This is a genomic window from Acidovorax sp. ACV01 (genome assembly GCF_014851495.1).
GTDB lineage: Bacteria > Pseudomonadota > Gammaproteobacteria > Burkholderiales > Burkholderiaceae_C > Acidovorax > Acidovorax radicis.
Window position 1 is genome coordinate 114,668 of sequence record NZ_JACUZT010000002.1, and the last position, 111,169, is coordinate 225,836.

At 66.0% G+C, this 111,169-nt stretch carries 107 protein-coding genes and 1 tRNA gene (2 of these 108 cut by a window edge); 53 read left to right on the forward strand and 55 right to left on the reverse strand.

The window, feature by feature from the left end; all coding sequences use genetic code 11:
• The 5 genes from IB243_RS05065 to IB243_RS05085 all read left to right on the forward strand — a co-directional run.
• Window positions 1–1,105, forward strand: the 3' portion of a protein-coding gene (locus IB243_RS05065; protein WP_192425517.1) for a dihydroorotase. It extends 191 nt beyond the left edge of the window; 1,105 of the gene's 1,296 nt are visible here — the last part of the coding sequence; the start codon falls outside the window, past its left edge; its stop codon occupies window positions 1,103–1,105.
• 27 nt (window positions 1,106–1,132) lie between these two features.
• On the forward strand, window positions 1,133–1,870 hold the full coding sequence (locus IB243_RS05070) for a lysophospholipid acyltransferase family protein (RefSeq protein ID WP_192425518.1): 738 nt from the start codon (window positions 1,133–1,135) through the stop codon (window positions 1,868–1,870).
• 207 nt (window positions 1,871–2,077) lie between these two features.
• A complete protein-coding gene (locus IB243_RS05075) occupies window positions 2,078–3,310 on the forward strand; it encodes a Yip1 family protein (RefSeq protein ID WP_057270184.1) in 1,233 nt (410 codons plus the stop codon).
• Window positions 3,311–3,601: 291 nt separating this feature from the next.
• Window positions 3,602–4,162: a DUF4166 domain-containing protein gene (locus IB243_RS05080; protein ID WP_192425520.1), complete on the forward strand. Its 561-nt coding sequence runs from the start codon at window positions 3,602–3,604 to the stop codon at window positions 4,160–4,162.
• The gene (locus tag IB243_RS05085) at window positions 4,159–4,548 is read left to right on the forward strand and encodes a thiol-disulfide oxidoreductase DCC family protein (protein ID WP_192425522.1); all 390 of its coding nucleotides are present in this window, start codon (window positions 4,159–4,161) and stop codon (window positions 4,546–4,548) included. Before IB243_RS05080 ends, IB243_RS05085 begins: the two co-directional genes overlap by 4 nt.
• A 118-nt stretch (window positions 4,549–4,666) precedes the next feature.
• On the opposite strand, the gene IB243_RS05090 is transcribed toward IB243_RS05085, so the two are convergent.
• Window positions 4,667–5,731, reverse strand: coding sequence for an ABC transporter ATP-binding protein (locus IB243_RS05090; protein ID WP_010459491.1), 1,065 nt, complete (start codon window positions 5,729–5,731; stop codon window positions 4,667–4,669).
• 117 nt (window positions 5,732–5,848) lie between these two features.
• Between IB243_RS05090 and IB243_RS05095 the strand changes: the two genes are divergently transcribed.
• A complete protein-coding gene (locus IB243_RS05095) occupies window positions 5,849–7,486 on the forward strand; it encodes an iron ABC transporter permease (RefSeq protein ID WP_192425524.1) in 1,638 nt (545 codons plus the stop codon).
• Window positions 7,487–7,546: 60 nt separating this feature from the next.
• On the opposite strand, the gene IB243_RS05100 is transcribed toward IB243_RS05095, so the two are convergent.
• From IB243_RS05100 to IB243_RS27270, 17 genes are all read right to left on the reverse strand, one after another.
• The gene (locus IB243_RS05100) at window positions 7,547–8,893 is read right to left on the reverse strand and encodes an extracellular solute-binding protein (protein WP_010459486.1); all 1,347 of its coding nucleotides are present in this window, start codon (window positions 8,891–8,893) and stop codon (window positions 7,547–7,549) included.
• A gap of 23 nt (window positions 8,894–8,916) precedes the next feature.
• On the reverse strand, window positions 8,917–10,398 hold the full coding sequence (locus tag IB243_RS05105) for a methyl-accepting chemotaxis protein (RefSeq protein ID WP_192425526.1): 1,482 nt from the start codon (window positions 10,396–10,398) through the stop codon (window positions 8,917–8,919).
• A 115-nt stretch (window positions 10,399–10,513) separates the two neighbouring features.
• The gene (locus tag IB243_RS05110; protein WP_029413279.1) at window positions 10,514–11,338 is read right to left on the reverse strand and encodes a carbohydrate ABC transporter permease; all 825 of its coding nucleotides are present in this window, start codon (window positions 11,336–11,338) and stop codon (window positions 10,514–10,516) included.
• A 15-nt stretch (window positions 11,339–11,353) separates the two neighbouring features.
• Window positions 11,354–12,229 (reverse strand): carbohydrate ABC transporter permease, encoded by an 876-nt coding sequence (locus tag IB243_RS05115; RefSeq protein ID WP_029413277.1) that lies wholly within the window; start codon window positions 12,227–12,229, stop codon window positions 11,354–11,356.
• Between the two features lie 12 nt (window positions 12,230–12,241).
• On the reverse strand, window positions 12,242–13,573 hold the full coding sequence (locus tag IB243_RS05120) for an extracellular solute-binding protein (RefSeq protein WP_192425528.1): 1,332 nt from the start codon (window positions 13,571–13,573) through the stop codon (window positions 12,242–12,244).
• 29 nt (window positions 13,574–13,602) lie between these two features.
• Window positions 13,603–14,709, reverse strand: a complete 1,107-nt coding sequence (locus IB243_RS05125) for an ABC transporter ATP-binding protein (RefSeq protein ID WP_192425529.1) — start codon at window positions 14,707–14,709, stop codon at window positions 13,603–13,605.
• Between the two features lie 15 nt (window positions 14,710–14,724).
• Window positions 14,725–15,468 carry a cytochrome b561 domain-containing protein gene (locus IB243_RS05130; RefSeq protein ID WP_192426312.1) on the reverse strand — a complete coding sequence of 248 codons (744 nt, stop codon included), beginning with the start codon at window positions 15,466–15,468 and terminating at the stop codon, window positions 14,725–14,727.
• A gap of 169 nt (window positions 15,469–15,637) precedes the next feature.
• Entirely contained in the window at window positions 15,638–16,567 is a 930-nt protein-coding gene (locus IB243_RS05135; protein ID WP_225584758.1) for a YncE family protein, read from the reverse strand.
• A gap of 2 nt (window positions 16,568–16,569) precedes the next feature.
• Window positions 16,570–17,505 (reverse strand): SMP-30/gluconolactonase/LRE family protein, encoded by a 936-nt coding sequence (locus tag IB243_RS05140; RefSeq protein WP_225584759.1) that lies wholly within the window; start codon window positions 17,503–17,505, stop codon window positions 16,570–16,572.
• A gap of 2 nt (window positions 17,506–17,507) precedes the next feature.
• Window positions 17,508–18,953 carry an aldehyde dehydrogenase family protein gene (locus tag IB243_RS05145; RefSeq protein ID WP_192425533.1) on the reverse strand — a complete coding sequence of 482 codons (1,446 nt, stop codon included), beginning with the start codon at window positions 18,951–18,953 and terminating at the stop codon, window positions 17,508–17,510.
• A gap of 8 nt (window positions 18,954–18,961) precedes the next feature.
• Entirely contained in the window at window positions 18,962–19,891 is a 930-nt protein-coding gene (locus tag IB243_RS05150) for a dihydrodipicolinate synthase family protein (RefSeq protein WP_192425535.1), read from the reverse strand.
• 9 nt (window positions 19,892–19,900) lie between these two features.
• The gene (locus tag IB243_RS05155; RefSeq protein ID WP_010459466.1) at window positions 19,901–21,073 is read right to left on the reverse strand and encodes an L-rhamnonate dehydratase; all 1,173 of its coding nucleotides are present in this window, start codon (window positions 21,071–21,073) and stop codon (window positions 19,901–19,903) included.
• 32 nt (window positions 21,074–21,105) lie between these two features.
• Window positions 21,106–22,137, reverse strand: a complete 1,032-nt coding sequence (locus IB243_RS05160; RefSeq protein WP_192425537.1) for a 4-hydroxythreonine-4-phosphate dehydrogenase PdxA — start codon at window positions 22,135–22,137, stop codon at window positions 21,106–21,108.
• Window positions 22,138–22,169: 32 nt separating this feature from the next.
• On the reverse strand, window positions 22,170–23,270 hold the full coding sequence (locus IB243_RS05165) for a substrate-binding domain-containing protein (protein WP_192425539.1): 1,101 nt from the start codon (window positions 23,268–23,270) through the stop codon (window positions 22,170–22,172).
• 26 nt (window positions 23,271–23,296) lie between these two features.
• The gene (locus IB243_RS05170) at window positions 23,297–24,406 is read right to left on the reverse strand and encodes an ABC transporter permease (RefSeq protein WP_192425540.1); all 1,110 of its coding nucleotides are present in this window, start codon (window positions 24,404–24,406) and stop codon (window positions 23,297–23,299) included.
• Complete coding sequence (locus IB243_RS05175; RefSeq protein WP_370540315.1) at window positions 24,403–25,923, reverse strand: sugar ABC transporter ATP-binding protein; 1,521 nt, start codon at window positions 25,921–25,923, stop codon at window positions 24,403–24,405. The genes IB243_RS05170 and IB243_RS05175 overlap by 4 nt, the downstream gene beginning before the upstream one ends.
• Complete coding sequence (locus tag IB243_RS27270) at window positions 25,920–26,042, reverse strand: hypothetical protein (protein WP_255509272.1); 123 nt, start codon at window positions 26,040–26,042, stop codon at window positions 25,920–25,922. Before IB243_RS27270 ends, IB243_RS05175 begins: the two co-directional genes overlap by 4 nt.
• Window positions 26,043–26,137: 95 nt before the next feature.
• Here IB243_RS27270 and IB243_RS05180 point away from each other — a divergent pair, with 95 nt between their 5' ends.
• Window positions 26,138–27,076 (forward strand): LysR family transcriptional regulator, encoded by a 939-nt coding sequence (locus IB243_RS05180; protein WP_192425542.1) that lies wholly within the window; start codon window positions 26,138–26,140, stop codon window positions 27,074–27,076.
• Window positions 27,077–27,260: 184 nt separating this feature from the next.
• Here IB243_RS05180 and IB243_RS05185 read toward each other — a convergent pair whose 3' ends face one another.
• The gene (locus IB243_RS05185) at window positions 27,261–28,700 is read right to left on the reverse strand and encodes an aldehyde dehydrogenase family protein (RefSeq protein ID WP_192425544.1); all 1,440 of its coding nucleotides are present in this window, start codon (window positions 28,698–28,700) and stop codon (window positions 27,261–27,263) included.
• 324 nt (window positions 28,701–29,024) lie between these two features.
• The gene (locus tag IB243_RS05190) at window positions 29,025–29,753 is read right to left on the reverse strand and encodes a FadR/GntR family transcriptional regulator (RefSeq protein ID WP_010459451.1); all 729 of its coding nucleotides are present in this window, start codon (window positions 29,751–29,753) and stop codon (window positions 29,025–29,027) included.
• A 127-nt stretch (window positions 29,754–29,880) separates the two neighbouring features.
• Here IB243_RS05190 and IB243_RS05195 point away from each other — a divergent pair, with 127 nt between their 5' ends.
• From IB243_RS05195 to IB243_RS05240, 10 genes are all read left to right on the forward strand, one after another.
• A complete protein-coding gene (locus tag IB243_RS05195) occupies window positions 29,881–30,699 on the forward strand; it encodes an NAD(P)-dependent oxidoreductase (protein WP_192425546.1) in 819 nt (272 codons plus the stop codon).
• An 8-nt stretch (window positions 30,700–30,707) separates the two neighbouring features.
• The gene (locus IB243_RS05200; protein ID WP_192425548.1) at window positions 30,708–31,604 is read left to right on the forward strand and encodes an SMP-30/gluconolactonase/LRE family protein; all 897 of its coding nucleotides are present in this window, start codon (window positions 30,708–30,710) and stop codon (window positions 31,602–31,604) included.
• Window positions 31,605–31,660: 56 nt separating this feature from the next.
• Window positions 31,661–32,638: a TRAP transporter substrate-binding protein gene (locus IB243_RS05205; protein WP_010459446.1), complete on the forward strand. Its 978-nt coding sequence runs from the start codon at window positions 31,661–31,663 to the stop codon at window positions 32,636–32,638.
• A 68-nt stretch (window positions 32,639–32,706) separates the two neighbouring features.
• Window positions 32,707–33,195 (forward strand): TRAP transporter small permease, encoded by a 489-nt coding sequence (locus tag IB243_RS05210; protein WP_010459444.1) that lies wholly within the window; start codon window positions 32,707–32,709, stop codon window positions 33,193–33,195.
• A 216-nt stretch (window positions 33,196–33,411) separates the two neighbouring features.
• Window positions 33,412–34,704 carry a TRAP transporter large permease gene (locus IB243_RS05215; protein WP_010459442.1) on the forward strand — a complete coding sequence of 431 codons (1,293 nt, stop codon included), beginning with the start codon at window positions 33,412–33,414 and terminating at the stop codon, window positions 34,702–34,704.
• 176 nt (window positions 34,705–34,880) lie between these two features.
• Window positions 34,881–36,455 (forward strand): galactarate dehydratase, encoded by a 1,575-nt coding sequence (gene garD, locus IB243_RS05220; RefSeq protein WP_225584811.1) that lies wholly within the window; start codon window positions 34,881–34,883, stop codon window positions 36,453–36,455.
• Between the two features lie 83 nt (window positions 36,456–36,538).
• The gene (locus IB243_RS05225) at window positions 36,539–37,474 is read left to right on the forward strand and encodes a DMT family transporter (protein WP_192425552.1); all 936 of its coding nucleotides are present in this window, start codon (window positions 36,539–36,541) and stop codon (window positions 37,472–37,474) included.
• A 10-nt stretch (window positions 37,475–37,484) separates the two neighbouring features.
• Window positions 37,485–38,597, forward strand: coding sequence for an aldose epimerase family protein (locus IB243_RS05230; protein ID WP_192425554.1), 1,113 nt, complete (start codon window positions 37,485–37,487; stop codon window positions 38,595–38,597).
• 76 nt (window positions 38,598–38,673) lie between these two features.
• Complete coding sequence (locus IB243_RS05235) at window positions 38,674–39,663, forward strand: catalase (protein WP_192425556.1); 990 nt, start codon at window positions 38,674–38,676, stop codon at window positions 39,661–39,663.
• Between the two features lie 132 nt (window positions 39,664–39,795).
• Entirely contained in the window at window positions 39,796–41,319 is a 1,524-nt protein-coding gene (locus IB243_RS05240; protein WP_192425557.1) for a DegQ family serine endoprotease, read from the forward strand.
• Window positions 41,320–41,370: 51 nt separating this feature from the next.
• Here the strand turns inward: IB243_RS05240 and IB243_RS05245 are convergent, their stop codons facing one another.
• Entirely contained in the window at window positions 41,371–42,399 is a 1,029-nt protein-coding gene (locus IB243_RS05245; protein WP_057226277.1) for an ABC transporter substrate-binding protein, read from the reverse strand.
• A 192-nt stretch (window positions 42,400–42,591) separates the two neighbouring features.
• Here IB243_RS05245 and IB243_RS05250 point away from each other — a divergent pair, with 192 nt between their 5' ends.
• The 3 genes from IB243_RS05250 (at window position 42,592) to IB243_RS05260 (ending at window position 45,821) form a co-directional block, all read left to right on the forward strand.
• A complete protein-coding gene (locus IB243_RS05250; protein WP_192425559.1) occupies window positions 42,592–43,251 on the forward strand; it encodes a response regulator transcription factor in 660 nt (219 codons plus the stop codon).
• Window positions 43,248–44,588, forward strand: a complete 1,341-nt coding sequence (locus IB243_RS05255; RefSeq protein ID WP_192425561.1) for an ATP-binding protein — start codon at window positions 43,248–43,250, stop codon at window positions 44,586–44,588. The genes IB243_RS05250 and IB243_RS05255 overlap by 4 nt, the downstream gene beginning before the upstream one ends.
• Window positions 44,589–44,828: 240 nt before the next feature.
• Entirely contained in the window at window positions 44,829–45,821 is a 993-nt protein-coding gene (locus IB243_RS05260) for a 2-dehydropantoate 2-reductase (protein ID WP_192425563.1), read from the forward strand.
• A gap of 3 nt (window positions 45,822–45,824) precedes the next feature.
• Here IB243_RS05260 and IB243_RS05265 read toward each other — a convergent pair whose 3' ends face one another.
• Window positions 45,825–46,316 carry an Lrp/AsnC family transcriptional regulator gene (locus tag IB243_RS05265; RefSeq protein WP_057226284.1) on the reverse strand — a complete coding sequence of 164 codons (492 nt, stop codon included), beginning with the start codon at window positions 46,314–46,316 and terminating at the stop codon, window positions 45,825–45,827.
• Between the two features lie 97 nt (window positions 46,317–46,413).
• On the opposite strand from IB243_RS05265, the gene IB243_RS05270 reads away from it, so the two are divergent.
• Together IB243_RS05270 and IB243_RS05275 are read left to right on the forward strand one after the other, a co-directional pair.
• A complete protein-coding gene (locus IB243_RS05270; protein ID WP_192425565.1) occupies window positions 46,414–47,304 on the forward strand; it encodes an EamA family transporter in 891 nt (296 codons plus the stop codon).
• A gap of 130 nt (window positions 47,305–47,434) precedes the next feature.
• On the forward strand, window positions 47,435–47,656 hold the full coding sequence (locus tag IB243_RS05275) for a hypothetical protein (protein WP_192425567.1): 222 nt from the start codon (window positions 47,435–47,437) through the stop codon (window positions 47,654–47,656).
• 39 nt (window positions 47,657–47,695) lie between these two features.
• On the opposite strand, the gene IB243_RS05280 is transcribed toward IB243_RS05275, so the two are convergent.
• Window positions 47,696–48,523, reverse strand: coding sequence for a hypothetical protein (locus IB243_RS05280; protein ID WP_192425569.1), 828 nt, complete (start codon window positions 48,521–48,523; stop codon window positions 47,696–47,698).
• Between the two features lie 182 nt (window positions 48,524–48,705).
• Here IB243_RS05280 and IB243_RS05285 point away from each other — a divergent pair, with 182 nt between their 5' ends.
• On the forward strand, window positions 48,706–49,083 hold the full coding sequence (locus IB243_RS05285; RefSeq protein ID WP_192425571.1) for a hypothetical protein: 378 nt from the start codon (window positions 48,706–48,708) through the stop codon (window positions 49,081–49,083).
• 130 nt (window positions 49,084–49,213) lie between these two features.
• On the opposite strand, the gene IB243_RS05290 is transcribed toward IB243_RS05285, so the two are convergent.
• The 7 genes from IB243_RS05290 to IB243_RS05320 all read right to left on the reverse strand — a co-directional run bounded on the left by IB243_RS05290 (window position 49,214) and on the right by IB243_RS05320 (window position 58,823).
• Window positions 49,214–49,288, reverse strand: a tRNA-Arg gene (locus IB243_RS05290).
• Between the two features lie 55 nt (window positions 49,289–49,343).
• On the reverse strand, window positions 49,344–53,798 hold the full coding sequence (locus IB243_RS05295) for a translocation/assembly module TamB domain-containing protein (RefSeq protein ID WP_192425573.1): 4,455 nt from the start codon (window positions 53,796–53,798) through the stop codon (window positions 49,344–49,346).
• A gap of 14 nt (window positions 53,799–53,812) precedes the next feature.
• Window positions 53,813–55,702, reverse strand: coding sequence for an autotransporter assembly complex family protein (locus tag IB243_RS05300; RefSeq protein ID WP_225584760.1), 1,890 nt, complete (start codon window positions 55,700–55,702; stop codon window positions 53,813–53,815).
• Window positions 55,703–55,897: 195 nt separating this feature from the next.
• Window positions 55,898–57,085: a VWA domain-containing protein gene (locus tag IB243_RS05305; RefSeq protein WP_010459402.1), complete on the reverse strand. Its 1,188-nt coding sequence runs from the start codon at window positions 57,083–57,085 to the stop codon at window positions 55,898–55,900.
• An 18-nt stretch (window positions 57,086–57,103) separates the two neighbouring features.
• Window positions 57,104–57,706, reverse strand: a complete 603-nt coding sequence (locus tag IB243_RS05310; protein WP_057226292.1) for a GNAT family N-acetyltransferase — start codon at window positions 57,704–57,706, stop codon at window positions 57,104–57,106.
• A 16-nt stretch (window positions 57,707–57,722) separates the two neighbouring features.
• The gene (locus IB243_RS05315) at window positions 57,723–57,968 is read right to left on the reverse strand and encodes a hypothetical protein (RefSeq protein WP_192425577.1); all 246 of its coding nucleotides are present in this window, start codon (window positions 57,966–57,968) and stop codon (window positions 57,723–57,725) included.
• Entirely contained in the window at window positions 57,969–58,823 is an 855-nt protein-coding gene (locus tag IB243_RS05320; RefSeq protein WP_010459395.1) for a MoxR family ATPase, read from the reverse strand.
• A gap of 106 nt (window positions 58,824–58,929) precedes the next feature.
• On the opposite strand from IB243_RS05320, the gene IB243_RS05325 reads away from it, so the two are divergent.
• On the forward strand, window positions 58,930–59,592 hold the full coding sequence (locus IB243_RS05325; protein ID WP_192425579.1) for a cytochrome c: 663 nt from the start codon (window positions 58,930–58,932) through the stop codon (window positions 59,590–59,592).
• A 95-nt stretch (window positions 59,593–59,687) separates the two neighbouring features.
• Here IB243_RS05325 and IB243_RS05330 read toward each other — a convergent pair whose 3' ends face one another.
• A complete protein-coding gene (locus tag IB243_RS05330; RefSeq protein ID WP_192425581.1) occupies window positions 59,688–60,122 on the reverse strand; it encodes a DUF1841 family protein in 435 nt (144 codons plus the stop codon).
• Window positions 60,123–60,322: 200 nt separating this feature from the next.
• Here IB243_RS05330 and IB243_RS05335 point away from each other — a divergent pair, with 200 nt between their 5' ends.
• On the forward strand, window positions 60,323–60,544 hold the full coding sequence (locus IB243_RS05335) for a hypothetical protein (RefSeq protein ID WP_029413244.1): 222 nt from the start codon (window positions 60,323–60,325) through the stop codon (window positions 60,542–60,544).
• 218 nt (window positions 60,545–60,762) lie between these two features.
• On the opposite strand, the gene IB243_RS05340 is transcribed toward IB243_RS05335, so the two are convergent.
• Complete coding sequence (locus IB243_RS05340) at window positions 60,763–61,563, reverse strand: IclR family transcriptional regulator C-terminal domain-containing protein (RefSeq protein WP_192425583.1); 801 nt, start codon at window positions 61,561–61,563, stop codon at window positions 60,763–60,765.
• 90 nt (window positions 61,564–61,653) lie between these two features.
• On the opposite strand from IB243_RS05340, the gene IB243_RS05345 reads away from it, so the two are divergent.
• From IB243_RS05345 to IB243_RS05365, 5 genes are all read left to right on the forward strand, one after another.
• Complete coding sequence (locus tag IB243_RS05345; protein WP_192425585.1) at window positions 61,654–62,355, forward strand: 3-oxoacid CoA-transferase subunit A; 702 nt, start codon at window positions 61,654–61,656, stop codon at window positions 62,353–62,355.
• Window positions 62,356–62,384: 29 nt separating this feature from the next.
• Window positions 62,385–63,035, forward strand: a complete 651-nt coding sequence (locus IB243_RS05350; protein ID WP_056169142.1) for a 3-oxoacid CoA-transferase subunit B — start codon at window positions 62,385–62,387, stop codon at window positions 63,033–63,035.
• A gap of 32 nt (window positions 63,036–63,067) precedes the next feature.
• Window positions 63,068–64,279, forward strand: a complete 1,212-nt coding sequence (pcaF, locus tag IB243_RS05355; protein ID WP_192425589.1) for a 3-oxoadipyl-CoA thiolase — start codon at window positions 63,068–63,070, stop codon at window positions 64,277–64,279.
• Window positions 64,280–64,284: 5 nt separating this feature from the next.
• On the forward strand, window positions 64,285–65,016 hold the full coding sequence (locus tag IB243_RS05360; protein ID WP_370540328.1) for an SDR family NAD(P)-dependent oxidoreductase: 732 nt from the start codon (window positions 64,285–64,287) through the stop codon (window positions 65,014–65,016).
• Between the two features lie 146 nt (window positions 65,017–65,162).
• Window positions 65,163–66,176 carry a tripartite tricarboxylate transporter substrate binding protein gene (locus IB243_RS05365; RefSeq protein WP_192425593.1) on the forward strand — a complete coding sequence of 338 codons (1,014 nt, stop codon included), beginning with the start codon at window positions 65,163–65,165 and terminating at the stop codon, window positions 66,174–66,176.
• Window positions 66,177–66,301: 125 nt separating this feature from the next.
• Here IB243_RS05365 and IB243_RS05370 read toward each other — a convergent pair whose 3' ends face one another.
• Entirely contained in the window at window positions 66,302–67,636 is a 1,335-nt protein-coding gene (locus tag IB243_RS05370; protein WP_192425595.1) for a benzoate/H(+) symporter BenE family transporter, read from the reverse strand.
• 66 nt (window positions 67,637–67,702) lie between these two features.
• Here IB243_RS05370 and IB243_RS05375 point away from each other — a divergent pair, with 66 nt between their 5' ends.
• Entirely contained in the window at window positions 67,703–69,205 is a 1,503-nt protein-coding gene (locus IB243_RS05375) for a PLP-dependent aminotransferase family protein (RefSeq protein ID WP_192425597.1), read from the forward strand.
• Window positions 69,206–69,314: 109 nt separating this feature from the next.
• On the opposite strand, the gene IB243_RS05380 is transcribed toward IB243_RS05375, so the two are convergent.
• Window positions 69,315–69,920, reverse strand: coding sequence for a short chain dehydrogenase (locus tag IB243_RS05380; protein ID WP_192425599.1), 606 nt, complete (start codon window positions 69,918–69,920; stop codon window positions 69,315–69,317).
• Between the two features lie 131 nt (window positions 69,921–70,051).
• On the opposite strand from IB243_RS05380, the gene IB243_RS05385 reads away from it, so the two are divergent.
• On the forward strand, window positions 70,052–70,969 hold the full coding sequence (locus tag IB243_RS05385; RefSeq protein ID WP_192425601.1) for a LysR family transcriptional regulator: 918 nt from the start codon (window positions 70,052–70,054) through the stop codon (window positions 70,967–70,969).
• 39 nt (window positions 70,970–71,008) lie between these two features.
• Here IB243_RS05385 and IB243_RS05390 read toward each other — a convergent pair whose 3' ends face one another.
• The 9 genes from IB243_RS05390 to kefC form a co-directional block, all read right to left on the reverse strand.
• Window positions 71,009–71,413 (reverse strand): hypothetical protein, encoded by a 405-nt coding sequence (locus IB243_RS05390; protein WP_192425603.1) that lies wholly within the window; start codon window positions 71,411–71,413, stop codon window positions 71,009–71,011.
• A 148-nt stretch (window positions 71,414–71,561) separates the two neighbouring features.
• On the reverse strand, window positions 71,562–72,038 hold the full coding sequence (locus IB243_RS05395) for a PaaI family thioesterase (protein WP_192425605.1): 477 nt from the start codon (window positions 72,036–72,038) through the stop codon (window positions 71,562–71,564).
• On the reverse strand, window positions 72,035–72,739 hold the full coding sequence (locus IB243_RS05400) for a transglutaminase family protein (RefSeq protein ID WP_192425607.1): 705 nt from the start codon (window positions 72,737–72,739) through the stop codon (window positions 72,035–72,037). The genes IB243_RS05395 and IB243_RS05400 overlap by 4 nt, the downstream gene beginning before the upstream one ends.
• Before the next feature lie 117 nt (window positions 72,740–72,856).
• Entirely contained in the window at window positions 72,857–73,501 is a 645-nt protein-coding gene (locus IB243_RS05405) for a trimeric intracellular cation channel family protein (protein WP_192425609.1), read from the reverse strand.
• A 129-nt stretch (window positions 73,502–73,630) separates the two neighbouring features.
• Entirely contained in the window at window positions 73,631–73,978 is a 348-nt protein-coding gene (locus tag IB243_RS05410; RefSeq protein ID WP_192425611.1) for a hypothetical protein, read from the reverse strand.
• A complete protein-coding gene (locus tag IB243_RS05415) occupies window positions 73,975–74,829 on the reverse strand; it encodes a hypothetical protein (RefSeq protein ID WP_192425613.1) in 855 nt (284 codons plus the stop codon). Before IB243_RS05415 ends, IB243_RS05410 begins: the two co-directional genes overlap by 4 nt.
• A 121-nt stretch (window positions 74,830–74,950) precedes the next feature.
• Window positions 74,951–76,102: a PepSY domain-containing protein gene (locus tag IB243_RS05420; protein WP_192425615.1), complete on the reverse strand. Its 1,152-nt coding sequence runs from the start codon at window positions 76,100–76,102 to the stop codon at window positions 74,951–74,953.
• Between the two features lie 35 nt (window positions 76,103–76,137).
• Window positions 76,138–78,330, reverse strand: a complete 2,193-nt coding sequence (locus tag IB243_RS05425) for a TonB-dependent siderophore receptor (protein ID WP_225584761.1) — start codon at window positions 78,328–78,330, stop codon at window positions 76,138–76,140.
• 283 nt (window positions 78,331–78,613) lie between these two features.
• Window positions 78,614–80,521, reverse strand: coding sequence for a glutathione-regulated potassium-efflux system protein KefC (gene kefC / locus IB243_RS05430; RefSeq protein WP_192425617.1), 1,908 nt, complete (start codon window positions 80,519–80,521; stop codon window positions 78,614–78,616).
• A 241-nt stretch (window positions 80,522–80,762) separates the two neighbouring features.
• Here kefC and IB243_RS05435 point away from each other — a divergent pair, with 241 nt between their 5' ends.
• The 4 genes from IB243_RS05435 to IB243_RS05450 all read left to right on the forward strand — a co-directional run bounded on the left by IB243_RS05435 (window position 80,763) and on the right by IB243_RS05450 (window position 83,914).
• On the forward strand, window positions 80,763–81,401 hold the full coding sequence (locus tag IB243_RS05435) for a LysE family transporter (RefSeq protein WP_057226344.1): 639 nt from the start codon (window positions 80,763–80,765) through the stop codon (window positions 81,399–81,401).
• Window positions 81,402–81,509: 108 nt separating this feature from the next.
• Window positions 81,510–82,127: a ParA family protein gene (locus IB243_RS05440; protein WP_010459337.1), complete on the forward strand. Its 618-nt coding sequence runs from the start codon at window positions 81,510–81,512 to the stop codon at window positions 82,125–82,127.
• Window positions 82,128–82,223: 96 nt separating this feature from the next.
• Window positions 82,224–82,688 carry a MaoC family dehydratase gene (locus tag IB243_RS05445; protein ID WP_057226349.1) on the forward strand — a complete coding sequence of 155 codons (465 nt, stop codon included), beginning with the start codon at window positions 82,224–82,226 and terminating at the stop codon, window positions 82,686–82,688.
• 284 nt (window positions 82,689–82,972) lie between these two features.
• Window positions 82,973–83,914 (forward strand): LysR family transcriptional regulator, encoded by a 942-nt coding sequence (locus tag IB243_RS05450; RefSeq protein ID WP_010459335.1) that lies wholly within the window; start codon window positions 82,973–82,975, stop codon window positions 83,912–83,914.
• Window positions 83,915–83,940: 26 nt separating this feature from the next.
• Here IB243_RS05450 and IB243_RS05455 read toward each other — a convergent pair whose 3' ends face one another.
• Window positions 83,941–84,468 (reverse strand): tRNA (cytidine(34)-2'-O)-methyltransferase, encoded by a 528-nt coding sequence (locus IB243_RS05455; protein WP_010459333.1) that lies wholly within the window; start codon window positions 84,466–84,468, stop codon window positions 83,941–83,943.
• A 72-nt stretch (window positions 84,469–84,540) separates the two neighbouring features.
• Entirely contained in the window at window positions 84,541–85,263 is a 723-nt protein-coding gene (locus IB243_RS05460) for a ComF family protein (protein ID WP_029413224.1), read from the reverse strand.
• Window positions 85,264–85,297: 34 nt separating this feature from the next.
• Here IB243_RS05460 and IB243_RS05465 point away from each other — a divergent pair, with 34 nt between their 5' ends.
• From IB243_RS05465 to IB243_RS05495, 8 genes are all read left to right on the forward strand, one after another.
• Window positions 85,298–86,200, forward strand: a complete 903-nt coding sequence (locus tag IB243_RS05465; protein ID WP_192425619.1) for a class I SAM-dependent methyltransferase — start codon at window positions 85,298–85,300, stop codon at window positions 86,198–86,200.
• A 151-nt stretch (window positions 86,201–86,351) separates the two neighbouring features.
• Entirely contained in the window at window positions 86,352–86,828 is a 477-nt protein-coding gene (locus IB243_RS05470) for a DUF2244 domain-containing protein (protein ID WP_192425621.1), read from the forward strand.
• 59 nt (window positions 86,829–86,887) lie between these two features.
• A complete protein-coding gene (gene coxB, locus IB243_RS05475) occupies window positions 86,888–88,057 on the forward strand; it encodes a cytochrome c oxidase subunit II (protein ID WP_010459324.1) in 1,170 nt (389 codons plus the stop codon).
• 30 nt (window positions 88,058–88,087) lie between these two features.
• Window positions 88,088–89,722 (forward strand): cytochrome c oxidase subunit I, encoded by a 1,635-nt coding sequence (gene ctaD, locus IB243_RS05480; RefSeq protein WP_029413216.1) that lies wholly within the window; start codon window positions 88,088–88,090, stop codon window positions 89,720–89,722.
• Between the two features lie 5 nt (window positions 89,723–89,727).
• Window positions 89,728–89,844 carry a cytochrome oxidase small assembly protein gene (locus tag IB243_RS27085; protein WP_010459319.1) on the forward strand — a complete coding sequence of 39 codons (117 nt, stop codon included), beginning with the start codon at window positions 89,728–89,730 and terminating at the stop codon, window positions 89,842–89,844.
• A 13-nt stretch (window positions 89,845–89,857) separates the two neighbouring features.
• Window positions 89,858–90,496: a cytochrome c oxidase assembly protein gene (locus IB243_RS05485; RefSeq protein ID WP_010459318.1), complete on the forward strand. Its 639-nt coding sequence runs from the start codon at window positions 89,858–89,860 to the stop codon at window positions 90,494–90,496.
• Entirely contained in the window at window positions 90,493–90,717 is a 225-nt protein-coding gene (locus IB243_RS05490; RefSeq protein WP_057226359.1) for a DUF2970 domain-containing protein, read from the forward strand. Before IB243_RS05485 ends, IB243_RS05490 begins: the two co-directional genes overlap by 4 nt.
• Before the next feature lie 61 nt (window positions 90,718–90,778).
• On the forward strand, window positions 90,779–91,660 hold the full coding sequence (locus IB243_RS05495; RefSeq protein WP_057226361.1) for a cytochrome c oxidase subunit 3: 882 nt from the start codon (window positions 90,779–90,781) through the stop codon (window positions 91,658–91,660).
• Between the two features lie 123 nt (window positions 91,661–91,783).
• Here IB243_RS05495 and IB243_RS05500 read toward each other — a convergent pair whose 3' ends face one another.
• A complete protein-coding gene (locus tag IB243_RS05500; RefSeq protein WP_192425622.1) occupies window positions 91,784–92,008 on the reverse strand; it encodes a twin transmembrane helix small protein in 225 nt (74 codons plus the stop codon).
• A gap of 15 nt (window positions 92,009–92,023) precedes the next feature.
• On the opposite strand from IB243_RS05500, the gene IB243_RS05505 reads away from it, so the two are divergent.
• From IB243_RS05505 to IB243_RS05525, 5 genes are read left to right on the forward strand one after another with little or no spacing between them, the layout of a single operon-like run.
• Window positions 92,024–92,803: an SURF1 family protein gene (locus IB243_RS05505; protein WP_192425624.1), complete on the forward strand. Its 780-nt coding sequence runs from the start codon at window positions 92,024–92,026 to the stop codon at window positions 92,801–92,803.
• On the forward strand, window positions 92,745–93,488 hold the full coding sequence (locus tag IB243_RS05510; protein ID WP_192425626.1) for a hypothetical protein: 744 nt from the start codon (window positions 92,745–92,747) through the stop codon (window positions 93,486–93,488). The genes IB243_RS05505 and IB243_RS05510 overlap by 59 nt, the downstream gene beginning before the upstream one ends.
• Window positions 93,488–94,666 (forward strand): heme A synthase, encoded by a 1,179-nt coding sequence (locus IB243_RS05515; protein ID WP_192425628.1) that lies wholly within the window; start codon window positions 93,488–93,490, stop codon window positions 94,664–94,666. The genes IB243_RS05510 and IB243_RS05515 overlap by 1 nt, the downstream gene beginning before the upstream one ends.
• Entirely contained in the window at window positions 94,663–95,565 is a 903-nt protein-coding gene (cyoE, locus tag IB243_RS05520) for a heme o synthase (RefSeq protein ID WP_010458098.1), read from the forward strand. Before IB243_RS05515 ends, cyoE begins: the two co-directional genes overlap by 4 nt.
• Window positions 95,566–95,579: 14 nt before the next feature.
• Window positions 95,580–96,191 (forward strand): SCO family protein, encoded by a 612-nt coding sequence (locus tag IB243_RS05525; RefSeq protein ID WP_370540329.1) that lies wholly within the window; start codon window positions 95,580–95,582, stop codon window positions 96,189–96,191.
• A gap of 90 nt (window positions 96,192–96,281) precedes the next feature.
• On the opposite strand, the gene IB243_RS05530 is transcribed toward IB243_RS05525, so the two are convergent.
• Together IB243_RS05530 and rpoH are read right to left on the reverse strand one after the other, a co-directional pair.
• Complete coding sequence (locus tag IB243_RS05530; RefSeq protein ID WP_010458101.1) at window positions 96,282–97,304, reverse strand: tripartite tricarboxylate transporter substrate binding protein; 1,023 nt, start codon at window positions 97,302–97,304, stop codon at window positions 96,282–96,284.
• A gap of 114 nt (window positions 97,305–97,418) precedes the next feature.
• On the reverse strand, window positions 97,419–98,360 hold the full coding sequence (gene rpoH, locus IB243_RS05535; RefSeq protein ID WP_057226371.1) for an RNA polymerase sigma factor RpoH: 942 nt from the start codon (window positions 98,358–98,360) through the stop codon (window positions 97,419–97,421).
• A 382-nt stretch (window positions 98,361–98,742) separates the two neighbouring features.
• Between rpoH and cutA the strand changes: the two genes are divergently transcribed.
• Window positions 98,743–99,090 (forward strand): divalent-cation tolerance protein CutA, encoded by a 348-nt coding sequence (cutA, locus tag IB243_RS05540; protein WP_192425630.1) that lies wholly within the window; start codon window positions 98,743–98,745, stop codon window positions 99,088–99,090.
• Between the two features lie 74 nt (window positions 99,091–99,164).
• On the opposite strand, the gene IB243_RS05545 is transcribed toward cutA, so the two are convergent.
• The 3 genes from IB243_RS05545 to ftsY all read right to left on the reverse strand — a co-directional run bounded on the left by IB243_RS05545 (window position 99,165) and on the right by ftsY (window position 104,572).
• Complete coding sequence (locus tag IB243_RS05545) at window positions 99,165–100,220, reverse strand: hypothetical protein (RefSeq protein ID WP_192425632.1); 1,056 nt, start codon at window positions 100,218–100,220, stop codon at window positions 99,165–99,167.
• A gap of 112 nt (window positions 100,221–100,332) precedes the next feature.
• Window positions 100,333–103,005 carry an EAL domain-containing protein gene (locus IB243_RS05550; RefSeq protein ID WP_192425634.1) on the reverse strand — a complete coding sequence of 891 codons (2,673 nt, stop codon included), beginning with the start codon at window positions 103,003–103,005 and terminating at the stop codon, window positions 100,333–100,335.
• A gap of 127 nt (window positions 103,006–103,132) precedes the next feature.
• The gene (ftsY, locus tag IB243_RS05555; protein ID WP_192425636.1) at window positions 103,133–104,572 is read right to left on the reverse strand and encodes a signal recognition particle-docking protein FtsY; all 1,440 of its coding nucleotides are present in this window, start codon (window positions 104,570–104,572) and stop codon (window positions 103,133–103,135) included.
• A 27-nt stretch (window positions 104,573–104,599) separates the two neighbouring features.
• Here ftsY and IB243_RS05560 point away from each other — a divergent pair, with 27 nt between their 5' ends.
• From IB243_RS05560 to rsmD, 3 genes are read left to right on the forward strand one after another with little or no spacing between them, the layout of a single operon-like run.
• Window positions 104,600–106,045: a pitrilysin family protein gene (locus tag IB243_RS05560; RefSeq protein ID WP_192425638.1), complete on the forward strand. Its 1,446-nt coding sequence runs from the start codon at window positions 104,600–104,602 to the stop codon at window positions 106,043–106,045.
• 22 nt (window positions 106,046–106,067) lie between these two features.
• The gene (locus IB243_RS05565; protein ID WP_192425639.1) at window positions 106,068–107,414 is read left to right on the forward strand and encodes a pitrilysin family protein; all 1,347 of its coding nucleotides are present in this window, start codon (window positions 106,068–106,070) and stop codon (window positions 107,412–107,414) included.
• Window positions 107,411–108,112 (forward strand): 16S rRNA (guanine(966)-N(2))-methyltransferase RsmD, encoded by a 702-nt coding sequence (rsmD, locus tag IB243_RS05570; protein ID WP_010463128.1) that lies wholly within the window; start codon window positions 107,411–107,413, stop codon window positions 108,110–108,112. The genes IB243_RS05565 and rsmD overlap by 4 nt, the downstream gene beginning before the upstream one ends.
• Window positions 108,113–108,145: 33 nt before the next feature.
• On the opposite strand, the gene IB243_RS05575 is transcribed toward rsmD, so the two are convergent.
• From IB243_RS05575 to IB243_RS05590, 4 genes are all read right to left on the reverse strand, one after another.
• Entirely contained in the window at window positions 108,146–109,873 is a 1,728-nt protein-coding gene (locus tag IB243_RS05575; protein ID WP_192425641.1) for a DUF4832 domain-containing protein, read from the reverse strand.
• 57 nt (window positions 109,874–109,930) lie between these two features.
• Window positions 109,931–110,344: a hypothetical protein gene (locus IB243_RS05580; RefSeq protein ID WP_192425643.1), complete on the reverse strand. Its 414-nt coding sequence runs from the start codon at window positions 110,342–110,344 to the stop codon at window positions 109,931–109,933.
• Window positions 110,344–110,784, reverse strand: a complete 441-nt coding sequence (locus IB243_RS05585; RefSeq protein ID WP_192425645.1) for a lysozyme inhibitor LprI family protein — start codon at window positions 110,782–110,784, stop codon at window positions 110,344–110,346. The genes IB243_RS05580 and IB243_RS05585 overlap by 1 nt, the downstream gene beginning before the upstream one ends.
• Window positions 110,785–110,881: 97 nt before the next feature.
• A protein-coding gene (locus IB243_RS05590) for a hypothetical protein (RefSeq protein ID WP_140426222.1) crosses the window boundary here: on the reverse strand, window positions 110,882–111,169 show its 3' portion. The gene runs 30 nt beyond the window's last position; the window shows 288 of its 318 coding nt (coding positions 31–318); the start codon falls outside the window, past its right edge — the gene reads right to left on this strand; it ends in the stop codon at window positions 110,882–110,884.

Below are 111,169 nucleotides of genomic sequence, written 5' to 3' on the forward strand. Positions count from 1 at the left end.
GCGTGAGCCCGGCCATGAGCACGAAGGCATGCTCGAATCCGAGATGGCCGCCGCAGTGGCCGGGGGCGTGACCAGCCTGGTGTGCCCGCCCGACACCGACCCCGTGCTCGACGAGCCGGGCTTGGTGGAGATGCTCAAGTTCCGTGCCGAGAAGCTGCACCAGTCGCGCCTGTTCCCACTGGGTGCGCTCACGCGTGGCCTCGCCGGCGAGGTGCTGACCGAGATGGCCGAGTTGACCGAATCGGGCTGCGTGGGCTTCGGCCAGGCCGAGGTGCCCCTGGCCAGCACCCAGGTGCTGCAGCGTGCGCTGCAGTACGCCGCCACCTTTGGCTACACCGTGTGGCTGCGCCCGCAGGAGATGCACCTGGGCAAAGGCGTGGCGGCCAGCGGTGCGCTGGCCACGCGCCTGGGCCTGTCGGGCGTGCCCGTGGCAGCCGAGACCATTGCGCTGCACACCATCTTCGAGCTGCTCAAGACCACCGGTGCGCGTGTGCACCTGTGCCGCCTCAGCAGCGCGGCCGGTGTCGAGCTGGTGCGCCGGGCCAAGGCCGAGGGACTCAACGTGACCTGCGACATCAGCATCAACACGCTGCACCTGACCGAAAACGACATTGGCTTCTTCGACAGCCGCGCGCGCCTGACGCCCCCACTGCGCCAGCAGCGCGACCGCGATGCCCTGAGCGCGGCGCTGCTGGATGGCACCGTCGATGCGCTGGTGTCCGACCACACTCCTGTTGATGAAGACGCCAAGACGCTGCCCTTTGCCGAGGCCGAGCCCGGTGCCACGGGGCTGGAGCTGCTGCTGAGCCTGGCCCTCAAGTGGTCGCAGGACAGCGGCGTGCCGCTGCAGCGCGCGCTGGCTACGGTTACGTCCGAACCTGCGCGCGTGCTGGGCAACGCCCTGGGCACCTTGCAGGCCAGCGTGGGCCAGATCGTGGAAGGCGGCGTGGGTGACCTGTGCATCCTCGACCCACAAGCCTCTTGGACCGTGCAGGACGACGCGCTGTGCAGCCAGGGCAAACACACGCCATTCTCAGGCTATGAACTGCCCGGCCGCGTGCGCATGACGCTGGTGGGCGGCCAAGTGGCCTTTGACCGCGCCTAAGCACGTGCGGCGCGGAGAGGCACTGCGGTGAAGTCTTTGCGCGCCAGCTGGCGCCTGCTGCGCCTGCTGGGCCACATTGCCAAGGGTCTGGCCATCGTGGCGCTGCGTTTCCCGGCGCTCACGCCGGACCAGCAGCATGCCCGGGTGCAGGTGTGGTCGCTGCAGCTGTTGGCGCACCTCGGCATCAGCCTGCGCATTCAGGGCCAGCCGCCCCTCACCGGGCCGGTGATGCTGGTGGCCAACCACATCTCATGGCTCGACATCCCTGTGATGCACGCGGCGCGGCATTGCCGCTTTGTGTCCAAATCGGACGTGCAGGGCTGGCCGCTGATCGGTACCCTGGCCACGGCTGCGGGCACGCTTTACATCGAGCGCAGCTCGCGCCGCGACGCACTGCGCATGGTGCGGTCCATGCAGGAGGCGCTGGAGCGTGGCGAGGTGCTGGCTGTGTTCCCCGAAGGCACCACGGGCGACGGCCGCGAGATGCTGCCTTTCCATGCCAACCTGCTGCAGGCCGCCGTGGTGGCACAGGCGCCGGTGCAGCCCGTGGGCCTGCGTTTTGCCGACAAGGCGACGGGCACCACCAGTTTTGCACCCAGCTACATCGGCGACGAAACCCTGGTGGGCTCGATCTGGCGCACGCTGTGCGCGCCCCCCATCGAGGCCGTGGTGCACTACGGCCCACCCGAGCGCGCGGGCGAGCGTGACCGCCGCACCTGGACGCAGCACCTGCACGATACCGTCGATCGGTTGCGGAAAGCCTGAGTCGCCGGCTGGGTGCATCCCGGGTTGGCAGGTGGTGCCTGCCAAGGTGGCCTTGGTGGGCAAAAGCGTGCATATTCCACGTTTGCAGCCGCGTGGGTTGCACAGCCGGTCTCAATGCCACGCAATTTCCCGTATCGTCCGCGTCTTTCGGCCTGCCAGCGCACGCAAAAGCGCTTGCAGGCCCGCCAACACTGCCGGGAGGGCACCATGAACCTGATTGAGCGCGCCAAGAGCATTCTTTTGCAACCCAAGGAGACCTGGGCCACCATCGACACGGAAAGCACCGATGTCGCAACCCTGTTTACCCGCTACGCCATGGTCCTCGCTGCCATTCCGGCGGTCTGTGGATTCATCGGCATGTCGCTGATTGGTTTTGGGGGCTTTGGCGTCACCATCCGTACGCCCTTCGTCGCCGGGTTGGTGAACATGGTGGTGTCGTATGTGCTGAGCCTGGTGGGGGTGTTTGTGCTCGGGCTCATCATCGACGCGCTGGCCCCCACGTTTGGCGGCCAGAAGAGTCCCATCCAGGCGCTGAAGGTGGCGGTGTACGCCAGCACGGCCGCGATGCTGGGTGGGGTGTTCAGCCTGCTGCCCGCGCTGGCCATGCTGGGCCTGCTGGCGGCGCTGTACTCCATCTACCTGCTCTACACCGGCCTGCCGGTGCTCATGAAGAACACCCCCGAGAAGTCGGTGGTCTACACCGTGGTGGTCATCATCGCGGCCATCGTGATGGGGGTGGTCATCGGTGCCGTCAGTGCGCTTTTCCTGCCCCGTGGCGGTGCGATGTTTGGCGGGGCCGATGCACCTTCCATCACCATGAACACGCCGGGTGGCAAGGTCTCCATCGACACCGCCGGCCTGGAGGCCGCGGGCAAGAAGATGGAAGAGGCCGCCCGCAAGATGGAAGAAGCCCAAAAGAGCCAGGACCCCGCCGCCATTGCCGCCGCCGCTGGCAATGCTGCCAAGGCGGCTGCAGGAGCGTTCGGTGGAGGCCAGGCCATTGCCGCGCAATCGCTCAAGGGAGCGCTGCCAGAAAAGCTGGCAGGCCTGCCGCGCACGGGCTTTGATGTGCAGGACGGCGCGGCCCTGGGCCTGCCCACCAGCCAGGCCAGTGCGCAATACGGCAACGATACCCGGCAGGTGCGCCTGGAGATCGTAGACATCGGGGGCCTGGGGCAGGTGGCGGTGATGGCCATGGGCATGGCTCAGGGCGAAAAGGAAGACAAGACCAGCGCCGAGAAGACTTGGCAGGAAGGCGGCCGCACCCTGCACCAGCGCTACGAAAAGGATGGCAGCCATGCCGAGTTCAAGACCATTCTGAAGAACGGCCTGGTGGTCAGCATCGAGGGTGACAACATGGGCGTCAAGGAGCTGCAGGGCTTCATGTCGCAGGTAGACCTCAATGCCCTGGAAGGCTTGCAGCGCAAGGGCAAGTCCTGAGAGGCTGAGAGTCTTTTATCCATGCCCGCCCTGCACGCCAAAAAGCCCCGGCTCGTCGTTGCAAATGCTCGCCATAGCCCGAGCTATGGCTGTGCTTTGCGCCTAGATCCGAGGCTTTTTGGCGCGCCTTTCGGGCTCGGCTAAAAAACTCTCAGCCTCTGAGTGCGCGGGGCTCCCTGTTCAACCCGACAGGCCGACTGATGTCGGCCTTTTTCTTTCTTGCAGGCGGTCGGGTGGCTGGCGTGGCAGGCGATAGACTGCATTGAGGCGATCTTCCACAGCCCCCATCACATGCACCCCTTGTCCTTGTACCAGCGCGCCATGGGCCCCGCATACCTGCGTCTGGCGCCGGCATTGGCGCGGTTTCACGCGTTGTCGGGACCACAGCGTTTGTCGGGCCATGTGCTGGTGGATGCCCCCGCGAACTGGCTGGCGCGTGTCCTGGCCCTCGCACTGGGCGCGCCCCAGCGTGCTGTGCAAGGGCCGATCTCCTTCGAGCTGGATGCGCGCCCGGATGCTGAGGTGTGGACCCGCCACTTTCCCGCGCAGACCATGCAGTCCACCTTGCGCGGGGCGGCAGGCCGGGTGGTGGAGCATCTGGGGGCAGCGCGGTTGACGTTTGTGCTGCACGAGACCGAAGGGCGCCTGGTGATGCAACTGCAGCAGCTGCATTTTTGCGGCATACCCTGCCCGGCGTGGCTGCGCCCCCAGGTGGTGGCGGAGGAGACCGGGGTGGGCGATGCGCTCCACTTTCATGTGCAGGCCACCGTGCGGGGGGTGGGGCATGTGGTCCGCTACCAGGGGCACCTGATGGTGCCACCGGATGCTGTACAGGCGGGGGCTTCTGCATGATTGTGGTGTTTGATGGGCAGTGCCTGCTCTGCAACGGTTGGGTGCAGTTTCTGCTGCGGCACGACCCTGCGCAGCGCATCCGGTTTGCATCCATCCAGAGCGCGGTAGGGCAACAACTGCTGGCGCGGGCGGGGCTGAAGGTGGATGGCTTGCAGACCCTGCTGGTCATTGACGGCGACCGCAGCTGGCAGCACACCGCCGCCATCCTGCGGGTGTTGCACTCGCTGGGCTGGCCCTGGCGGCTTGCGTGGGTGGGCTGGCTGGTGCCCGCACCGCTGCGCGACGCGCTGTACCGCTGGGTGGCGCGCAACCGCCACCGGATCTGGGGTCGGTCAGACACCTGCATGGTGCCGTCGCCAGAGACCGCGGCGCGTTTCCTGGATTGATGGCGTGCCAGGGCAGCGTGCCTGCGATGGGCTACGGGGTGATGATTTTCAAAAATGATAGCTTGTTGCGCTTTGTAGATAAGCGCTAGAGCCCATTTTTATTCGAATTCTCAAACCGTCATCCCCGGGGGAAGGTCACCACATGGTCTACCTCTGCGCGGATGCCGATCCACTCGCCCAGGGCATGGTCGTGGTGGCTGGGCACGTGGGCCAGCACGGTGTGGCCACTGGCCAGGCGCAGCGTGTACAGAAACTCCGAACCCCGGAACGACTTGCGCACGATCTGCGCCTGCACAGGGGCATGGTCGTCGTGCACGATGTCATCGGCGCGCAGCAGCACATCACATTCGCCACCGGGGTAGCTGCCGGGCAGGGGGCATTCTTCCAGGTCGGTCAGCTCGCCCAGCGGCGTTTGTGCCACCACGTTGTTGCCGCGCTGCACCAGCGTAGCCGGGGCGAACACGCCGTGGCCGATGAAGTCGGCCACAAACCGCGTGGCGGGGCGGTGGTACAGCGTGTACGCATCGTCCCACTGGTGCAGGTGGCCTTCGTTCATGACACCAATCACGTCGCCAATGGCAAACGCCTCGAACTGGTCGTGCGTCACAAACAGGGCCGTGGCACCTGCGGCTTTCAAAATGCCGCGCACCTCGTGCGCGAGGCGCTCGCGCAGGTCCACATCCAGGTTGGAGAAAGGTTCGTCCAGAAGCATGAGCTGGGGGCGCGGTGCCAGGGCCCGCGCCAGCGCCACGCGCTGCTGCTGCCCGCCGGAAAGCTCGTGAGGAAAGCGGTTCTCGCTGCCTTCCAGCCCCACCAGCTGCAGCACTTCGGTCACGCGCGCGGCCTGTTCGGCCCGGGGCAACTGGTGGATGCCAAAGGCCACATTGCGGCCCACGGACAGGTGCGGAAACAGCGCGTAGTCCTGGAACACCATGCCAATGCGCCGCAGCTCGGGCGGCACGCTCAGCGTGGCGCTGCTGACCACACTTTTGGTCAGGCGGATCTCACCGCCCGTCACGGGCTCCAGCCCCGCCACAGCGCGCAGCAAGGTCGTCTTGCCGCAGCCCGAGGGGCCAATCAGTACACCGATATCGCCTGCGTGCAGGCCCAGCGTGACACCTTCTACCGCTGCATGGGGGCGGCCTGTGTAGTGCACTTGGAGTTGGGAGACCTCTAGAAACATGCCGTGATTCTAGGTGGGCAGGGGCGAATGCTTAAAATTCGCATTTGCATTCCAGAACGTCGCCCGGCCTGAGCCCGGCCACGGGTGTGCGCTTCTTCCCTCTGCCGAGCCCTTGCCTTGCGCCGCACGCCTTCTTTTGCCCTTCGCACCGTTCCCCTGATCCTGTTCGCAGGTTTTCTGGCGCTGCCCGTGCTGGCGGTGCTGGCGTCGTGGCTGCCGTTTTCGCCCGCCGGGCAGGGCGATGCGCAGGCGGGCGCCATCCTGCGGGAGATGGCGGCCACCGTGTTGCCCGGTTATGTGTGGACCACGCTGTGGCTGAGCGTGCTGGTGGCCCTGGGCGCGGCCGTTGTGGGCACGGGCACGGCGGCGGCCGTCACGCTGTTCGACTTTCCGGGCCGCCGCACGTTTGAATGGCTGCTGCTGTTGCCCCTGGCCATGCCGGCCTATGTCACGGCGTATGCGTACACCGACTTCTTGCAGTTCAGCGGCCCGCTGCAGGTGGGCCTGCGCAACACCTTCGGCCTGGAAGGCCGCCTGCTGCCCGAGGTGCGCAGCCTGGGCGGTGCGGTGTGGGTGTTCATCTTCTCGCTCTACCCGTATGTCTACCTGCTGGCGCGCACGGCGCTGGGTGAGCGCGCGGCACACCTCATGGAGGCCGCGCGCCTGCTGGGCGCACCACTGCCGCGCCGCATCCGCGCTGTGGCCCTGCCCCTGGCCCGCCCGGCAGTGGCGGCGGGCGTGGCCCTGGTGCTGATGGAAACGCTGGCCGACTTTGGCGTGGCCAGCTACTTCGGCATCCAGACCTTCACCACGGGCATCTACAAGGCCTGGCTGTCCATGGACAACCGGCTGGCCGCCGCGCAGCTGGCCACCATGCTGCTGGTGGTGGTGATGGCGCTGCTGCACCTGGAGCACCGCGCGCAAAAACGCATGCGTTTTGCCACGGGCGGCGGGCGTGCAGGGTCGGCCGAGGCGCAGCCGCTGGTGCTGCGTGGCGCGCGCCGCTGGGCGGCCTGGGCGGTGTGCGCCGTGCCGGTGGTCATGGGTTTTGTGGCCCCCGTGGCCTTCATGCTGCGCCCTCTGGCGTCCGACTGGTCGGTGCTGCCGTGGGAACGTTTCATGGAATGGGCCTGGCACAGCGTGCGCCTGGGGGGCATCACCGCCGCGCTGGCGGTGGTGATCGCGCTGGCCCTGGCGTTTGCGGTGCGCCGCCAGCCCGACGCCGTGACGCGCGGCGTGGTGCAGCTGGCCAGCGTGGGCTATGCCGTGCCGGGTGCCGTCATCGTGGTGGGCCTGCTGCTGCCCGTGGGCTGGCTGCAGGCGGCCATGCCGCAGTGGGGCGTGGGTGCGCTGGTCACCGCCACGGCGTTTGGCATCGTTTGGGCCTATCTGGTGCGGTTTTGTGCCGTGGCCTTGCAGTCCCTGCAAAGCGGCTACGCGCGCATTCCGCTCAGTCTGGATGACTCCGCCCGCATGCTGGGCATCGGTAGCCCCGGCCTGTTGGCGCGCGTCCACTGGCCGCTGCTCAAGCGCTCCACGGCCGCCGCTGCGCTGCTGGTGTTTGTGGATGTGATGAAGGAACTGCCCGCCACCATGGTGCTGCGCCCCTTCAACAGCGATACGCTGGCTGTGGTGGCCTACCAGTTGGCGCGCGACGAGCGCCTGGGCGAAGCCGCCTTGCCGTCACTGGCGCTGGTGGCGGTGGGGCTGGTGCCGGTGATTTTGCTGAGCCGGACGTTGCGCAGCAGAGTGTGATCGCCGCTTCTATCTGCTCGGGGTTGCTCGCCGCTCGGGCAGGACTCCCCGGCGGTGGTCTCAGTGGTGTGCAGCACCCACCAAGTAGCCTTCTCTTCGCATGATCGCAGCGACTGCCATGGCTGCCTTGTCCAGCGCCGGCTGCGCCGCGCTTTTGCCTTGCAGAACCTGGTGGACCGCCGCGCCCAGCACCTCCGTGTTGATCTCATCCCAAGGCGGGATGATGGGGCGCCAGTTCGGGTCGGCGTCGTTGATGCTGTGCCGCAAAACGGAAAACTCCGGGAACCGGGCCAGCAAGGCCGCATCAGCCAACGTGGATTGGCGTTGGGGTGCGCCGCCCAGTTCAGCGACTGCCTTGTCCTGCGCTTTGGCCGTGAGCCACTGCAGGAGAAGGAACGCGGCATCAGGGTTGCGCGCTTTCTGAGGAATCGCCAGCCCCAGACCACCCGATTGTGCGGAGTGGCGACTTCCTTTGGGGTGCCGCGCGTAGGCCACCTTGCCGTCCACGCGTGACTTCGTGGCGTCACGCACCGCGCCAAAGACGATGGTGGAATCCAGGTACATCGTTGCCTGTCCCTGAAGGAACGCATTCATCATGGCGCTCTGGTCAAAGTCGAGCGCCCCGGCGGGGCCGGTTTCCATCACCTGGCGCAGCAGGTTCAGGGCCCGCACGCCCGAGGCATCGTTGAAGCGGGGTGTCCAGTTGTTCTCAAAAATCTTCCCTCCGATCGGGTTCAGGTGCAGCAACCATGCGTGTACACATTGGTGCCCGGCCTTGCCACGTGAGGTGAGGGCGCCAAGCCCCGTCTTTTCGCGCAGCCTGGGCAGCATCCGCTCCAGCTCAAAGTAAGTGCTGGGTGGGGCGATCTGGTGGGCGTCAAACAGGTCCTTGCGGTAGGCAAGGATGGAGGTTTCTGCACCGTAGGGCAGGCCATACAACTGCGCAGAGCCGCCTGCCAGGTAGCCTTTCCAGCCGCCGACGAGGCCAATGTTTTCCAGATAGCCCGGAACGATGTCCTTGAGGTCAAAGTCGGTGGGCGTGAACGCGGCGTTCTCCAGGTATGGCGCCAGAGGCCGGATCAGGCCTCTCTTGACGTATTCACCCTTCCACATCGCCACGTAGCAGACCAGATCGAAATCGCAACTGTCCTTTTGCATCTCCGCCAGCTGCAGGCGTTTCATTTCAGGCAAAGGCTGTGGGTCGGTATCGACGCGTATTCCCGTCTCCCGGGTGAACGCGGGCAGCAGCTTGCGCATGGCGTCGTAGTGGGGGTGTGTCGGAATGCTCATGCGCACCGTCTGGCCGCGGTAGGGCGCGTAGCGTTCCTGTGCGTGGCTCGTTGTAGGGTGCAGCCATGCGGCGGCAGTCCATGATCCCAGGTGTCCCAACAGGTGGCGGCGTTGCATGGCGTGTATCTCCAGGGTGGTGGTCAGTGGGTATCTACAAGGTAGATGCCGGATGAGACAAAGGTGTTTTCAACCCGCTGGACAAACGCCTTTTTCACCATGATTTTCTGGGTGACCGGATTGAAAATATGGTACGGAGCGGACCAGCCCGAGCCCTGTTGCAAGGCCAGATCCCGTGAGTTCTTCACGATGGCGGTTCCGTTGGCGTCCCTCATGTCGATGAGGTTCTTGCCGACGTTGCCGGGGTTTGCTCCGTGCGCCAGGCTCACGCCGTCCATGCTGTAGACGGTGATGTAGAGATCACGGTCCTTGAACGCGCTGCCGTGCGTGAACTCCAGGTAGGCGCGCTCGGCACCCAGGCGCTCAATCAGGTCGACAGCCCTTTGCACCTGGGCCTGCGCTTCGGCGGGCGAGCCATTGAGCGTGAAGGCATTGACGGACTCCACCAGCCTGCCGACCTGTGCGCGCAATTGTTGGGATGCGCCGGCGGTTTGCTCCACCAGGGCGGCGTTCTGCTGCGTGGATTCATCGATCACGGTCACCGAGTGCGCCAGCGCCTCGATTTCCTGTCGCTGCAACTGGCTAGCCTGCGTGATCTCTGCCATGACATCCCGCATGGACGAGAGCGCCTTGCCGATGTCCGACAACCTTCCCGTGGCCTGCCCTACCTGTTGCACACCTTCGCCAATGCGGGTGGTACTGCCAGCGATGATCTGCTTGATCTCGCGGGCGGCTTCGGCGCTGCGCTGTGCCAGCGAACGCACTTCGTCGGCGACGACGGCAAATCCCCGGCCGTGCGCTCCGGCGCGCGCTGCTTCAATGGCCGCATTCAACGCAAGAATGTTGGTTTGAAAGGCGATGCCATCAATCAGGGCAATGATTTCGTAGGCCTTGCCTGACTCTGCTGCGATCGCCTCCATGGTCTTTTGCACCTCTTTAAAGGCATCACTTCCCCGTTGGCCGGACGCTGAGGCATGTTCCGCCATCGTGTGCCCCGCATCCGCCGCATCAGCGACGCGGTGCACATGGGCGCTGAAGGCTTCGACTGCGGTGGTGGTATGTTGCAGTGCAATCGCTTGTTGTTCCGTGCGCGCGGAAAGGTCGGTATTGGCATGCGATATCTCGTCGCTGGCGGTGTCAACCTCCTGGGCACCGCTGCGGACCTTGAACACAACCCGGGTGAGAGAGGCCTGCATGTCCCGCATGGCCGAGACCAGCGCTGAAAATTCGTCCTGCGCGGGGTCGAAAATGAGGCTCGTCAGGTTGCCGCCTTTCACATCGTCGGCAAATCGCTGCGCCACCGATACCCGTTCGGAAATCCGGTGCGTCACCCAGGCCGCGATGCCCAGCAAACAGGCTGCAACCAAGGCCACGGTAATCCACAGCGCGGAGGATGCATACGCCGCCGCTCCTGGGACCCCGGTCGCAGATTCCGACGCTGGAAATTTCAGCCTATTCAGCTGCGCATGGACATGCCACGCGCCCGCAAAAAGCAGCGTGAGCACGGCCAGTGTCAGCAGCAGCATCTGGCCACCAATACCGATGTTCTTTGAAAGGAGTTTCATAGGGCTTGCGGCGGTCAAGGTGGCAGAGGCGTCGTTTTGCGCTCAGATGGACAGATCAGCCTTTGACAGCTCCGGCAGTAAGGCCGGTGATGATCTGGCGCGCCGCAACGAAGGTGAAGATCAGGGGCGGAATGGCAATAAGGCTTGCCATTGCCATCACGCGGCCCCAATCCACACCCATGTCGGTGATGAAAAGCGATGCAGCCACGGGCAGCGTGCGGGTGTGCCGATCGGTGAGCACCAGGGCCAAAATGAACTCGTTCCAGGCGATGCGGAAAGTGAAGATCGATGCCGCGGCGAGACCCGGTGCCATCAGTGGCAGCAACACTTTGGTGAACACGCGCAAGGGACCGCATCCGTCGATGGCGGCGGCCTCTTCGAGCTCGATTGGCACCTGCAGCACAAAGCCGTACAGCAGCCAGATCGTGAAGGGCAGGTTCACCGCCACGTACAGCAAAACCAGGCCCCAAAGGCTGTTGACCAGATGCCACTCGTTCCAGATGAGGAACACCGGAATGGCCAGCACTGCCAGTGGAACCGTGCGCAGCAGCAGCGTGGTGTAGGCCAACGTGCGTCGCCCGGGAAACTGAAACCGGGCGAGCCCGTAGGCAGCCATGCATCCAAGCACCAGCGTGATGGCGGTGGAGACAACGCCCACGAACAGGCTGTTGTAGAGGTAGCGGTCGAACTTGTCTTCCTGCAGCACCGCGCGGTAGTTCTCCAGCGTGGGCGCAAAAATGAAGTTCAGGGGATCGGCAAAAATGTCCACCTGCTGGCGCAAGCTGGTCGCAAAAATGACTACGATCGGGGCCATGCAGATCACCGCCAGGGTGATCAGCATGGCGTAGTGGGACATGCTAATAAAAGGCGAGCGTTTCATGGAGGGGAATCCGGGTTATCTGCGGTTGTCGAGTGGGTTGGAGATTCGCAGCGCGACCCACGACAGCCCCGCGACGACGACCAGCAGCAGCACCGAGATGGCCGCAGCAACGCCCAGCTGCTGTCCCACAAAAGCTGTCTTGTAGATGTGCAGTGCAAGGATTTCGGTGGAGTCTCCGGGACCGCCAAAGGTGAGTACATAGATCACCTCCAGCACCCGGAAGGCATCCACCAAGCGCATCATCAGCGTGATGGCGATGACATGCGCAATCATGGGCAGCTTCACCAGCAGCGTCATCTGCCACCAGTTGGCACCATCGATGCGCGAGGCCTCGATCACCGCACCGTCCACGTTGGCCAGCGCGGCCACCATCATGATGAAAACAAAGGGCGTCCACTGCCAGATGTCCGCGATCACGATGGCCGCAAAGGCCAGCGTCGGGTCGGCCAGCCACGTCAGCGGTGCAATGTGCAGCAGACCCAGCACCGCATTGATGATGCCGAACTGCGCATCGAACATGTAGCGCCACGCCAGGCCGACGGCAATCGGCGCGATCATCATCGGAAGGATGAACAGGGTGCGAAAAAACGCGGTGCCACGCACCGGGCGCTCCAGAGCCAGTGCGAGAGAAATTCCCAGCACCATCTCTGCGGTAACACAGACCGCCGCAAATACCAGGGTGGTCCACAGTGACGACCAGACCCTGGCGTTGCTGAAGGCCGAGACGAAGGCGTCCAGACCCACCCAACGGGCATCGCTCCAGGGCGTGCCCATGCTCCAGTCATACAGGCCGAGCTGGATCGCAGAAAAAACGGGATAGAGGCACGCCGCAGCCATGATGACAACGGCGGGCCCAAGGTAGAGGGCCGGAACCCACGAGGGAGTGCGCATGGTGCCCTGGCCTTAGACCTTGTAGCCCGCTTCGCGCATCATCTGTGTGACGGGCGCGACCAGATCGTTCAACGCAGCTTCTGCGGTCTTTTTGCCGGTGAGCGCTTCGGAGATTCCAATGCCCAGCGCCTGGACGTTGATCTTGTCCCACACGGGGATGATCGGGCGCCAGTCGGGGTTCGAATATTTGAGGGCTTCCTTGAAGGTAATGAACTCGGGGTACTGGCGCACGAGGTCTGCATCAGAAAGCGTGGAGTTGCGCGTGGGTGCGCCGCCCACCTTGGTGACGGCCCTGTCCTGCTCTTTGGACGTGAGCCACTGCATCAGCAGAAAGCCCGCGTCCGCGTTCTTCGCATTCTTGGCAATGGCAAGCCCCAGGCCGCCAGACTGCGACGCCCTGCGCGTACCGGCCGGGTGCAGTGCCCAGCTCACCTTGCCTGCCACCTTGGACTTGGTCGGATCGTTCACCAGGCCGGCCAACGAGGTGGAATCGAGGTACATGGCTGCCTGGCCCTGCAGAAAGGCGGTGTTGCTTTCACCCTGGCCATACCCCGCGATACCCGCTGGGCCCGTGGCGACCACTTCCTGCAGAAACTGGAGTGCTTCCACGCCGATCTTGTCATTGAAGCGCGCGCGCCATTGGTCGTCGAACACGCTGCCGCCCAAGGGGTTGAGATGCAGCAGCCAGGCGTGCACCGCCTGGTGGCCGGCCTGGCCCCGCGATGCCAGTGCGCCGATGCTCTCTTTGTCCTTGATCACGCGCAGCAGCTGCCGGAACTCGGTGTAGTTCTCTGGTGCCTTCAGGTTGTGCTTTGCAAAAATGTCATTGCGGTATGCCAGTACCGAGGTTTCTGCGCCGTAAGGCAGGCCATAGAGTTTGGCGCCGGGGCCGGCAAGATAGCCCTTGGGACCGCCCACCATGCCCAGGTTTTCCAGGTAGACGGGAATGATGTCCTTGAGGTCGTAGGCCGGGTCTGCAAGCGCCGGGTTTTTCAGGAAAGGTTCCAGTGGCTGGATGAGGTTCTTGGAAACGTACTCACCCTTCCACATCACGACATAGCTGCCCAGGTCGTAGTCGCCCTGGGGCTTGGCCATTTCGAGCAACTGCTTTTCTTTCATGCGTCCCATGGCCAGGCGATCCGTCTCGATCTTGATGCCGGTTTCCTTGGTGAACTGCGGCAAGATCTTCACCATCGCGTCGTAGTGTGGATGGGCCGGGATGCTGAAGGTCACGGTCTGGCCTGCGTACTTGGCGTAGCGGTTTTGTGCCCGCGCGCCGCTGAGCGGAAGCCCCGCGCCAAAGACCGTAATGCCCGCACTTTTGACGAAATCGCGTCTTTTCATGGTGTTGTCTCCTGGGTAAAAACTGTGGTTCATGTGCGCAACGAGCGGCCTGAATCGGTCTCGAACACGTGCATGTCCTGGGGATCGAAATCGAGGTGGATGTTCTGGTGCAGCGACGCCTGGGCATTGCCCGACAGCATGGCCGCCACCCGCTGGCCGCCGGGGGTGTTCATGTGCCCGACTACCTGGCTTTCGGTGCCCAGGTACTCCACGACATCCACCTGCAGCTTCAACAGCGGCCTCTCGTTAGTGCCGGTGCTGGTACTGGGGCGAAACGCCTGTGGCCGTATGCCCAGCGTCAGCGCCTGGTCAGGCCGGGGCGATTGCCCAATGAGCCAGTCGGGAGCTGGCCACGCAAAGCCTTCGCCCCGTAAAAGCCCCACGCCGTGTTCCTGCGTATAGCGGGCTTTGAAGAAGTTCATCGTTGGGGTTCCGATGAAACCCGCCACAAAAATGCTGGCGGGCCGTGTGAACACTTCCGACGGCGTCCCGATCTGCTGAATGCGGCCTTTGTCGAAGATCACGATGCGAGACGCCAGCGTCATCGCTTCGATCTGGTCATGCGTCACGTAGACCGTGGTTTTGCCCAGACGCTCGTGCAGGATGGCGAGTTCGGCCCGCATGTGCCCGCGCAGCTTGGCGTCCAGGTTGGACAGGGGTTCGTCAAACAGGAACACCTTGGGTTCGCGCACGATGGCGCGCCCGATGGCCACACGCTGGCGTTGCCCACCCGACAGTTCCTTGGGCTTTCGGTTCAGCAGATGCTCAATGCTCAGGATCTTCGCGGCGGTACCGACTTTTTCGGCGATCTCGGCTTTGGGGCGCCCCAGGAGCCGCAGCGCAAACGACATGTTCTCTGCCACGTCCATGTGCGGGTACAAGGCGTAGTTCTGAAACACCATCGCGATATCGCGCTCCATCGGCGCCATGTTCGTGACGTCGCGTCCTGCGATGAAGATCTTTCCCTCCGAGGCCTCTTCCAGGCCGGCAATCATCCGAAGGGTGGTGCTTTTTCCGCAACCGGATTCACCCAGCAGTACAACAAATTCCCCCTCGTGGATCGTGAGGTCCATCTGTTGCACGACCGTCACATCGCCGAAGCGTTTGACCACGTTATTTAGTTCAAGTCCTGACATGGGTTCTCCTGGTGTCTATTGCTTTGTGGGTCGCTGGGGGCCCTGGCGGGCCGGTCCAAACTTCGTTGTCCATTCGGATGCCGCGTACCGCCGAACACCCCAGCCCGTGGGGCGCTTGCGACTGGCTTGGGTGCCGGTGTCTGGCCCCCAGATGGCTTGGTAGGTGTCCATGCACCGCCCTTGCCGTTGCATCACGACGAAGACCACCACCAGGCTGATCCACCACAGCCCGATGGCCAGCCACATCCAGCGGGGAGCGTCTGCCGCGGTGAGTCCGGTGAATACCGCAGCGACCGCAATCAGCAGCGCCAAGTAGCCTCCCGCCTTGTGCGTCCATTCGAATGTGGTGCGCCATGGCGTCATGTCGTAGTGGTCTCCGGCCATCCGCGGGTCGGTGGGGCCACCCTTGCTGCCCCGACCCCATGCCACGCCAATCTGCAGCACGCCCAGCGCGACCACCGTCCACCCCAACCTGGCATGCCAGAGCGCCGCTGCGGTGCGGCCCGAGCCCTGTCCCCAGGCGAGGTAGAGGCCGAAAAGCATGGCGATGACGCCCGTGTATTGCAGGCACCGGTGCGCGCGCCACCAGGCCTTGTTGTCCTTGACCTGCGGCCAGTCCTGCCCCGGCGTGACCTTGAAAAACCGCGCGGCCATCACGCCCATGGGCAGCACAAAGGCCCATGTCAACACCATGAGCCGCGCATGCCAGTAGGCCCACGGCGCAATGCTGTGGGTCGGTGCCCCGCTGATGGGGGTCATAAGCCAGTGAAGCCAATCAGTCACGGTCTAGTTCTCGCAGAGGGGGGCCACGTTGTTGGAGGATGGAAGGACCACGGAGGCACGCAATCGGTGGAATTTGGGCGTAGCTCGGCCCGCGCGCCCACGGGGGGCACGTGCACGAACCGAAATTAATTAGTGGTGGATTGCTTTAGAGCCTGACGACACGCGATACGTCGGGCTCACGTTGCGTGGATATCCAGCGATCAAAGCAAAGGGTGGTGAGGTTGAAGTACCCCAACTGGTCGTTGTCCTGGCTCACCAAGGCCAGTGGCTTGGTGGGGTGCAGGCTCAGCGCAATGGCGCGCGCCTGCATTGGAATGTGAGCGATCTCTTGCAGCGTCTCGGGGTCCACAATGGACAGGCTTCGCTCGCCGTAGTTCGTGACGATGAGCCGGCCGTCTCGGCTGAGGTACAGCCGTGTGGCGTCATCGCGCGAAGGTGCGCTGCGCTTGACTTGCATGGTGTCCGTGTCGATGGCGCACAGCGTGTTGCTCCAACGGCAGGTGACATACAAGGTCTTTTCGTCTTCGCTTAGCGCATAGCCTTCCGGCTTTTCCCCCGGGCTGCAGGCCACGGGCGAGAAGGTGGCGTCGTAGGGCCGAACCTTCGTGACCGTGTGGGACAGCAGGTTCATGGAGTACGCCGTCTGGCCATCGCGCGTCAGCGCGAAGAGATGGCTTTTGATGCCTCCGGTGGGGACCGCGCGGCGGGGGGCGACATCTGTGGCCGGGTGGTCCAGCACCACCAGTTGGGCACGGTCTTCGCTCAGTGCGTAGAGCCGGTCAAGGTTATCGATCTGCAGCCCGTGCAGGCGGTTGAATGGCGCAATGTTGATGGTGCGTTCGAGGCGGCGCTCTCTGATGTTGATCTGGAATATGCTGGTGCCGCCCTGGCCCAGATGGCCCGAGGTTTCCACGCCATAGTGGCCGATGTAGGCAAAGTCCTGCCGGGAATCGACCACAAACTCGTGCGGAAATTCGGGCAGTGCAATGCTCGCCGTGCGCTCACCACTCTCCAGGTCGTAATAGCTAAAGCAGTGGCTGCATTTTTCGACAAGCAGCAGTACATCACGGGTCATGGTCATTGATCTCCAGAGGTGTTGAGCGAAACGCGGTACAGCGAGGTACTCGCGGCGATGAAAAGTGACTTGCCGTCCTCGCCGCCGAAGGTCAGGTTGCCGACCTTCTCCGGGACCGGGATGCGTGCGAGCAGCGTTCCGTCTGGGTGGATGACCTGCACGCTGTCAGCGCTGCTGGTGTAGACCCAGCCTTGGCGGTCGACCCGAAAGCCGTCTGCCAGCCCGGGTTCTATGACAGCCAGCACGCGGGGCCTGTGCAGTTGTTTTCCCTCGACCTCAAAGGCCACGATGTGGTGGTTTCCGGAACCGTCCTGCCGCAGCGCGGCAGAGGTGTCGCTGACGTACAGCAGGCGCTCGTTGGGCGAGAACGCGATGCCGTTGGGCTCTTCGATGAAGTCACTGGCGATCTCCAGCGTGTGGCTTGCAGGGTCGTAGCAAAAGACGTAGTTGCCGGCCAGCTCGCTGGATGCCTTGTGGCCTTCGTAGTCACTGAGGATGCCGTAGGGCGGGTCGGTGAACCAAATGGTTCCGTCGCTGCGCACGACGATGTCGTTGGGAGAGTTCAGGCGTTTGCCAAGATAGCGATCCACGATCACCGCGTCTGGAGTGTCTGCATGGATTTGGCCATTGACCAGCGGGGTGCGAACGATGGCGCGCAGGCCGTGGGAGCAGTGCAGCAGATGACCCTCGAGGTCCAGGGTGTGGCCGTTGGTGAACTCCACGTTGCTGCGCCACACCGTCATTCCGTCAAGCGCCGACCAGCGCAGGATGCGGTTGTTGGGAATGTCGCTCCACAACACACAATCATCCTGCGACAGCCACACGGGGCCTTCGCTCCAGAGGGCCCCCGTGCACAGGCGCTCCAGGCGCGCGCAGCGCAGCACGTGAGAGGCTCGTGCGTCGAGAATTTGCGGCGGCAACAGTGCGTCAGCGGTCATGGTCATGCCAGGGTGTAAGCAGTCTTGATGCTGGTGTAGAAGTCGCGGGCGTAGCTGCCTTGCTCTTTGGGCCCGTAGCTGCTGCCCTTGCGCCCGCCAAAAGGCACGTGGTAGTCGACCCCCGCCGTAGGCAAATTCACCATGCACATCCCCGCCTGGATGTGGCGCTTGAAGTGCGCAGCGTGTTTCAGGCTGGTGGTGGCAATGCCGGCGGACAGCCCAAAAATCGTGTCGTTGGCGGTGGCCAGCCCCTCTTCATAGTTCTTGACGCAGACCACACTGGCCACCGGGCCAAAAACTTCTTCCAGGTTGATGCGCATGGCGTTGGTGGTGTTCGTCACCAGCGCCGGCGCCAGGAAGTAACCCTCTTGGCCACTGCCGGTGTGGCAAGGCACGCGGTGGCCGCCGGTCACGGTGCCGCCTTCGCTGCGCGCGATGCCGATGTAGAACTGGTCCTGTTCGAGCTGGCTTGCCGATACCACCGGCCCAATGTCCGTGCCCGGCGAGAGCGCATCCCCCACGCGCAAGCTGGCCATGCGCTCCTTAAGCGCCGTAACGAAGCGGTCGTGAATACCTTGCGTCACGATCAGTCGGCTGGAGGCGGTGCATCGCTGCCCGGTCGAATAAAACGCCGATTGCGCGGACAGCTCGACCGCCTGCTTCAGGTCAGCATCGTCAAGAATGACCTGGGGGTTCTTGCCGCCCATTTCCAGCTGCACCTTCTTGAGGTTGCGCGCGCAGGCCTCTGCAATCCTGCGGCCTACTCCCACCGAGCCGGTGAAGCTCACGGCGTCCACCCCGGGGTGTTCCACCAGGGCTTCACCGACCACGCTGCCCTTGCCCATGACCATGTTGAACACGCCTTCGGGAATGCCACTGCGCGCGATGATGTCCGCCAGCGCCCAGGCACTGGCAGGTACCAGGTCAGCCGGCTTGAAGACGACACAGTTGCCCCAGGCAAGTGCTGGCGCAATTTTCCAGGCCGGAATGGCGATGGGGAAATTCCAGGGCGTGATCAGCCCGACCACGCCCACGGGTTCGCGCGTGATTTCGACCCCGACGCCCGGCCGCACCGAAGGTAAAAGTTCTCCGCTCAGACGCAAAGACTCCCCGGCAAAGAACTTGAAGATATGGCCGGCCCGCGTCACTTCGCCAATGCCTTCCGGCCGTGTCTTGCCTTCCTCGCGGGACAGCAGTGCACCCAGCTCTTCGCGGCGCGCCAGAATTTCGGTGCCAATGCGGTCCAGCGCGTCGCTGCGTGCCTGCTCCGAACCCGTGCTCCAGCTGGGCAGTGCGCTGCGGGCCGCGGCGACGGCATCGTTGACGTCGCTGGTCGACGCCATGGCGTATTCGCCGATGACGTCCGCCAGGTTGCTGGGGTTGATGTTGGGGCTCATTGAGTCGCCTTCGCGCCACTCGCCGTTGATGAAGTTGGGATAGGTTTTCATGCTTGCTTTCAACGCGCCCAGCGCAGCACCAGCGGGTCCAGCCGGCGCGCGATGTCAATGAGGCCCCGGCGAACCTCGGGGTGCATGGCCGGGAAGGGGTGGCGCCCCGCCTCGCAGGCAATCACGCCGCCTTCCTTCATCAAGGCCTTGGCCGTCAGGATGCCGCCCTGGCGGTTCTCGTGGTTGATGAGGGGCAGCCAGCGTTGATAGAGCGCAAAGGCCTGGTCCATATCGCCCTGGCGGTGGGCCTCAATGATGGGGCGGATGCCATCGGGGAAGGCGCCGCCCGTCATCGCCCCGGTGGCACCGGCATCCAGGTCGGCCAGCAGGGTGATGGCTTCTTCTCCGTCCCACGGGCCTTCGATGGCCGCGCCGCCCAGGCGGATCAGCTCGCGCAGCTTGCTGGCGGCGCCGGGCACTTCGATCTTGAAGTAGGCCAGGTGCTCGATCTCCTGCGCCATGCGGGCGAGGAACGGGGCCGACAGCACGGTGCCGCTGGCGGGTGCGTCCTGCACCATGATCGGGATGCTGATCGCATCGGACACACGGGCGTAGAACTCGTAGATCTGCGCTTCGGGCACGCGGAAGGTGGCACCGTGGTAGGGCGGCATCACCATCACCATGGCGGCGCCCATGTCCTGTGCGGCCCGGCTGCGCTCGGCGCACACCCGGGTGCCGTAGTGGGTGGTGGTGACGATCACCGGTACGCGGCCTGCCACGTGTTCCAGCGAGATGCGGGTCAGCGTCTCGCGCTCCGCGTCGGACAGCGAGAACTGCTCGGAGAAGTTGGCCAGGATGCAGAGGCCATCCACGCCGGCGTCGATCATGAAGTCGAGGCAGCGCTTCTGGCTTTCAAGGTCGAGTGCACCTGACTCGGCGAATGTCGTCGGAACGACGGGGAAGATGCCCCTGTAGCGGGGGGCTTGGGCGGATGCCATGGCTGCGCCTTATTCGGTGATGACGAACTGGTCGAGGAACTCCGTCTTGAGCGTGAGGCCCAGGCCGGGGGTGTGGTCGTCCAGTTGCACAAAGCCGTTGTCTGCCACCGGTTCGCCCGCAAAGATGTAATAGAAAAGCTCATTGCCGACCTCCACGTCGAACATGGGGAAATACTCGGCCATGGGCGAGGCGAGGGTGCTCATGGTCAGGTGGTAGTTGTGCATCTGTCCGGCATGGGGAATGACGGGCACGCTATAGGCCTCGCACAGCGCGTTGATCTTGTGGGCCGCCGTGATGCCGCCCACGCGGTTGGTGTCGTACTGCACCACGCTCACGGCCTTGCGGTCGAGCAGCTGCTTGAAACCGTAGAGGCTGAATTCATGCTCGCCGCCCGAGATCGGTATGCTGGTCAGCTGGTTCAGTTCAGCATAGCCATCCACGTCGTCGGCGATGACCGGCTCTTCCAGCCAGCGGGGCTCGTACTTCTCGAGCTTGGGCAAGATACGCTTTGCGTATTCGACATTCCAGCCCATGTAGCACTCGAGCATCAGGTCGGCGTCGTAGCCAATGACTTCGCGCACTGCGGCCACCGACTTGAGGTTCTCTGCCACGCCCTGTTGCAGGTGGGCCGGGCCGTAGCCAAACCGCATCTTGAAGGCGGTGAAGCCCTGGTCCTTGAAGGTCTGGGCCTCCTTTTGCATTTCATCGAGATCCGTGCGGTAGAGCTTGCTGTAGTAGCAAGGAATTTTTTCCTTGGTGCGTCCGCCCAACAGCTTGAACACCGGCTTGTTCACGCTCTTGCCCAAGATGTCCCAGATGGCCAGGTCCACCGCCGAGATGGCGCCCATCGTCACGCCCTTGCGGCCCCAGGCGTGGGTGGCGCGGTACATGCGTTGCCACAGGTATTCGTAGTCCCAGGGGTCCTGGCCAATGACCAGAGGCGCCAGGTACTCGTCGATGATGGCCTTGGCGATCTTGGGCGCCAGGGCCACGTTGCCCAAGCCCACGATGCCGTCGTCGGTCTCGATTTCCACCACGGTCCACGAGTGGAAGCGGAAGGTGCTCATGGTCTCGGTCTTCGAATAGACGAGGTCCATGGCGTTGGAGCAGAAGTTGCCCTGGGGTGGAACGGTGGGGCCCTTCCATTCAAAGACACGGGCGCGGACGGATTTGATTTTCATGAGGCTTCCTCCTGATGTGTGGGGTATCTGGGTCAATGGAATGCGATGCCGTCGCGGTAGGACTGGCCCATGCGGCAGGCGATACGGAAGGCATTGGCTGTGGCCTCGACGCTGGCGGTGCCTTTGCCTGCAATGTCGTAGGCCGTGCCGTGGGCGGGGGTCGTGATGGGCACCGGAAGCCCTCCCTGGACCGTGACGCCCCGGCTGAAGCCCAGCAGCTTGATGGCGATCTGGCCCTGGTCGTGGTACATGGTGACGATGGCGTCGAACTCGCCGTCGCGTGCCTTCAGAAAGATGGTGTCCGCCGGGAACGGGCCCGCAATCGGCAGGCCCTGTTCGTTGAGTGTCTTGACGGCCGGAATGATCGTGTCGATTTCTTCGCGGCCACAGGTGCCGCCGTCACCGCCATGGGGGTTGAGGGCGGCCACGGCCACGCGAGGCTGTGCCACGCCCGCCGCCTGCAGCGAACGGTAGATCAACTGGGTGGCTGCAATGATCCGCTCGGGCGTCAGGTAGCGGCCCACGTCCAGCAGGGGCACGTGTGAAGAAATGCGCGATGTCCACAGCGTGCCCAGCGTGTTGAATTCGCAGAAGTAACCGGTCACGCCCAGGTGCTGGGCAAAGTGGTGCAGCTCGTCCTCGTGCTGCAGGCCACCTTGCTTCATGGCAAATTTGTTGAGGGGAGCAAAGCAGATGGCGTCCACCTGCCGCGCCAGGGCGGCGTCCATGCACTGGTCCAAAACCTTGAGCACCGACTTGCCCCCCGGAGCCTGGGCCATGCCGCGTGTCACCTGTTCGGGTGCCACGGTCTGCACCTCCAAAAATGCGGGCTGCGAAAAGTCGCTGCGATGGCGCACGGCCGCGAGGCTTTCCACGCCGACGGTGGGGACCGTTTTGCCCGCGATGCGCTGTCCTTCCTCCCACAACCAGCGGTCGCCGACCAGCACCACATTGGCCAGGCGCATCAGCTCTTCCTGCGCCATCAATCGGGCGATCAGTTCGGGGCCGATGCCGGCGGGGTCACCAAGGGTCAGGGCGACCACAGGTTGGGGAGAAGAAGACATGCGTGAACTCTCTTGGTAGTGAAATGGCGGGCTTACTTCGCCCAGATTTTTTTGTAGGCGTCGCGGTAGCCGTTGTCGGGGTCGAAACTGTTTTTAGGACCGCCGTCGCCCTTGATGTTGTCTGCCGTGACCAGGTGCACGGGTGTGGAATAGCCGCTAGCCTTCTCGCCAGCGAGGGCGCGGTTGATCTCGTCCACCATCTGCCAGCCGTGCAGGTTCAGCGGCTCGGGCACGGTGCCTGCCTGGAAGCGGCCGGTGCGGATGCGCTGGTAGGCCGATTCGGAACCGTCGCCGCCCGACAGGTTCTTCAGATCCTTCGCTGCACCGCCCGCCGATTGCAGCGTAGGGCCCATGAAGTCGAAGTACAGATCGTTGATGCCCAGCGAGTGCGTCCACTTGGCACCATGGCGCTGAATCAGCGAGGTGGTCAGCTGCGGCATGCGGTTGGAGGTGTCTGCCAGCGGCGTGTCCTCCACCCCCAGCAGCGTGCAGCCGGTGCACTTCTTGATCACGTCTGCCATGGCGTTGGACTTGGCAATGGCCACTGCATAGGCAGAGTCTGTGAACACCACCACGCCGGCCTTGCCGTCGGAGGTGGCGACCGCATGCAGCGCGGCGATCTCGGCGACGTCCTGGGCGTTGGTCGTCACATTGAAGAACATGCCATCCACTGCGCCTGCTTCCTTGGCCGCGTGCCAGCCCACCACGGGGATCTTGCTGCCGGTGGCGGTTTTGACGCCTGCAGCCTGTTCCTTGGCGTCGAAACCGCCCAGCAGGATGCCCGCGGGTTTGAGCGCGATGGCCTGATTGAAAGCGGCCGTTCGGCCTTGCACCGTGCCTTGACCGTCCAGCACGCGAATCTTCCAGCCGATGGCCTTGGCGGCTTCCTCAGCGCCCTTGGACACGCCAAGCACGCCGCCGTTGCGCATGTCGGAGGCCACGTAGACGATGGTTTTATCGGCTGCCGCCTTGGGGCCCGTGGTGGGCCCATCCCATTTCGTCTTGGCGCTGGTGGCAGCAGCCACCTTGGCCTTGGCCGTGGCCAGGAAGTCCTGGGCGCTGGCCATGCCGTTGAGCCCGGCGCACAGAGCGGCCGCCAGCAGGGTGTGGCGAAGGGTGGTGGATGTTTTCATGGTGCATGTCTCCTTTTTTATAGGCCTCAGACCGAGGCAGTTTTCGCGGTGGGTGCGCCGGATGGCGCGGGTGTGGGCTCGGTAGCCAGCTGCTGCTGTGCAATGCGTCGCTTGATCGACTGACCACGCTTGCGCTGTGCGTAGCCGGCGATTCCGATGGAAACCAGGAGGGTCAATCCGTTGAACAGCGGCTCGACATAGAAGGCGCCGCCAAACTGCTGGATGCCCGAGATGCCTACGGCGAGAATGGCGACGCCGACCAGCGTGCCCCAGACGTTGACCCGGCCTGGCCGGATCGTGGTGGAGCCCAGAAATGCGCCGACCAGTGCGGGCAAAAGGAATTCCAGCCCCACACCCGCCTGCCCGATCTGCAGGCGCGATGCGAGCACCACCCCGGCAACCGCCGACAGGGTGCCGGATGCGACGAACGCTCCCATCACGCAGCGCTGCAATGGAATGCCGTTGAGCACTGCGGCTTTGGGGTTGGAGCCGATCACGTACATGGCGCGGCCAATGGGCGTGTGCTCGCTGACCAGCCACAGGATCACCGCGATGCCCAGCACGTAGAACGCTGTGATGGGCAAGCCCAGCAGGTCGCCGCCAGCCAGCGTCAGGAATCCATCCGGCAGCTCGCCCAGCACCTGGCGCCCGCCGCTGTGCCACAGCGCCACCGCGTACAGCACGGTGCCGGTGCCCAGCGTGGCAATGAACGAGTCAATTTGCGCCTGCTCCACCAGGATGCCGTTGAGCAGACCGAAGAGCGCACCACAGGCCAGCACGATGAGCACCGCCACGGGCCACGAGATACCAAACTTCGTCTGCAGGCTGATCGCCAGGATGTGCCACAGCACGATGCCGTAGCCCACCGTGAGGTCGATCTTCCCCGTCATCATCGGGATGGTTGCGGCCAGCGCCAGCAGCGCAATGACGGCCTTGTCCGCCAGGATGGAGCGCAGGTTGAACAGCGTGGGGAAGCTGTCAGGCAGCAGCACCGAAAACAGCGCGATCAGTGCCACAGTGAGGGCGGGCAGGCCATACACCGGGACATGCCGGCTGACCCTGCCCAGCAGGCTCGTGGTCTTTCGGTCGAATGATGGGTCCGGCTCCAGCGCGGTGGGTTTGATGGATGAGCTCATGCTGTGGCCTCTGTGGAAAGTGGGGAAGGTTGACCTGACGCAGCCACCAGCAGGCCCGCCACCGTGAGGGCGTCGCCTGACAGCTCGGTGGCCACGCGGCCGTCGCGAAACACCAGTGCGCGGTTGCAGACGTTGGCCACCTCTTCAAAGTCGGTAGAGACCACCAGCACACAGGCACCGGCGCAAGCCTGGGCGTGCAAGATGGCGTAGATCTGCTGCTTGGCGCCGACATCGACACCGGCGGTGGGCTCTTCCAGGATGAGGAGCGGTTTGTTCAGATGCATCCAGCGCGCCAGCACCACCTTTTGCTGGTTGCCGCCACTAAGGTTCTGGATGTCCGCGTGGGGCGCGGGCGGGTTCACGTCAAACCGCTGGATCAGGCCTTGCGCCTGGGTGTGTTCGGTGCGTCGCGTCAGCCGCGCCAGCAGCCGGCCCAGCACCAGCCCCGGGTTGGGAAACAGGTTTTCCTGCACCGACAAGGTGGGTGCGAGGTTTTCTTCGATCCGGTCTGCCGCGACCAACGCCACGCCCAGTGCAATGGCCTGCGCCGGGTTGCGTGGCGCGATGCGCTGGCCGTTGAGCGCGATCTGCCCGCCCGCCAGGTCTGACAGGCCAAACAGTGCGCGGCTGATCGCCTCGTGCCCGGCACCGCGCAGGCCGATGAGGCCCAGCACCTCTCCACGATGGGCGGTCAGCGTGACCGGGCCGGCGTTGGCGGTGTACACGTCCTGCAATTGGAGGACTACTTGCTGCGTGGCGCTGCTGGCCTTGCGGGCGGGCACTTCGAACTTGCGGCCCACGATGAGTTCGACCAGTGCATGTTCGTTGGTCTCGGCCGTGTGGCGCACCCCCACCAGCTTGCCGTCGCGCATGACTGCGGCACGGTCGGAAATGTCCATCACCTCGTCCAGCCGGTGCGACACGTAGACCATTGCCACCCCTTTGGCGCGCAATTGGCGCAGCAACTGGAACATGCGCTGTACATCGGCCATGGGGAGACTGGCCGTGGGTTCATCCAGCACCAGCACACGGGCATTGGTGTCGAGCGCCCGGCCGATCGCGAGCAAAGACTTCTCTGCGCGGGTCAGCGTGAAGACGCGGCGCATGGGGTCGATGTCGCAGCCCACATGCGACAGCACGCGGCGCGCATTGGCCTGCGCCTGCTTCCAGTCGATGAACAGCCCGTGGCGGCGGGGAAACCCCATGCCGATGGCCACGTTCTCTGCCACCGTCATCCATTCCACGAGGCCCAAGTCCTGGTGGATGAACGCCATCGCATGCCGGTCGTGTGTCTGGCCACGCCAGGCGCTTTCGGGGCGCCCCTGCAATGTGATGCTGCCACTGTCCTGGCTGTAGACCCCGGCGAGGATTTTGATGAGCGTGGATTTTCCAGCGCCGTTCTCGCCCAGCAGGGCAAGGATCTCACCGGCGTGCAGGTCCAGCGAGACGTCGTCCACGGCTTGGGTACCGCCAAAGCGCTTGCTCAAGTGGCTGATGGAGAGCATGGGCGGGCTCACGACAGTTCCTTTGCCAGGCGTGTGAATCGGCCTTCGACCGGGGCCGGCGAGGGCTTGCCAGTACAGGCCGTCGCGCCTGTGGCTGCGTCCGCCTTTCGCTGCCATGAGAGCTTGCTCATGTCTGTCTCCTTTATTGGTATGCGGCCGATCTTAGGAATGTGACTGATTCCTGTATATTGAAACTATTTGATGAAATGATTCCTTGGGGTTATCAATGGAGCAGACCACCGACACCACTTCCCAATTGCTCAATCGCTTGCGAATGCGGCAGGTGGCGTTGCTGTTGGCGATTGACGAGCACCGCACCCTGCATGCCGCCTCCCAGCGCATGGGCATGACCCAGCCTGCGGCGACCAAGATGCTTCACGAACTGGAGGACGCGCTGGGCCAGCGGCTGTTTGATCGGGTGGGGCGTGGCCTGCAGCTCAATGCGGCGGGGCAGGCGGTGATGGGCACGTTTCGCGGCATGCGCGGCACCATGGAGGCGCTGAACCGGGAGCTCCAGGCCCTGCGCCTGGGGGGCGCTGGCAAGCTGTGCATCGGCTCCATCATGGCGGCTTCGCCCGAGCAGCTCACGGACACGCTGATTCGGCTGAAAGAGGACTACCCGCTGCTGTCCATTGAAATTTCAGTGGACACCAGCGACCGGCTGGTCGACCAGATGCGCGAAGGCGCACTGGACCTGGTCATCGGGCGCATGCTGGGCCCGGTGCGTGACAACCTGCTTTTTCGGCCGATCGGCGAGGAGCCTCTGTCCATCGTTGTGGCCACCGACCACCCGCTGGTGGGGCGCAAGCGAGTGCTGTTTGAGGACATGCTGCAGTTTCCGTGGATCCTGCAGCCGCACGGCAGCCCGATGCGCGAAGTGCTTGACCAGGAGTTCCGGGACCACCACGCTGGCTTTCACAGTGGGCTGATCGAGACCTCGTCCATCCTGACCACCACCAACCTCATCTTCAAGACACAGATGATCGCGGTGATTCCCGAGTCCAGCGCCAGCCGTTATCAGGCCCACGGGCTGCTCAAAATACTGCCCTACACCATCAGCCACCGGTTGGCGGCCTATGGGAGCATCGTGCGCAGCGACCGGCCCGTGGGCAAGGCCGCTGCCCGGTTTCTTGAGCTTCTGCACGCCCCCGCCCAAGAGGGGTAAGAGCCCATCGCTGGATGGCCAGGGGCCGCTGGCGCCTTGCCTGAAACCCCATTTGTAGAGAAATGAATATTGCTATCAAAAAAATAGCTTCCAGCGCTTTATAGATAAGCGCTAGCAGCCATTTTGGCCACATTTTCACCGCGCACCAGTGGTGCGCTGCCCGGTCCGGGCGCTTGCGCTGGCTTTATGCCTGCGTGTACGCCGTCTTTACCGTCGTGTAGAACTCGGCGGCGTAACGCCCCTGCTCGCGCGGGCCGTAGCTGCTGCTCTTGCGGCCGCCAAACGGCACGTGGTAGTCCACGCCGGCCGTGGGCAGGTTCACCATCACCATGCCGGCTTGCGCGTGGCGCTTGAAGTGAGTGGCGTGCTTGAGGCTGGTGGTGGCGATGCCGCTGGCCAGGCCGAACTGCGTGTCGTTGGCCAGAGCCAGTGCTTCGTCGTAGTTCTTCACGCGCTGCACGCTCACCACGGGGCCAAAGATTTCTTCGCGGTTGATGCGCATGCCGGGCGTGGTCTCGGTGAACAGGGCGGGGCGCATGTAGTAGCCTGGGGCGCCATCGGCGTTCTTCTCCAGGGCTTCGCCGCCATAGGCGAGCTTGGCGCCTTCTTGCTGGCCGATGCCGACGTATTCCAGGTCTTGCGCCAGCTGGCGGTCGTCCACCACGGGCCCGATGTCGGTGCCGGCCTTGCGGGCATCATCGACCTTCAGGGTCTTCATCTTCTCGATCACGGCGGCCACGAAGCGGTCATGGATGCCTTCGGTCACGATCACGCGGCTGCTGGCGGTGCAGCGCTGGCCGGTGGAGAAGAAGCCGCTGTTGACCGCGGCGCCCACGGCCACGGCCAGGTCGGCGTCATCGAGCACCACGAAGGGGTTCTTACCGCCCATCTCCAATTGCACCTTGGCGCCGCGTGGCACGCAGGCAGCGGCCACGCGCTGGCCCGTGCCCACCGATCCGGTGAAGCTCACGCCGGCGATGCGCTCGTCTTCCAGCAGCACCTGGCCCACTTCAGCGCCGCGGCCCATCACGAGGTTGAACACGCCGGCTGGGAGGCCCGCGCGGTGCAGGATGTCGGCCAGCGCCCAGGCGGAGCCCGGCACCACTTCGGCGGGCTTGAACACCACGCAGTTGCCGTAGGCAAGCGCGGGCGCGATCTTCCACGCAGGGATGGCGATGGGGAAGTTCCACGGCGTGATGATGCCGATCACGCCCAGTGGCTCGCGCGTGATCTCGATGCCCACGCCGGGGCGCACCGACGGGATCAGCTCGCCGCCGGGGCGCAGGGCCTCGCCCGCAAAGAACTTGAAGATGGCGGCCGCGCGGCCCACTTCGCCAATCGCCTCGGGAAGGGTCTTGCCTTCTTCGCGGGCGAGCAGGTCGCCCAGCTCGGCCTTGCGCGCAATGATCTCGTTGCCCACCGCATCCAGGATGTCAAAACGCTGCTGGGGCGTGGACAGGCTCCACGCGGGGAAAGCCGCATGCGCCGCTGACACGGCTTCCAGGGTTTGCTCGCGGCTGGCCACGGCGTAGTCGCCGATCACGTCGCGCGTGTCGGAGGGGTTGGTGTTTTGGTAAGTGCGGACGCCGTCGGTCCAGGCGCCGCCAATCAGGTTTGCATGCATGGTGGTGTGGTGGTTAGGAGGAGGGGGTTGAGAAAAAGGGCGGTCGCATGCCGAGCGCGCATGTTGCGCAGCGCAAGCAGGCTCTGGCACCCAGAAAGTCTTTCAATGTGCGCTGCGATGCCTTGCTACGGGCACATCCTGGTGCCTTGTAAGGTGCCGCAGCCCGCGAGCGCGTGAGTGCGCCGTGCCAAATTGCGTTGTATGTCATCGTACAACATAAGGAGATCCCTTGGATTTCGGGTAACTACTGATGGAACAACCGGGCACCTCGCCTTCCTTCGGATTCACCCAGTTCATCAAGGAGCGGCGAGCGTGTAGGGCGATTCAGCTCGCTTCGGCCTGCGCACGCCGCCGGCGTTCGCGGCTGTTGGCCAGGTGTGTACGCATGGCGGCCCGGGCGCCGTCGGGGTCCTGGCCCACGATGGCGTCATAGATGCTTTCATGCTCGCCGTTGACCCGGCGCAGGTACTGGCGTCGCTCGTCGTTGACCGAATCCATGGCGGCCAGGCGAGCGCGCGGAATGATCATGCTGCCCAGCGTGCCCATCAGTTCGGCGAAATGGCTGTTCTGCGTGGCGCGTGCGATTTCCAGGTGGAACTGGAAGTCCGCCGCCACAGCGTCGCGGCCCGCATCCACGGCGGCAGCCACGGCGTCCAGCGCCTCGCGCATGGCTTTCAGGTTGGCTTCAGTACGGCGCTGGGAGGCCAGTGCCGCCGCCTCGGTTTCGACGCCGATGCGCAGCTCCAGCACGGCAATCACGTCGCGCAGTGTGCTGAACTGGTCGGGGGTGATCTTGAAGCCGGGCGCCTGGCCCAGCCCCAGGACAAAGGTGCCGATGCCGTGGCGCGTTTCCACCAGGCCAGAGGCCTGCAGCTTGGAAATCGCCTCGCGCACCACGGTGCGGCTCACGCTGAACTCGGCCATGATGGCCGCCTCGGTGGGCAGCTTGTCGCCCAGTGCCAGGCGGCCGTCGCGGATGCGGTCTCCCAGGGATTCGACAAGCTCCAGGGCCAGGGTGCGGGGCTTGCGGCGAAGCAGGGTATCGGTGGTCATTTCTTGGTGTTATCCCTATGGGGCGCCGGGGGCAGAAGCGGTACATTGCTCTTCGTTGTACGACAACTGATGACGTTCAACAGAATCTGTCGCCACTGTACCAAGAACCTCAGCCTTTGTAACTGCCATGCCTTGCCATCCGACGCCCATCCGTTTCCAACGCCTGCTATTGACCGGGGCTGCCGGAGGGTTGGGCCAGGAGTTGCGCTCGCGCCTGAAGGCCTACTGCACCACGCTGCGCCTGTCGGACATCGCAGACCTGGGCGCAGAATCCGAGGGCGAGGAAGTGCGCCCTGCGCGGCTGGAAGATGCCGGCGCCGTGCTCAGCCTGCTGGAAGGCGTGGACGCCGTAATCCACCTGGGCGGCGTGTCCACCGAGCAGCCCTGGGACCTGATCCTGCAGGCCAACATCGTCGGCGCATACAACCTGTACGAAGCAGCGCGCAAGCAGGGCGTCAAGCGCGTGGTGTTCGCCAGCTCCAACCACGTCACCGGCTTCTATCGCCAGGACGAAGTCGTGGGCCTGGCAGACCCGGCCCGCCCCGACGGCCTGTACGGCCTGTCCAAGGCGTTTGGCGAAGACCTCTCGCGTTTCTATTTCGACCGCTACGGTATCGAGACCGTGTGCCTGCGCATCGGCTCCTCGTTCCCCGAGCCTCGCAACCGCCGCATGCTGGCCACCTGGATGAGCTACGACGACCTGGAGCGCCTGGTGGTCGCCAGCCTGACCGCACCGGTCGTGGGCCACAGCACCATCTACGGCATGGGCGACAACACCACCATCTGGTGGGACAACACCCTGGCGCGCCACATCGGCTACCGCCCGCAGGACAGCTCCGAGCCCTTCCGCGCCAAGGTCGAGGCTGCCGATCCGCATCCCGACCTGACCGACCCCGCCGTGATCTACCAGGGTGGCCCTTTCGTGCGCACCGGCCCTTTCGAATGAGCGCGCAGATGACGCCTGCCGTAGACCTGCTGCTGCCCGACCACCGCGACCAGGTGGGCGAAAGCCCCGTGTGGAGCGCTGCCGAGCAGGCGCTCTGGTGGGTGGACATCGAAGGCCGCCAGCTGCACCGCTGGACCTATGCGGACCAGCACCTGCAAAGCTGGGACACCGCCGAGCGTCCCGCCTGCATCGCGCTGCACGCAGCCGGCGGGCTGATCGCCGGCATGGACACAGGCGTCTTTCACCTGCAGCCCCAAGTGGGAGGCGCGCTGGCTGCCACGCTGCTGGCCGGCGTGGACCACCCCCAGCCCGGCATGCGCTTCAACGACGGCCGCTGCGACCGCCAGGGCCGCTTCTGGGCGGGCACCATGGTGCGTGACATGTCGCTGGCGCAGGCTGCAGGCAGCCTGTACCGCATGGACGCGCAGCGCGGCCTGTCGGCACCGCAGGTGCAGGGCCTGGTCACGCAGAACGGCCTGGGCTTCAGCCCCGACGGCAAGACCATGTACCTGAGCGACAGCCACCCGAGCAGCCAGCAGATCTGGCAGTTGCCGCTGCACGACGATGGGTCGCTGGGCGAGCGCTCGCTCTTCGTGGACATGCGCGATCTGCCCGGCCGGCCCGACGGCGGCGCGGTGGATGCCGACGGCTGCTACTGGATCTGCGGCAACGACGCCGGCGTGGTGCACCGCTTCACCCCCGACGGCCGCCTGGACCGTTCCATCACCGTGCCCACCAGCAAACCCTCGATGTGCAGCTTCGGCGGCCCGGGCCTGGATGTGCTGTTCATCACCTCCATCCTCCCCGGACAGCCGCAGGGCGACGACGCGGCGCTCGGCGGCGCCATCTTTGCCACTCGGCCCGGCGTGGCGGGGTTGCCGGAAACACCCTATCGGAGCGCCTGAGGACAACAGGCCCCGGAACTCTCCCAATTCACAACACTTCAACCCAGGAGACAACCATGAAAATCCCCCATCTGTTTGGCCGCGTCGCATTGGCTGCCAGCGTCCTGTTCGGCGGCTTGGCTGCGCAGGCCACGGAGTTCCGCTCGTCGGACATCCACCCCGAGGACTACCCTACCGTGCTGGCCGTGCGCCACATGGGTGAGACGCTGTCCAAGGCCACGGGCGGCAAGCACAGCATCAAGGTGTATGCCAAGGGCTCCCTGGGCATCGAGAAGGACACCATCGAGCAGACCAAGCTGGGAGCGATTGCCATGACGCGCGTGAACGTCGCGCCCATGAACAACATCTGCCCCGCCACCATGGTGCCCACCATGCCCTTCCTGTTCCGCGACAAGGAACACATGCGCAAGGTGCTCGATGGCGCCATCGGCGACGAGATCCTCAAGGACTGCGAATCGCAAGGCTTCGTGGGCCTGGCGTTCTATGACTCCGGCGCCCGCTCGATCTACACCGTCAAGAAGCCCGTCAAGACCCTGGCCGACGTCAAGGGCCTGAAGGTGCGCGTGCAGCAGAGCGATCTGTGGGTGTCCCTGCTCGAAGCCATGGGCGCCAACGCCACCCCCATGCCCTTCGGCGAGGTCTACACCGCGCTCAAGACCGGCCTGGTGGACGCTGCCGAGAACAACTACCCCAGCTACGAAAGCTCGCGCCACTTTGAAGTGGCTAAGTACTTCAACAAGACCGAGCACTCGATGGCGCCCGAGATCCTCTTGTTCAGCAAGCGCGTGTGGGACACCCTGAGCGCTGACGAGCAAAAGGCCATCCGCGCTGCAGCCAAGGAATCGGTGGGTTTCATGCGCAAGATCTGGGACGAGCGTGAAGAAAAGTCCCTGGCTACGGTGAAGGCCGGCGGCGCGCAGATCGTCGAGATCGACAAGGCTGCGTTCAAGACCGCCATGAAGCCGGTGTACGACAAGTTCCTGAAGGACCCGAAGCTCCAGGACATGGTCAAGCGCATCGACGCGGTGCAGTAATTTGCACGAGCCCCGGCGAACTGCGGTGCGCTGGGGCCCATCCCATTTTTGTCTTCTGAATGTCTCTTATGTATACGCGTCTCTGCGCTTTCATCGCGCGCACCTGCCTTCAGCTAGGTGTCGGGGGGCTGGTGCTGCTGGTGTGCGCCGTGCTCTATCAGGTCGTCGGCCGCTACATCTTCAACAACACACCCACCTGGGCCGAAAGCAGCGCCGTGCTGCTGGTGCTGTACGTGACCATGCTGGGCATGGCCGTGGGGGTGCGTGATGCCGGACACATCGGCCTCGAATCGTTCCTGGTGCTCGCGCCCGACTGGCTGCGCCACAAGCTGGAAATCGTGATCCACGTGCTGGTGTTGATCTTCGGCGTGGTCATGGCCTGGAACTGCGGCGTGCTGGCCGAGTCCGTGGCGCCCTACAAGATTCCCACGCTCGGCATCTCCGAAGCGTTCAAGTACGTTCCCCCCGCGCTCGCTGGCGTGCTGGTGGCGATGTTCTCGCTCGAGCACATCATCGCCCTGGTCCGCGGCACAGAGGTTGAGCCCGCCTGGCATTGAGATGAACGACACCCCCCTGAGCGCCTGCGGCGCTTCCCCCCGCTCTCGCATGGCTGCGCCATGCGGGCAGAGGGACGCAGCCCTCGCTGCGGGGCGGCCCTTGCTCGGCTGCCCTGGCAGGGGTCACGCCCGCTTCATGCGCCGTGCGGACATGACCGAAGCGGTCCCTGCATGCCTCCCTCCGCACCCTAATGTTCCAGTAAAGATTCCACCATCATGGCGTTGACCATTCTGTGCGTGACCTTCACGCTCCTGCTGCTGCTGGGCGTGCCCGTGGCCTTTTCCATCGGTTTGTCGTCACTGGCGACCATCCTGTATGAAGGCCTGCCGCTGGCGGTGGGCTTCCAGCAGATGATTTCGGGCATGAACCCGTTCTCGTTCCTGGCGATTCCGTTCTTCATCTTCGCGGGCGAGATCATGATGTACGGCGGCATTGCCGACCGCATCGTGGTGTTCGCCAAGAGCGTGGCCGGCCATGTGCGCGGCGGGCTGGGCATGAGCAACGTGCTGGCCTGCACGCTGTTCGGCGGCGTCTCGGGCTCGCCCGTGGCCGACGTGTCTGCCATGGGCGCCGTGCTCATCCCGCAGATGAAGAAAGAGGGCTACCACGCCGACTACGCGGTGAACGTGACCACGCACGCCTCGCTGGTGGGCGCGCTCATGCCCACGTCGCACAACCTGATCATCTTCACGCTGGCTGCCGGCGGCAAGGTGAGCATTGCCGCGCTGATCCTGGCCGGCATCGTGCCTGCGCTGCTGCTGACCGTGTGCAACCTGCTGGCCGCCTACCTGGTGGCCGTCAAGCGCGGTTACCCATCGGGCACGTTCCCCGGCTGGGAGATCGTGTGGATCTCGTTCCGGGCGTCGGTCCCCGGGCTGGCGGTGGTGGTCATCATCATCGCGGGCATCTTGTCGGGGGCGTTTACGGCCACGGAGTCCGCCTCGGTGGCGGTGATCTGGGCATTGCTGCTGTCGGTGTTCGTCTACAAGAAACTCACCCGCGAGCAGTTTCTCAAGGCCGCCTCCAAGGCCGTCAAGACCACGGGCACCGTGCTGCTGCTGATCGGCATCTCTTCGATGTTCGGCTACCTCATCGGCCTGTACGGCGTGGCCGAGCTGACCGGCGAGGCACTCAAGTCCATGAGCACGTCGCCATGGGTCATCTTCCTGTGCGTGAACATCATCCTGTTCATCCTGGGCACGTTCCTGGACATGGCGGCCACCATCCTCATCTGCACGCCGATCTTCCTGCCCATCTGCCAGCAGTTCGGCATGAGCACGGAGCAGTTCGGCATCGTGATCCTGATCAACTGCGCGCTGGGCCTGAACACGCCGCCGGTGGGGACCACGCAGTTCATTGGCTGCACCATCGGGGGCATCTCCGTGGGTGAGGTGATGAGAACCATCTGGCCGTTCTACAGCGCGCTCATCGTGGCGCTGATGCTGGTGACGTACGTGCCGCAGTTCTCGATGTGGCTGCCGGACCTCGTGCTCAAGGGTGGTGGGTGAAGCGCGGGGGGCTGGCCGCAACCAGCCGGCCCCCTGCCTCGGCTTGTCCACCGGGTGTGACGATGTGAAGGCAGTGCAATGTGCGCGGCGCTTGGGATGACCCTGGCAGCGGCATGGCGCGATTTTTTGTGCAAGCTGTGTAGCGCCAGCAAGAAGTTAAAGAAGTGACAGACCCGATGCGAGAAGCCCTCACCATCCGCATGCATGCGGAAGACAACGTCGCCATCGTCGCCAACGACGGTGGCCTGCCCGCCGGCACCGTGCTGCCGCCCGGCGTGCCCGGCGCTGGCATTGCGCTGCGCGACAAGGTGCCCCAGGGCCACAAGGTGACACTGGCGGACATCCCTGAAGGCGCCGTGGTGCGCCGCTACAACGTGCCCATCGGCTACGCGCTCAAGGACATCCCAGCAGGCAGCTGGGTGCACGAGCGGCTACTGCAGATGCCTGCAGCCCGTGCGCTGGAAGGCCTGCCCATGGCCACGGTGAAGCCCCCGGTGCTCGAACCCCTCACTGGCTACACCTTCGAGGGCTACCGCAACGCCGACGGCTCGGTGGGCACGCGCAACATCCTGGCCATCACCACCACCGTGCAGTGCGTGGCCGGCGTGGTGGCGCAGGCCGTGCACCGCATCAAGACCGAGTTGCTGCCGTTGTTCCCGAACGTCGACGACGTGATCGGCCTGGAACACAGCTACGGCTGCGGCGTGGCGATCGACGCGCCCGACGCGGTCATCCCCATCCGCACGCTCAAGCACATCAGCCTGAACCCCAACTTCGGCGGCGAGATCATGGTGGTGAGCCTGGGCTGCGAAAAGCTGCAGCCCGACCGCCTGCTGCCCCCGGGCAGCTTCCCCATCACCGACGAGGGCGATGCGGCCCTGGGCCCCGAGACGGTGTGTCTGCAGGCCGACCACCACGTGGGCTTCATGTCGATGCTGGATGACATACTGCAAAGCGCCAGGCCCCACCTCACGCGCCTGAACGCCCGCCGCCGCGAGACCATCCCCGCCAGCGAGCTGGTACTGGGCGTGCAGTGCGGCGGCAGCGATGCGTTCTCGGGCGTCACCGCCAACCCGGCCGTGGGTTTCTGCGCCGACCTGCTGGTGCGTGCCGGTGCCACGGTGATGTTCAGCGAGAACACCGAGGTGCGCGACGCGGTCGAGCAGCTCACCAGCCGCGCAGCCACGCCCGAGGTGGCCGAAGCCATCGTGCGCGAACTGGGCTGGTACGACCGCTACCTGGACCGCGGCCGCGTGGACCGCGCGGCCAACACCACGCCGGGCAACAAGGCGGGTGGCTTGTCCAACATCGCCGAGAAGGCCATGGGCTCCATCATCAAGAGCGGCACCGCGCCCATCTCGCACGTGCTGGCCCCGGGCGAAAAACTGCGCCGCGACCAGCGCGGCCTGGTGTATGCCGCCACGCCCGCCAGCGACTTCATCTGCGGCACGCTGCAACTGGCCGCCGGCATGAACCTGCACGTCTTCACCACCGGCCGGGGCACGCCCTACGGCCTGGCCGAATGCCCCGTGGTCAAGGTGGCCACGCGCAGCGACCTGGCGCGCCGCTGGCACGACCTGATGGACATCAACGCCGGCAAGATCGCCGACGGCGAGGCCACCATCGAAGACCTGGGCTGGGAGATGTTCCGCCTGCTGCTCGACGTGGCCAGCGGCCGCAAGAAGACCTGGGCCGAGCACTGGAAGCTGCACAACGCGCTGGTGCTGTTCAACCCCGCACCCGTCACCTGAACCCCGCCGGGCCCCGGCCCTTTGTGTTCCCTCTTCAACAGCCCTTGCCTGCAAGGGCTGTTGTCCTTGAAAGACCGTTTCTCATGGGTCACACCCGATTTTCCGACCGCAAGGTCGTGGTGGCGCTGGCGCTGCTGTGTTGCCTGCTGTGGGGCAGCTCGTACCCTGCCATCAAGACCGGCTACGCCTGGTTTGGCATTGCCAGGAGCGACATTCCCTCGCAGCTGGTATTCGCCGGCTGGCGCTTTCTGGGGGCGGGGCTGATCCTGCTGGCCTGGGCCGTGGCCACGCGCAAGGCCATCTGGGGTCTGGGCTTTGCAGCAGGGCGGCAGCTGATAGTGCTTGGGCTGGCGCAGACCACGCTGCAATACGTGTTTTTCTACGTGGGGCTGGCGTACACCACAGGGGTCAAGGGTTCGATCATGAATGCCACGGGCACCTTCTTCAGCGTGCTGCTGGCGCACTGGGTCTATCACAACGACCGCCTGAGCCACGCCAAGCTGTGGGGCTGCCTGGTGGGCTTTGTCGGAGTGATGGTGGTCAACCTGGGTCGCGGCACGTTAGACATGGATTTCACGCTGCTGGGCGAGGGCTTTGTGGTGATCGCCGCGTTGGTGCTGGCTGCGGCCAGCATCTATGGCAAACAGGTCTCGCAGCGCATGGATTCGGTGGTCATGACCGGCTGGCAACTGGGCCTGGGTGGCGTGGCGCTGCTGGCCATCGGCTGGGGTCTGGGCGGGTCGCTCACGGGCTTCACGTGGGGCTCCACCGCGCTGCTGGTGTACCTGGCGCTGCTGTCGTCGGCCGCGTTCTCGCTGTGGAGCATCTTGCTCAAGCACAACCGCGTGAGCCAGATCACGGTGTTCAACTTCACGGTGCCGATCTTCGGCGCGGCGCTGTCGGCGCTGTTCCTGGGCGAGGCGCTGCTGGAGTGGAAGAACCTGCTGGCCCTGGTGCTGGTGTGCGCGGGCATCTGGCTGGTCACGCGCGATACGCCCGAGCCACCTGTTGCCAAATAGACTTGCGGCCATGGCCTATTCCCTATCACGCGAAGCGTTTCAGCGCGACCTGCACGGGCAGCGCACCGATCTTTTCACCCTGCGCGGCGCAGGCGGCCTGCAGGTGGCCGTGAGCAACTACGGCGCTCGCCTGGCGCAGGTGGCGGTGCCCGACGGGCAGGGCGGCCTGGCCGATGTGGCACTGGGTTACGACAGTCTGCAGGGCTACCTGGACGGGCAACTCTCCATGGGCGCATTGATCGGGCGCTGGGCCGGGCGTTTGCGCGCAGGCAAGCTCACCCTGCCGGATGGTTCGCTTTTGCAATTGCCCACCAACAGCGGCCCACACCACCACCATGGCGGGCCACGGGGCAGCCGCTTTCAGGTGTTCGCGGTCAAAGACGTGCAAGCCGATGCGCTCACCCTGAGCCACACCTTTCGCACCGAAGACGACGGTGTACCCGGCGATGTGCGCGTGCAGCTTCACCTGCAGGTCACGGCCGACAACGCACTCCACATGGCCTGGACGGCGGAGGCGCTGTACGCGCCCACCATGCTGAATCTCACCGGGCATGCATTCTTCAACCTGGCAGGGCAGGGCAGCACCCACGGCCACACCTTGCAGGTGCCCGCCAGCCGCTATGTGCCGCTGGCAGCCGACGTGTGCCCCACGGGCGCGCTGGCTGGCGTGTTGGGCACGCCATTCGACTTCCGCGAGGCCCGCCGCGTGGGCGACGCAGTGGCAGCGCCCAGCGAGCAACTGGCCCTGGCCGACGGGCTGGACCACTACCTGGTGCTGGACGAATCGGATGCATCCCATGCGCCGCCCGTGTCATCCATCACCCCAACGGGCCTGCGGCTGGCCGCGCTGCTGAGCGAGCCCGGCAGCCGCCGTGCGATGGAGGTCTGGAGCACAGCGCCCGGTGTGCAGGTCTATGCGGGCCATGGTCTCAAAGCGGAACCGGCGCGCGACCGGGGCCGTGGCGCGCGGCAGGGCGACTGGCTCTGGCAGCCGGGCGACGGCATCTGCCTGGAGCCCATGGAGTACCCCGATGCGCCCAACCACGCGGCCTTTCCCATGCGCTGGTTGGCGCCCGGGGAGGTGGTGCGGGGGGCGATCGTGTACCGGTTTCGCCGCCTCTGAGCGCAGCGGCCAGCGAGGTGCCCGTTTTTCGGCATGCCGCGCTACCATGCACCCTGGCTTTCAACCGAGGTCGTTCATGGACACAAGCTACACCCCCAGCACCGATTGGAAAGAAGTGGTGGCCCCCGACGAGGCCCAGCGCTTTGCCGGATATGCGCGCCAGTTCGCCGAACTGCAGGCGCGCAAGTCGCAGAAGTACGGCACAGGCCGGGGCTTGCACCGCAAGCAGCTCACCGCCGCGCGGGGCCAGCTGCAGGTGCTGGGCGATCTGCCTGCATTTGCGTCCCACGGGCTGTTTGCCCAGCCCGGGCGGTACGAGGTGCTGGTGCGGCTGAGCAATGGCGGCATGGACAAGACCTCCGACCGCAAGCCTGACATCCGGGGCTTTTCGTTCAGCGTGTTGGGCGTGCAGGGCGATTCCGCCCTGGGCAACGGGCCTGCCAAAAGCCAGGACTTCACGCTCATCAACCAGGAGAAGTTCGCCTTTCCCCAAAGCGGCGAGTTCGTAGACTTTGTGGTGGCTGCCTCGCATGGCGGCGGCACGTTGATCAAGTTCCTGGTGCAGCGCCACGGGCTGCTGGGGGCCGCCAAGCAGATCGCCAAGACGGTCAAGACCTTCGGTCGGCCCTTCGGCGGCTTTGCAGCGCATGCCGTACACAGTGCTGCGCCCATCGCGTGTGGGCCCTATGCGGTGCGCGTGCGGCTGGTGCCCCATGTCGCCAATGGCGCACCGGTCACCCAGGTGCAGGACGATTGGAACGCCGAGTTTTCTGCCCGTCTGCGCCAGCAGAACCTGCAATGGGATTTGCAATTGCAGCCCTTTGTGGACGAGGCCACCACCCCCATCGAAGACGCGAGCGTGGACTGGCCCACGCCCTACACCACCGTGGCCCGGCTGACCTTGCCCCGCCAAGACCCTGCGGCCGACCCCACGCTGGCCGAGCAGGTGGAGGCTGCCGTGTTCGACCCCTGGCAGGCCCTGGCGGCGCACCGCCCGCTGGGCGACGTGATGCGCGCGCGCAAGGTGGTGTACTTTGAGAGCCAGAAGGGGCGCGGGGCGGTGTAGTCCGGAGCCTTTTGCTGCGATGGCTGCCACCGACCGGGTCAGCCTGCTGATCCTCGGGGCGCCTAAGTTTCGTCTAAGTGTGCGTGTCCACACTGCCCTCCATCGCAACTCCGATTGGAAAGGCACCCCACCATGAACACGACCACGCTGACCTCCACCCCCCGCCGCCTCATCCTGGCCCTGGTGGCCGCGGGGGCGGTGGGCGCCACGGGCGCAGGCCTCATCACCGGGCACCAGGCGCGCGCTTTGACCCCCACCGCCGCGCCCATCGTTGCGCAGACCCCGGCCGCCCCCGGTGGCGCGCTGCCCAGCTTTGCCCAGATCACCGCGCAGAACGGCCCGGCCGTCGTCAACATCAGTGTCACGGGCAGCACCAAGACGGCGATGGCCAACGACGAAGACGACGATGAAGGGCAACCCACAGCGCGCCAGCGCCGGGGTCCGCAGATCGACCCGAACGATCCGTTCTACGAGTTCTTCCGCCAGTTCGGCTTTCCCGGCGCGGGCGCGCAGGGCCAGCCCAACGTGCCCACGCATGGCCAGGGATCGGGCTTTATCGTCAGCCCCGACGGCCTGGTGCTGACCAATGCCCACGTGGTCAAGGGCGCGAGCGATGTCACCGTCAAGCTCACCGACCGGCGCGAGTTCCGCGCCAAGGTGCTGGGCTCGGACCCCAAGACCGACGTGGCCGTGCTCAAGATCGAGGCCAAGAACCTGCCCACGGTGCGCCTGGGCAGCACGCGCGACCTGCAGGTGGGCGAATGGGTGCTTGCCATCGGCTCGCCCTTTGGCTTCGAGAACAGCGTGACGGCGGGTGTGGTCAGTGCCAAGGGCCGTTCGCTGCCCGACGACAGCCTGGTGCCCTTCATCCAGACCGACGTCGCGGTGAACCCCGGCAACTCGGGCGGGCCGCTGTTCAATGCGCGCGGCGAGGTGGTGGGCATCAACTCGCAGATCTACAGCCGCTCGGGCGGCTACCAAGGCGTGTCGTTCTCCATCCCCATCGAGCTGGCCGCCAAGATCAAGGACCAGATCGTCGCCACCGGCAAGGTGCGCCACGCGCAATTGGGTGTGGCCGTGCAGGAGGTGAACCAGGCGTTTGCGGAATCGTTCGCGCTCGACAAACCCGAGGGTGCGCTGGTCGCCAGCGTCAGCAAGGGCAGCCCGGCCGACAAGGCGGGCCTGCAGGCTGGTGACGTGATCCGCCAGGTGGATGGCCAGCCCATCGTGGCCTCGGGCGACCTGCCCGCCTGGGTGGGCCAGGCGCAGCCGGGGCAGCAGGCCAGGCTGTCGGTGTGGCGCCAGGGCAAGCCGCTGGAGCTGACCGCTACGCTGGGTGATTCCAGTGACAAGGCCAGCAAGCAGGCGCGCAATGACGATGCCGTAGGCAAGGGCCAGCTGGGCCTGTCGCTGCGCCCGCTGGACCCCGAGGAGCGCCGCGAGGTGGGTGTGAGCGAGGGCTTGGTGATTGAACAGGCGCGTGGCCCCGCTGCGGCGGCCGGTGTGCAGCCGGGCGATGTGCTGCTGGCCATCAACGGGGCACCCGCCAGGAACATCGACCAGGTCCGCACGGCCATGGCCAAGGCGGGCAAGTCGGTGGCGCTGCTGATAGAGCGCGATGGCAACAAGATCTTTGTGCCAGTGCGCCTGGGGTAAGCCGTGAGGAGCGCCTGCCGTCGGCAACGCCCTTGCGGCGGGCGGCTCCTGTCAGCGCGGCAGCGCCTCTACCTCCTTGGTCCAGCGGTCAATCAGGCGCCTGCGCTCGGCAGCCTTGCCGTATTTTTCAAAGTCGTATTTGATGAGCCTGACGTTGTCCAGTGTCGGGATGCGCGGGTCCATCTTGAAGCTCTTGTTGGCCGGCACTTGGTAGCTGCCCACCTGGGCGCCCACGGCCTGGCCTTCGGCGCTCATCAGCCAGTCGTAATACTTCTTGGCGTTCTCCATGTTGCGCGCACCTTTGATCAGGGCAATGCCACCGATCTCGTAGCTGGTGCCTTCGCAGGGGGCCTGGGTCTTGACCGGGTACTTGTCGGCCTTCCACTTCTCGAAGTTGAACATGAAGGTGATGCCCACCCCCACTTCGCCCTTGGCCACATTGGGCGCTTGCGCCTGGCCGCTGCGGGTGTAGGTAGTGGTGTTCTTGTGCAAGGCCTTGAGGTAGTCGAAAGCCTTGTCCTCGCCCATCAGCTGCACCAGGCCTGCAATCACGGTGTAGGCCGTGCCGCTGGAGGCCGGGTGCGAGATTTCCACCTCGCCCTTGTACTCGGGCTTGATCACATCGGCCCAGCATTGCGGCTCGGGCAGTTTCTTCTTCTTGAGGGTATCGGTGTTGTAGCCAAAGCCGATGGCCGAACTGTAGAAGCCCCCCACCTGGTTCCCCGACATCGCGTACTGGCGCACGCTCCAGCCGTGCAGATCCTGGAGATAGCCCGGGCGGTATTCGGCCAGAAGACCTTGTTCGGCCACTTGAAGGAACGGGTCGCCCGTGCCACCCCACCAGATGTCGGTCTTGGGGTTGTTGGCCTCGGCACGCAGCTGCGCCGCGATTTCGCCCGTACCCTTGTGCGCCTGGTTGACCTTGATGCCGGTCTTTTTGGTGAACTCCTTGGCGGCGGCTTCGCACCAAGGGGCGTCGGTGCTGCACAGCGCATTGACCACGCCTTGTGCCTGCGCGCCTGCCGACAAGGTCGCCAGCGCGGCCGCCGCAGCAATGAACCGGATTTTGTGGAATGCCATCGCTCTTGCTCCTTACGTTCTGTTTTTATGGCCCGAGACAGGGGTCGGGTTGTTCGCTCAGCGCCCGTTGATTGTGGCAGTGATGTGACATGACGAACGGTGCGACCCCCATGAGGCCCTGTCCACGGCAAGCCGTGGCGCCGCCGCTATCCTTGGCGCAATACATTTCACCGACCCCTTGGACCCGTTGCCATGCGCCTGCTGCTCGTTGAAGACGACCCCATGATCGGCGAAGCCGTGCTGGACCTGCTGCGCGCCGAGCACTACGCCGTGGACTGGGCGCGCGACGGCGATGCGGCCGACACCGCCTTGCGCACCCAGCCCTACGACCTCGTGCTGCTGGACCTGGGCCTGCCCAAGCGCGACGGCCTGGCCGTGTTGCGCGACCTGCGGGCCCGCAAGAACCGCACCCCCGTGCTGGTGGCCACCGCGCGCGACGCCGTGGCCCAGCGCATCGAAGGGCTCGACGCCGGGGCCGACGACTACGTGCTCAAGCCCTATGACCTGGACGAGCTGCTCGCCCGCATCCGCGCGCTGCTGCGCCGCGCCGCCGGGCGGGCCGAGCCGGTGTACGAGCACAAGGGCGTGTGCATCAACCCCGCCACGCGCGAGGCCACGGTGCAGGGTGTTCCCGTCGTGCTGTCGGCGCGCGAATGGGCGGTGCTGGAGCCGCTCATCGCCCGGCCCGGCATGGTGTTGTCCCGCCAGCAGCTTGAAGACAAGCTCTACGGCTGGGGCGACGAGGTGAGCAGCAATGCGGTAGAGGTCTACATCCACGGCCTGCGCAAGAAGCTCGGTGCGGACCTTCTGCTCAACGTGCGCGGCGTTGGTTACCTGGTGCCCAAAGCATGACGGAAAAAATCACCCAAGCCTTTCACGCGCTGCTGCCGCGCTCGCTGCGCACGCGGCTGCTGATCTTTCTGCTTGCAGCCATCGTGCTGGCCGGCGCAGTGCAGGGCGCACTGGCCTACCGGGGGGCGCTGGCCGAGGCCGATGCCTTGTTCGACTACCACATGCAACAGACCGCGCTGGCCCTGCGCTCAGGCCTGCCGGTCGATGCGCAGGGCCTGGGGCCCGGCCTGGACCCCGAAGACGAGAACCACGAATTCATCGTGCAGGTGTGGACCAACGAAGGCCTGCGCATTTTTGAATCGGCTGTGGGCGCAGCCCTGCCGCAGATCGCCGTGCTGGGTTTTACCGACGTGCAGGCGCGCGGCGGCACCTACCGCGTGTTTTCGATGCAGACGCGCTCGCAGGTCATCCAGGTGGCGCAGAACATGGGCGCACGGCGTGACATGGCCCGCAGCCTCGCGCTGCGCACGCTGGCGCCGCTGGCCATCATGGCGCCGCTGCTGGTGCTGGCCGTGTGGTGGGGGGTGAGCCGCTCGCTGGCCCCGGTGGAGCGCGTGCGCCGCCAACTGGCCCAGCGCCAGGCCGACGACCTCTCGCCCGTGAGCGACGCGCAGCTGCCCGACGAAGTGCAGCCGCTGGTGAGTGAACTCAACCTGCTGTTCGAGCGTGTCCAGCGCGCGTTCGATGCCCAGCAGCACTTTGTGGCCGATGCCGCGCACGAGCTGCGCTCGCCCCTGGCCGCGCTGCGCCTGCAGCTGCAGGGTCTGCAGCGCGCGGGCGACGATGCTGCGCGTGCTGCCGCCATCGAACGCCTGTCGGCCGGCATCGACCGCGCCACGCGCCTGGTCGAGCAACTGCTTACCCTCGCCCGGCAAGAGGCCGCAACCGCTCCCTCCGAGCCCGTGGACCTGCGCGCTGTGGCCCAGCTGGCCCTGGCCGACGTGGCCCCCGCGGCGCAGGTGCGCAGCATGGACGTGGGCCTGCTCGACTCCGACGCCGCCACCGTACCCGGCAATGCCGAAGCCCTGCGCATGCTGGCGCGCAATCTGCTGGACAACGCGATCAAGTACACCCCACCCGGCGGTCAGGTGGACCTGCAGGTGCGCAGGGAGGGCGGCCACGCCGTGCTCACGGTGGAAGACAGCGGCCCTGGCATCGCCCCTGAGCACCGCGAGCGCGTGATGCTGCGTTTTGTGCGCGAAACCTCGGAAGGCGCCCCCGGCAGCGGCCTGGGCCTGGCCATCGTGCAGGCCATTGCACAGGCCCATGGCGCCACGGTGCAACTGGGCGCTTCGCCGCGCCTGGGGGGCCTGCTGGCGACTGTGCGGTTTGGCTGAGATCTGCTGGTGGCAAGCGCCTTGGACGCTGGTACTGCCAGTTGATAATGCTTCAAATTTAATAGCTATTGACGCTTGATAGAAAAGCGCTGGAGGCCCAAAAACTTCAAAATTTGAAGCTAAAAATACCTGCAGACGCCGTCGCCTCTGCGCCAGGCCCCGTGAGCGCGTCGCCGCACAATGCGCGGGCGCCGCATCCATCGCGGTGCCCTATCTCCCGCTGTCAAAGGACCCCACCGCATGCACTTCATCGTTCTCGGCGCAGGCGCCATTGGTTGTTATGTGGGTGGGCGCCTGGCAGCGCACGGCCAGCCGGTCAGCCTGGTGGGGCGCCCGCATGCGCTGGAGTCCATCGCGTTGCGCGGCCTTCAGGTCACCGACTTGGACAGCTTTGACCGCACTGTGCCCGTGTCTGCGCTGCAACTGGCCCACACGCTGGCAGACGCCGCACCCAATGCCAACAGCATCATCCTGCTGTGCGTCAAAAGCGGCGCCACCGAATCCGCCGCACGCGAGCTGGCTACGGCTTGTGCGCCCGGCACCCCGGTGATCTCGCTGCAGAACGGCGTGGACAACGTGGCCCGCGTCGCGGCGCTGGCGCCCGGCCTGAACGTGCTGGCCGGCATGGTGCCCTACAACGTGGTGCTGCGTGGCGCCCAGGTGCACCGCGCCACCGCGGGCCACTTGCAGCTGCAGCGTGATGCCGTCACCGAACGCATCGCGCCTGTCTTCAGCGCCGCAGGCCTGGCCACGGTGCTGCCCGTTGACATCCGTGCGGTGCAGTGGGGCAAGTTGCTGCTCAACCTGAACAACCCGGTCAATGCGCTGTCTGATCTGCCCCTGCGGCAAGAGCTGCTCGACCGCGACTGCCGCCGTGTCTTCGCCGCCCTGCAGACCGAGGCGCTGAGCGTGATGGCCCGCGCGGGCATCACACCCGCCCAGGTCACCGCCGTGTCGCCCACGCTGCTGCCCCATGTGCTGCGGCTGCCCAACTGGCTGTTCACGCGGCTGGCCAAACGCATGCTGCAGATCGACGCCACGGCCCGCTCGTCGATGTGGGACGACCTGGAGGCCGGGCGCGTGACCGAGATCGATGCGCTCAGCGGCGCGGTGGTGCGGCTGGCGGCGCAGCACGGGGCGCAGGCACCGCTCAACGCCCGCATGTGCGAGCTGCTGGGCGGACCGCGCCAGCGCCTCACGGGTGCGCAGATGTGCAAGATGCTGGGGCTGTGACGATCATGCGTCTGGCAATGTGCGGTCCAGCGGCACATGCAGCCCGGCCTTGAGGCAGCCCAGCGCCACCGAGGTTCGGAACCGCCGCACGTTGTCATCCCCCTCGAACAGGCGCCGCGTCAGCGCTTCGTAGTCCTCCATCGAGGCCACGGTCACCACCAGCAGGTAGTCCGCCTCGCCCGTCACGCTATAGCACTGCTGCACAGCGTCTTCGGCGGCAATGCGCGCGCGCAGCGGGGCGGTGCGGTCGGGGCGCTCGTTTTCCAGGTGCACCTCCAGCACGATGGTCAGCGGTTTGCCCACCTTCACCGGGTCCAGCACGGCGACGTTGGCGCGGATCACGCCGCTGTCCTTCAGCCGCTGGATGCGACGCTGCACAGCGGGTGCCGACAGGTTGACCGCCTGGGCAATCACGCGCTGGGGCGTGGTGTTGTCGGTCTGCAGGATGTCCAGGATGGCGAGGTCAAAGCGGTCGAGGGCGGCGGGGGCGGTCATTCATGGCTCCGGTGGGCGGGCGGCGGCGAGTGAAAGTTGCGTGGAAGGCCTTCAAACAGAGCCAAAAACACGCACAGGTCGAACTATATTTTTACGCATGAGCGCTTCTCTCTTTCAACGTTTTTTCCCCTTCCTCGCCGTCCTGGGCTCCGTCACCGCGTTGGGCATCGGCACCTCCTGGGCCAAGCACTGGCTGTTTCCCGTGGTGGGCGCGCAGGGCACCACCGCTGTGCGGGTGGGCTTTTCGGCCTTGTTGGTGCTGCTGCTGTGGCGGCCGTGGCGCTGGCATTTGTCGCGGGCCGATGCGCGTGCCGTCGTTTTGTATGGCGCGGCCCTCGGCGCCATGAACCTCATGTTCTACATGTCGCTGCGCACCCTGCCGTTTGGCCTGGCGGTGGCCATCGAGTTCTCGGGGCCGCTGGCGGTGGCCATCTGGTCGTCACGGCGTGCCGTGGATTTTGTGTGGGTGGCCCTGGCCATGGCCGGGCTGGGCATGCTGCTGCCGCTGGGGCTCAACGGCAGCACGCTGGACCCGGTGGGGGTTTTGTACGCGCTGGGCGCAGCGGTGTTCTGGGCGCTGTACATCGTGTTTGGCAAACGTGCTGGGCATCTGCACGCGGGGCATTCGGTGTCGCTGGGCTTGCTGGTGGCGGCGCTGGTGGTGGTGCCCGTGGGCGTGGCGCATGCGGGCGCTGCGCTGCTGTCGCCGACGGTGCTGCTCATCGGCGTGGCGGTGGCGGCAGTCTCCAGCGCGATCCCGATCTCGCTCGAAATGATGGCCTTGAAGCGCCTGCCCAAGGAGGCCTTCGGCATCATGATCAGCATGGAGCCTGCGGTGGCCGCCGTGCTGGCCCTGGTGCTGCTGGGCGAGCACCTGAGCGCCATCCAGTGGCTGGCCATTGGCTGCATCGTGGCGGCGTCCATGGGCAGTGCGATGACTGCTGGTCGGCCCTCTGGCGCCGACCGCGCTGCGCCTCAGGCGGCCTGAAATCGCGCACCGCCTGGGCATGTCCAGACCTCCGGGATGGCCGTCACGCTGACACCCGGCCGTCGGCAAAGGATGACACGCGCAGCGCATGCGCCACGGCCAGAATGGGTCTATCTCACAGGAGCCGCCCATGATGCGCATTTCGCCGTTGCCACAATCCGAGGTCGATGAGGCTGAACGCAAAGTCAGCGCCATCCTGGCAGACCTAGAAGAAGCGACCCATTCAGAGGTCAAGGACATCGATCTGGAAGATGTGGTGAAAACCGACACCGCCAGCGGCCAGCCTGCCATGCACCAGAGTGTGGACATCACCATACAGCCGCGCGCGCAGCGCAAGTGGCTCACCAAATAGCGCAAGCAGCCCGGCGCCCCTGGCCGGGCTGCCAGCCAGTCAGCCGGCGTTGGGTTGGCGGCCTTGGCGCAACTGCAACACCCGCGCAATGAGGTTGGCATAGCCTTCCTCGGCCAGCGCCAGCAGGGGCAAACACGTCTCGCGCACAGCGCGGTCTACCGCGTCGGCCCAGACGGGTGTATTGGGCTCTGCCTGGGCGCAGGCCATGGCACCCAGCACCAGCTCCTGCCCCCAGAAGTACACCTGCGTGGCGAGCACGTTGGCCTGCATGCGCTGCACCTCGGCCAAGGTGTGTGACTCGGCCAGGTTCAGCCAGATGTCGGCATACAAAAAATCAACGGGCGCGCCTTGAGGTTGCCACTGCAGCGCGTCGGCCTGCACCAGCTCTACCTTGCGCGCGGCGGACTCCGGGAGCCCCTCCAGCACGCGGCAACGGCGAAACAGCTCCAGCACGTCTCCATCCCGCTCCACCACGGTCACGCGCTCCACCGAGGGCTGCAGTGCCATGTTCGCCGCGACCCAGCCCATGCCCAGGCCCATCACCACCGTGTGGCCCCGCGCGTGGTGGCAGGCCAGTTCCTGGCTTTCGATCTCCATCGGCGACAGCGACATCCAGGTTTCCCACCCGCCCGCAGCGCTTTGCCGCATCAGCACCGTCGATCCCGATGTGACACACGGGCCGCTGTGGTACCCACGGTCCAGCCCCACGCCGGTGCGCTTCATCTGCCACGGCCCTACGGCCCCGTCGGGGTATTGCGGCATATGCCAGTGCGGGGCAAAGACGGGCAGCCCCAGCGCCTGCGCCAGTGCGCCGGCGGATGGCTGGGGGGCAAAAGGGACGGTGGAGGGGGAAGGGGATGCCGACATGGGCTTGATCTTAGGTGGGTAAGTGGCGTATTGACCTGAGAAGCTGTGCGTCTGCGTGGGCACCGGGCATTGTCCGACAGCCTCACGGTCTGCCGGATGGCGTCCAACGCGTGGAGCGGGCCATAAAAGAGATGGAGATGAAACCCTGTTTGTTTCGTCGGCCACCTTCTCAGGAGACGCACATGCATCCATCCACTATTTCCAGTCCGGGCTCCTTGCCTGTTGATGAGGACCTGGCCGAACAAGCCCGCCCCGGCTACGGCATTCCGTCGCAAGACCCGCGGCCGGGGGCACAGACCGCCCTGGAGCCTGAAGAGGCCGATCGCGAGGCCCATTCTGTGCTGGTGGGCGGCGGCATGATGGCGGGCGCGGCTGCGGGTGCGGCGGTGGGCGTTGCGGTCGCCGGCCCGGTGGGCGTGGTCGTTGGGGGCACCTTGGGCGGTATTGCCGGGGCGCTGGGCGGCGCGGCTGCTGGTACGGCGGTCAAGACCGAAGATGCTGGAGAGGCGGCTAAGGCGACTTCCGACAGCGGCGTGCGCAAAGACGGTTCAAGAAGCTGAGGGGCGGCGGGCTTTTGCGTCGCTGCAGGCCCTACCGCACGCACTGGAAATGCCTGTCACTGAGTTGCTTCTGTTTTGATAGTTGCTAGCGCGTATCCATTAAGCGCTAGGAGCCATTTTGCTATAAATTTGGTCCCCTCGACAGGAATCGAACCTGTATCTAGCGCTTAGGAGGCACTCGTTCTATCCATTGAACTACGAGGAGGCAAGACAGCCGCGCATTGTAGTGGGCACGCGCACGCTCTCTGGCGTGCGCAGCCTCAGTCGTACTTCACCGTGTAGATGATGTCCACCGCACTCTTCTCTCCGGTCTGCCCGCGCAGCGTGAGGCGGCGGGAGAGGTCGTAGAAGATGTACAGCGTGCCCAACGTGCCCGATAGGCTGCGCTCGTAGGTCACGTATAAATCCTTGGACAGCCGCTTGCCGAAGGTGAGGGCGGCGGCGCTGGCGTCTTCACCCGCGGTGGCGCTGCGAAAGCCGATCTCGTCCAGGCCGATGCGGCTGGCGATGTTGGCGCTGGTGTTGCCGCCGCCCTTGCGGCCCAGCAGGGCCAGGGCGGCTTGCTGCATCACGGCGGCTTCGGCGCCGCCGGCGGAGGCGTTGCGGCCCAGCACCACCCACGAGAGCTTTTCGGCATCGGGCAGCTCGGGGTCGGAATAGAGTTTGACGCGCGGCGCCTGGGCGCTGCCGGTGACCTGCACGCCCGCGCGCACGCTGATGTTGGGGCGCAGGGCCAGGATGTCGAGCGAGGGGTTGTTGTAGGGGCCGTTGAAGCGGATCAGGCCCGTCTCCACGTCCAGCATCTGGCCCCAGGCGCGGTAGCGGCCTTCGTCGGTGCGGACCTCGCCGGTCACGCGGGGCGGGGCGCCGGGCACGGCGCTGCTGCGGATGTCCACCTCGCCTGTCAGCCGCGTGGTGATGCCATGGCCATGCAGCGCAAAGTCGCGCCCCAGATTGAGGGTGATGGCAATGTCGGGCGGCTTGGCGGTTTCGGCCTGTGCTGCCACCTGGTTGGCCTTGGCGGCGGCCTGGGCCTTGGCCTGGTCTTCGCGGTCCTTGGCGGCAGAGCGCACGACCACGTCCGAGCCCAGGCTGGGCGCGGTTTCGTCGGGCAGGATGATGGTGGCGCGGTCGGTGGTGAGCTTGCCGCGCAGGCTGATCTGGCCTTGCTGCAGCTGCGCCTGCAGTTGGCCCGACACGCTGATCTGCCGGTCGGCGCGCACCAGCACCTGTAGCGCCTTGGCCTCGGCCTGCAGTGACATGGTGATGCCTGACAGGCCCGTGGTTGCGGTGGCGCTGTCGCCCCAGTTCACGCGGCCGGTGGCGGTGAGCGTGCCGCCGTCCTGCGGGGCGGCCGTGCGGTTGCCGCTGAAGCCCGCAATGCGCGCGCCGCTGCCGCGCCCGCCCTGCAGGCGGAACTCGGTGATGCTGAGCTGGTTGCCTTGCAGCGTGGCACGCAGGCGGCCGCCCTGCAGGTCTACGCCATCGACCACGGAGCGCACGGCCATGTCGTCGGCGCCTAGCGTGCCGGCCCAGCGCGGCGCATTGCGGGTGCCTGACAACGTGGCGCTGGCGTCCAGTGTGCCGCGCACACGCCAGCCGGGCGGGGCCAGGGCCGACCACACGCCCACGTCGGGCAGGCGCGCGCGCAGGGTGCCGGCCAGTGGCGCATCCGGAGCCCAGGTGAAGGGTGAGGACATGGCGGGCGAAGAATTGACGGGCGAGGAGGGGCTGGCGCCCGCAGCGGCGGGGGCGCCGGGCGCTCCGGGTGTGAGGCGGGTGCTGACGTTGGCCTGCACCTCGCCGGCCCGGTCGCTCGCCCAGGCCAGTTGGGCGCGCAGGGCTTCGCCTTCGATCTCGACGGTGATTTCGGCCTGGCGCACACCGGCGGCGGTGCCTGCCCCTGCACCGGATGCAGCACCTGATGCCGCACCTAGGGCCGATGGGTTGGCCGAGGCCTCGGTGGCGATCACCGCCGTGGCGCCCGCGCCCGTGCCCTGGCCGCTGCTTTGCACGGCGGTGATGGCGGTGGCGTCGCCCGCCAGGATGCGCAGGTCGCCACTGGCCCGGCGCAGGCTGGCGCTGGCGCGCAGGGGGCCTTGGGTGTTGTCCACGTTCCATTGCCCGTCCAGCACGATGCTGGTGGCCAGCCCCATGCGGGCAAGCAGCGGCTGGGCAGGACGGCCAGCGGCGGCCGGGGTGTTGCCCAGGCCCAGGGCATCGACCCAGGCCATGGGCAGGCCCTGCAGGGTGCCCTGGGTTTGCAGTTGCACCGGGTTCGCGCCAGTGGCCACGCGCAGGGGTTGCCACCGCAGCGTTGCGGTGCCGGGCAGGGGGCCGGTCAGACGGGCCTGGCCTGCCGAGGCCAACACGGTGTAGCCCGCTGCCGACGCGCCGGGGCCAGGGGCGGCGCGCGCGGTGAGGGACAAGGGATCGGCCAGTTGCAGCGTCCAGGGGCCGGGGCGTGCAGCGTCTTGCGCCACCAGCCGCAGTTCGCTGATCTGCACCTGCGCCCCTTGCGTGGATGTGGTCAGCCCGCCCGTGGCGCGGGTTTGCAGGGCCAGCCGCTGCATCTGCTGGGGCTGGGAGGCGTTCAGGCGGGCTTCGCCGTCCAGTGCCAGCGTGGCCTGCGCCAGGGTGCCGGAGAGTTCAGCCTTCACGGCGCGCAGTTGCACGGCGGTGGCGCCGCCACCAGCGCCTTTGCCGGGGGGCAGTGACAGGTCCAACTGGGGGGTGGAGAGGGCGGCTTGCAGCTCGAAGGTGGCCTTGTCCGAGGGCGGTGTGCTGCCCGCGCGGCTGGCGTTGGCATGGGCGTTTGTAGCGGTGGCGGCTTGCAGTTGCCGGGCCAGTGTTTGCCAGCCGCCCTTCCACCGGGCGGTCAGCTGCGCTGCGCCCTTGGCGGTGGCGCCCTGCAGGGCTTCTTGCAGGCGGGTGCCCACCAGCGGCAGGCTGGTCAGCCAGCGCTGGGTCTGGTCCACGTCGGTCCATTGCACTTGCAGGTCGCCTGCGCCCGCTTGGGGTGCCATGCTGCCCTGTGCGCGCGCTGTGGCGCCAGGCGCGGTCAGCGTGATCTGGCCCTGGCCCGACAAATCGCCGGGTGCCACGCGCAGCTGGGTGGCTTCGACGCGTGCCTGCAAAGCGTCCAGCAGCAGGCGATCCAGCTGCAAGGTGCCGCCGGTCTGGGTGGGCGAAGCAGGCTGCCAGCTGCCTTGTGCGGTGAGCATGTTGATGCGCAGCAGTACGGGGCGGTTGGGAGCGGTTTTGACAGGCGCAGAAGCGGCGGGGCCGGTGGCCCGGATGTCTGCTGTAAAACGCACCACATCGCCCTGCATCTGCGCACCCACGCGGCCCGCCAGCGGGGCGGCCGCCCACGCGGTGTGCAGGGCGTCCGGGCGCAGGTTGCGCAGTTCGGCCTGGCCCTCCAGCGCGCCGGTGGCGGGTTTGTAGCTGCCTTGCAGGGTGACTGCGCCGGTGCCTGCATTCACAGTGGCGCCGGGCACCGCCCAGCGTGTGCCGTCGTAGTTCGCGTCGGCTTGCAGGGCGGTGATGGGCAGGCGGGCCTGGTCCCACGGGCCTGCCAGTTCGTTGCGCAGCTGTGCCTGCAGGGCCCAACCGTTGCCCACTGGGGCGGCCCCCCCGGTGGGCCCCGCGTGCACGGTGCCATGCAGCCGGGTGACCGGGGCCTGGGGCCACAGGGCCGCCAGGTTGACGGCACGCAACGTGGCCTGGGCCGACTGCAGGGGCTGCGCGGACCACGGGGCCAGCGTGGCCTGCACGTCGGCCTGCATGGGTTCAGCGGCGGGGGGCGTCGGTGGTGGTGCTGCAGATTTGGTGGAGGGGGATTTGGCAGGGGGCGAGGGCGTCGGCGGGGTCTCCGCCTGGGCCGTGGTGGGGCTGATGCGCGCCTGCAGTTCCAGTTGCGCCGCCGCGGTGGCGAGCGTGCCTTGCAGCGTGGCGTGTGCGCCCACCCGCATGGCGGTGGTGCCACCGGGCACGGCGGCGCGCACCGTGCCGTCCACGGTGGCGTTCAGCGCCATGGGGGCCTGGGCCTGCAGCGTCAGCCGCGCGGTGTATTGGCCTTGGGCCAGCTCCAGGCTGCCGATGTTCAGGCGGTGCTCCTGCCCGTCAAAGCGGTAGTCGCCGGCCAGGCCCCGGGCTTCCACGGCCGGGGCGCCTGCCCATTGCAGCTGGTCCACGCGGAACGGCACACCGATGTGCAAGGGCAGTACCAGCTGGGTCAGGGGCGTGGGCGGCTCTGCGCCGGCCGGGCTGGCCAGCGGCGTGATCTGCACGCGCGCGGCATGCACTTCGCCCAGCTCCAGGCGGCGTTGCAGCAAGGGGGCCAGCTGCCAGCCCAGGCGGATGTCGGTCACCTCGACGGACAGGCCGGGGCTGCGCCAACGCAGCCAGCCAATGCGCCCGCCGCTGCGCAGCGACCCAGTGACCTCGCGGCTCTCCAGTTGCTGGTTGGCGGGCAGGTACTGCGCCGCGCGCGCCAGCGCCAGGGCCAGCGATGTGTTGCTGCCAGCCCACCACCACACGGCAGCGGCTGCGGCAATCAGCAGCGCAATCACTGCCACCAACAGCCAGCCCAGTGCACGCAGCACACGGCGGCCACCGCGCGGTGAAGGGCGCTGGCCGCCCTGGGGGTGGGGCGATGCGCCTGCACTGAAATCGGAGGAGCGGGCGCGGGGGGTCGTGGAGTGGGGGGGCATGGGTTGAGCGTCCATCAGAAGCTGAACCCGAGCCGCAGGTGCAGCCGCACCTCCTTGGTTTTCACGCCGTAGGCCAGGTCGGCCTGCAGGGGGCCCACAGGGCTGCGCCAGCGCACGCCAGCCCCCACGCCAACGCGCGGGTCCATGTCGCCCAGGCGGTCGGCCACGGCGCCAGCATCCACGAACAGCGTGCTCTCCCAGTCGGTCATGGCGCCCTGGTAGGCGATGGGGCGCTGCCATTCGACGCTGCCCACGGCCAGGTAGCGGCCGCCGTAGAGTTGGCCCTTGTCGGTGCGGGCGCCGATGCTGCGGTAGCCGTAGCCACGCACGGTGGTGTCGCCCCCGGTCAGGAAAAGCTGGGTGACCGGGATCTGCGCGCCATCGCGTGCCAGCACGGCCCCGCCCTCTGCGCGCAAGGCCACGCGGGCGCTGCGGCCCACACCGACGGCGTCCTGCACGCGGCCCGCAGGGATGAACGACTGCCAGCGCACCAGGGTGCGCACAAACGGGTCGCGCTCAGGCCGCAGCGTGGTGCCCAGCCCCAGTTCCACGGCGATGCCGTGGCCGCGCGTGGGGGCGGTGGGGCTGTTGAAGTAGCGACCTGTCCAGCCGTAGTTCACGCTGAGGGCCGTGCTGGTGTCGGAGGGCGACTGCACATTGGCGGCAAGGCCCTGGCTCTTGGCGTAGTCGTACTGCAGAAAATAGTTTCGGTCGATGTTCTTGGTGCTTTTGCTGCGGCCTGCGCGCAGTCGGCCGCTGTTGACGTCGTAGTCGCCCGTGGATTCGCGCTGCAGTTGCCCCCCCGCAAACCAGCGCCAGCCCCGGTTGTCGGGCAGGTCGGTCCATTCGGTGCTGGCCAGTTTGGTTTCGCGGTCCAGCGACAGCTTGCTCACGGCGCGCCAGCCGATCACGGGCAACTGGTTATGGATGTGCTCCAGCGACAGGCGCGCGCCGCTGTCGGTCGAGAACCCTGGCCCGAACACCAGCTTTTGCACCTTGGCCTCGCGCACCTGGGCCACCACGGGCGCGGTCTGCGGGTCGGTGCCCTCGGTGTCGAGCGTGAGGAACACCGCGTCGTAGTAGCCGCTGCTGGCCAGCCGCAGTTGGGCGTCGAGCAGTTCGGCCTCGTCGTAGACCGCGCCCGTGGGCAGGCGCGCCAGGCGCCGGGCGCCGTCGGGGTCGTAGCGTTCGCTGCCCTCCACCCTGAGTGGCCCGAAGCGATAGGGCGGGCCGGGCTCGTAGGTCACGCTGAGTTTGGCCTCGTGCTTGTCGGCGTCGATCTCGGCCCGGCTGGTAGCGATGCGGGCGGTGGGGTGGCGGCGCGCTTGCAGCTGGCGCAGGCCGTCGTTCTTGGCGGAGTCCCACGCGGACTGGGTGAACGGCTGGCCCGGCTGCAAGGACCAGTTGCGCTGCACACGTTGCTGCTGGCGGATGCTGGCGCTCTGGGAGTCGGTTTCTTCTGGCGATTGCGCCGTGTTGATACCGCCCGTGTTGCCAGTGAAGTCGATGTCCGCGCTGGCAATGCGGGTCTGCGGGCCGGGCTGCACCGTGACCACCACCGTGCGCGGGCCTGCCTTGCTGTCGGGCGTTTCGGTCAGCTCCACCGTGATGGTGGGCGCGAAGTAGCCCATCGTGCCCAGCAGTTCGCGGGCATTGGCGTCGGCCGCGCCCAGCAGGCGCTGCAGCTCGTTGGCGTGCAGGTCGGGCAGGTGGCGAAAGCGCTGCAGCTCCAGGTGGCGCTCCAGTGTCTCGCGCACGCCGGCGGGGGCATTCACCTGCACGGCGAAGGAGGGCGTGCCGGATTCGGCAATGGCCGGGGTGGTTGCCGATGCGGCGCCATCTCCGTCCTCCCCGCGCGGCAGCAAGCTGCAGCCCTGCAGGCACAGCGCGCTGAAAAGCAGCAACGCCGGCCATGGGGCCGGCGTTGAGGAAGGGGCGGTAGAGCGCAGGACGCGAAAAGGCACGGCAGGAAAACGGTGGTTTTAGAAGTTGGGGGTGGGCTGCAAAACCAGCCCACCGCCACTATGCACCGAAAATCAGCCCCGCCGTGTCAGACAGTTCCGCGCGATGGGCTACCAAGCGCTGGTGCCCCATCCCGCCTACTTCGACAGCAGTCGCATGGTTTCTTCCAGCCCCTTGAGCGACAGCGGGTACATGCGGTTGCCCACCAGCTGCTGGATGATGCTGATGCTCTGGCGGTACTGCCACACGCCTTGGGGCTCGGGGTTGATCCACGCAAACTTGGGGAAGGCATGCGTGAGGCGCTGGATCCACTCGGCGCCTGGCTCTTCGTTGTTGTATTCCACGCTGCCGCCGGGTTGCAGGATCTCATACGGGCTCATGGTCGCGTCGCCCACGAAGATCAGCTTGTAGTCCTTGTTGTACTTGCGGATGATGTCCCAGGTCGGAAACTTCTCCGCAAAGCGGCGGCGGTTGTTCTTCCACATGAAGTCGTACACGCAGTTGTGGAAGTAATAGAACTCCAGGTGCTTGAATTCCGTCTTCACGGCGCTGAACAGTTCTTCCACGCGCTGGATGTGTTCGTCCATGGTGCCGCCCACGTCCATCAGCAGCAGCACCTTCACGTTGTTGTGCCGCTCGGGCACCATCTTGATGTCGAGGTAGCCCGCATTGGCCGCCGTGCTGCGGATGGTGTCGGGCAGGTCCAGCTCCAGCTCGTGCCCTTCGCGCGCAAACTTGCGCAGGCGGCGCAGCGCCACCTTGATGTTGCGCGTGCCCAGCTCCTGCTGGTCGTCGTAGTCCTTGTATGCGCGCTGTTCCCACACCTTCACGGCGCTCTTGTTCTTGCCGGCGCCGCCGATGCGCACACCCTGCGGGTTGTAGCCACCGTGGCCGAACGGGCTGGTGCCGCCCGTGCCGATCCACTTGCTGCCGCCCTCGTGGCGTTCCTTTTGTTCTTCGAGGCGCTTCTTGAGCGTCTCCATCAACTCGTCCCAGCCCATCTTCTCGATGGCGGCCTTCTGCTCGGGCGTGAGTTCGTTCTCCAGGATCTTGCGCAGCCAGTCGGCCGGGATCTCCTTGGTGAAGTCGGCCACCATTTCCACGCCCTTGAAGTAGGCGCCGAAGGCCCGGTCGAACTTGTCGTAGTGCTTCTCGTCCTTGACCAGCGTAAGGCGCGAGAGGTTGTAGAAGTCGTCCAGGCTCCACGCGTCATCCGACTTGGGGCCGACCACACCCGCCTGCAGGGCTTCAAGCAGGGTGAGGTATTCCTTCACGGACACGGGCAACTTGGCCGTGCGCAGGGTGTAGAAGAAGTCGATGAGCATGTTTTTGGCCTCCAGCGCTTATTCAGTAAGCGCGTGACGCTCTAAAAGATATAGCAGTTGTGCCTTGGCCTCCGGCCATTCGCCCGAGCGCATGCTGTACATCACTGTGTCGCGGATGGTGCCGTCGCGGCGCAGCGCGTGGCCGCGGATCACTCCGTCCTTCCGGGCGCCCAGGCGCTCAATGGCCTTCTGCGATGCAAAGTTGTAGTTGTCGGTGCGCCAGCCCACCACGTGGCAGCCCAGCGTATCGAAGGCGTGGCCCATCATCATCAGCTTGCAGGTGGTGTTCACATGGGTGCGCTGCACGCTTGTGCAGTACCAGGTGTAGCCAATCTCCACGCGTTTCACGGCGGGCAGAATGTCGTGGTAGCTTGTGGAGCCCAGTACCTTGCCAGTGGCGTCCTCGACCACGGCGAAGGCGAAGCGGTTACCGTCTTCGCGCATCTTGAGGGCTGTCTCGATGTACGCGCGGGTGTCCTGGGGTTCGGGCACCGAGGTGATGCGCAGTTTCCACAGCTCGCCGTCGGCCGCAGCGGCCGCCAAGCCGTGTTCATGGGACAGCGCCAGGGGCTCCAGGCGGATGCCCCGGTCGCGCAGGGTGACTGGTTCTACAAAGGCCATGGGTCTTTTCTCTTCGTCAATCCTTGGAGGGTTTGCTGTGCCGGCTGGCCTGCCAGCGCCGCGCAGCGTGCAGGCCCAGGCCACCGCCCATGCCCACCATGGCGATACCGATCAGACTGCCGGTGCCGTAGCCAGGCGCGAAGACGTCGAACCCGAGCAACGTGCCCAGCCAGAAGCCCAGCAGCGCACCACCCACAAAGCCCACGGCATCCGCAAAGCCGTTGACCAGCAGTTGGCGGGTATCGTTGTTGCCGTCGCTCACTCAGCGGTTCCTCTGGTTCATGAACACCAGCTTTTCAAACAGGCTCACGTCTTGCTCGTTTTTGAGCAGTGCGCCCACCAGCGGCGGCACGGCCACCTTGTTGTCGGCGCTTTGCAGTGCGGTCAGCGGAATGTCCTCGGCCACCAGCAGCTTGAGCCAGTCGAGCAGTTCGCTGGTCGATGGCTTCTTCTTCAGCCCGGGCAGGTTGCGCACGTCATAAAACGTCTTCATCGCCACGCCCAGCAACTCACTCTTGAGCGTGGGGAAGTGCACGTTGACGATCTGGCGCATCGTGTCGGCTTCGGGGAACTTGATGAAGTGAAAGAAGCAGCGGCGCAGGAACGCGTCGGGCAACTCCTTCTCGTTGTTCGACGTGATGAACACCAGCGGGCGGTGCTTGGCCTTGATGAGTTCGCGCGTTTCGTAGCAGTAGAACTCCATGCGGTCGATTTCGCGCAGCAGGTCGTTCGGGAATTCGATGTCGGCCTTGTCGATCTCGTCGATCAGCAGGGCGACCGGGCGGTCGGCCGTGAAGGCTTGCCACAACACACCCTGGATGATGTAGTTGCGGATGTCCTTCACGCGCCCGGCGCTGTCGCCGTCATTGAGCTGGCTGTCCCGCAAGCGACTCACAGCGTCATATTCATACAGGCCCTGCTGCGCCTTGGTGGTGGACTTGATGTGCCACTGCAGCAGCGGCATGTCCAGCGCCTGCGCCACTTCCTCGGCCAGCATGGTCTTGCCGGTGCCGGGTTCTCCCTTGATGAGCAGCGGGCGTTGCAGGGTGATGGCCGCGTTCACGGCAAGCATCAGGTCTTGGGTGGCGACGTAGTTCTGGGAACCTTGGAATTTCATGAGGGAAATCACCGGATCGTTGATGAATGGGGCTTGACAGGCGCTGGCTATAATCGGCGGTTGATCAGAGCCCAGAGCTGAACTTCCACGAGATTGTGCGCGCAAAATGAACAAAACGCTGACCACGCTATTTGCCCTGGCTGTCGCTTCCGTGACCGCCTTGTCCCATGCCCAGGAAGCCAAAGGCGACGTGGAAGCCGGCAAACAAAAGATTGCCATGTGCATTGGCTGCCACGGCATTGTTGGCTACCAGGCCAGCTTTCCTGAGATCCACAAGGTGCCCATGATCTCGGGCCAGAGCGCCAAGTACATCTCCGCTGCGCTCGTGGCCTACCAGAAGGGTGAGCGCAAGCACCCCACGATGCGTGGCATCGCCGACTCGCTCTCTGAAAAAGACATCGCCGATGTGTCGGCCTACTACGAACAGCATGGCAAGACCGGTGCCGAACTGCCCGCCAAGCCATCGCGTGAACCCAGTGTGCAGGTGGCAGAGCTGCTCAAGAAGGGCGCCTGCGTGTCTTGCCACGGCGACAACTTTGCCAAGCCCATTGATCCTTCGTACCCCAAGATCGCCGGCCAGCACGCCGACTATCTCTTCGTGGCCCTCAAGGCCTACAAGGTCGAGAAGAACGCCAACGTGGGCCGTGGCAACGCCATCATGGGCGGCGTGGCCAAGCAGTTCACCAATGCCGAGCTGAAGGCTCTGTCGGGCTACATCAGCAGCCTTGACGGCGATCTGCACGTGGTGCCGCAATCGCGCTTCCGTTGATCGTTCATCTTTGCAGAGTCCGCAAGGACTCCAAGTAAAAAGCCCGCGCAAGCGGGCTTTTTACTTGGGGGTATGCGCGAGGTGTTGGGGCGGCATCAATCCCGCGTGGCGCGCCGCTGCACGCAGGCGATGTAGGCGTCGCCATCGGGCGGGCGGCCTGCGCGCTGGCTCTCCCACAGCATTTCGCCCAGGCAGTCCATGGCCGCATGGTGGGCGTCGTGCAGCGAATCGAGCCGCGCCGTCAGCAGTTCCACCGTCTGGCGGATGCCGCGGGGCTGGTCGATGCTGCACTGTTCGCTGATCGACAGGTGCATGGACAGGTGCAGGAACGGGTTGGTCTGCCCCGGTGTCTCATCGTAGTTGCGGGCCACGGCAGCGTCGGCGTCGGACAGGTCGGCGTGGTATTCGGGGTGCTCGGCAATCCACAGGCTGGCCAGCGTTTCGATGGCTTCCATGGGGGCGCCGCTCTGGGTTTTGGCATGCACACCGCACAGAAAGCGGCGCACGTCGGCTTGGGAGGGGCTGAACATGGGGCGTGAGGGTAGCACGCGGGTGAAGGGCCCAGAGTGCACAGGGTGGTGGGGTGCGGATCGCGACCGCTTGCTACATCTGGCCGGGGCGGCGTCCTACGTTGGCGCCATGCGGATGCCCCTACATTGGCCTTGCGCAAAGACATGGAGCCGGGTCCGCTTTGCCACAGTCATCAAAACCCGGCCTTGGGAGAACTGTCATGAATGCAATGCGAATCGTGGGTGTGCTGTTGTTGGTGCTGGGCTTGGCCGGATTTTTGACCGGTGGCTTCAGTTTTACCAAGGACACGACCCAAGCCAAACTGGGCCCGTTGGAGCTGACGGTGAAGGAAAAAGAGTCCGTGAACATCCCGCAGTGGATGAGCCTGGGGGCGATGGTGCTTGGCGGCGTGGTCCTGGTGCTGGGGTTTCGCAAAAATTGATGGAACGCGCCTGCCTTTTGCCCGATGGCAGGCGCCTCGTCCGCCATCTGGAGCAACCATCGTGGCAAGTGGATGGTGTTGCCGCTCCGGTTCTTGCTCTATTCAAGTAGGCGCTTAGGCCCTCAAACACGCAAAACGCGAGGCGGAGCGTGAACACTGGCCGGTCGTGGCGGTGGGTGATCACTGGCTCCTGCCGGTAGCGGTCTTTCCTACACACCTCAACCTCTTGGCGCGCCCATCATCCGTGAGATGGTTTTGGCCGCGCGCAGCAGCGCAGGCAACAAGCTCTCCTGCATCACCGCCGCACTCGTGCGGTTGGCTTGCCCGCTGATGTTGAGCGCCGCCACCGTCTGCCCCGTGCGGTTGGTCAGCGGCGCGGCAATCGATATCAAACCCTCTTCCAGCTCCTGATTCACCAGGCACCAACCCTGCTGCCGCGCCAGGCGGATGTGGGCGAGCAGAGTGTCCCCATCCGTGGTGGTGTGCTCGGTAAAACGGTCCATGGGGTGGCCCCGCAGCCGGGCCTGCAACTCGTCATCCGGCAGGCCCGCCAGCAGCATGCGGCCCATCGAGGTCCAGCACGCGGGCAGGCGCGAGCCCACGCCCAGCGTGGTGCGCATGATCTTGTGCGTAGGCACGCGCAGCACGTAGACGATGTCCAACCCGTCGAGCACGGCGGCCGATGACGACTCGCGCACCTCCTCCACCAGGTCTTCCATTACCGGCTCGGCCAGGTTCCAGATCGGCAGCGACGACAGGTACGCAAAGCCCAGGTCCAGGATGCGTGGGCTCAGCCGAAAGAGCTTGCCGTCCGTCTCTACGTAACCCAGCGTCTGCAGCGTGAGCAGGATGCGGCGCGCGCCCGCGCGGGTCAGGCCGGTCTGCGCGGCCACTTCGCTCAGCGTCTGCTGCGGCCGGGCGGCGCTGAACGAGCGGATCACCTCCAGCCCGCGGGCGAACGACTGCACATAGCTGTCGCTGGGTTTGGGGTCTTTGGTGGGGAGCGTTTCGGTATTCATGCAGCGGCCCTCTATAATTCTTTATGCGAACATTTGTTCTATAAGCGAACAAATTCTATCCCGAGACAAGCACATCATGAAAGCGGTTCGATGATCAACAAGCTGGCGGAGTCGGTGGCCCAGGCCCTTTCGGGGGCGAAGGATGGTGCCACGGTGTTGATAGGCGGGTTCGGCACGGCCGGCATTCCCGGTGAACTGATCGACGGCCTGATCGCCCAGGGCGCGCGCGACCTCACGGTGGTCAACAACAACGCCGGCAATGCCGACCAGGGCCTGGCCGCGCTGCTCAAGGCCGGCCAGGTGCGCAAGATCATCTGCAGCTTTCCGCGCCAGGTCGACAGCTACGTGTTCGACGACCTGTACCGCAGCGGCAAGCTGGAGCTGGAACTGGTGCCCCAGGGCAACCTGGCCGAGCGCCTGCGCGCTGCGGGCGCGGGCATCGGCGCGTTCTTCTGCCCCACGGCCCACGGCACCGAGCTGGCCGCCGGCAAGGAGACGCGCGAGATCAACGGCAAGCACTATGTGCTGGAGTACCCCATCCACGGCGACGTGGCGCTGATCAAGGCCGAGCAGGGCGACCGCTGGGGCAACCTGACCTACCGCATGTCGGCCCGCAACTTCGGCCCGGTGATGGCCACGGCCGCCAAGACCACGATCGCCACGGTGCACGAGGTGGTGGAACTGGGCGCGCTGGACCCGGAGGCCATCGTCACGCCCGGCATCTACGTGACCCATGTCGTGAAGATCGACCGCACCGCCACACAGGCCGGCGGCTTCAAAAAATCGGCATGAAATCGGCCCCTACCGCACAAGGAAAAGGCGTGAGCAGCTATCAAAAGCGTAGTAAAGAAGAACTGGCGAAGCGCGTGGCGCAAGATATCCACGACGGCGCCTACGTCAACCTGGGCATCGGCCAGCCCACCCTGGTGGCCAACCACATTCCCGCGGGCCGCGAGGTCATCCTGCAAAGCGAGAACGGCATCCTGGGCATGGGCCCGGCGCCGGCTGCGGGGCTGGAGGACTACGACCTCATCAACGCCGGCAAGCAGCCGGTGACGCTGCTGCCCGGCGGCGCGTATTTTCACCACGCCGACAGCTTCGCGATGATGCGCGGCGGGCACCTCGACATCTGCGTGCTGGGCGCCTTCCAGGTCAGTGCCACGGGCGACCTGGCCAACTGGAGCACGGGCGAGCCCGGCGCCATCCCGGCCGTGGGCGGCGCCATGGACTTGGCCATCGGCGCCAAGCAGACCTGGGTGATGATGGACCTGTTGACCAAGCAGGGCGCCAGCAAGATCGTGACGCAATGCACCTACCCGCTCACCGGTGTCGCCTGCGTGAAGCGCATCTACACCGATCTGTGCACACTGGCCTGCACGCCCACCGGGCTGCAGCTCATCGACACCGTGCCCGGCCTGCAGTTGCCTGAGCTAGAGCAACTGGTGGGCCTGCCCATCCGCCCCGCCGCCTGAATCCAACCCCCAAGAAACGAGGAGACAACACCATGAGCCCACAACGCCAAGCCTTCATCTGCGACGCCATCCGCACCCCCTTCGGCCGCTACGGCGGCGCGCTCTCCAGCGTGCGCACCGACGACCTGGGCGCCATCCCCATCAAGGCGCTGATGGACCGCAACCCCGGCGTGGACTGGGCGGCCGTGACTGACGTGCTCTACGGCTGCGCCAACCAGGCCGGTGAAGACAACCGCAACGTGGCCCACATGAGCAGCCTGCTGGCGGGCCTGCCCATCGACGTGCCCGGCGCCACCATCAACCGCCTGTGCGGCTCGGGGCTCGACGCCGTGGGCACCGCCGCGCGCGCCATCAAGTCGGGCGAGGCCGGCCTGATGATCGCGGGCGGCGTGGAGAGCATGAGCCGCGCGCCCTTCGTGATGCCCAAAGCCGAGAGCGCTTTCAGCCGCAACAACGCGGTGTACGACACGACCATCGGCTGGCGCTTCATCAACAAGCTGATGAAGGAAAAGTACGGCGTCGACTCCATGCCCGAAACCGCCGAGAACGTGGCCACCGACTTCGGCATCGAGCGCGAAGCACAAGACCGCATGGCACTGGCCAGCCAGCTCAACGCCGTGGCGGCGATCAAGGCCGGCCACCTGGCGCGCGAGATCGTGCCGGTGCACATCCCGCAAAAGAAGGGCGACGCCATCATCGTGAGCCAGGACGAACACCCCCGCGAGACCAGCCTGGAAGCGCTGGCCAAGCTCAAGGGCGTGGTGCGGCCTGATGGCACGGTGACCGCGGGCAATGCATCGGGCGTGAACGACGGCGCCTGCGCGCTGCTGCTGGCCGATGAAGCCAACGCCGCCAAGTACGGCCTCAAGCCCCGCGCCCGCGTGGTGGGCATGGCCGTGGCCGGCGTGGCGCCGCGCATCATGGGCTTCGGCCCCACGCCCGCCACGCTGAAGGTGCTGGCGCAGACAGGCCTGACCATCGACCACCTGGACGTGATCGAACTCAACGAAGCCTTTGCCGCACAAGGCCTGGCCGTGCTGCGCGCCCTCGGCATCAAGGACGATGACGCCCGCGTCAACGCCTGGGGAGGCGCCATTGCGCTGGGCCACCCGCTGGGTGCCAGCGGTGCGCGCCTGGTGACCACCGCCGTCAACCGCCTGCACGAACACGCTGGCCAGTACGCGCTGTGCACCATGTGCATCGGCGTGGGGCAGGGCATTGCCATCATCCTGGAGCGCGTGTGACCGCCATCGATAAAAGCACTCCCGTCACGGTCGTCACCGGCGCCAGCAACGGCATCGGCCGCGCCATCGCCGAGGCCGTGCTGGCCCAGGGCCGCGCCGTGGTCAACCTGGACTACCTGCTGCCCAGCTGGAGCCACCCGCTGCTCACGTCCTACCAGGGCGACCTGACCGACGAGGCATCGACCCGTGATCGCGCGGCCGAGATCGCCGCCAAACACAATGTCACGGCGCTGGTGAACAACGCCGGCGCCACGCGCCCCGGCACCATCGACACCGCCACCACGGCGCACCTGGACGACGTGGTGGGCCTGCACCTGCGCGCGCCCATGCTGCTGGTGCAAGCCTTTTTGCCCAGCCTGCGCGCGAGCGGCCAGGGCCGCATCGTGAACATGTCGTCGCGCGCGGCGCTGGGCAAAGGCGACCGCATCGTGTATTCGGCCACCAAGGCCGGGATGATCGGCATGACGCGCACGCTGGCCATGGAGCTGGGGCGTGACGGCATCACCGTCAACGCCATCGGCCCCGGGCCGATTGCCACCGAACTCTTCCGCCAGAGCAACCCCGACGGCGCGCCGCAGACGCAGCGCATCCTGAACAGCATTGCCGTGGGCCGCATGGGCACGCCCGACGACGTGGCCCGCGCGGCGCTGTTCTTCCTCTCGCCCGACAACGGTTTCGTGACCGGGCAGGTGTTGTACGTGTGCGGTGGTACCACGCTCGGCGTGGCACCTGTCTAGCCACCTGAACGCATTTGCACTGCAGCCCTGAAAGGGGCGCACCCCCTGTTCTCGCCCGGAGGCCTTGGCGCCCGGTTGAGGCCACGGCGCGGCGGGTTCCGCGCTCGTGACACCCATTTCATCCACCTTTCTGAAGGAGACAAACCATGACCCGTTCCATCCACACCACCCGCCGCTTTGCGCTGTCGGCCGCTGCCTGCGCGGGCATTGCCGCCATCGCCGGTGCTGGCCTGCTGGGCAGCAGCGCAGCAATGGCCCAGGCCTACCCCACCAAGCCCGTCACCATCGTCGTGCCCTTTGCCGCGGGCGGCACCACCGATATCCTGGCCCGCATCATCGGCCAGGCACTGACCACCGAACTCGGCCAGTCGGTCATCGTGGACAACCGCGCCGGGGCCGGCGGCAACATTGGCGGCGCGCTGGCCGCCAAGTCGCCGGCCGACGGCTACACGCTCTTCATGGGCACGGTGGGCACGCACGCCATCAACGCCGCGCTGTACAAGAAGATGCCGTTCGATCCCATCAAGGACTTCGCGCCGCTCTCGCGCGTGGCCAACGTGCCCAACCTGCTGGTGGCCAACCCAGCACAGCCTTTCAAGACTGTGCCCGAGCTGATCGCCTACGCCAAGGCCAACCCGGGCAAGGTCAACTTCGGCTCGTCGGGCAACGGCAGCTCCATCCACCTGTCTGGCGAGCTGTTCAAGAGCCTGACCAAGGTGGACATGGTGCACGTGCCCTACAAGGGCAGCGCCCCGGCCGTCACCGACCTGCTGGGCAACCAAATCGGCATCATGTTCGACAACATGCCCTCGGCCATTCAACACGTGCGCAGTGGCAAGCTGGTGCCCATTGCCGTGACCACGGCCAAGCGCTCGCCCGAGCTGCCCAATGTGCCGACCATCGCCGAAGCTGGCGTGCCCGGCTATGAGGCCACCTCGTGGTTCGGCATGTTCGCGCCTGCTGGCACGCCCGCACCGGTGCTGGCCAGGCTCAACACCGCGCTGGCCAAGGTGCTGAACCAGGCCGAGGTGAAAAAGAAGATCAACGAGCAGGGCGCCGAAACGTATAGCGAGACGCCCGAGCAGTTCGCCGCGTTCATCCAGGCCGAGTCCATCAAGTGGGGTAAGGTCGTCAAGGAATCGGGTGCAAGTTTGGACTGACCCCCTGAGTCGCTGCGCGCCTTCCCCCTGAAAGGGGGACGCCCCCAGCGCGGCGGGACGGCCCTTGCGCGGGGGCTCTGGCTTTGGCCGCGCCAGTTACGACCTGGCGCTACCAGCGTGGCTGTTCAGCGCCGCCCCAGGGTCCACCAGGTCAGCAGCCCCAACGCCAGCCCCCAGCAGGCCGAGCCCAGGCCCAACAGGCTCACGTTGGAGGCGGTGACCACAAAGGTGACGAGTGCGGCTTCGCGCTCGCTGGGCTCGGCCAGGGCACCGATCAGTCCGTTCTGGATGGCGCCCAGCAGTGCCAGGCCGGCCACGGTGCTCACCAGCGCGGCGGGCAGCTGTGCAAAGGCGTAGGTGATGGCGCCTGCAAAGCTGCCCAGCAGCAGATAGAACGCACCGCAGGCCACGCCGGCCACCCAGCGCTTTTCGGGCAGCGGGTGGGCTTCTTCGCCGGTGCAGATGGCGGCCGTGATCGCCGCGAGGTTGATGCCATGGGCACCGAACGGCGCCAGCAGCAGGCTGGCCAGGCAGGTGCCTGCGATGAGCTGGTTGTTGTGGGCGGTGTAGCCTGATGCGCGCAGCACGGCCACGCCGGGCACCTGCTGGCCGGTAAGGCACAGCACTGCCAGGGGTACGGCGGTGCTCAGGATGGCGGTCCATGAAAATTCGGGCGTGGTCCACACCGGCAACGCCAGGCCCCAGGCGGAGGGCGAGGTGCCAAGGGCGCTGGCGGCGGGTTGCGCGGCCACCTGCCCCCAACCCAGCCATTGCCACAGGGCCACTCCGAGCAGCAAGGTGAGGGCAATGGCATAGCGGGCTGAGCGCTGCTTGAAGAGCAGGTAGCCCGCAAACATGGCGCCCACCAGCCAAGGCGCGCCCTCCACCGTGCTGCGGGCGGCTCCAAAGGCGTCCACGCCAAAACGCAGCAGGATGCCCGCCAGCATGGCGGCGCACAGGCTGCGCGGGATGCGCGCCATCAGCCGGTCGAAGACGCCGGTCCACCCGATCAGCAGCAATGCCGCCGCAGCCACCAGATAAGCACCAATCACTTGGCTGTAGGGCAGGGCCACCAGCGCGCTCGCCAGCAGTGCCGCGCCGGGCGTGTTCCACGCGCAGACCACGGGCACGCGCTGGCGCCAGCTCATCCACAGCCCGCACGCCCCGGCGCCGATGGAGATGGCCCATACCCACGAGGTGACCTGCGCCGCCGTCAGGTGCCCGGCTTGCGCGGCCTGCAGCACCAGCAGCAAAGGCCCGGCATAGGAGATCAGCACGGCCACCAGCCCCGCCACCACGGCGGGAAACAGGTCGTGGGCCGTGGCCATCCAGCGGGTGGAGGTCGCCGGAGCGGGCAATACGGGGACTGGGCCCGTGGTGGCGGGCACAGTGCCAGCGACGCGGGTCGAGGCGGTCGCCAATACCGGCGCTGGGTGGGTGGGGTGGTGCTGCGTTGTCATGGGGCCATGGTGCCCGCAGGCCACCCCCCAAGCGGGCACAGTCCGCCCACGGTTTATGCTGTACAGATGGCTGAATCTTCATCTGTACTGCAACACAGTTACCTGCAACTTGCACAGCTGGTGCGCCGCGACATTGCCCAGCAACGCTATGCGCCGGGCGAGCGCCTGCCGTCGGTGCGCGCGCTGGCCGCGGCGCAGGGCGTGAGCGTGGCCACCGTGGTGCGCTGCTACCGCCACCTGGAGGCCCTGGGCGCCGTGCAGGCGCGGCACAAATCTGGCATGTATGTCGCGGAGCCCACCGCCCAACGCGCGCCGCCCGGAGAGGAGACTGGTGTTGACATGCAGGGCGGACGCAGCACACCGGCCCGCGCGCACTCCACCCCGCCGCCGGTCGAGTTTGACCGCCTGGTGTCGCTGGAGCACCGCATGACCCAGCTGTATTTGCTGACCACCCAACAGCCCCTGCAGTGGGGGCTGCACCTGGCCAACGCCGCGCCCGTGTGGTACCCCACCGAGGCGCTGGCCCGCATCGCCCAGCGCTTGCTGCGCAGCCAGCCCGAGATGCTGGGCACCTACCCCACCGGCAGCGGCCTGCCCGCGCTGCGCACCGAGCTGGTGGGTTGGATGGCGACCTACGGCCTGGACCTGCAGCCCGAAGAACTGCTGGTGACCAATGGCAGCACCGAGGCCCTCAACGTCGCGCTGCGTGCGGTGGCCCGGCCGGGTGATGCGGTGGTGGTGGAGTCGCCGGTGTACTTTGGACTGTTGCAGATGCTGGGCAACCTGGGCCTGCGCGCCATTGAGCTGCCCTGCACGCCGGGCGAGGGCATGAGCCTGGAAGCGCTGGAGTACGCGCTGGAGCACCAGGGCGGCGTGCGCGCCGTGGTCGCCATGCCCAACTTCCAGAACCCGCTCGGCCACGTGATGCCCGACCGCAACAAGCGCCGCCTGCTGCGCCTGGTGGAGCAGCACGACCTGGCGCTGATCGAGGACGATGTGTTCGGCGATCTCTCGCACACGCCGCACCGGCCTCAGCCTGTGAAAGCCTGGGACCGCCACGGCCGCGTGATCTATTGCGGCAGCAGCAGCAAGAGCCTGGCCCCGGCGTTCCGGCTGGGTTGGACGTCGGGCGGGCGTTGGCATGCGCGCATGGAGTCGCTCAAGCTCAGCACCTCGCTCGCGGCCCCATGGCTGGAGCAGGCGGTGATGGCCGAGTTTCTGCGCAGCGGCGCGCTGCAGCCGCACCTGCGCCGCCTGCGTGAGCGGCTGGCCCAGACCACGCCGCGCGCGACCGAGGCCGTGCGCAAGCATTTCCCGGCCGGCACGCGGGTGCACAGCCCGGCGGGTGGATGGTGGCTGTGGCTGGAACTGCCCGAGCCCGTGGATTCGCTCGCGCTGCTGCGGCTGGCCGTGGCGCAGGGCATTGCCTTCACGCCCGGGGCGCTGTTCTCGACCACCGCCAAATACGCGAGCTATCTGCGCCTGAACATCGCCCGCCCCTGGACGCGCGAGCTGGAGCAGGCGGTGCGCCAGCTGGGGCACCTCGCCGGGAGCCTCCCCTCGGGGTAGAGAAGGTCCTGGCCCTGAGTGTTGCAAAAATTTGAATAAAAATGGCCGCTAGCGCATGATTGGTAATGCTTTATTGCTGCTAAAAATATAGCAAAATGCAGTGGGGCAATCAGGCATTCACGCGGTACACCTGCCCCGTCTGCCCGCCCTCCACGCTGCGCTGGTAGGCACGGGCTGCGCGTTCAGCGGGCACGGGCTCGAACCCGGGGAAGAACGGCCCATACACCCCCACCGACTCCGTCAGGATGGTGGGGCTCACGGCGTTGATGCGCAGCCCGCGCGGCAGCTCGATGGCAGCGGCGGCCACGAAGCCTTCAATGGCGGCATTTACCGCCGTGGCGTTGGCGCCGTTGCGGATGGGCTCGATGGAGAGCACCCCACTGATCAGCGTGATGGAGCCGCCATCGTTCAGGTATTTGTGGCCCAGCAGCGCCAGTTGCACCTGGCCCAGCAGCTTGTCCTGCAAACCCAGGTTGAACTGCTCAGCCGTCATCTCGGTGAGGGGCCCAAAGTGCAGGTTGCCGGCGGTGTTGACGATGGCGTCCACCCGGCCGACCGCGGCAAACAGCGCAGCCAGCGACGCGGGCTGAGACAGGTCTGCGCGGTGCGTGCCGCTGTTGCGGCCCACGGTGATCACGTCGTGGCGTGCGCCCAGGTTGGCTTGCACGGCCTGGCCGATGGTGCCGCTGGCGCCGATGAGAAGAATCTTGGACATGGTGATTTCCTTGAAGTGAAAGAAGGGTTGAAGAAAGAACAACAATCGACAGCCCCGATTCTTTTGTGAATCAATCAATGTATAAAGTACATTGAAGTTATTCTTGTACTAACCATTGATTAGGAATCGCCATGGACAAGCTCCGCAACATGGAGGTCATGGCCGCCGTGGTCGAGGCCGGCAGTTTTGCCGCCGCCGCGCGCCAGCTGGGCATCTCCGCCGTGATGGTGGGCAAACACATCCAGCAGCTCGAGGGGCACCTGGGTGCGCGGCTTTTCCAGCGCAGCACGCGCCAGAACAGCCTGACCGAGGTGGGCGCTGCGTTCTATGAAGACAGCAAGCGCGTGCTCGAGCAGGTGCGCTGGGCCGAATCCGCCGTGGAACGCAGCCGCGCCGTGCCCCAGGGCCTGCTGCGCGTGAGCGCACCCTTCACGCTGGGCAACCACGTCATCGCGCCGCTGGTGGCCGACTTTCTGCAGCGCCACGAACAGGTGCGCGTGGACCTGCAGCTCACCGACAGCGTGGTGGACCTGGCGGGCGAGGGCTTTGACGTGGCGGTGCGCATCGGCAAAGTGTCTGACGAGGGCCTGGTGGCCCGCCCGCTGCGCCCCTACCGCATGGTGATTGCCGCTGCGCCGGCCTACCTACGGCGCCACGGCACGCCCGAGCGCGCGGCCGATCTGGCCCGCCACCAGTGCCTGAGCCACTCGGTGTGGCAGCGCCGTGTGGAATGGACGCTGCGCGACGGCAACGAGGAATTTTTCTGGCCCGAGCATGCCCGCCTGACCTGCAACCAGGGCGACGGCCTGCGCCAGGCCGCGCTGCGCGGCCTGGGGCTGATCATGCAGCCCGAGGTGCTGCTGGCCGACGACCTCGCCAGCGGCGCGCTGGTCGCAGTGATGGCGCACTGCCTGCCCGCAGCGCGCGCGGTGCAACTGGTCTACGCGCCGGACCGGCGGCAGCTGCCCAAGCTGGCGCGGTTTGTGGAGCATGTGGTGGGGGTGCTGGGGATTGCGGGCGATGCCAAGGGCGCTGCGCCGCAGGCATAGCGCGCACCAGGCCTGAGGGGGGCCTGCTACGCGCACCTGTTACCCGGCGTGGTCTACCGATGCGGCCACGGCAAGGCGCCCGTCCTCGCCGCGCACCAGTGTGTACGATTCACGCCAGGTGCTGAGCACGCTGGCGTCCTCGCGCAGCAGCTCCCAGGTCACGGTGGCCAGCGCGCCGCTGGGGCCAAGGGCCTGCACCTCCAGGTCGCAAAAGCGGCAACTGCGGCAGCCCTGGCCGTGGTACTGCATGACCACCTGCTGGAAGTAGTCCCCGGTTTCGCCGTCCGTGTGGAAGCGCCGCCATGCGCCCCGTGCATCCACGGCCACATAGGGTGCGCCATAGCGCTCGGCGATGCGCGGGCCGCTGAAGGCGCTGAACGCGGCCACGAAGTCATCGAAGAAGTGCTGCACTTCGGTGCGCAGGTCGGGGGCCGTGGGCGTCATGGAGGTCCTTGTGTGTTGAGGGTGCTGGTGTCGCTGAGAGCAGCTAACAAAACTCAGCGAAGCGGTTCTGGCTAGGCGCTGCGTCGCAGGCAGTACGAGTAATACGACAAGACGCGGCAACAACGCCAGAAGAGTTTTGTTCGCCGCTCTAAGCCGGCCCCACGGGCCCGATCTTGAACACCCCGCTCACCCGCGCGCAGGGCTCGCCGTCCGCAGTGACCAGGCCCTGTGCAAACACCAGCGAGCGTGTGATGCGCAGTGGCTCGGCCTCGCCCTGCACCCACATGCCCAGCCGGGCGGGGGCCAGGTAGTCAACCTGCAGGCTGATGGTGGGCAGAAACCGGTCCGCCACGGCAGTGCTCTTGCTGTGCACCGACAGGGGCAGCAGTATGTCGCAGAACGTGGCCATCATGCCGCCGTGCAGGTTGCCCATGGTGTTCACGTGGCGTTGCTCCACGCGAAAACCAAACTGCACCACGGTGCCCTCACGCCGCACGTACAGCGGGCCGTTATTTCGGATGAAGGGTCCGCCCATGGCCAGCACCACAAAGCCTTCGGGGATTTCGGGGCCTCTGGCGGCGGGGGGCGTGTTGTCCGAGGCGCTGTGCGCAGGGGCTTGCGTCATCGCACGGCCTCCTGCTCCACGTCGCTCTCAAAGCTGGACCCGTGCAGCGCGCTGGTGGTGCCGCTGCCACCACTGGCGCTTTCGAGCCAGCCACCGTACACCGCCTGGAAGTCTGCAACGATCTGCGCCAGCGGCATGTCGTCGAAGGCGCCGCGCTGCTGCACGTACTCCATGTGGCGCTGGCCGGTCTTGTCAAACGGGTGGTAGATCGAATCGTTCTCGCCATCGAACTCGAGCGGCAGCAGCCCGAAGCGGTCGCACAGCTCGATGTTGAAGGCCGGCGTGGCCTTGCGCCATTGGCCATCGAGCCAGATGTCGGTGTAGCCGTGCCAGATGAAGAGATCGGTCTTCATGGTCTCGCGCATGCGCTCGGTGGAGAGGTGGTTGCGCACGTCGGCAAAGCCCATGCGCGCGGGGATGCCTGCTGCGCGGCATGCGGCGGTGAGCAGCGCGGCCTTGGGCACACACCAGCCGTAGCCATTGCCCAGCACAGTGCTGGCCGTCATCCCTGCGGGCGAGAGGTCGATGCGGTATGGGTCGTAGCGAAAGCCGTCGCGCACGGCCAGGTAGAGCGCGACGGCGCGTTCGCGGTCGGTGGCGCCGCGTGCGTGTTCGGCCGCGAAGGTCTGGATGGCGGGCGCATCACTGTCGATGATCGTGGTGGCGCGCAAGTGTGCGGGCGTGGGGTGGTCCTGGGTCATGGTGGGAAGGCTCCTTGCGGCCAGTGTGCAGGCCCACGCAGTGCAGGGCTGTCACGGTGGTGCCATGGGCAGTGTGCCGGATAGCGCGCGCCGGCCGCTGTCCATGGTTTTTGTGGGTCATACCCGCCAGGCCGGCAGCTCCCAGTTGCGCCACAGCGCCAGCCCGCGCAGCCCGGCCGTGAGCAGCACGCAGGCCACGAGCGGAGCCCAGTCGGGCGCCTGCAGCTGGCGCAGCGCCACATCGGCCCAGCCGCCTGCAAAGGCGCACAGCGCGTAGGGGCGGTGGTCGCTGAAGGCCTGAGGCACTTCGTTGCACAGCACGTCGCGCAGCACGCCCCCAAAGACGCCGGTGGTCACGCCCATCATCACGGCAATGATCGGCGGCATGCCGATGGCGGTGGCGATGTCCACGCCCACCGCCGCGAAAAGGCCGAGGCCAATCGCGTCGGGCAGCAACATGGCGCGCTCAGTGGGCTGAAAGTGCCGCTGGCGCATGAACAGCATCGCACCCACGCACAGGGCCAGGATGCCCCAGACAAAACCGGTGTGGCGGATCCAGAAGAAGGGCCGCTGGTCCAGCAGCAGGTCGCGCAGCGTGCCGCCGCCAAAGGCTGCCACGAAGGCCACGACACACACGCCCACGGCGTCGAGCCGCTTGCGTGCCGCGGCGATCACGCCCGAGAGTGCAAACGCGATGGTGGCGGCCACTTCCAGAAAGAAGCGCAGGGTGTGCACCCAGGGGGCGTCGAGCAACTGGTCCATGGGCGCGATTGTGCCGTGGGGCCGGGTGGGCACTCAGCATTCAGTGCGTGACTGTGATGCTGTAAAAATAGTAGCTGCTTGCGCTTTTCCATCCAGCGGTAGCGGCCTTTTTGATTGAAGAAAGAAGGCTCAGGCCTGGAAGAAGTGCCACGCCAGTGCCAGCACACAGCCCGCGCCGCCCAGCCCGCCCAGTCGGCGAGCCCACTGCAGGCTGGCGGTAGGCCACTGGTTCATGGCCAGTACCAGCAGCCAGCCCAGCACCATCCACGCGGCGACCACCAGGGTGACCCCTGCCGCCAGCCCCGCCGCTGCAGTGGCGGTCAGTACCTGCAGCACGATGGTGGCCAGCGCCACGGCCCAGGCGCGGCGGGGTGCCGGACTGCCGTCGCCCCATGCACGGGTAGGCACGGCGCGTGCCCAGCAGGTCAGGGCCATCAGCGAGGCGAGTGCGGCGCACAGGCCGGTGAGTTCGTTCATGCAGCCTCCGGCGGGTGTGGGTCAGCCGCTGGGGCTGGAGCGTGCGGCGCGTTACTGCCCGTCTGCCGCCAGCGCAGTGCCCGCCGCGCGCGCAACAGCAGTGGGGCCCCGGCTGCCAATGCGCACAACGCAGACGCCACCACCCACTGCAGCAGCCCGGCCTTGGCCGCCAGGCCGCCATATGCCAGCGCGGCCAGCACCCACAGCAGCACGGTGGTGCGCGGCGCCCAGTGGCGCAGCGTGGCGGCGGGCAGGGCGATGAAGAAGGCGAGCAGTAGGCCCAGCATGCCGGATGAGCGCGTGGGCTCGGTGGCCACGATGTGGGCCAGGCGGAACGACTCCACCGCCAGCACGCCTGTCAGCCAGAAGGGCAGGTGGGCCGGCACCACAAAGCGGCTCCAGCCGCGCGGATGCCAGCGCGAACGGGGAGCGACCGGGTGCGCTGCAGGGCCTGATGTGGCCACGGTGGCGTGCCGCGCTGCCTTGCGCCGGTGGGCTTGCACCCGCTGCGGCCCGATGAATGCGGCGATGCCAGCGCACGCCAGGCCCACGGCGGCCAGGCTGGCGCACATGCCCACCGCGTGCGCGCTGCCCAGCGCCAGGCCCACGACGCCGGCAACCACCAGCATCAAGCCCGCACCGCCCAGCGCCACCCGCCACAGCGCGAGCGTGCGCAGTGCCCACGCGCTCACGACCGACATCAACAGCCACACTCCTATGAGCACCCAGGTCGCCCACACCGGCCGCTGTGCCAGCGAGGGCAGGCCGGAGGGCCCCCACAAATGCACGAACACTGCCACGACGAGCGCGGCGGGCGTGGTGGCGTGCAGGGCCAGGAAGAAGCGTTGCATGGTCAAGGAGAAAAACGAATCGAGGGGGCCTGGAATTCAGTACCGTTCAGGCTGAGCCTGTTGAGCCTGTTGAGCCTGGTGCGGTGCCCCGGCAGGCTCAGCGTGACCGGTTCAATGGCCATCAGCCCGCCGCCGCGATGCCGCCGCCAGCAGCCTCAGCCTCGCGCCTGCGCTGCTGGCGCGCATCCAGCCAGATCAGCGTGCCCGAGATGGACAAAAACGCGGGCGTCATGCCCAGGAAGAAATACAGCCACTTGAGCGCCAGCCCGCCGAAGTCGCCGAAGTGCAGCGGCTCCATGAGGCCGTTGACCAGCGACCAGAAGCCCGCCGTGCGCGGGTCGTGCACCTTCCTGGGCACGCCGGTGGCGGCGTTGATGTCCACCCGCGCGGTGCTGGCCAGGTGGTCGCTCAGATTGCCCGTGAAGCTGGCCTCGGCCGTGTCGGTACCCCAGCGGCGCATCGACACGTAGCGCGCCTCCAGCCCCGGAACGGCCTGCTGCGCGGTGGCGTACAGGGCTTCGAGCGACTGCATCTGCACGGGCTCTGCGGCATCGCCTGCGGCTTTACGCGCAGGCTTGGGGGCTTTGGTGGCGTAGGTGCTGCTGGTGGCGGTGGTCACGTATTTGTAGCCCTGCTCGAACAGCGGCGCCAGGCCCATCCAGGCGCCCGTGGTCGCGATCAGGATGTGAAAGAACAAACCCCAGATGCCCGCGGACTTGTGCAGGTCGGACATCACCACGCGAAAGCTGCGGCCCCAGCGCTGGGTGAAGAGCTCTGCCAGGATCTTGCGGTGGATGACGATGCCCGTGACGATGAGCACCAGCATGGCTGCGCCCAGAAAGCCCACGATCCACCGCGGCCCGAAGAACAGGAACACGTGCAGCATGCGCAGGTACTGGCCGAGCTGGCTGTCCACCGGGCCGACCACCGCGCCCGTGTCCGAGCGCAGTGCCACCTTGGTCCGCGTGCTGGCCGGCGCGCCGCGCTCGCGCACGAAGGCGAAGTAGCTCGGGTTGACCGCATCGGGCAGCGCGATGGTCTCCACCGTGGCGCCGGGGTAGCGGGTGTGCAGCTGGGTCAGCACTGCGTCGAGCGAGGCAGGTTTGTCTGAGCGTGGCAACTGCGCCAGCGACGGGTTGGCCCACAGGTCGATCTCGTTCTTGAACACCACCACCGCGCCCGAAAAGCACACGATGAACATGAGCAGCCCCGTGACGATGCCCGCCCAGGAGTGCAGGACAAAAAGGCGGTTCAGGGTGCGCTGGCTGGTCATGGTCGGCTGGCGGTGGCGGAGTGATGGCGCTGCGGTCAGAAGAAATACGTCACGCCCAGGTTGAAGCTGCGCGGCAACGCGGGCGACACCACGTTGGCATTGATCGCGCCGTCGTAGTACGCCTTGTTGAACACGTTCTTCACGCCGGCCGTCACGCGGTAGTTGTCGCCCGCGTAGCTGATGGACGCATCGGCCACCACATACGACGGCAGCGTGAACGGGTAGGAGCCGATCTGCTCGCTGACATAGCGCCCGCCCATGCCCAGCGTGATGCGCTGGACCTTTGGCAGCTTGTAGGTGGCCCAGGCCGTGAGGGTGTGGCGCGGCGTGAGGTTCAGCGGCAGGCCCACGATGGCGGCGTTGTTGTCGCGCGTGACCTTGGACTGTGTGTAGGTGTAGGCGCTGGTCAGCTTCCAGCCGTTCTTCATGTCTGCACCCAGCTCCACCTCCAGGCCGCGGGCGCGCTGCTGACCCGTCTGCACGCTGAAGCCGGTGTTCGCCAAGTCTGCGGTGGTCACGTTCTCGCGCACCAGGTCGAAGACGGCGAGGGCGCCGGTGAGCTGGCCATTGGGCGACTCGTACTTCACGCCGGCTTCCCACTGCTTGCCGGTCTCGGGCACGAAAGGCGAGCCCGCAAACGTCAGGCCCGACTGGGGCAGGAAGGACTCGCCGTAGCTGCCGTACGCGGCCCAGCCGGGCTTGAACTCATACACCAGGCCGGCGGACAGCGTGGTGGCGCTGTCCTTCTGGCGCGTCTGCGTATTGGCCACGCGGTTGTCGGTGTCGTTGGTGGACCAGTCGCGGCGCAGGCCCACCAGGGCCGTCCAGCCTTGGCCGAACTTGATCTGGTCCTGCGCATACAAACCGGCCACGGTGAGCTTGGCGGGTGCATCGCTGGTCAGCGCCGTGGGGCAGACGGCCTGCATGCCGTAGACGGGTGCAAACAAATCCAGCGCGCCGATGCGGCAGGTGCGGCTGGCCAGCAGGCTGTGGCCGCTGCGCACGTCCAGGCCCGTGACGATCTGGTGCTTGGCGCCCAGCGCCTCGAAGCGCGTGAGCATTGAGGTGTCGGTGGCCAGCAGGTCGTAGTCCATGTATTGGCGCGATGCCTGGCGGTTCTGCAGCCGCTGGTTGGCCTGCAGCGCCTGGTTGGAGACGAAGTTGCCCGTGCCCTTCTCGGTCTCGTAGCGCACGTTCTGGCGGAAGGTCGTCGCGTCGGACACCTTGTGCTCCAGCGCATAGCCCAGCGTGGTGCTCTCCACGTCGTACACGCCAAAGGCAGGGTCACCGGTGAACATCGTGCGGGACAGCGTGCCGTTGCGGTTGGGCAGCAGCGTGCCGTACGGCGTGATGCCCTGCTGGCGCATCCATTCGCTGCGGCTGTAGGTGGCAAACAGCACCAGGTCGGTCTGCGCACCCAGGTCGATGGACAGCGAGGGCGCGAACCAGCGGTCCTTGCGGTAGACGAACTGCGTCGGGTCGTCGGAGTCGGACACCTGCGCGTTGATGCGCAGCGCCGTCTTGCCCGATTCGGACAGCGGCCGGTTCACATCGGCCTGCAGCGTGCGCTGGCCGAAGCTGCCCACTTCCACGCCCACTTCATTGAGCGCGTCCTTCTTGGGCCGCTTGCTCACCGCATTGACGATGCCGCCAGGCTGCACCTGGCCGTAGAGCACCGAGGCCGTGCCCTTGAGCACCTCGAAGCGCTCGTAGCCGTAGGGCTGCAGCTTGGCCCACATGCCGGGGCTTTGCACCAGGCCGTCAACCAGGATGGATTCGGTGGAGCGAAAGCCACGGATGTTGATGTCGTCAAACCCCCGGCGCCCGAAGTTCACGGGGCTCACGCCCGCCACGGTCTGCAGCGCCTGCTGCACGTTCACGATCTGGCGCGACTCCATCTGCTCGCGCGTGACGACGCTGACCGACTGCGGGGTCTCCAGCCGGCGCATGGGCGCTTTGCCAGCGGTCTGGGCTTCGACGGGGGCGAAACCCATGTCTTTTTCGGTGCTGGCGTTGATGCGGACTTCTTGGAGCTGGGGGGCGGCCACCTGGGCGGCGGCCGCCGGTGCATCGGCTTCCTGCTGTGCCACGGCGGCCTGGGCGAGGCACAGGGTCAGCGGGGTCAGGGCAAACAACCCGGCCTTGCGGGCCCAGGGGTGTGGGGAGGAAGAGGGAGCGAGCGAAGAGCGCGGCGAGAAACGGGCCGCGCGCGGAGGGTGAAAAGACATGGGAGTCCCGATGGAGAGAAAGCCGAGGGCGGACAAACGCTGAAGGCGCTGGCTCGCGTGGCTTTTCGGGACGCTGGCTGGCAATAGTGGGTATTCTAATGCGAATAGTTATCGTTTGAGAGGCAGCCATGCAAGTGGCGCCGCAATGCGCATCGCGCGGTTTCGCCGGATGGCCGCGCATCGCCGCAAAGACCGCTTGCGGGCGCGCATGACCGTGCTCCCCCTCGCGGCAATTGTCAGTTTGCTATTGAATAGATAGCATCTTGCGCTTGATGGATCAGTGTCAAGGCCTGTTTTTGTCTACATCCTCGGCGCTGGCCGTCCCGTCGTCCCTCTCCGGGCTCCCGGGCCCGCCATAGCCGGGGTACGCGCCCCCCGCCGCTCCCATCGCCGCGCTCTCCTGCCGCTCTTTGGCCATTTGCTCTGCCAACTGGTTGCGCCCCTCGCGCGCCACGGCGATGAACTTGGCCTGGTCTTTGTAGTGCGGGTACATGCGGTCGGCCAGTGCGATGTTGTGGGTGCGAAAACGCTGCGTGATGGCGGTGGCCTGCGCGGCGGGCAGGCCCATCAGCTCCAGCACGGTGTGGGCGCTTTGCAGGCTGGACTCGAACAGCTCACGCTGCACCAGCGTCACGCCCAGGTCGCGCAGCTTGTTCCAGTGGGAGATGTCCCGTGCGCGGGCGACCACCTGCAGATGGGGGAAATGTTCGCGTGCCAGCTTGGCGATCTGGAGCGATTGCTCGGCGTCGTCCACCGCCACCACCAGGATGCGGGCGTGTTCGGCCCCCGCGATGCGCAGCAGGTCCAGCCGCGTGGCATCGCCATAGAACACGCGGTAGCCAAAGGTGCGCGCCACTTCCAGCATGTCCACGCTGTGGTCCAGCACGGTGGTGCGCAGGCCCTGGGCCAGCAGCACGCGCGAGACGATCTGGCCGTAGCGGCCGAAGCCCGCGATGATGATGGGCGCCTCTTGGGGTTCAGAGATTTCTTCAGCCTGGGGCGTGGTTTTGAGCTTGGCGTAGCGGCGCAGCAGCACGCGGTCGAGCAGCACCAGCAGCAACGGGCTGATCAGCATCGACAGCGCCACCGCGCCGATGAGCAGCGAGGCGGTCTCGGCCGGGAACACGCTGGCACCGGCGGCGGCCTGGAACACCACGAACGCGAACTCGCCGCCCTGGGCCAGCAGCAGCGTGAACACCGGGCGCTCCTGGTAGGGGATGTTGACGAGCTTGGCCAGGGTGTAGATGACGATGGCCTTGGCCGCGAGGAAGCCGACCAGGATGGCGGCCATGAGGCCGGGTGAGCGCAGGATCACGCCGAAGTCGATGCTCATGCCCACGGCAATGAAAAACAGCCCGAGCAGCAGGCCCTTGAAGGGTTCGATGTCGGCCTCGAGCTCGCGCCGGTATTCGCTGTCGGCCAGCAGCACGCCGGCCAGAAAGGCGCCCAGCGCCATCGACAGCCCCACCATCACCATCAAATACGCGATGCCCACCACCAGCAGCAGCGCGGCGGCCGTGAAGATCTCGGGCGTGTTGCTCTTGGCGATCCAGCGCAGCACGGGGCGCAGCAGCAGGCGCCCGCCCAGGATGATGGCGGCGATCACACCCACGATCTTGAGCACCTCCAGCGCCACTTCACCCGGCGTGTGGCCGGCGCCATCGCCCGCAGCGGCGCCCAGCACCGGCAGCAGGGCCAGTATGGGGATGGCCGCCACGTCCTGGAACAGCAGGATGGAGAAGCCCGCCTGCCCGCTCTGGGTGCGCATGAGGTTGCGCTCGGCCAGCGACTGCAGCGCGATGGCTGTGGAGGACAGCGCCAGGCCCAGGGCGCCCACCAGGCTCACGCGCCAGGGCAGGCCGGCAAGGGCACCCAGCGCAAACAGCACGGCCGCACAGCCCAGCACCTGCGCAGTGCCGGTGCCGAAGATGGGGCGGCGCAGCGCCCACAGGCGGCTCGGTTGCAGCTCCAGCCCGACGAGGAAGAGCATCAGCACCACGCCGAATTCAGCGAAGTGCAGGATGTCCTGCACATTGCTCACCAGCCCCAGGCCCCAGGGCCCGATGGCGATGCCCGCCGCCAGGTAGCCGATGATGGCACCCAGGCCCAGCGCCTTGGCAATGGGCACGGCCAGCACCGCGGCGGTGAGGTACAGGAAGCCGTAGGTGAGCCAGGTGGGGGCGTGTTCCATAGAGGGGGATGCGGGCGATGGCGTTGGGGGAGGTGTCGCAGGGATGCGGGCGTGTCAGGATTCTGGCATTGCCGCAGCGATGTGGGAGGGCGCGCGTGGCATGCTAATAGAGTGCTTCTGTTTTGATAGCTTTCGGCGCTTGCTGGTTGTGCGCTAGAGGGTACTTTTTTCCAGATCGTCGCAGCGGAGCGGGGGCGTTGTTAAGATGTTTGCCCTTCTTCGCACACGGGCACGGTGACTCATGGACTTGCAGACTTGGCTGGCTTTTTTCGCGGCGTCGTGCCTGATTGCGGTGTCGCCGGGCTCGGGGGCTGTGTTGTCGATGAGCCATGGCCTGTCGTTCGGCGTGCGCAAGACGGGGGCCACGATCTTTGGTCTGCAACTGGGCCTGCTGCTGATTTTGCTGATCGCCGGGGCGGGTGTGGGTTCGCTGCTGTTGGCGTCCGAGGTGGCTTTCAGCGTGGTGAAGGTGCTGGGCGCCTGCTACCTGATTTACGTGGGCTTCAACCAGTGGCGTTCCGGCGATGTATCGCCCGTGCAAGGCGATGAGGCCGCGTCTGCAGGCACCTGGAAAAAGCGCTGCCTGACGGGTTTCCTGACCAATGCCACCAACCCCAAGGGCATCATCTTCATGGTGGCCGTGTTGCCCCAGTTCATGACCGACACACGCCCGCTGTGGAGCCAGTTGCTCGTGATGGCTGCTACCACGCTGACGGTGGACGTGGTGGTGATGCACGGCTACGCTTTTGGCGCCAGCGCCCTGCGCCGCCTGATGCGCAGTGCCCGTGCCGTGCGCACGCAGAACCGTGTGTTTGGTGGCCTGTTGATGGCGGTGGGCGCCGGGCTGTTCTTCGTCAAGCGTGGCGGGCAACACGCTTGATGGGATGTTGATGCTTTGATTTTGATAGCTTCTGGCGCTTGTCAATCAAGTGTCAGAGGCTGATTTGGCTTGGTTTTTCATGGGCCCGCAGATTCCAAGGAGGTTGTCATGCCAGTAGTTGTTGTCGCCAATCCCAAGGGTGGCGTGGGCAAGTCCACGCTGTCCACCAATATCGCGGGCTACTTTGCGAGCCAGGGGCACCCCGTGATCCTGGGCGACACCGACCGGCAGGAGTCCGCCAAGCTCTGGCTGGGCCTGCGTCCTCCCGCCGCGCGCGCCATCGGCGCCTGGGACAGCAGCTCGGACGTGATCAGCCGCCCGCCCAAGGGCACCACGCATGCGGTGCTCGACACGCCCGCCGGCCTGCACGGCTGGCGCCTGAACGACGTGCTCAAACTGGCCGACAAGATCATCGTGCCGCTGCAGCCCAGCGTGTTCGACATCTTCGCCACGCGCAGTTTTCTGGACCAGCTGGCCGAGCACCGCCACGCGGCGGGCGTGCAGGTGGGCATCGTGGGCATGCGCGTGGACGCGCGCACCAAGGCCGCCGAGCAGTTGCACCACTTTGTGGACAACCTGGGGTTTCCGGTGCTGGGCTATCTGCGCGATACGCAGAACTACGTGCACCTGGCGGCGCATGGTCTCACGCTGTTTGACGTGGCGCCGGGCCGCGTGGCACGCGACCTGGAGCAATGGCAGGGTATCTGTGCGTGGCTCAATTCTTGAAGGACAGCGTGAAGCAGAACGTACAACAAGGCCCCCGGGGAAACACCTGTCACACGGCAGACAAGGCGCGCCTGGGTGCAGGGCTACATTGCAACGATGAAAATCTTTCGCTCATATTCCGAAGTCAGCGCCTGCGTGGGCCAGGAGGTCGCCGTGACCGACTGGATCACCATCACGCAGGAACAGGTCAACCTGTTCGCCCAGGCCACGGGCGACCACCAGTGGATCCACGTGGACCCCGAGCGTGCCAAGGCCGGGCCGTTTGGCGCGCCGATTGCGCACGGGTTTCTCACGCTGTCGCTGATTCCGCAGTTCTTCGAGACGGGCTTGACCATCGAGGGCGCGCGCATGGGGGTGAACTACGGCCTCAACAAGGTGCGTTTCACGTCGCCGGTGCCGGTGGGCAGTCGGCTGCGTGCACGGCTGACCTTGCAGGCTGCCGAACCGATTGCGCCCGATGGCATGCAGATGACCTGGCTGGTGACGGTGGAACGCGAAGGCAGCGACAAGCCCGTGTGCGTGGCGGAATCGCTGGCGCGCAACTTCGGCGCCCCGGCGTAGCAGGACAACCCCCTGAGCGGCTGCGCCGCTCGGTGCCGCCGCCAGAGGCGACGGCTCTTCGGGCACGTCCATGCCTGCGCAGGCAGGCATGGAGCCGCGGCCCTCAGCCCCTTCTCTCGAATGGCTGCGACATTCGGGAAGGGGGACACCGCCAGCGCACGCAAGTGAAGCGCCGCTGCGCAGCGTGGGCGGCCCTTGCGCGGCGGTCGCTGGCCTGGATCGCGCGTGTTCCACGGACTGCGCTCTCGTTAGACGCTCGTGTTTTTAGGCAGGAGGCTTGAACCATGGACCGTCTGCAAGCCATGAAGATTTTCGAGCGTGTGGTGGAGGAGGGCGGCTTTGCCGCCGCCGCCCGCGCCATGGACATGTCGCCCCCTGTGGTCACCCGCATGGTGGCCGAGCTGGAGCAGCACCTGGGTACGCGGCTGCTACAACGCACCACCCGTAAGCTGGCGCTCACCGACGCGGGCGACGCCTACCTGCAGCGGGTGCGCACCATCCTGCACGAGATCGACGACGCCGAAGCGGCGGCGGCCGCCAACACGCGCGATCTGCGCGGCACCATCCGCATCGTTGCGGCGCCGGTGCTGGCCACCAATTTTCTGGCGCCCATGGTGGCGCTGTGGCACGCCGAGTTCCCCAAGCTGCTGCTCGATATTGACCTGGATGCCTATGCCTCGGCGCGGGTGGATGAGTACGACGTGACCATCATGGTGGCGGGCGAGGACTTCGACGCGAACATCGTTGCGCGTCCGCTGCTGCAGGGCGAGGCCATTGTGGTGGCGTCGCCCGACTACCTGGAGCGCAAGGGCATTCCGCGCGAGCCGCAGGACCTGCTGCAACACGACTACCTGCGCGATTCCGGCATGGCCGCCCGTTCCCAGACAGGGCCTGGTCGCAAGCTGCGCCTGCAATCCATCAACGGCAACCTGCCGGCCCAGGAAATCGACGTGCCGGCGGTGCTGCAGTCTGTCAGCACCGAACTGCTGCTGCGCGCGGCGGTGGACGGCGCAGGGGTGGCCGTGACTTCACGCCTCTTGGCGGAAGAGCATCTGGCCCGGGGGGAACTGGTGCACATCCTGCCCGCGTGGATCTTTTCGCGCTACACCATCTATGCCGCGTTGCCGTCAGGCCGCATGTTGCCCGCGCGCACGAAAGTGTTCCTGGACTTTCTCAGCGAACAGGTGCCTTTGGCCATGGCTGAACAGCGCGGGCAGGCCAGATAAACCGGGGCCACGGGCCAAGTGGCCTATCAACCCAGTTGGGCAAATCCGCTGATGATGGTGCCTTCCGGCTCCACGGTAATTTCGCCGTCGGGCATGGCAAAACTGTTCTGGCGCCAGGCCTCGAACACCGTCACGGCCACGGCGTTGGACAGGTTCAGGCTGCGCTGACCCGCCACCATGGGCAGCCGCAGGCGCTGCGCAGGTGGAAAACTCTCGCGCAACTCGGGCGGAAGCCCCCGCGTTTCGGCCCCAAACACCATCCAGTCGCCCGGCAGGAAGCAGGTGGAATGCACCGGCTGCGAGCCATGGGTGGTCATGGCGAACATGCGTGTCGGGTCAGGCTGGGCGTTGCGCAGGAAGGCCGTCCAGCCCGGGTGGACTTGAACTTGGGCGTACTCGTGGTAGTCGAGCCCTGCGCGCCGCATCTGGCGGTCTTCCATCGAGAACCCCAGGGGCTCGATCAGGTGCAGGGTGCATCCCGTGTTGGCCGCCAGGCGAATCACATTCCCGGTGTTGGGCGGGATCTCGGGTTCGACGAGGACGATATGGAACATGCCCACAATTGTCATCGCTCGGCGTGTGAGTTGAGCAACCGCTCGTAATCAAAAGTATCCCTTTGGTACTTTTCAATCCAGCCCCGTGCGCGCCAGGACGGCGGCGGTGACATGCGCCACGCCCGCCTCGCGCAGTGCCAGGGTGGCGGCCTGCAGCGTTGCGCCAGTGGTCATCACATCGTCAATCAGCACCACCCGCTGGCCGTGCAGGGCCGCAGCGCGGGCAGGCTCGACGGCGAAAGCGCCCCGCAGATTGCGCAGGCGTTGTGACCGCGGCAGGCTGCTTTGCGCCTCGGTGGCGTGCAGGCGCAGCAGGGTGCGGTGGTCGGCCTTGGGCCCCGCCAGGTGCCCTGCCAGCAGCGCCGACTGGTTGAAACCCCGCTCGCGCAGACGCTCTGTGGACAGGGGCACCGGCAGCACGCGGTCTGCGGTTTCCAGCGCCGGTTCCATCCAGGGCGTGCTGCGCATCAGCGTGGACAAGGCCCTGGCCCATCCTGGATCACCGCGAAACTTGAAGTGCGCCAGCGCATCGGCCCAGGGGTAGGCGTAGTCCACGGCGGCGATGCAGGCGTCGAAGCTGGGCGGGCTCTGGAGGCAGGCGCCACAAATGGCAACGCCCGGGGGCACCCGCAGGGCGCAGCGCTGGCAGCGCGTGGCGGGCTGGGCAAATCGCGCCACGCAGGCGTTGCAGACCCGCTGCGAGGGCCACGCGTGGCAAAAGGCGCACTGGCTGGGCACTTTGTCCGCCCAGGCGCGGAGATGGCGCGAAATCCCTGTCAAACCGGTAAGAGGCATGAATCAATATACTCGCGCGTCCTAGTGCCCTGCCATGTCCTCCGAGCGTCCTCCCACCATTGATCCCGTTGCTGCAGCCCGCTGGCATGCAGCGGCCCCCGCTGTGTCCCCCTGGCTCCATGAAGAAGTGGCCCGCCGCATGGAGGACCGCCTGCAGTGGATTCGCCAGGCCCCCGAGTCGTGGTGCCATTGGGACGCAGTGCGTGGAGGCCTGCAGGCGCATGCGCTGGTGAGCGCGCGCTATCCCAAGGCGCGCTGCCAGATCTACGAAACAGCCGTGCACTGTGAGGACACCGCCCGGCAGGCACTGGCCAAGCCCTGGTGGAGCCCTGCCCGCTGGAGTGCTGGCAACCCGCAGCTGGGGCTGCCTGTGGATGCCAGTGTGCAGATGCTTTGGGCCAACATGGCGCTGCACACGGCGGCCGACCCGCAGGCGTTGATCGCGCAGTGGCACCGTGCCCTGGCGGTAGATGGCTACCTGATGTTTTCCTGCCTGGGGCCCGATACGCTGCGTGAACTGCACGCGGTGTATGCCGAGCTGGGATGGCCCGCAGCTGGGCACGCCTTCACGGACATGCACGACTGGGGCGATATGTTGGTGCATGCGGGCTTTGCCGAACCGGTGATGGACATGGAGCGCATCACGCTCACCTTTGCCACACCCGAGCGGCTGGTTCAGGAGCTGCGCGAGCTGGGCTGCAACCTGCACCCTGATCGCTTTCCCTCATTGCGCGGCCGGCGCTGGCGCGAGAAGCTCTATCAGGCACTGTCGCTTCGGCTGGCAGATCCGCAGCAGGTAGGTCAGTTGGCACTGACTTTCGAAATCATTTATGGCCATGCCTTCAAGCCTGCACCGCGTGTGCGGGTGAGTTCCAGCAGTGCTGTGTCGCTGCAGGACATGCGCACCCTGTTGCGCCAGGGCGGCAAAGAGAACTAGCCTGTAACGGCGTGTCAATGACATGGAACAAGGCACGCTACAATTCCGGGTTATTGAGATTTTGGGCATCTTCCCGCGCAACTTTGCTGGCTGCGCCTGTCTTGCCAACGGCAGACGGGCACCACGGCTGGCAGTCTTGTGAGCACTTCCGGTGACGGGCTTGGTTTTTCGTTTTGCCACGGTGTCGGGTCAGCGCATTGACTGGCGTCTCGTTCGCAACTGTTCGGTCACGCCGGCGCAGTTGGGGTGGATGTATCTGTTCTTGTGTGTCGTGTCCCTGGGTATCGCAACATGCTTCTGGATACTCGGTGCTCGTCTGGTCATGCCTTTTGCGTGGCTTGAAATCGTGGCTGTAGGAGTTGCATTCGCCATGTACGGTCGCCATGCGGCGGATGGCGAGAGGATTTCCCTGCAGGGCTCACGCCTTGTGGTGGAACTGGAGACGGCAGGCAAACTGGAACGCGCCGAGTTTGATCGGACCTGGGTTCGCGTAGAGCCCAAGTCTGGAGACCGTTCGCTGATCATGCTGTCTGCGCAGGGCCGTACGGTGGAAGTGGGGCGCTACATGCGCCCCGAACTTCGACCGGCCCTGGCATCGGAGATCCGCATGGCCTTGCGTGCCGCCTGACCCCACGCAGGCGCGCGAAAGGGATTGGTTAAATTGAGGCTTAGAAGTAAGTGAGAACTATGAAGAGCATTTCCAACAAGCTGGCTTCTCTGCTGCTGATTGCCGGTGCATGGGTGGGCTCCGCAGCCCATGCCGTTCAGGACCTTCCTGGCGGCCCTGCAGTCAACCAGCTGAATCTGGCACCTCCCGTCACCAAGATCGCAGAAGAGCAACATTTTCTGCACTGGATGATGATGGTCATCTGCACGGTGATCTTTGTTGCAGTGTTCTCCGTGATGTTCTACTCGATTTGGAAACATCGCCGCTCCAAGGGCGCCAAGTCGGCCAATTTCCATGAGTCGGTGACGGTGGAAGTGGTCTGGACGATTATTCCGTTCATCATCGTGATCGTGATGGCTTTGCCCGCGACCAAGGTGCTGGTGGCCCAGAAGGACACCACCAATGCGGACCTCACCATCAAGACCACGGGATACCAGTGGAAGTGGGGCTATGACTACATCACCGGCGAAGGCGAGGGCCTGGCCTTCATTTCCACCCTGGACAGCAGCCACCGCGTGATGTCCGACAGCGGCAACGTCAAGGACGCTCCCGCCAACTACCTGCTCAAGGTGGACAACCCGATGGTGGTGCCGGTCAACAAGAAGATCCGCATCATCACCACCGCCAACGACGTGATCCACGCCTTCATGGTGCCGGCCTTCGGCATCAAGCAGGATGCGATCCCCGGATTTGTGCGCGACACCTGGTTCCGTGCTGAGAAGATCGGCGACTACTATGGCCAGTGCGCCGAGTTGTGCGGCAAGGAACACGCCTACATGCCCATCCACGTGAAGGTCGTGTCCGCTGAGGATTACACCGCCTGGGTGGCCGACCAGAAGAAGAAGGCTGCGGCCAAGCTGGATGACCCCACCAAGGTCTGGGCGCTGGACGACATCACGAAGCGTGGCGAAAAGGTCTATGCCGCCAACTGTGCGGCCTGCCACCAGGCCAATGGCAAGGGCGCGGGCCCCATCAAGCCCCTGGATGGTTCAGCCATCGTGCTGGATGCGGACCATGCCAAACAGATCCAGGTCCTGCTCAAAGGTGCAGCCAATGGCGCGATGCCTGCCTGGGCCCAGCTGAGCGATACCGATATCGCTGCAGTGGTGAGCTACACGAAGAACTCCTGGTCGAACAAGACCGGCCAGCTGGTGCAGCCTGCTGAAATCGTGGCCCAGCGTGGCAAGTAATCACCGCCCTATCGTATTGAGGAATCCAAAATGAGCGCAGTTCTCGACAACCACGGGCACGCGGGCGATCACGCACACGACGGCCACGATCACCACCACGGCCCTACTGGCTGGCGTCGCTGGGTGTTTGCCACCAATCACAAAGACATCGGTACGCTGTACCTGCTGTTCGCCTTCGCCATGCTGATGGTCGGCGGCGTGCTGGCCCTGCTGATCCGCGCCGAGCTGTTCCAGCCCGGCCTGCAGCTGGTCAACCCCGAGCTGTTCAACCAGCTGACCACCATGCACGGCCTGATCATGGTGTTCGGCGCCATCATGCCGGCCTTCGTGGGCTTTGCGAACTGGATGATCCCGCTGCAGATTGGCGCCTCCGACATGGCTTTTGCGCGCATGAACAACTTCAGCTTCTGGCTGATGATTCCTGCGGCGATCATGCTTGTGACGTCGTTCTTCATGCCCGGTGGCGCACCCGCTGCTGGCTGGACGCTGTACGCACCGCTCACGCTGCAGATGGGCCCCTCGATGGACGCCGGCATTTTTGCCATGCACATCCTGGGTGCGAGTTCCATCATGGGCTCGATCAACATCATCGTGACCATCCTCAACATGCGCGCCCCCGGGATGACGCTGATGAAGATGCCCATGTTCGCCTGGACCTGGCTCATCACCGCCTACCTGCTGATCGCCGTGATGCCCGTGCTGGCTGGCGCCATCACCATGACGCTGACGGACCGCCACTTCGGCACCAGCTTCTTCAACCCCGCCGGCGGCGGTGACCCAGTGATGTACCAGCACATCTTCTGGTTCTTCGGCCACCCCGAGGTGTACATCATGATCTTGCCGGCCTTCGGCATCATCAGCCAGATCGTGCCCGCCTTTGCACGTAAGAAGCTGTTCGGCTATGCCTCCATGGTGTATGCGACCTCGTCCATCGCCATCCTGTCGTTCATCGTGTGGGCCCACCACATGTTCACGACCGGCATGCCCGTCACCGGCCAGCTGTTCTTCATGTACGCCACCATGCTGATCTCTGTGCCCACGGCCGTGAAGATCTTCAACTGGATCGCCACCATGTGGCGCGGCTCCATGACGTTTGAAACCCCCATGCTGTTTGCCGTGGGCTTCATCTTCGTGTTCACCATGGGTGGCTTCACCGGCCTGATCCTGGCCATGGCGCCCATCGACATCCAGCTGCAGGACACTTACTACGTGGTGGCCCACTTCCACTATGTGCTGGTGGCTGGTTCGCTGTTCTCGATGTTTGCCGGCGTGTATTACTGGCTGCCCAAGTGGACCGGTGTGATGTACTCTGAGACGCGTGGTCAGATCCACTTCTGGTCGTCGCTGATCTTCTTCAACATCACCTTCTTCCCGATGCATTTTCTGGGTCTGGCTGGCATGCCCCGCCGCTATGCCGACTACCCCATGCAGTTCGCCGACTTCAACGCCATCGCGTCTGTCGGAGCATTTGGTTTCGGCCTGGCACAGGTGTACTTCTTCCTGGCCGTGGTGGTGCCTGCCATGCGTGGCAAGGGTGAAAAAGCTGCTGCCAAGCCGTGGGATGGCGCCGAAGGCCTGGAATGGGAAGTCCCATCGCCAGCACCGTTCCACACGTTTGAAAACCCACCCAAGCTGGACGCTACGGCAACCCGCGTGATTGGCTGAAGACCATGCCCGTGACACCCGAACAGAAAAAGAGCAACCTGCGGATGGCGCTGATCCTGGCGTCCGTGGCGGTTGTTTTCTTTGTCGGGTTCATGGTCAAGGTGGTTCTGCTGTCCCGCTGAACCGGCAACCTCCATGAGCCTGCACCGCGAAAACGCCAAGATGGTCGGCAAGCTGGTCGTGATTGCGGCCGGCATGTTCGCTTTCGGCTATGTGCTGATCCCTATCTACAAGCACATTTGCGAGATGACGGGCATCAACATCCTGTCGCTCTCTGAGCGGCAGGTGCCGGGCAATGGCGTGGCGGGCAAGGATGTCAAGGTGCCCGCGAATACGCAGGTGGACAAGACCCGCACGATCACGGTCGAGTTTGATGCCAACGCGCGCGGCCCCTGGGATTTCAAGCCTGCCCAGCGCTCGGTGAAGGTGCATCCGGGCGAGCTGACCACGGTGATGTACGAGTTTCAGAACATCCAGAACCGTCGCATGGCTGCGCAGGCCATCCCCAGTTACGCACCGCGCCAGGCCGCTGCGCACTTCAACAAGCTGGAGTGTTTCTGCTTTAACCAGTACACGCTGGAGCCCGGCGAGAAAAAAGAATGGCCGGTGGCGTTTGTGATTGATCCACGTATCTCCAAGGACGTGACGACCATCACCTTGTCCTATACGTTCTTTGAAGTGGGTGGCAAGACGCCTGCGGCCCCGGAATCCACTGCCGCCCTGGACTTGGCTGTGCCTGCCATCATCCCCACAGTGGCAGGAGCGGGCTCATGAATGCCCCATTGGACCAGCCCGTGGTGAAGCCGCATGAACGCAAGGGATCTTTGCTGCGCACGGTGCGTGCGGTGGCTTGGTCGCTGATTGGCTTGCGCAAGGGCAGCGAGTACCAGCAGGATGTCGAAAAACTCAATCCACTGCACATCATCGTGGTGGGATTGGTGGCGGTTTTTCTGCTGGTCATCGGCCTGATCGGGCTGGTGAACTGGATTGTGTGAGTGTGTGCTGGTTGGTACGAACAAATACTGAAAACAAAGATTTTGAGAGTCAGGAGCTGAAATGAGTGCATCAACCCACGGCGGAACCCCGTACTACTATGTACCCGCAGAGTCGCGTCACCCGGTGATGGCGGCGGCCGGTCTGTTCTTTGTCATTCTGGGCGCAGGCCAGTGGATCAATGGCCACGACTGGGGCAAGTATTCGCTGGCCTTGGGCCTGGTATGGTGGTTGTTCACGCTGTACCAATGGTTCGGTGATGCCATCCGCGAGAGCCAGGGTGGCCTCTATGGTCACAAGATCGATCTGTCCTACCGCTGGAGCATGAGCTGGTTCATCTTCTCGGAAGTGATGTTCTTTGGCGCGTTCTTTACGGCTCTTTGGTGGGCGCGTTCGCATTCTGTGCCTGCCCTGGGCAGCCTGGACAACGCATTGCTGTGGCCCAATTTCAAGGCAGTCTGGCCCAGCCTCGCCGCCGGGGTGACCGCTTCACCCGCTGGCATCGTCGAACCCTTCCAGACGGTGGGCCCTTTCTGGTTGCCCACCATCAACACGGCGCTGCTGCTGACCTCGGGTGTGACGCTGACCATCGCCCACCATGCACTGCGCGAAAACCATCGCGGCAAGACGATCGGCTTCATGTGGGCCACGGTGCTGCTGGGTTTTGTCTTCCTGCTGGTGCAAGGGTACGAGTACTACCACCTCTACACCGATCTGAACCTCAAGCTCAATTCGGGCGTGTTCGGTTCGACGTTCTTCATGTTGACCGGATTCCACGGGTTCCACGTGTTCCTGGGCATGTTGATGCTGCTGGTGATTACCCTGCGCCTGCAAAAGGGCCACTTCACAGCGGACAAACATTTCGGTTTTGAAGGTGCTGCCTGGTACTGGCACTTTGTGGACGTAGTCTGGCTGGGCCTGTACGTGCTGGTTTACTGGATGTAAAGAGCGACTGCCGCCCACAAAAAAAGCGCCTCGCGGCGCTTTTTTTGTGGGCAAGCAGACCTCCACACCAAACGTAGGCGCCTCGCCGGAGGCGGGCGGTTGCCCGGTTGCGCCGGGGTGAGACTAGCGGGTCGTTGCTGGCAGGCCGGTGGGCTGGATGTAGCCCAGCTGCCAGGCCACCAGAATACATAGGAAGAGCACGATGGAGATACCTACCCGCACCGCAAGCGCCTTGGCCATGTGGTTGCTCTTCGATCTGTCATCGCGCCCGTTGCGCATCATGAAGAACAAGGCAGATGCCAAGCTGGCCAGAATGGCGATGAACGCCACCACTACGAGGTATTTCATGGGGGACATTATCCAGTGACAGCTTTTCGCCGTCCTCTGGGCCTGCGTTTCTGGCTGATTGCCCTTGTGGCCATTGCGGGCATGCTGGTCACGGCCTCGCTCGGCCGCTGGCAGCTGTCGCGCGCAGCAGAAAAAGAAGGGCTGCAGGCCGTTCTGGACGAGCGTGGCCGCATGCCGGCCGTCGACAGCCGCACTTTGTTGGCAGGGGCGGCTGGTTCTTCGCAGGACGCAGCTTCGCTGGTGCACCGCACCGTGGTTCTGGAGGGCCATTGGCTGGCAGAGCACACCGTGTACCTCGACAATCGTCAAATGCGCGGGCGCCCGGGGTTCTTTGTAGTGACCCCGCTGCAGCTGGCTGGGCCAGGCGGTGCAGTGGTGCTGGTGCAGCGTGGCTGGGCCGCGCGCAACTTCCAGGACCGCCAGCAATTGCCGCAGGTGCAGACGCCGCAGGATGCAATGGTGCGGGTACAGGGCCGCGTCGCGCCCGCGCCTTCACGCCTGTATGAGTTCCAAGGCGCCGACAGTGCACAGGGGTCTTCCCGCATCCGGCAAAATCTCGACCTGGCAGCGTTCCGCACCGAAACCGGTCTTGCGCTCGCCAACCTCACGGTGTTGCAGACGGGCGAAGCAGGCGAGGGGCTGCAACGCGACTGGCCCGTGGTCGGCGCGGGCGTCGACAAGCATTACGGTTACGCATTTCAATGGTTCGGGCTCTGCGGCCTGATTGCACTTCTCTATGTCTGGTTCCAAATCGTCCGACGCTTCATTCGCCCGCGCAGCCAGCCTGCCGCCTGAGGCCCATGGGGACCACCCTCTGGGCCTTACCGTGCACACGCTGCCCCCGGCAGACGGCGCCGTGGCCACGGCCCAGCGTGCCCGCCATGGGCGATGGAAGATGTTCGGCGTCCTGCTCATCTGCGCGGCCCCGGTCATCGCCTCGTATTTCACCTACTACGTGGTTCGCCCCGAGGGCCGCCGCAACTACGGCGAACTGATCGACCCGCAGCGCACCATGCCGCAGGTCGACGCCACGTCGCTGGACGGCAATGCCGTTTCGCTGGCGTCTCTGAAGGGGCAGTGGCTCCTGGTCAGCGTGGCGGGCGGTGCCTGCGACGCGGACTGCCAGAAGCACCTGTACCTGCAGCGCCAGCTGCGCGAAAGCCTGGGCAAGGAAAAAGACCGGGTGGACTGGGTCTGGCTGGTGAATGATGCCGCCAGCGTGCCCGCAGAGCTCGCGCCCGCCCTGCAGAAGGCGACGGTGCTGCGGGTGGACGGCGCCGCGCTGGGCGCCTGGCTGGCCCCCGCCGAAGGCCATCGGCCCGCCGAGCACCTGTATGTCGTGGACCCGATGGGCAACTGGATGATGCGGTTTCCTGCGGCGATGGACACGGCCGGCGCGGCCAAGGCCAAGCGGGATCTTGAACGCCTGTTGCGCGCGTCGTCTTCCTGGGATGAATCCGGACGCCCCGGAAAGCCGTGATGGACGCCCAGCCGCTCTACGATCTGGCGCCCATCGCCCGGCTCATGCTGCTGGGCGTGCTGATAGCGCTCGGCCCCCTGGCCTGGGTCGGCCTGCGCAACCGTGGCAGCTCTCCCGTGCGGCGCCTGCAGGCGCTGACCGTGCTCACCCTGTTCCTGACCTTTGACCTGGTGCTGTTCGGCGCCTTCACGCGCCTGACCGATTCGGGCCTGGGCTGTCCTGACTGGCCCGGCTGCTACGGCAGCGCCAGCCCCGTGGGCGCGCACACCGAGATCTCCGCCGCCCAGCAGGCCATGCCCACCGGCCCCGTGACCCATGGCAAGGCCTGGGTCGAGATGATCCACCGCTACCTGGCCACCGGTGTGGGCGTGCTCATCATCGTGCTCACCGTGTCAGCCTGGGTGCAGCACCGCAAGGCCCGGCATGGTGGGGGTGAACCTCCCCCCATCAGCCCGTGGTGGCCCACGTTCACGTTGTTCTGGGTGTGCCTGCAGGGCGCGTTCGGGGCGCTGACGGTAACGATGAAGCTGTTTCCCGCCATCGTCACGCTGCACCTCATTGGCGGGCTGGTGCTGCTGGCGCTGTTGTGTGTGCAGGCTGTGCGCCAAACCCAGGGTGCGCAAGGCAAGGCGCCCGTGCTTATTTCCGCAGGGCTGCGCTGGGGGCTGGTGATGACCGGCGTGCTCGTGGCCCTGCAAGTGGTGCTGGGCGGCTGGGTCAGCACCAACTATGCGGTGCTGGCCTGCACCACCTTTCCCACTTGCCAGGGCAGCTGGTGGCCAGCCATGGACTTTGGCCAGGGCTTTCAGATCTGGCGTGCGCTGGGCTTGCTGCAGGACGGCAGCCACATCAGTTTTGCCGGGCTCACGGCCATCCATTACGTGCATCGCTTGATGGCTTACGTGGTCCTCGCTGCTCTGGGCTTGGTGTGCTGGCGACTTCGCCAAGCCGGTGTACTGCCGGTTCAGGCCCGTTGGCTCGCCGGGCTGGCGCTGCTGCAATTGGCCACCGGCCTGTCCAATGTGGTTCTGGACTGGCCGCTGCTGGCTGCCGTGCTGCATACCGGAGGTGCCGCGGCGCTGGTGGTGGTGTTGACCTGGGCCTTGGTGTCCAGCCGCGCGGCGTCCGCGCTGCAAGAGTTTTCCGCGCCCTCGGGCGCATCGAGAGTGTCCGCATGAGTGTTGCTGCCCCTGCCGTTGTTTCCCCGCCTTCGCGCCTGTCGCAGTTCTATGCGCTGACCAAACCCCGTGTGGTCCAGCTCATCGTGTTTTGTGCGCTCATCGGCATGGTGCTGGCCGTGCCGGGGCTTCCGTCGGCCTCGCAACTCGGCCTGATGGCGGTGGCCTGTGCCGGTGTGTGGCTGGTTGCGGGGGCTGCAGCCGCTTTCAACTGCATCGTGGAACAGGGCATCGACGCCAAGATGAAGCGCACTGCCTGGCGTCCCACGGCCAAGGGCCAGTTGTCCAACGCCCAGACGCTTCTGTTTTCTGCCGTGCTGTGCACCGCAGGCTCTGCGCTGCTGTATTTCTGGGTAAATCCCCTGACGATGTGGCTCACGTTTGCGACCTTCGTGGGCTATGCGGTCATCTACACGGTGATCCTCAAGCCCCTCACCCCGCAGAACATCGTGATCGGCGGTGCATCGGGCGCCATGCCTCCCGTGCTGGGATGGGCCGCCATGACCAACGATGTCGGCCCCGAAGCGCTCATCCTGTTTCTCATCATCTTCCTGTGGACGCCCCCTCACTTCTGGGCGCTGGCCCTGTACCGGGTGGAGGACTACCGCAAGTCTGGCTTGCCCATGCTGCCGGTGACCCATGGCAACGAGTTCACCCGCCTGCAGGTGTTTTTGTACACCCTGATCCTGTTTGCCGGGTGCCTGATGCCCTTCGTCTATGGCATGAGCTCGTGGATCTACCTGGTCGCCGCCGTGGTTCTGAGCGCTGGCTTCTGTGGCTACGGCTTTGCCCTGTGGCGCAACTATTCGGACGCGCTCGCGCGCAAGACCTTCCGCTTCTCCCTCATCCACCTGAGCGCCTTGTTTGCCGCCCTTTTGGTGGACCACTACGTGCTGTGAATATCGCCATGCCTATGCTGAAAAGAAATGCTCTTAAAACGATAGCTGTTAGCGCTTTATCCATAAGCGCTATGGGCATTTTTAGTGCCTGTTCCGAGAAAAAGGCGGAGTTTCGCGGCGTGGACATCACCGGTGCGGACTACGCCCGCGACCTCCCGCTGACAGACCACAACGGCCAGGCGCGCCACCTTAAGGACTTTGCAGGCAAGGTGGTGGTGGTGTTCTTCGGCTTCACGCAGTGCCCGGACGTGTGCCCCACCTCCATGCAAGAGCTGGCCGAGGTGAAGAAGATGCTGGGCAAAGACGGCGAGCGCCTGCAGGGCATCTTCGTCACGGTGGACCCGGAGCGCGATACACCCGAAGTGCTCAAGGCCTACATGGCCAACTTCGACCCGAGTTTTCTGGCCCTCTATGGCACAGCAGATCAACTGGCTGCGGTCGCCAAGGACTTCAAGATCTACTACAAGAAGGTGGATGGCAAGACACCCACCAGCTACACCATGGACCACTCAGCGGGTAGCTATGTGTACGACACCTCGGGGCGCCTGCGCGTGTACAACCGCTATGGCAGCGGCGTGCAGGCCCTGGCATCGGACGTCAAGGCGCTGTTGGGCGAGGCAGGCTGAACAACGGCCTGCCTGCGCTCCGTGCGGCCGGCGCGCAGCTGCCGTAGAGGGCCGCGCGGGCCCTCGTCGCCCCGCTGCCTTCTTTTTTCTTTACTCGGCCTTGATGCCGCGCATGGCAATCACACCGCCGAGCAGGCTGGTGTCGGCCTTGATGCGGTTGGCCAGCCCTTCGGGTGAAGTGCCTGCCACCTGCCAGCCTTGTTGAAAGAGCTTGCTGCGCATTTCTTCACTGCGCGCAATCTCGCTGATCAAGGCCGCCAGCTTGGCCTGGATCGGCTTGGGCATGGTGGCCGGCGCAGCAAACGCATTCCAGATTTCAAGGTTGAAGCCCCGGATGCCGGCTTCCGACAGGCTCGGGATATCCGGTGCCAAGGGACTGCGGCCTGCCGATGTCACTCCAATGGCGCGCAGCTTGCCAGCGCGCACCTGGGCCTGGGCCAGCGCGGGGGGGAGCAGCGCCATCTGCAGCTGCCCGCCCAGCATGGCGTTGGCGACTTGTGGATAGCCGGGATACGGCACATGCACGGGGTTGATGTTGCTGCGCGACTTCAACAGTTCGGTGCCGATATGGCCCACCGTGCCCACGCCGGGCGTGCCGTAGCTCCATTTGTCGCCGCCATTGCGCGCCGCCACGAAGAATTCGCGCGCGTCGGCATTCGCAGGCACACCGGGCTGGGTCACGGGCGCGGTCAGCACCAGGGGGGACGTGCCGACCAGGCTGAGCGGGGCCAGGTCCTTGAGCGGGTCGTAGGGTACCGCTGGGTTGATCATCTTGGCGATGGTCATGTTGCCGTTGATCATCAGGCCGATGGTGTGGTCGTCGCGGGCCTTGGCCACCGCGTCAGCGCCAATGTTGCCACCCGCACCCACCTTGTTTTCCACGATCACTGGCTGGCCCAGGGCCTTGGACAGCGGCTCGGAGAAGGCGCGAGCCGTCAGGTCAGGCGACGTACCGGCGGGAAAGCCCACGATGATCTTCAGCGGCTTGGTGGGCCAGGCCAACGCTGCAGGTGCTGCGGCTGGCTTGGCCGTGTTCTGGGCGAGGGCCCAGGGGGAAGCGGCAGCCAGGGCTATCAGCAGCGACGCGCGGCGGGAAACGGGGCGTGACAACATGGGACGGAGTCTCCTCAAGAATATTCAGGTGCCAAAACGACACGGGGCCCCAGAACTGGGGCCCCGTGAGACAACTTCTGCAGGAGCGGAATATTAACGCGTGCCCGCCAGTGCTCAGGCGTACTCCGCCAGAGCCTTTTTCATCTTTTTCATGGCGGCCACTTCGATCTGGCGGATGCGTTCTGCGCTCACGCCGTAGACCGCAGCCAGTTCGTGCAGCGTCATGCCGCCCGTGCCGTCATCGTTGACCTTGAGCCAGCGCTCTTCCACGATGCGGCGGCTGCGGTCGTCCAGGCTGCCCAGCGCCGTGGCGATGCCATCCGTAGCCAGCACATCGCGCTGGCGCGACTCGATCATGGCAGTGGGCTCGTGCGACGCGTCGGCCAGATAGGCGATTGGTCCAAAGGCCTGTTCGCCATCGTCCGAAGGCGCCGGATCCAACAGCACATCGCCGCCCGACATGCGGGTTTCCATCTCGATGACCTCTTCGCGCTTCACATTGAGCTGCGCAGCCACCGTGTCGATTTCACGGTCGGACAGCGTATCTCGGTGTGTTGCGGCATCGGCGGCTGCGGCATCAGCCTTGAAGCCCTGCTTCATGGAGCGCAGGTTGAAGAACAGCTTGCGCTGCGCCTTGGTGGTGGCCACCTTCACCATGCGCCAGTTCTTCAGGATGTATTCGTGGATCTCGGCCTTGATCCAGTGCATGGCATAGCTCACCAGGCGCACGCCCTGGTCGGGGTCAAAGCGCTTGACCGCCTTCATCAGGCCCACATTGCCTTCCTGGATCAGATCGCCATGGGGCAAGCCATAGCCCAGATATTGGCGTGCAATCGAAACCACGAGGCGCAGGTGCGACATCACCAGCCGACCGGCGGCGTCCAGATCGTTGTTGTCTTTGAGCTGCCGCGCGTAGGTCTGCTCTTCTTCGTGCGTGAGCAACGGCAGGCGGTTGACGGCGGAGATGTACGCGTCAAGATTGCCCAAGGGGGGCACCAGCGCCCAGGGATTGGCGGGTGCCAAAGTCGTCGTTGCGGTTCCAGATTGAATGTTCATTCCGGGAATCCTTTCCTCTAAGCCATGATATTAGCACTCCATAGGACAGAGTGCTAAACCCGGAGTTCCCTTCCGGTTGTTTGCAATGCTGCCGCTATGTTGTCCTCTGTGCACCGCCGGGATTCAGGCGAACTATTTGCAAAATGTTGAATTAACGTGTTGATTTAAAAGGTGTTTTTTGCATATTTCGAAGACGCAATGCACTTGACTTTCTGTTGTCGGAGTCCTGGCGGTGTCGGTGGTTCCGGCACTTTGGTGCCCCGCTTTGCGATTGGTGCGACTTTTGGAACAGTCTGTTCATGATCCAGCAATTTTCTCCCCCGCTGGCATTGCACCCCCCGCTATGGCAGACTGCATCGCCCAACGCCTTCGGGAGACGCGCATGACCGAGCCGACTGCCCTTTGTGACATTCTTGTTGTCACCACCACGGTGGCCACCGAAGCGGAAGCGCGGCGGTTGGCACAGCTGGTCTTGCAGGCGCGGCTGGCAGCCTGTGTGCAGGTGGAGCCCATCACGGCTTACTTCCGCTGGCAGGGCGCCTTGCAGGAGGACCGCGAACTCCGGCTGGTCTGCAAGACCGTGCCCCGTGCGCTGCACCCGCTGTTGGCATTGCTGCGGGCACAGCATCCCTATGCGCTGCCGCAGTTGGTGGTCCAGGCGCAGCAGGGCTCTGCAGAATATGCCGACTGGGTGGATGCACAGGTGGCCCACACCACGGTGCTGGCCTGATCGCTGGGCGTCACCCGGGTTTTTCGGGCCCTCTGACCGAGGGGTGGGCCGCCAGCGGCCCCCTTGCTTTCGGTCTATACGTTCAGGTCGATTTGCTGCACGGTGCCTGCGCTGCCGTTCTCTCGCAGGTAGATGCTGGTGGAGCGCACGGCGCCCAGGCTGCCGTTGTCCGCCGTGCGCAGGGCGAAGGGCGTTGCCTGGGCTCCAAGCTGTATTGCCCCCACGCCCAGTTCCTCCAGGGTTTGCAGCCTGCCCGTGCCATCCGCGTTCGGGGTCCACACACACAGCTGTTCGAAGACCGGGTCGGCCTCGTCGATCCAGCCATTGCCATCGCTGTCATGCCGGGCCAGCTCTGAAAAGCCGTTGCCCGTGTCGGGCCCGAAGAGTTCCAGGCCGTTGTCGATGCGTGCGTTCTGGTTGGTGTCCAGCGCCAGGTAGCCCCGGTTGCCAGCGAGCAAGGGTACCTGTTCGGTTTGCCCGTCGCCGTCCAGGTCGAAGGCAAAGCGCAGGTTCTGCAATTGGGCGGCGGTGCCGTCAAAGTTGACGACCAGCGGGTCTACCGCCACAGCGTCGCCCAGCCGCAGGCTGACCGAGGATTCCTCGCGGTAGCTGCGCTGCATGTCCAACTGCAGCGTGAACCGGATCTCCTGGCCATCGGCGGTGCGCACGGTGCCCGCCGCCGCAAACTGCGTACGCTCGGTTTCTTCCAGCACCTCGCGCTGTTCATAAATCACGCCAAAGCCCGCTCGCTGGCGGGGGGCTGCTGCCGTGCTGTTCGCTGGGGACGGAGTGGGCGGGTTGGCCGCGGGCGCGTCAGAGGACTGTGGCCCTGCATAGACGCGGACGAGCACCCCGGTCATGCGTTCGATCAGGTCGCGGATCATGGCGAGCTGGGGCGTCAGGCCTTCGTCGGGGTCGCGCTCCGGCAGCGGTTCGACCGAGGCTGCAGCGGCATGGGCGGCATGGGCCAGGCGGGCTGCATTGGATATCTGCAACGGTGGGGCCGGGCGGGCGGGGGATGTGCCGGTGGGGCGGTCACCCACCCACATTTCCAGGCGGCTCGTCTGGCTGTGCATGCGCGTGGCGGCATGCTGGGCCTGCATCTGCAGGGTGGACGACTCGATTTTCATGGGGCACCTCCATGGTTTCCACGGAGGCTCGGCCCGGGGCTGGCTGGCGTGGCCCTTGGTTATCGGCACTTCTGGGCGGCAACTTGAAACCAATCCCGACACCGGCGCGAGGTCATCCGCCAGGGGCACCCGCTGGACCCAATGCCTCCAGTGCCACCCCTTCAAAATCTTCCAGCACCATCGGCCTGCCAAACAGATAGCCCTGAAATGCCTTGCAGCCATGCGCCAGCAGAAACTGGTGGTGTGCTGCTGTTTCGACCCCCTCGGCGATCACGTCCAGGCCCAGGCTGCCTGCCAGCGCGATGATCGAGCGCGCGATGGCCGCGTCATTCGGGTCCAGCAGCACATCGCGGACAAAGCCCTGGTCGATCTTGATCTGGTCCAGCGGCAGGCGCTTGAGGTAGCTCAAGGACGAATAGCCGGTGCCAAAGTCGTCCAGCGAAAAGCCCAGACCCTGGGCCTTGAGTGCGCGCATGGTGGCGATCACGCTGTCCACGTTGTCCAGCAGCAGGCTTTCCGTCAGTTCCAGCTTGATGTGCGCCGGGTCGGCCCCGGTGCGCTGCAGCAGGGCGAGCACCTGCACCACGAAGTCTTCCTGCAGGAACTGGCGCGCACTCACGTTGATGGCCAGGCTCAGGTGGGCCAACGGTGGGTTCTGGCGCCACCGGGCCTGTTGGCGCATGGCAGTTTCCATCACCCAGTGGCCCAGAGGCAGAATCAGGCCGGATTCTTCAGCCAGGGGGATGAACTCAGACGGCGGGACCATGCCTTGCACGGGATGTTGCCAGCGCACCAGCGCCTCGGCGCCGGTCACCCGCCCCCGGTGGTCTACCTGGGGTTGGTACAGCAGCAGAAACTGCGACTGCCGCAGGCCGTTGTGCAGTTCGGTTTCCAGCAGTGCGCGGCGGTTCACGGCCTGCTGCATGTCGGGGTCAAAAAAGCGCAGGGTGTTGCGGCCCGCGTCCTTGGCGCGGTACATGGCCATGTCGGCTTGTTTGAGCACCTCGTCCACCGAATCGCGGGGGTCGCGCAGCAGCGTCACCCCGATGCTGGCGGTGAAGTGGTGTTCGTGCCCGGCCAGTTCATAGGGTTGGCGCAGCTGGGCCAGGATCAACTCGCCCAGCGTGCGCGCCTGGGCGGCGGCTTCCGGAGGGTCACTGCTGAGGTTCTGCAGCACCACCACAAACTCATCACCGCCCAGGCGCGCCACGGTGTCCTGCTCGCGCACGCAGCCGCGCAGGCGCAGCGCCACCTCCTTCAGCAGCAAGTCGCCCACCTCATGGCCTCGGGTGTCGTTCAGGGTCTTGAAATTGTCCAGGTCCACAAACAGCACGGCGGTGGTCAGCCCCGATCGGGCACTGTTGGCCAGCACCTGCTGCAGCCGGTCTACCAGCAGGCGGCGGTTGGGCAGCTGCGTGAGGGCATCGTAGAAGGCCAGGTACCGTGCTTCGTCCTCGGCGGCCTTGCGGCCTGAGATGTCGATGTCGATGCAGAACATTTCTGGTGGGTGGCCGGGCACCTGGATATAGGCGTGGCTCGAGAAGACATGCACGGGCGTGCCGTCCTTGCGCCGCAGCTGCAGCTCGCCCGCCGGAATCACCTCACCCGTGGCGAACATGTGGCGCACGTGCTCACGCACAGCGTCCCACATGGGTGGCGGGATGATGAGGTCGAGCAGGTTGCTGCCCAGCGCTTCCTCGGCCGTGTAGCCATACAGCTGCTCGGACGCCTGGTTCCAGTAGCTGGTGGTGCCGTCTGCAAGATAACCCTGCACCGAGATGGACGGGATGTTGCGCAGCAGCGAGCGAAAGCGAAGCTCCGACTCGCGCAGCGCACTCTCTGCACGTTTGCGCTTGGTGATGTCCCGCGCCAGGAAGACCACGGCCGCCTGGCCCCCCACCCTTACGCCCAGGGGCTGGGCGCGCCCTTCAAATTGCCGCGTGCCCGACAGCGTCTGCATCTCGTATTCCACGCTCTGCGTCTGGCCCGACAGCAAGGTATTGCGGATCAGCTCCAGAAACATGTCGGCCTGCTCTGCCGGCAGCACGTCGTGCATCCGCTTGCCCACCAGATGGGGCGGGCTGGCCGCCAGCGGGGCGTCGTCGGGCGAGAGCACTTCCACATAGCGCCCCTGGGCATCCAGCACTAGCAGCACGTCGGGAATGGCCTGGGCAATGGCCCGCAGCCGTGCCGCCGTGCCGTGCAGTGCGCGTTCGGTGGCCAGACGTTCTTCCACATCCTGCAGCAGCAGGCCCAGCACCACTGTGGCGGGCGTGAAGGTCAGCAGAAAGGGCAGGGCCAGCGTCTGGTTGACGCGCTGGACGACCTCGGCGGGAAGCAGCTGGAACACCGCCAGGACGGCGGTGTGCACCAGCAGGCCGAACAGTGCCAGCGTCACAGGCTCCACCCCCAGGCGTCCGCGTGCGCGGCCTTCGCGGTAGACCAGGCCCAGCGCAGTGCACAGCGCAATCACCATCAGGCCCACCTCCGCCCCCGCGCCGCCCAGCCACAGGCGACCCGTGGCGGCCATGGCGGCAGCGATGCAGGCCACCAGCGGGCCACCGAACAGGCCCGCCATGCTGAGCACCACCGAGCGCGCGTCAAAGATCACACCCGGCATCAGCACCACCGGTGTGAGCATGCCCACCACGCAGATGGTGCCAAAGAGGATGCCGGAGAACACCTGCCCGGTGCGGGGATGCTGGCGCCACAGGCGGATGTTGAACCCATGCAAAAAGCACAGCGCCAACAGCAAGGCAACACCTTTGACCAGCTCAATGAACATGGGCGTCCGTGCCTTTCCTGGGGAAAGCCCATCATGGGGGAATTGCTGCCGTTCGTAAACGTGAAAATGGCCCCGAGGGGGCCATGGATCACTGTCGGGAGCGGGCGGGCGCTCTTTGAACAGGTTCTCAGGTCAGCAGCGCCTGCGCAAACTCGCGCGCGTTGAAGGTTTCCAGGTCTTCGAGCTTTTCGCCCACGCCGATGAAATACACCGGGATCGGGCGCTCCTGCGCGATGGCAGCCAGCACGCCGCCCTTGGCGGTGCCATCGAGCTTGGTCACGATGAGGCCGGTGAGCTGCAGCGCATCATCAAACGCCCGCACCTGGGCCAGCGCGTTCTGGCCGGTGTTGCCATCGATCACCAGCAGCACCTCGTGCGGTGCCGTGGCGTCGGCCTTGGTCACCACGCGGCGAATCTTTCGCAGCTCTTCCATCAGGTGCAGCTGCGTGGGCAGGCGCCCGGCGGTGTCCACCAGCACCACGTCCTTGCCGCGCGCCTTGCCGGCGGTCACCGCGTCAAAGCTCACGGCGGCCGGGTCGCCGCCTTCCTGGCTCACGATTTCGACCGTGTTGCGGTCGGCCCAGACACCGAGCTGCTCGCGCGCTGCCGCGCGGAAGGTGTCGGCCGCCGCCAGCAGCACAGCCGCGCCTTCGCCAGCGAGGTGTTTGGTGAGTTTTCCGATGGAGGTGGTCTTGCCCGCGCCGTTGACGCCCGCCACCATGATCACCGTGGGCGTGTGCTCGCCGATGACCAGGGCTTTTTCGAGGGGGCGCAGCAGGTCGGTCAGCGCATCGGCCAGCAGGCCCTTGACGGCGGCGGGGTCGGTGGCCTTGGCCTCCTTCACGCGGCGCTTGAGGTCGGCCAGCAGGTGGGTGGTGGCCTTGACGCCGGTGTCTGCCATGAGCAGCGCTTCTTCCAGCTCTTCATACAGCGCATCGTCGATCTGCGTGCCGGTGAATACCGTGGTGATGCTGCTGCCCGTCTTGCGCAGGCCGGCCTTCAGGCGATCCAGCCAGCCCTTGCGTTCGGCCACGGGTTCGGGAATCGCGGGCGTCGGGACTTGAACAGCGAGGGGCGCCGGGGCTGCCGGGACAGGCGAAGACGCTACGGGCGCAGGTGGCGGGGTGAAGCTGGCAGGCGACGGGCGCACCACGGGCTGGGGCGTGGGGGCTAACTGCGTGGGCGCAGGCGTCAGCGGAGCAGGAGCGGCAACAGAAATCGGCGTTGCCACGGGCGCAGGCGCCGCTGGCTCGGGCGGCTTGCTGCCAAACGGGTTGCGCAGCCAGCCAAACGCAGAGGGAGCTGGCGCGGGGACGGGCTCCACGGGTGCAGCAGGCAGGGCCGGGGGGGCCACCGATGGCAGGGGCGCTGGAGCGGGAGCCCATGGAGCGGGCGAGGGCGTGGCGACGGTGGGCGGGACCGGCGCGAACCCGGGCAATGGGGCCGGCGGTGTACCAGGAGGCGTGGCAGGCGTTGCAGCAGGTGCCAGCGGGGCCACTACAGGTGCGGCGGCCTCCGGTGTGGGTGCGGACTCGGGGGTGGGCTTTTTCTTGAAAAAACTGAACATTGGAGGGTTCTTAGAATCAGCCATTCTATGAAACGCGCTTTCACCCTACTGGGCCTGCTGGCCTGCCTCTCGTCCGGGGCTGCCTTTGCGGCAACGCCTCCCGCCCCTCAACCCCCCGCTGCGCCTTCCACCACGCCGTCCGTCACGGCCTCTGGCGCGCAGCAGTTCACGCTCAAGAACGGCATGCAGCTCATCGTGCAGCCCGACCGCCGCGCCCCCACGGCGGTGCACATGGTCTGGGTGCGGGTGGGCTCCATGGACGAAGTGGACGGCACCACGGGCGTGGCCCATGTGCTCGAACACATGCTGTTCAAGGGCACCAAGACGTTGCCGCCGGGCGAGTTCTCGCGCCGCGTGGCCGCCCTGGGCGGGCGGGAGAACGCGTTCACCAGCCGGGACTACACAGGCTACTACCAGCAGATCCCTTCCAACCGGCTCGAAGACGTGATGAAGCTCGAATCCGACCGGTTCGCCCACAACCACTGGCCGGATGAGGAATTCAAGAAAGAGCTGGAGGTGGTGAAGGAAGAGCGCCGCCTGCGCACCGAAGACCAGCCCCGCGCCATGCTGGCCGAGCAGCTGTTTGCCGCCACCTTCACCGCGTCGCCCTACCGCCGCCCCATCGTGGGCTGGATGAGCGACCTCGATGCCATGACGCCCAACGACGCGCGCTCCTTCTACCGCCAGTGGTACACCCCCACCAACGCCGTGGTGGTGGTGGCCGGCGATGTGGATGTGGCCCAGGTGCGGGCGTTGGCTGAAAAGTACTACGGCAGCATTCCCGCCCATGCGCTGCCCGAGCGCAAGCCGCGCACCGAGCCCACGCAGCAGGGCCTGCGCCGCATTGCCGTCAAGGCCCCGGCCGAACAGGCCTATGTGGCGCTGGCCTTTCGCACCCCCAGCCTGGACCGCGTGGAAAACCTCACCGACACCGACCGCGACGCCCTCGCGCTGATGGTGCTTTCGGCGGTGTTCAGCGGCTACGACGGCGCACGGCTCGACCGCGCGCTCACCCAGGGCGAGAACCGCGTGGCCGACAGCGCCAACAGCAGCGCCATGGTCACGGGGCGTGGCCCCAGCCTGTTCATGCTCAACGGCGTGCCCGCTGCAGGCAAGACGGCCCAGCAGGTGGAAGACGCCCTGCGCGCCGAGGTGGCCCGCGTGGCCCGCGATGGCGTGAGCGAGGCCGAACTCGCCCGCGTCAAGACGCAATGGATCGCCTCCACCGTGTACGAGCGCGATTCAGTGATGAACCAGGCGCAGGAACTGGGCGGCAACTGGGTGCAGGGCTTTCCGCTCGACGCCAACGAACGCCTGCTGGAGCTGCTGCGCACCGTCACGCCCGCCCAGGTGCAGGCCGTGGCTGCCAAGTATTTTGGCGACGACCAGCTCACGGTGGCCACCTTGCTGCCACAGCCCCTGGATGCCCCTCGCGCCCGCCCCACACTGCCGCCCGGCGCTGTGATCCGTTGAACCCGCACTGGGGCCTTTGTACATGATTACTCTCAAAAACATAGCTGCTCGCGCTTTACTGATAAGCGCTGGAGTCGTTTTTTATTCAAATTCTGCCTGGGCGTTGCTGCCCATCCAGCACTGGACGGAGCCCAGCGGCGCCAAGGTCTACCTGGTCGAAAGCCCGGTCATCCCCATGGTGGATGTGCAGATCGACTTTGACGCCGGCAGCCGCCGCGACCCTGCGGCCCAGGCGGGCCTGGCCAGTGCCATGGCCGCCATGGCCAGCAAGGGCGTGAAGGCCCTGGGCAATGAGCCCGCGCTCGACGAGAACGGCCTGGGCGAGGCCTGGGCCGACCTGGGCGCCAATTTCGAGGCGGCCGCCGACAACGACAGGCTGCAGTATTCGCTGCGCTCGCTCACCGACCCACCGCTGCTCGACAAGGCCGCCCGCCTGGCCGCGCGCCAGATCGGCGAGCCCAGCTTTCCAGCCGACGTGTGGCCACGCGACCGCGCCCGCTGGAGCGCCAGCATCAAAGAGTCGCTGACACGCCCGGCCACTGTGGCCAACCACGCGTTTGAAGCTGCCGTGTACGGCAGCCACCCCTACGGCGTGCAGACCACCGCAGAGACGCTGGCGCGCATCAACGTGGCCGACATGCAGGCGTTCCACACCCAGCACATCGCCGCCTGCCGCGCCAAGGTCAGCATTGTGGGCGCCGTGTCGCGCGCGCAGGCCCAGGCGCTGGTAGCCACGCTGCTGTCGCGCTTGCCCGCCAGCACCGGCTGCGCGCCGCTGCCGCCCGTGGGCGAGATCAGCGCGCTGGCCGCGCCGGTGGAGCAGACCCTCCCCTTCACCTCGGCCCAGGCCCATGTGCTCATCGGCCAGCCGGGCTTCCAGCGCCGCGACCCGGACTTTGTGGCGCTGCTGGTGGGCAACCATATCCTGGGCGGAGGCGGTTTTGTCTCGCGCCTGACCAACGAGGTGCGTGAAAAGCGCGGCCTCTCTTACAGCGTGTACAGCTACTTCGCCGCCGGCATGCATGCCGGTGCCTTCACCGTGGGGCTGCAGACCCGCCCCGACCAGGCGGCCCAGGCCGTGAAGGTCTCGCGCGACGTGATCGCGCGTTTTGTGGCCGAAGGCCCCACCGAAGCCGAGCTGCGTGCTGCCAAGGACAACCTCATCGGCGGTTTTGCGCTGCGCATCGACAGCAACAAGAAACTCCTGGGCAACGTCGCCAACATCGCCTGGAACGAGCTGCCGCTCGACTACCTGGACCAGTGGACGAAGAAGGTCGAAGCCCTCACCGTGGCCGACGTGCGCACGGCCATGGCCAAGAAGCTGCAACCCGAACGCATGGTGACCGTGGTGGTGGGGGGCAAGCCATGAGCCGCTCGACCCTGAAAACCACCGCCATCAACGCCGAGATCCGCAAGGCCCAGACCGCGGCGGCCACCCCCCCGGCTGCCGCCACCGGCAAAAAGGGCGCGCCCAAAAACAAGGACAAGGCGGCCGCAGCCGCTGCGCCCAAGGGCGCGGGCGAAATCCGCATCATCGGCGGGCTGTGGAAGCGCACCCGCCTGCCCGTGGCGCAGCGACCCGGCCTGCGCCCCACGCCCGACCGCGTGCGCGAGACCCTGTTCAACTGGTTGGGCCAGGACCTGGCGGGCTGGCGCTGCCTGGACGCCTTCGCGGGCACCGGCGCCCTGGGGCTGGAGGCTGCCTCACGCGGTGCCAGTGCCGTGCAGCTCGTGGAAAGCGATGCCGCCCTGGTGGCCCAGCTGCACACCCTGCAGCAGCGCCTGCAGGCCACCGCCGTGCGCGTGCAGCGCGGCGACGGGATTGCCGCCCTCAAGCAGGCGGCGCCTGCCAGCATCGACCTGGTGCTGCTGGACCCGCCGTTCGACAGCGACCTGTTCAGCGCCGCCCTGCAGGCCGCCGCCAAGGCGGTGGCCGCCGATGGGTTTGTGTACCTCGAAGCGCCCCGCGTTTGGGCCGATGAAGAGCTGGCCCCGTGGGGACTGGCTGTGCACCGCCACCTCAAGGCGGGTGCGGTACACGCGCACCTGCTCAAACGCAGCGCCTGAGACGAAGCTGCGGGCCCGCAGACCCGCAGCACCCTACCGTTTCAACGTCGCCAGCCGGGCGCTGCCGTCGGCCTCGGTGCCCGACATGTTCCAGCGCAGCGTCTGAGGCAGCCCCGCCAGCGTGGGCTGGCGCACCCATGCCAGGTGCACCGTGTAGTTGCCAGCGGGTGGGCTCGGCAGGGTCCAGGTGGTGCTGATCTGTGCGGGCTGGCCCGGAAGAATCGCACGCGCCTGGGCGGCGCTCAGCAGCTCCCGGCTGGCCACCACCTGGCCTGCGCCATTGCGCAGCTGCGCCTGCAGTTGCCAGGGGGTGTAGAGCGGTGCGTTGCCCGTGTTGTCCACGCGCGCCTGCACCTGCACCGTGCTGGGCGTGGGGGTCGTGGCGGTGATGGGCCCCAGGGCAAAGCGGTAGCCCGCCTCGCGCCCCACTGCGGCCAGGTCGGCCTGTTCGGTGCCCGGGAAGCTGGACCACGGCGCGTTCAGGTTGCCGTTGCCCACGGTGGACACATGAAAATCGCGCACCTGCTGCAGCGCGGTGGCCGCGTTGGTCTTGGTGTCCCCGGGGCCGAAGGGGCAGAACTCCGCGATCCAGGGGGCGGTCTTCCAGCGGTCCGAGATCTGTGCCCAGTCGCTCGGGCGGTCGGTCCACTGCTTCATGAAGCCGTCCTGCGCCAGGCAGTCCCAGCGCAGGCCCACGGGCAGCGCGGTGGTGGTCTGCTGGAAGAACGCATATTGCAGCGTGTCCAGATTGGCATGCGGGATGAGCATCGCATGTTGCGCATTGGGAAAACTGTCGAAATGCATCTGTGCAAGGCTGCGCTTGGTGGCGTTGGAGGCCGGGGTGATGCCAGGGGGCGCTGTGGCGTAGACCACGTTGGTGGTGTTCATGGCCCATTCGCCGTACTGCCCGTACAGGCCCACGTCGATCCAGGCCAGGTCCGAGGTGTCGCCCAGCGCGGTGGCCACGGCCTGCAGCAGGGCCTGCATGCGCTCCAGCACATAGGGGTGGTTCCAGTTGGGCACCAGCGTGGGCGGCAATGCGGGCGCGGGCGGGGTGGGGGCAGGCATCGGGGCCGTCCACACGCAGGCGGGGTTGGGTGCTGAGCATTGCGGCTGTGCCGTGCCCGCACCGTGCAGGTAGGTGGGCACGTCCAGCGTGTTGGTGCCGTAGCCGCGCATGGCCTGGATGCGAAAGGCAAACTGCCGGCCCGCAGCCCGCGCGGCATCGCGCGCGGCCACCAGGTTGCCGAGGTTGTATTGGCCGGGTGTGTTGCCTTCCAGGTCTTTCCAAAGGTAGCGCTGGTAGGCGGCCTGGGGCGGTGCCGATTGTGCGAGCGGCACGTCACCCGGGTCCGAGCGCCACTGGTAGTAGCCCCGGCCGGGGTTGGGGGTCAGGTCGCTGGCGATGGCCAGGGGCGTGAGCAGGGAGTTCACCGAGACCACGCTCCATCCCGCGCTGGGCGGGGGTGGCGCCGGAGGAGGTGGCGGTGGTGGTACCGAGGGTGGCTGCGACGGCGATGGCGGCGGCGATGGGGGTGGTGCAGACGGGGGCTGCACCGGCGGTGCCGTGGGGGCGGGCGGGGGCGGCGCTGGGGGTTCCGGCGTGGGCCCCGGTGCGGGTGCGGGGGCCGTGCCTGGGGCGGGAGTGGGAGTGGGAGCCTCGTTGGCGTCCCCGCCGCCACAGGACGCCGCAAACAGGGCAGCCGCCAGGGCCGTGAGCCGCGCCATGCGGGCAGGGTGCAAGGTGCTGAGGGTGTTCATGGACGCCATTTTTTGAATGAAATTGGGCTCTAGCGCTTATCTGATAAGCGCTAGAAGCTATTGTTTTTGATGTGATCTGTCCGGCGCAGTGGCCAGGGCTTCCGGGATCACCGTCAACCGCAATACATCGCCCTCCAGCGTGTAGGCGAAGGTGTAGTGGCCCGGCTCCAGGGTGGCGCGGCCTTGGGGGAAGGAGGTGTCGGTCACGTCGACGAGCTGGCGCTGGGCCAGCTGGATGCGCGTCTTGCGGTAGTGCGCCAGCGTGGCCGGAAAGGCGTGCCACCGGCTGGTCTGGCCGGGCCGCAAGGGGCCCAGGTCCACGTCGCTGCGGGTGCCCGGCAGGCCCTGCCAGACATGCTCGAACACCTCCTGGCTGTGGTTGCGCACGCGCAGCCACACCGTGGGTTGGTCCTGCGCGTGGGCCAGTCCGGGTGCCAGCATGGGGAGCAGCCGCAGGAGTGTGCGGCGCATCATTCCGAATCCTTCAGGCTTTGCAGGTCCATGCTCAGGTCGCACACCCGCGCGCGGCGGCGTTCCAGCGCGGCGCCGGCGATGTTGAGCGCGGCCGATGTGCCCTGGTCGGCATGCAGCATGGCGTCCCAGTGGCCCTGCGCGGTGTCAAACGCCAGCCATGCGCGCTGTGCCCCGCGCAGGGCGTCGCGCCGGGTCGGGCCGGCGGCCTTGAGGGCCTGGGCGTAGATGCGGTTGAGCTCCTTGTCCCATGCGGCGTAGGCGGCAGACTGGGCGTCGCGCAGGTCCACCGTCACGCCGCCGCTGCGCTCGGACGCCGCCGCCAGGGCCTTGTCGATGGGGTGGGCGGTGGGCTGGCCGCAAAAGTGTTCGGCGGCGAGTGCGCCGGAGGCCAGGGGTGCCAGCAGCGCCAGTGCACACCACAAGGTGGATCGGGTCATGGGTGGTCTCCGGGTGGTGTGATGCAGATGGCGGTTGTGCCGCTGCACAGGCGCTCCGTCGGGCCTGCAGCCCTGCGGGTGGAGGGAGAAGACGCTCTCATGTCAGCGCGATGGCCACCACCACCGTGGCCACAAACGCCAATGCCGCCCAGGCCACCACCGCCAGCACGGTGGCCAGCACCACGCAGACCCCCGTGCTCCAGCCGCGCGCCAGGCCCCAGGCGGTGAGCCGCCGCGCCAGCACCAGGCTGCCCGCCCACAGCAGCGCCAGTGACAGTGCGATCGCGCCCAGGAAGCGCCCGCCTTGGCTGGAGTTCATGCCGTTGGCGCCCAGCAGCGCGCCAAACATCCAGACGCCCGCCAGCAACAGGTTGCCGGCACCCGT

What these genes read in the sequence shown, in the direction of transcription:
- IB243_RS05135 (WP_225584758.1), bottom strand. Translation starts at nt 16,567, where the DNA reads ATGACCCGTGATGTACTGCTGCTTGTCGAAAAATGCAGCCACTGCTTT.
- IB243_RS05245 (WP_057226277.1), bottom strand. Translation starts at nt 42,399, where the DNA reads ATGGCATTCCACAAAATCCGGTTCATTGCTGCGGCGGCCGCGCTGGCG.
- IB243_RS05450 (WP_010459335.1), top strand. Translation starts at nt 82,973, where the DNA reads ATGGACCGTCTGCAAGCCATGAAGATTTTCGAGCGTGTGGTGGAGGAG.
- IB243_RS05410 (WP_192425611.1), bottom strand. Translation starts at nt 73,978, where the DNA reads ATGAACGAACTCACCGGCCTGTGCGCCGCACTCGCCTCGCTGATGGCC.
- IB243_RS05375 (WP_192425597.1), top strand. Translation starts at nt 67,703, where the DNA reads ATGGCTGAATCTTCATCTGTACTGCAACACAGTTACCTGCAACTTGCA.
- garD (WP_225584811.1), top strand. Translation starts at nt 34,881, where the DNA reads ATGCGAGAAGCCCTCACCATCCGCATGCATGCGGAAGACAACGTCGCC.
- IB243_RS05485 (WP_010459318.1), top strand. Translation starts at nt 89,858, where the DNA reads ATGAGCCTGCACCGCGAAAACGCCAAGATGGTCGGCAAGCTGGTCGTG.
- IB243_RS05525 (WP_370540329.1), top strand. Translation starts at nt 95,580, where the DNA reads ATGCTGAAAAGAAATGCTCTTAAAACGATAGCTGTTAGCGCTTTATCC.
- IB243_RS05280 (WP_192425569.1), bottom strand. Translation starts at nt 48,523, where the DNA reads ATGTCGGCATCCCCTTCCCCCTCCACCGTCCCTTTTGCCCCCCAGCCA.
- ctaD (WP_029413216.1), top strand. Translation starts at nt 88,088, where the DNA reads ATGAGCGCAGTTCTCGACAACCACGGGCACGCGGGCGATCACGCACAC.
- IB243_RS05515 (WP_192425628.1), top strand. Translation starts at nt 93,488, where the DNA reads ATGGACGCCCAGCCGCTCTACGATCTGGCGCCCATCGCCCGGCTCATG.
- IB243_RS05160 (WP_192425537.1), bottom strand. Translation starts at nt 22,137, where the DNA reads ATGTCTTCTTCTCCCCAACCTGTGGTCGCCCTGACCCTTGGTGACCCC.
- IB243_RS05170 (WP_192425540.1), bottom strand. Translation starts at nt 24,406, where the DNA reads ATGAGCTCATCCATCAAACCCACCGCGCTGGAGCCGGACCCATCATTC.
- IB243_RS05585 (WP_192425645.1), bottom strand. Translation starts at nt 110,784, where the DNA reads ATGACCCGATCCACCTTGTGGTGTGCACTGGCGCTGCTGGCACCCCTG.
- IB243_RS05530 (WP_010458101.1), bottom strand. Translation starts at nt 97,304, where the DNA reads ATGTTGTCACGCCCCGTTTCCCGCCGCGCGTCGCTGCTGATAGCCCTG.
- IB243_RS05325 (WP_192425579.1), top strand. Translation starts at nt 58,930, where the DNA reads ATGAACAAAACGCTGACCACGCTATTTGCCCTGGCTGTCGCTTCCGTG.
- IB243_RS05150 (WP_192425535.1), bottom strand. Translation starts at nt 19,891, where the DNA reads ATGGCATCCGCCCAAGCCCCCCGCTACAGGGGCATCTTCCCCGTCGTT.
- IB243_RS05255 (WP_192425561.1), top strand. Translation starts at nt 43,248, where the DNA reads ATGACGGAAAAAATCACCCAAGCCTTTCACGCGCTGCTGCCGCGCTCG.
- IB243_RS05500 (WP_192425622.1), bottom strand. Translation starts at nt 92,008, where the DNA reads ATGAAATACCTCGTAGTGGTGGCGTTCATCGCCATTCTGGCCAGCTTG.
- IB243_RS05205 (WP_010459446.1), top strand. Translation starts at nt 31,661, where the DNA reads ATGAAAATCCCCCATCTGTTTGGCCGCGTCGCATTGGCTGCCAGCGTC.
- IB243_RS05310 (WP_057226292.1), bottom strand. Translation starts at nt 57,706, where the DNA reads ATGGCCTTTGTAGAACCAGTCACCCTGCGCGACCGGGGCATCCGCCTG.
- IB243_RS05380 (WP_192425599.1), bottom strand. Translation starts at nt 69,920, where the DNA reads ATGTCCAAGATTCTTCTCATCGGCGCCAGCGGCACCATCGGCCAGGCC.
- IB243_RS05495 (WP_057226361.1), top strand. Translation starts at nt 90,779, where the DNA reads ATGAGTGCATCAACCCACGGCGGAACCCCGTACTACTATGTACCCGCA.
- IB243_RS05405 (WP_192425609.1), bottom strand. Translation starts at nt 73,501, where the DNA reads ATGGACCAGTTGCTCGACGCCCCCTGGGTGCACACCCTGCGCTTCTTT.
- IB243_RS05445 (WP_057226349.1), top strand. Translation starts at nt 82,224, where the DNA reads ATGAAAATCTTTCGCTCATATTCCGAAGTCAGCGCCTGCGTGGGCCAG.
- kefC (WP_192425617.1), bottom strand. Translation starts at nt 80,521, where the DNA reads ATGGAACACGCCCCCACCTGGCTCACCTACGGCTTCCTGTACCTCACC.
- rsmD (WP_010463128.1), top strand. Translation starts at nt 107,411, where the DNA reads ATGAGCCGCTCGACCCTGAAAACCACCGCCATCAACGCCGAGATCCGC.
- IB243_RS05235 (WP_192425556.1), top strand. Translation starts at nt 38,674, where the DNA reads ATGGACACAAGCTACACCCCCAGCACCGATTGGAAAGAAGTGGTGGCC.
- IB243_RS05125 (WP_192425529.1), bottom strand. Translation starts at nt 14,709, where the DNA reads ATGTCAGGACTTGAACTAAATAACGTGGTCAAACGCTTCGGCGATGTG.
- IB243_RS05165 (WP_192425539.1), bottom strand. Translation starts at nt 23,270, where the DNA reads ATGAAAACATCCACCACCCTTCGCCACACCCTGCTGGCGGCCGCTCTG.
- IB243_RS05340 (WP_192425583.1), bottom strand. Translation starts at nt 61,563, where the DNA reads ATGAATACCGAAACGCTCCCCACCAAAGACCCCAAACCCAGCGACAGC.
- IB243_RS05265 (WP_057226284.1), bottom strand. Translation starts at nt 46,316, where the DNA reads ATGACCGCCCCCGCCGCCCTCGACCGCTTTGACCTCGCCATCCTGGAC.
- IB243_RS05440 (WP_010459337.1), top strand. Translation starts at nt 81,510, where the DNA reads ATGCCAGTAGTTGTTGTCGCCAATCCCAAGGGTGGCGTGGGCAAGTCC.
- IB243_RS05305 (WP_010459402.1), bottom strand. Translation starts at nt 57,085, where the DNA reads ATGCTCATCGACTTCTTCTACACCCTGCGCACGGCCAAGTTGCCCGTG.
- IB243_RS05210 (WP_010459444.1), top strand. Translation starts at nt 32,707, where the DNA reads ATGTATACGCGTCTCTGCGCTTTCATCGCGCGCACCTGCCTTCAGCTA.
- IB243_RS05130 (WP_192426312.1), bottom strand. Translation starts at nt 15,468, where the DNA reads ATGACCCCCATCAGCGGGGCACCGACCCACAGCATTGCGCCGTGGGCC.
- IB243_RS05460 (WP_029413224.1), bottom strand. Translation starts at nt 85,263, where the DNA reads ATGCCTCTTACCGGTTTGACAGGGATTTCGCGCCATCTCCGCGCCTGG.
- IB243_RS05490 (WP_057226359.1), top strand. Translation starts at nt 90,493, where the DNA reads ATGAATGCCCCATTGGACCAGCCCGTGGTGAAGCCGCATGAACGCAAG.
- cyoE (WP_010458098.1), top strand. Translation starts at nt 94,663, where the DNA reads ATGAGTGTTGCTGCCCCTGCCGTTGTTTCCCCGCCTTCGCGCCTGTCG.
- cutA (WP_192425630.1), top strand. Translation starts at nt 98,743, where the DNA reads ATGACCGAGCCGACTGCCCTTTGTGACATTCTTGTTGTCACCACCACG.
- IB243_RS05155 (WP_010459466.1), bottom strand. Translation starts at nt 21,073, where the DNA reads ATGAAAATCAAATCCGTCCGCGCCCGTGTCTTTGAATGGAAGGGCCCC.
- IB243_RS27270 (WP_255509272.1), bottom strand. Translation starts at nt 26,042, where the DNA reads ATGAGCAAGCTCTCATGGCAGCGAAAGGCGGACGCAGCCACAGGCGCG.
- IB243_RS05190 (WP_010459451.1), bottom strand. Translation starts at nt 29,753, where the DNA reads ATGACCACCGATACCCTGCTTCGCCGCAAGCCCCGCACCCTGGCCCTG.
- IB243_RS05425 (WP_225584761.1), bottom strand. Translation starts at nt 78,330, where the DNA reads ATGTCTTTTCACCCTCCGCGCGCGGCCCGTTTCTCGCCGCGCTCTTCG.
- IB243_RS05365 (WP_192425593.1), top strand. Translation starts at nt 65,163, where the DNA reads ATGACCCGTTCCATCCACACCACCCGCCGCTTTGCGCTGTCGGCCGCT.
- IB243_RS05100 (WP_010459486.1), bottom strand. Translation starts at nt 8,893, where the DNA reads ATGCAACGCCGCCACCTGTTGGGACACCTGGGATCATGGACTGCCGCC.
- IB243_RS05195 (WP_192425546.1), top strand. Translation starts at nt 29,881, where the DNA reads ATGCCTTGCCATCCGACGCCCATCCGTTTCCAACGCCTGCTATTGACC.
- IB243_RS05200 (WP_192425548.1), top strand. Translation starts at nt 30,708, where the DNA reads ATGACGCCTGCCGTAGACCTGCTGCTGCCCGACCACCGCGACCAGGTG.
- coxB (WP_010459324.1), top strand. Translation starts at nt 86,888, where the DNA reads ATGAAGAGCATTTCCAACAAGCTGGCTTCTCTGCTGCTGATTGCCGGT.
- IB243_RS05120 (WP_192425528.1), bottom strand. Translation starts at nt 13,573, where the DNA reads ATGAAAAGACGCGATTTCGTCAAAAGTGCGGGCATTACGGTCTTTGGC.
- IB243_RS05285 (WP_192425571.1), top strand. Translation starts at nt 48,706, where the DNA reads ATGCATCCATCCACTATTTCCAGTCCGGGCTCCTTGCCTGTTGATGAG.
- IB243_RS05390 (WP_192425603.1), bottom strand. Translation starts at nt 71,413, where the DNA reads ATGACGCCCACGGCCCCCGACCTGCGCACCGAAGTGCAGCACTTCTTC.
- IB243_RS05345 (WP_192425585.1), top strand. Translation starts at nt 61,654, where the DNA reads ATGATCAACAAGCTGGCGGAGTCGGTGGCCCAGGCCCTTTCGGGGGCG.
- IB243_RS05270 (WP_192425565.1), top strand. Translation starts at nt 46,414, where the DNA reads ATGAGCGCTTCTCTCTTTCAACGTTTTTTCCCCTTCCTCGCCGTCCTG.
- IB243_RS05230 (WP_192425554.1), top strand. Translation starts at nt 37,485, where the DNA reads ATGGCCTATTCCCTATCACGCGAAGCGTTTCAGCGCGACCTGCACGGG.
- IB243_RS05225 (WP_192425552.1), top strand. Translation starts at nt 36,539, where the DNA reads ATGGGTCACACCCGATTTTCCGACCGCAAGGTCGTGGTGGCGCTGGCG.
- pcaF (WP_192425589.1), top strand. Translation starts at nt 63,068, where the DNA reads ATGAGCCCACAACGCCAAGCCTTCATCTGCGACGCCATCCGCACCCCC.
- IB243_RS05400 (WP_192425607.1), bottom strand. Translation starts at nt 72,739, where the DNA reads ATGACCCAGGACCACCCCACGCCCGCACACTTGCGCGCCACCACGATC.
- IB243_RS05580 (WP_192425643.1), bottom strand. Translation starts at nt 110,344, where the DNA reads ATGCGCCGCACACTCCTGCGGCTGCTCCCCATGCTGGCACCCGGACTG.
- IB243_RS05090 (WP_010459491.1), bottom strand. Translation starts at nt 5,731, where the DNA reads ATGTTTCTAGAGGTCTCCCAACTCCAAGTGCACTACACAGGCCGCCCC.
- IB243_RS05295 (WP_192425573.1), bottom strand. Translation starts at nt 53,798, where the DNA reads ATGCCCCCCCACTCCACGACCCCCCGCGCCCGCTCCTCCGATTTCAGT.
- IB243_RS05180 (WP_192425542.1), top strand. Translation starts at nt 26,138, where the DNA reads ATGGAGCAGACCACCGACACCACTTCCCAATTGCTCAATCGCTTGCGA.
- IB243_RS05140 (WP_225584759.1), bottom strand. Translation starts at nt 17,505, where the DNA reads ATGACCGCTGACGCACTGTTGCCGCCGCAAATTCTCGACGCACGAGCC.
- IB243_RS05385 (WP_192425601.1), top strand. Translation starts at nt 70,052, where the DNA reads ATGGACAAGCTCCGCAACATGGAGGTCATGGCCGCCGTGGTCGAGGCC.
- ftsY (WP_192425636.1), bottom strand. Translation starts at nt 104,572, where the DNA reads ATGTTCAGTTTTTTCAAGAAAAAGCCCACCCCCGAGTCCGCACCCACA.
- IB243_RS05415 (WP_192425613.1), bottom strand. Translation starts at nt 74,829, where the DNA reads ATGCAACGCTTCTTCCTGGCCCTGCACGCCACCACGCCCGCCGCGCTC.
- IB243_RS05455 (WP_010459333.1), bottom strand. Translation starts at nt 84,468, where the DNA reads ATGTTCCATATCGTCCTCGTCGAACCCGAGATCCCGCCCAACACCGGG.
- IB243_RS05575 (WP_192425641.1), bottom strand. Translation starts at nt 109,873, where the DNA reads ATGAACACCCTCAGCACCTTGCACCCTGCCCGCATGGCGCGGCTCACG.
- IB243_RS05085 (WP_192425522.1), top strand. Translation starts at nt 4,159, where the DNA reads ATGATTGTGGTGTTTGATGGGCAGTGCCTGCTCTGCAACGGTTGGGTG.
- IB243_RS05565 (WP_192425639.1), top strand. Translation starts at nt 106,068, where the DNA reads ATGATTACTCTCAAAAACATAGCTGCTCGCGCTTTACTGATAAGCGCT.
- IB243_RS05320 (WP_010459395.1), bottom strand. Translation starts at nt 58,823, where the DNA reads ATGAAATTCCAAGGTTCCCAGAACTACGTCGCCACCCAAGACCTGATG.
- IB243_RS05080 (WP_192425520.1), top strand. Translation starts at nt 3,602, where the DNA reads ATGCACCCCTTGTCCTTGTACCAGCGCGCCATGGGCCCCGCATACCTG.
- IB243_RS05545 (WP_192425632.1), bottom strand. Translation starts at nt 100,220, where the DNA reads ATGAAAATCGAGTCGTCCACCCTGCAGATGCAGGCCCAGCATGCCGCC.
- IB243_RS05550 (WP_192425634.1), bottom strand. Translation starts at nt 103,005, where the DNA reads ATGTTCATTGAGCTGGTCAAAGGTGTTGCCTTGCTGTTGGCGCTGTGC.
- IB243_RS05215 (WP_010459442.1), top strand. Translation starts at nt 33,412, where the DNA reads ATGGCGTTGACCATTCTGTGCGTGACCTTCACGCTCCTGCTGCTGCTG.
- IB243_RS05240 (WP_192425557.1), top strand. Translation starts at nt 39,796, where the DNA reads ATGAACACGACCACGCTGACCTCCACCCCCCGCCGCCTCATCCTGGCC.
- IB243_RS05435 (WP_057226344.1), top strand. Translation starts at nt 80,763, where the DNA reads ATGGACTTGCAGACTTGGCTGGCTTTTTTCGCGGCGTCGTGCCTGATT.
- IB243_RS05465 (WP_192425619.1), top strand. Translation starts at nt 85,298, where the DNA reads ATGTCCTCCGAGCGTCCTCCCACCATTGATCCCGTTGCTGCAGCCCGC.
- IB243_RS05260 (WP_192425563.1), top strand. Translation starts at nt 44,829, where the DNA reads ATGCACTTCATCGTTCTCGGCGCAGGCGCCATTGGTTGTTATGTGGGT.
- IB243_RS05370 (WP_192425595.1), bottom strand. Translation starts at nt 67,636, where the DNA reads ATGACAACGCAGCACCACCCCACCCACCCAGCGCCGGTATTGGCGACC.
- IB243_RS05115 (WP_029413277.1), bottom strand. Translation starts at nt 12,229, where the DNA reads ATGCGCACTCCCTCGTGGGTTCCGGCCCTCTACCTTGGGCCCGCCGTT.
- IB243_RS05250 (WP_192425559.1), top strand. Translation starts at nt 42,592, where the DNA reads ATGCGCCTGCTGCTCGTTGAAGACGACCCCATGATCGGCGAAGCCGTG.
- rpoH (WP_057226371.1), bottom strand. Translation starts at nt 98,360, where the DNA reads ATGAACATTCAATCTGGAACCGCAACGACGACTTTGGCACCCGCCAAT.
- IB243_RS05510 (WP_192425626.1), top strand. Translation starts at nt 92,745, where the DNA reads ATGTCTGGTTCCAAATCGTCCGACGCTTCATTCGCCCGCGCAGCCAGC.
- IB243_RS05110 (WP_029413279.1), bottom strand. Translation starts at nt 11,338, where the DNA reads ATGAAACGCTCGCCTTTTATTAGCATGTCCCACTACGCCATGCTGATC.
- IB243_RS05275 (WP_192425567.1), top strand. Translation starts at nt 47,435, where the DNA reads ATGATGCGCATTTCGCCGTTGCCACAATCCGAGGTCGATGAGGCTGAA.
- IB243_RS05145 (WP_192425533.1), bottom strand. Translation starts at nt 18,953, where the DNA reads ATGAAAACCTATCCCAACTTCATCAACGGCGAGTGGCGCGAAGGCGAC.
- IB243_RS05075 (WP_057270184.1), top strand. Translation starts at nt 2,078, where the DNA reads ATGAACCTGATTGAGCGCGCCAAGAGCATTCTTTTGCAACCCAAGGAG.
- IB243_RS05335 (WP_029413244.1), top strand. Translation starts at nt 60,323, where the DNA reads ATGAATGCAATGCGAATCGTGGGTGTGCTGTTGTTGGTGCTGGGCTTG.
- IB243_RS05560 (WP_192425638.1), top strand. Translation starts at nt 104,600, where the DNA reads ATGAAACGCGCTTTCACCCTACTGGGCCTGCTGGCCTGCCTCTCGTCC.
- IB243_RS05185 (WP_192425544.1), bottom strand. Translation starts at nt 28,700, where the DNA reads ATGCATGCAAACCTGATTGGCGGCGCCTGGACCGACGGCGTCCGCACT.
- IB243_RS05330 (WP_192425581.1), bottom strand. Translation starts at nt 60,122, where the DNA reads ATGTTCAGCCCCTCCCAAGCCGACGTGCGCCGCTTTCTGTGCGGTGTG.
- IB243_RS05420 (WP_192425615.1), bottom strand. Translation starts at nt 76,102, where the DNA reads ATGACCAGCCAGCGCACCCTGAACCGCCTTTTTGTCCTGCACTCCTGG.
- IB243_RS05395 (WP_192425605.1), bottom strand. Translation starts at nt 72,038, where the DNA reads ATGACGCAAGCCCCTGCGCACAGCGCCTCGGACAACACGCCCCCCGCC.
- IB243_RS27085 (WP_010459319.1), top strand. Translation starts at nt 89,728, where the DNA reads ATGCCCGTGACACCCGAACAGAAAAAGAGCAACCTGCGGATGGCGCTG.